The 106,617-nt window shown below is 47.0% G+C and carries 102 protein-coding genes and 2 tRNA genes; 46 read left to right on the top strand and 58 right to left on the bottom strand.

What is annotated here, in order from left to right:
* Window positions 1-160: 160 nt before the first annotated feature.
* The 6 genes from JMX98_RS05920 to JMX98_RS05895 all read left to right on the top strand — a co-directional run bounded on the left by JMX98_RS05920 (window position 161) and on the right by JMX98_RS05895 (window position 9,202).
* Window positions 161-1,711 carry a tetratricopeptide repeat protein gene (locus JMX98_RS05920; RefSeq protein ID WP_201585282.1) on the top strand — a complete coding sequence of 517 codons (1,551 nt, stop codon included), beginning with the start codon at window positions 161-163 and terminating at the stop codon, window positions 1,709-1,711.
* A gap of 383 nt (window positions 1,712-2,094) precedes the next feature.
* Complete coding sequence (locus JMX98_RS05915; protein ID WP_201585280.1) at window positions 2,095-3,684, top strand: 3-deoxy-D-manno-octulosonic acid transferase; 1,590 nt, start codon at window positions 2,095-2,097, stop codon at window positions 3,682-3,684.
* The gene (locus JMX98_RS05910) at window positions 3,681-4,400 is read left to right on the top strand and encodes a 16S rRNA (uracil(1498)-N(3))-methyltransferase (protein ID WP_201585278.1); all 720 of its coding nucleotides are present in this window, start codon (window positions 3,681-3,683) and stop codon (window positions 4,398-4,400) included. The genes JMX98_RS05915 and JMX98_RS05910 overlap by 4 nt, the downstream gene beginning before the upstream one ends.
* A gap of 326 nt (window positions 4,401-4,726) precedes the next feature.
* The gene (locus JMX98_RS05905; RefSeq protein ID WP_201585276.1) at window positions 4,727-5,848 is read left to right on the top strand and encodes an extracellular solute-binding protein; all 1,122 of its coding nucleotides are present in this window, start codon (window positions 4,727-4,729) and stop codon (window positions 5,846-5,848) included.
* Between the two features lie 89 nt (window positions 5,849-5,937).
* Complete coding sequence (locus JMX98_RS05900) at window positions 5,938-7,617, top strand: ABC transporter permease (RefSeq protein WP_201585274.1); 1,680 nt, start codon at window positions 5,938-5,940, stop codon at window positions 7,615-7,617.
* Between the two features lie 172 nt (window positions 7,618-7,789).
* Window positions 7,790-9,202 (top strand): ABC transporter ATP-binding protein, encoded by a 1,413-nt coding sequence (locus tag JMX98_RS05895; protein WP_201585272.1) that lies wholly within the window; start codon window positions 7,790-7,792, stop codon window positions 9,200-9,202.
* 17 nt (window positions 9,203-9,219) lie between these two features.
* On the opposite strand, the gene JMX98_RS05890 is transcribed toward JMX98_RS05895, so the two are convergent.
* Window positions 9,220-10,149 (bottom strand): methyltransferase domain-containing protein, encoded by a 930-nt coding sequence (locus tag JMX98_RS05890; RefSeq protein ID WP_201585270.1) that lies wholly within the window; start codon window positions 10,147-10,149, stop codon window positions 9,220-9,222.
* 263 nt (window positions 10,150-10,412) lie between these two features.
* Between JMX98_RS05890 and JMX98_RS05885 the strand changes: the two genes are divergently transcribed.
* The 8 genes from JMX98_RS05885 (at window position 10,413) to JMX98_RS05850 (ending at window position 20,748) form a co-directional block, all read left to right on the top strand.
* Window positions 10,413-12,074, top strand: coding sequence for an alpha/beta hydrolase family protein (locus tag JMX98_RS05885; protein ID WP_201585269.1), 1,662 nt, complete (start codon window positions 10,413-10,415; stop codon window positions 12,072-12,074).
* Between the two features lie 156 nt (window positions 12,075-12,230).
* The gene (locus JMX98_RS05880) at window positions 12,231-12,410 is read left to right on the top strand and encodes a hypothetical protein (RefSeq protein ID WP_201585268.1); all 180 of its coding nucleotides are present in this window, start codon (window positions 12,231-12,233) and stop codon (window positions 12,408-12,410) included.
* 302 nt (window positions 12,411-12,712) lie between these two features.
* Window positions 12,713-15,505: a DNA gyrase subunit A gene (gene gyrA, locus JMX98_RS05875; protein WP_201585267.1), complete on the top strand. Its 2,793-nt coding sequence runs from the start codon at window positions 12,713-12,715 to the stop codon at window positions 15,503-15,505.
* A 211-nt stretch (window positions 15,506-15,716) separates the two neighbouring features.
* Window positions 15,717-16,787, top strand: a complete 1,071-nt coding sequence (rarD, locus tag JMX98_RS05870) for an EamA family transporter RarD (protein WP_201585266.1) — start codon at window positions 15,717-15,719, stop codon at window positions 16,785-16,787.
* A gap of 477 nt (window positions 16,788-17,264) precedes the next feature.
* A complete protein-coding gene (gene rarD, locus JMX98_RS05865; RefSeq protein WP_201585265.1) occupies window positions 17,265-18,335 on the top strand; it encodes an EamA family transporter RarD in 1,071 nt (356 codons plus the stop codon).
* A 231-nt stretch (window positions 18,336-18,566) separates the two neighbouring features.
* Window positions 18,567-19,235, top strand: a complete 669-nt coding sequence (locus JMX98_RS05860; RefSeq protein ID WP_201585264.1) for a glutathione S-transferase — start codon at window positions 18,567-18,569, stop codon at window positions 19,233-19,235.
* A 105-nt stretch (window positions 19,236-19,340) separates the two neighbouring features.
* Entirely contained in the window at window positions 19,341-19,601 is a 261-nt protein-coding gene (locus JMX98_RS05855; RefSeq protein ID WP_201585262.1) for a hypothetical protein, read from the top strand.
* Between the two features lie 28 nt (window positions 19,602-19,629).
* Window positions 19,630-20,748 carry a ribonuclease Z gene (locus tag JMX98_RS05850; protein WP_201585261.1) on the top strand — a complete coding sequence of 373 codons (1,119 nt, stop codon included), beginning with the start codon at window positions 19,630-19,632 and terminating at the stop codon, window positions 20,746-20,748.
* A gap of 14 nt (window positions 20,749-20,762) precedes the next feature.
* Here the strand turns inward: JMX98_RS05850 and JMX98_RS05845 are convergent, their stop codons facing one another.
* Complete coding sequence (locus JMX98_RS05845; protein ID WP_201585260.1) at window positions 20,763-21,728, bottom strand: ATP-binding protein; 966 nt, start codon at window positions 21,726-21,728, stop codon at window positions 20,763-20,765.
* A gap of 218 nt (window positions 21,729-21,946) precedes the next feature.
* Here JMX98_RS05845 and JMX98_RS05840 point away from each other — a divergent pair, with 218 nt between their 5' ends.
* Window positions 21,947-22,942, top strand: a complete 996-nt coding sequence (locus JMX98_RS05840; RefSeq protein WP_201585259.1) for a serine/threonine-protein kinase — start codon at window positions 21,947-21,949, stop codon at window positions 22,940-22,942.
* Between the two features lie 736 nt (window positions 22,943-23,678).
* On the opposite strand, the gene JMX98_RS05835 is transcribed toward JMX98_RS05840, so the two are convergent.
* The 9 genes from JMX98_RS05835 to JMX98_RS05795 form a co-directional block, all read right to left on the bottom strand.
* Window positions 23,679-24,851, bottom strand: coding sequence for an Arm DNA-binding domain-containing protein (locus tag JMX98_RS05835; RefSeq protein ID WP_227680050.1), 1,173 nt, complete (start codon window positions 24,849-24,851; stop codon window positions 23,679-23,681).
* Between the two features lie 483 nt (window positions 24,852-25,334).
* Window positions 25,335-25,532: a TraR/DksA C4-type zinc finger protein gene (locus JMX98_RS05830; RefSeq protein WP_201585258.1), complete on the bottom strand. Its 198-nt coding sequence runs from the start codon at window positions 25,530-25,532 to the stop codon at window positions 25,335-25,337.
* The gene (locus JMX98_RS05825; RefSeq protein WP_201585257.1) at window positions 25,529-25,774 is read right to left on the bottom strand and encodes a hypothetical protein; all 246 of its coding nucleotides are present in this window, start codon (window positions 25,772-25,774) and stop codon (window positions 25,529-25,531) included. The genes JMX98_RS05830 and JMX98_RS05825 overlap by 4 nt, the downstream gene beginning before the upstream one ends.
* Window positions 25,775-25,818: 44 nt before the next feature.
* Window positions 25,819-26,028, bottom strand: coding sequence for a helix-turn-helix domain-containing protein (locus tag JMX98_RS05820; RefSeq protein WP_201585255.1), 210 nt, complete (start codon window positions 26,026-26,028; stop codon window positions 25,819-25,821).
* 9 nt (window positions 26,029-26,037) lie between these two features.
* The gene (locus tag JMX98_RS05815; RefSeq protein WP_201585253.1) at window positions 26,038-28,785 is read right to left on the bottom strand and encodes a toprim domain-containing protein; all 2,748 of its coding nucleotides are present in this window, start codon (window positions 28,783-28,785) and stop codon (window positions 26,038-26,040) included.
* 34 nt (window positions 28,786-28,819) lie between these two features.
* Complete coding sequence (locus JMX98_RS05810; protein ID WP_201585252.1) at window positions 28,820-29,011, bottom strand: ogr/Delta-like zinc finger family protein; 192 nt, start codon at window positions 29,009-29,011, stop codon at window positions 28,820-28,822.
* A gap of 11 nt (window positions 29,012-29,022) precedes the next feature.
* On the bottom strand, window positions 29,023-29,184 hold the full coding sequence (locus JMX98_RS05805; RefSeq protein WP_201585251.1) for a hypothetical protein: 162 nt from the start codon (window positions 29,182-29,184) through the stop codon (window positions 29,023-29,025).
* The gene (locus JMX98_RS05800; protein ID WP_201585250.1) at window positions 29,177-29,455 is read right to left on the bottom strand and encodes a hypothetical protein; all 279 of its coding nucleotides are present in this window, start codon (window positions 29,453-29,455) and stop codon (window positions 29,177-29,179) included. Before JMX98_RS05800 ends, JMX98_RS05805 begins: the two co-directional genes overlap by 8 nt.
* A 26-nt stretch (window positions 29,456-29,481) precedes the next feature.
* Window positions 29,482-29,688 carry a hypothetical protein gene (locus tag JMX98_RS05795; RefSeq protein WP_201585249.1) on the bottom strand — a complete coding sequence of 69 codons (207 nt, stop codon included), beginning with the start codon at window positions 29,686-29,688 and terminating at the stop codon, window positions 29,482-29,484.
* 118 nt (window positions 29,689-29,806) lie between these two features.
* Here JMX98_RS05795 and JMX98_RS05790 point away from each other — a divergent pair, with 118 nt between their 5' ends.
* The gene (locus tag JMX98_RS05790) at window positions 29,807-30,247 is read left to right on the top strand and encodes a helix-turn-helix domain-containing protein (protein ID WP_201585248.1); all 441 of its coding nucleotides are present in this window, start codon (window positions 29,807-29,809) and stop codon (window positions 30,245-30,247) included.
* Window positions 30,248-30,317: 70 nt separating this feature from the next.
* Here the strand turns inward: JMX98_RS05790 and JMX98_RS05785 are convergent, their stop codons facing one another.
* The 3 genes from JMX98_RS05785 to JMX98_RS05775 all read right to left on the bottom strand — a co-directional run bounded on the left by JMX98_RS05785 (window position 30,318) and on the right by JMX98_RS05775 (window position 32,284).
* Window positions 30,318-30,923, bottom strand: coding sequence for a hypothetical protein (locus JMX98_RS05785; RefSeq protein WP_201585247.1), 606 nt, complete (start codon window positions 30,921-30,923; stop codon window positions 30,318-30,320).
* 11 nt (window positions 30,924-30,934) lie between these two features.
* The gene (locus JMX98_RS05780) at window positions 30,935-31,780 is read right to left on the bottom strand and encodes a Bro-N domain-containing protein (RefSeq protein ID WP_227680049.1); all 846 of its coding nucleotides are present in this window, start codon (window positions 31,778-31,780) and stop codon (window positions 30,935-30,937) included.
* Between the two features lie 330 nt (window positions 31,781-32,110).
* The gene (locus tag JMX98_RS05775; RefSeq protein ID WP_201585246.1) at window positions 32,111-32,284 is read right to left on the bottom strand and encodes a DNA-binding protein; all 174 of its coding nucleotides are present in this window, start codon (window positions 32,282-32,284) and stop codon (window positions 32,111-32,113) included.
* 121 nt (window positions 32,285-32,405) lie between these two features.
* Between JMX98_RS05775 and JMX98_RS05770 the strand changes: the two genes are divergently transcribed.
* From JMX98_RS05770 to JMX98_RS05750, 6 genes are all read left to right on the top strand, one after another.
* A complete protein-coding gene (locus tag JMX98_RS05770) occupies window positions 32,406-32,687 on the top strand; it encodes an Arc family DNA-binding protein (RefSeq protein ID WP_201585244.1) in 282 nt (93 codons plus the stop codon).
* Entirely contained in the window at window positions 32,680-33,309 is a 630-nt protein-coding gene (locus JMX98_RS05765) for a hypothetical protein (RefSeq protein WP_201585243.1), read from the top strand. The genes JMX98_RS05770 and JMX98_RS05765 overlap by 8 nt, the downstream gene beginning before the upstream one ends.
* Before the next feature lie 8 nt (window positions 33,310-33,317).
* Entirely contained in the window at window positions 33,318-33,440 is a 123-nt protein-coding gene (locus JMX98_RS14215; protein WP_265089351.1) for a hypothetical protein, read from the top strand.
* A gap of 172 nt (window positions 33,441-33,612) precedes the next feature.
* Window positions 33,613-34,467, top strand: coding sequence for a hypothetical protein (locus JMX98_RS05760; protein ID WP_201585241.1), 855 nt, complete (start codon window positions 33,613-33,615; stop codon window positions 34,465-34,467).
* Window positions 34,445-34,894, top strand: a complete 450-nt coding sequence (locus tag JMX98_RS05755; RefSeq protein WP_201585239.1) for a hypothetical protein — start codon at window positions 34,445-34,447, stop codon at window positions 34,892-34,894. Before JMX98_RS05760 ends, JMX98_RS05755 begins: the two co-directional genes overlap by 23 nt.
* A 60-nt stretch (window positions 34,895-34,954) precedes the next feature.
* The gene (locus JMX98_RS05750) at window positions 34,955-35,230 is read left to right on the top strand and encodes a hypothetical protein (RefSeq protein WP_201585237.1); all 276 of its coding nucleotides are present in this window, start codon (window positions 34,955-34,957) and stop codon (window positions 35,228-35,230) included.
* A 19-nt stretch (window positions 35,231-35,249) separates the two neighbouring features.
* Here the strand turns inward: JMX98_RS05750 and JMX98_RS05745 are convergent, their stop codons facing one another.
* The 26 genes from JMX98_RS05745 to JMX98_RS05620 all read right to left on the bottom strand — a co-directional run bounded on the left by JMX98_RS05745 (window position 35,250) and on the right by JMX98_RS05620 (window position 52,509).
* Window positions 35,250-36,254, bottom strand: a complete 1,005-nt coding sequence (locus JMX98_RS05745) for a contractile injection system protein, VgrG/Pvc8 family (RefSeq protein ID WP_201585235.1) — start codon at window positions 36,252-36,254, stop codon at window positions 35,250-35,252.
* Window positions 36,255-36,265: 11 nt separating this feature from the next.
* Window positions 36,266-36,421: a hypothetical protein gene (locus JMX98_RS05740; RefSeq protein ID WP_201585234.1), complete on the bottom strand. Its 156-nt coding sequence runs from the start codon at window positions 36,419-36,421 to the stop codon at window positions 36,266-36,268.
* A gap of 93 nt (window positions 36,422-36,514) precedes the next feature.
* Window positions 36,515-36,943, bottom strand: coding sequence for a phage tail protein (locus JMX98_RS05735; protein ID WP_201585233.1), 429 nt, complete (start codon window positions 36,941-36,943; stop codon window positions 36,515-36,517).
* A 20-nt stretch (window positions 36,944-36,963) separates the two neighbouring features.
* Window positions 36,964-39,456: a phage tail tape measure protein gene (locus JMX98_RS05730; RefSeq protein WP_201585232.1), complete on the bottom strand. Its 2,493-nt coding sequence runs from the start codon at window positions 39,454-39,456 to the stop codon at window positions 36,964-36,966.
* A gap of 45 nt (window positions 39,457-39,501) precedes the next feature.
* Window positions 39,502-39,618: a GpE family phage tail protein gene (locus JMX98_RS05725; protein ID WP_093071355.1), complete on the bottom strand. Its 117-nt coding sequence runs from the start codon at window positions 39,616-39,618 to the stop codon at window positions 39,502-39,504.
* An 8-nt stretch (window positions 39,619-39,626) separates the two neighbouring features.
* Window positions 39,627-39,953: a phage tail assembly protein gene (locus JMX98_RS05720; protein ID WP_201585231.1), complete on the bottom strand. Its 327-nt coding sequence runs from the start codon at window positions 39,951-39,953 to the stop codon at window positions 39,627-39,629.
* A gap of 82 nt (window positions 39,954-40,035) precedes the next feature.
* A complete protein-coding gene (locus JMX98_RS05715; RefSeq protein ID WP_201585230.1) occupies window positions 40,036-40,563 on the bottom strand; it encodes a phage major tail tube protein in 528 nt (175 codons plus the stop codon).
* Window positions 40,564-40,603: 40 nt separating this feature from the next.
* A complete protein-coding gene (locus JMX98_RS05710; RefSeq protein WP_201585229.1) occupies window positions 40,604-41,203 on the bottom strand; it encodes a phage tail sheath C-terminal domain-containing protein in 600 nt (199 codons plus the stop codon).
* 37 nt (window positions 41,204-41,240) lie between these two features.
* Window positions 41,241-42,398, bottom strand: a complete 1,158-nt coding sequence (locus JMX98_RS05705) for a hypothetical protein (protein WP_201585228.1) — start codon at window positions 42,396-42,398, stop codon at window positions 41,241-41,243.
* A 15-nt stretch (window positions 42,399-42,413) separates the two neighbouring features.
* Window positions 42,414-43,283 (bottom strand): hypothetical protein, encoded by an 870-nt coding sequence (locus JMX98_RS05700; protein ID WP_201585226.1) that lies wholly within the window; start codon window positions 43,281-43,283, stop codon window positions 42,414-42,416.
* Window positions 43,284-43,304: 21 nt separating this feature from the next.
* Entirely contained in the window at window positions 43,305-44,087 is a 783-nt protein-coding gene (locus tag JMX98_RS05695) for a phage tail protein (protein ID WP_201585224.1), read from the bottom strand.
* Window positions 44,088-44,101: 14 nt separating this feature from the next.
* Window positions 44,102-44,626 (bottom strand): phage tail protein I, encoded by a 525-nt coding sequence (locus tag JMX98_RS05690; protein WP_201585223.1) that lies wholly within the window; start codon window positions 44,624-44,626, stop codon window positions 44,102-44,104.
* Window positions 44,619-45,509 carry a baseplate J/gp47 family protein gene (locus tag JMX98_RS05685; RefSeq protein ID WP_201585222.1) on the bottom strand — a complete coding sequence of 297 codons (891 nt, stop codon included), beginning with the start codon at window positions 45,507-45,509 and terminating at the stop codon, window positions 44,619-44,621. Before JMX98_RS05685 ends, JMX98_RS05690 begins: the two co-directional genes overlap by 8 nt.
* On the bottom strand, window positions 45,506-45,895 hold the full coding sequence (locus JMX98_RS05680) for a GPW/gp25 family protein (protein ID WP_227680047.1): 390 nt from the start codon (window positions 45,893-45,895) through the stop codon (window positions 45,506-45,508). Before JMX98_RS05680 ends, JMX98_RS05685 begins: the two co-directional genes overlap by 4 nt.
* A complete protein-coding gene (locus JMX98_RS05675) occupies window positions 45,888-46,496 on the bottom strand; it encodes a phage baseplate assembly protein V (RefSeq protein WP_201585221.1) in 609 nt (202 codons plus the stop codon). Before JMX98_RS05675 ends, JMX98_RS05680 begins: the two co-directional genes overlap by 8 nt.
* An 86-nt stretch (window positions 46,497-46,582) precedes the next feature.
* A complete protein-coding gene (locus JMX98_RS05670) occupies window positions 46,583-47,026 on the bottom strand; it encodes a phage virion morphogenesis protein (protein WP_201585220.1) in 444 nt (147 codons plus the stop codon).
* Window positions 47,026-47,358, bottom strand: a complete 333-nt coding sequence (locus JMX98_RS05665; RefSeq protein WP_201585219.1) for a hypothetical protein — start codon at window positions 47,356-47,358, stop codon at window positions 47,026-47,028. Before JMX98_RS05665 ends, JMX98_RS05670 begins: the two co-directional genes overlap by 1 nt.
* A 13-nt stretch (window positions 47,359-47,371) precedes the next feature.
* Complete coding sequence (locus JMX98_RS05660; RefSeq protein WP_201585218.1) at window positions 47,372-47,764, bottom strand: phage tail protein; 393 nt, start codon at window positions 47,762-47,764, stop codon at window positions 47,372-47,374.
* Window positions 47,761-48,387, bottom strand: coding sequence for an N-acetylmuramidase family protein (locus JMX98_RS05655; RefSeq protein WP_201585216.1), 627 nt, complete (start codon window positions 48,385-48,387; stop codon window positions 47,761-47,763). Before JMX98_RS05655 ends, JMX98_RS05660 begins: the two co-directional genes overlap by 4 nt.
* A complete protein-coding gene (locus JMX98_RS05650) occupies window positions 48,384-48,692 on the bottom strand; it encodes a hypothetical protein (RefSeq protein WP_201585215.1) in 309 nt (102 codons plus the stop codon). Before JMX98_RS05650 ends, JMX98_RS05655 begins: the two co-directional genes overlap by 4 nt.
* Entirely contained in the window at window positions 48,679-49,080 is a 402-nt protein-coding gene (locus JMX98_RS05645) for a hypothetical protein (protein ID WP_201585214.1), read from the bottom strand. Before JMX98_RS05645 ends, JMX98_RS05650 begins: the two co-directional genes overlap by 14 nt.
* Complete coding sequence (locus tag JMX98_RS05640; protein ID WP_201585213.1) at window positions 49,071-49,277, bottom strand: tail protein X; 207 nt, start codon at window positions 49,275-49,277, stop codon at window positions 49,071-49,073. Before JMX98_RS05640 ends, JMX98_RS05645 begins: the two co-directional genes overlap by 10 nt.
* Window positions 49,277-49,729, bottom strand: a complete 453-nt coding sequence (locus JMX98_RS05635; protein WP_201585212.1) for a head completion/stabilization protein — start codon at window positions 49,727-49,729, stop codon at window positions 49,277-49,279. Before JMX98_RS05635 ends, JMX98_RS05640 begins: the two co-directional genes overlap by 1 nt.
* Before the next feature lie 110 nt (window positions 49,730-49,839).
* On the bottom strand, window positions 49,840-50,565 hold the full coding sequence (gpM, locus tag JMX98_RS05630) for a phage terminase small subunit (RefSeq protein ID WP_201585211.1): 726 nt from the start codon (window positions 50,563-50,565) through the stop codon (window positions 49,840-49,842).
* Between the two features lie 45 nt (window positions 50,566-50,610).
* Window positions 50,611-51,630, bottom strand: coding sequence for a phage major capsid protein, P2 family (locus JMX98_RS05625; protein WP_201585210.1), 1,020 nt, complete (start codon window positions 51,628-51,630; stop codon window positions 50,611-50,613).
* A gap of 42 nt (window positions 51,631-51,672) precedes the next feature.
* Complete coding sequence (locus JMX98_RS05620) at window positions 51,673-52,509, bottom strand: GPO family capsid scaffolding protein (RefSeq protein WP_201585209.1); 837 nt, start codon at window positions 52,507-52,509, stop codon at window positions 51,673-51,675.
* 176 nt (window positions 52,510-52,685) lie between these two features.
* Between JMX98_RS05620 and JMX98_RS05615 the strand changes: the two genes are divergently transcribed.
* A complete protein-coding gene (locus tag JMX98_RS05615; RefSeq protein WP_201585207.1) occupies window positions 52,686-54,473 on the top strand; it encodes a terminase large subunit domain-containing protein in 1,788 nt (595 codons plus the stop codon).
* Window positions 54,470-55,483, top strand: a complete 1,014-nt coding sequence (locus JMX98_RS05610) for a phage portal protein (RefSeq protein ID WP_201585205.1) — start codon at window positions 54,470-54,472, stop codon at window positions 55,481-55,483. Before JMX98_RS05615 ends, JMX98_RS05610 begins: the two co-directional genes overlap by 4 nt.
* Window positions 55,484-55,889: 406 nt before the next feature.
* On the opposite strand, the gene JMX98_RS05605 is transcribed toward JMX98_RS05610, so the two are convergent.
* The 3 genes from JMX98_RS05605 to JMX98_RS05595 all read right to left on the bottom strand — a co-directional run bounded on the left by JMX98_RS05605 (window position 55,890) and on the right by JMX98_RS05595 (window position 59,445).
* Window positions 55,890-55,974, bottom strand: a tRNA-Leu gene (locus JMX98_RS05605).
* A 216-nt stretch (window positions 55,975-56,190) separates the two neighbouring features.
* Window positions 56,191-57,999 carry a sigma 54-interacting transcriptional regulator gene (locus tag JMX98_RS05600; RefSeq protein ID WP_201585203.1) on the bottom strand — a complete coding sequence of 603 codons (1,809 nt, stop codon included), beginning with the start codon at window positions 57,997-57,999 and terminating at the stop codon, window positions 56,191-56,193.
* A gap of 66 nt (window positions 58,000-58,065) precedes the next feature.
* A complete protein-coding gene (locus JMX98_RS05595) occupies window positions 58,066-59,445 on the bottom strand; it encodes a two-component system sensor histidine kinase NtrB (protein ID WP_201585201.1) in 1,380 nt (459 codons plus the stop codon).
* A 134-nt stretch (window positions 59,446-59,579) separates the two neighbouring features.
* On the opposite strand from JMX98_RS05595, the gene rimO reads away from it, so the two are divergent.
* The 12 genes from rimO to JMX98_RS05535 all read left to right on the top strand — a co-directional run bounded on the left by rimO (window position 59,580) and on the right by JMX98_RS05535 (window position 75,048).
* A complete protein-coding gene (gene rimO, locus JMX98_RS05590; RefSeq protein ID WP_201585199.1) occupies window positions 59,580-61,160 on the top strand; it encodes a 30S ribosomal protein S12 methylthiotransferase RimO in 1,581 nt (526 codons plus the stop codon).
* A gap of 431 nt (window positions 61,161-61,591) precedes the next feature.
* Window positions 61,592-62,317 (top strand): UMP kinase, encoded by a 726-nt coding sequence (pyrH, locus tag JMX98_RS05585; protein WP_075101540.1) that lies wholly within the window; start codon window positions 61,592-61,594, stop codon window positions 62,315-62,317.
* A gap of 129 nt (window positions 62,318-62,446) precedes the next feature.
* On the top strand, window positions 62,447-63,001 hold the full coding sequence (frr, locus tag JMX98_RS05580) for a ribosome recycling factor (protein WP_075101541.1): 555 nt from the start codon (window positions 62,447-62,449) through the stop codon (window positions 62,999-63,001).
* Between the two features lie 318 nt (window positions 63,002-63,319).
* Window positions 63,320-64,078 carry a polyprenyl diphosphate synthase gene (gene uppS / locus JMX98_RS05575; RefSeq protein ID WP_201585198.1) on the top strand — a complete coding sequence of 253 codons (759 nt, stop codon included), beginning with the start codon at window positions 63,320-63,322 and terminating at the stop codon, window positions 64,076-64,078.
* 241 nt (window positions 64,079-64,319) lie between these two features.
* Window positions 64,320-65,129 carry a phosphatidate cytidylyltransferase gene (locus tag JMX98_RS05570; protein WP_201585197.1) on the top strand — a complete coding sequence of 270 codons (810 nt, stop codon included), beginning with the start codon at window positions 64,320-64,322 and terminating at the stop codon, window positions 65,127-65,129.
* Window positions 65,130-65,197: 68 nt separating this feature from the next.
* Window positions 65,198-66,409 (top strand): 1-deoxy-D-xylulose-5-phosphate reductoisomerase, encoded by a 1,212-nt coding sequence (gene ispC / locus JMX98_RS05565; RefSeq protein WP_201585196.1) that lies wholly within the window; start codon window positions 65,198-65,200, stop codon window positions 66,407-66,409.
* Between the two features lie 85 nt (window positions 66,410-66,494).
* A complete protein-coding gene (gene rseP / locus JMX98_RS05560; protein WP_201585195.1) occupies window positions 66,495-67,862 on the top strand; it encodes an RIP metalloprotease RseP in 1,368 nt (455 codons plus the stop codon).
* A 264-nt stretch (window positions 67,863-68,126) separates the two neighbouring features.
* Window positions 68,127-70,586, top strand: coding sequence for an outer membrane protein assembly factor BamA (gene bamA, locus JMX98_RS05555; RefSeq protein ID WP_201585194.1), 2,460 nt, complete (start codon window positions 68,127-68,129; stop codon window positions 70,584-70,586).
* Window positions 70,587-70,756: 170 nt separating this feature from the next.
* The gene (gene lpxD / locus JMX98_RS05550; protein WP_201585193.1) at window positions 70,757-71,779 is read left to right on the top strand and encodes a UDP-3-O-(3-hydroxymyristoyl)glucosamine N-acyltransferase; all 1,023 of its coding nucleotides are present in this window, start codon (window positions 70,757-70,759) and stop codon (window positions 71,777-71,779) included.
* 123 nt (window positions 71,780-71,902) lie between these two features.
* Window positions 71,903-72,412 carry a 3-hydroxyacyl-ACP dehydratase FabZ gene (gene fabZ, locus JMX98_RS05545; protein ID WP_227680045.1) on the top strand — a complete coding sequence of 170 codons (510 nt, stop codon included), beginning with the start codon at window positions 71,903-71,905 and terminating at the stop codon, window positions 72,410-72,412.
* 183 nt (window positions 72,413-72,595) lie between these two features.
* Window positions 72,596-73,375 (top strand): acyl-ACP--UDP-N-acetylglucosamine O-acyltransferase, encoded by a 780-nt coding sequence (gene lpxA / locus JMX98_RS05540; protein WP_105245063.1) that lies wholly within the window; start codon window positions 72,596-72,598, stop codon window positions 73,373-73,375.
* Window positions 73,376-73,695: 320 nt separating this feature from the next.
* Window positions 73,696-75,048, top strand: coding sequence for a sodium-dependent transporter (locus tag JMX98_RS05535; protein WP_201585192.1), 1,353 nt, complete (start codon window positions 73,696-73,698; stop codon window positions 75,046-75,048).
* A gap of 135 nt (window positions 75,049-75,183) precedes the next feature.
* Here the strand turns inward: JMX98_RS05535 and tgt are convergent, their stop codons facing one another.
* Entirely contained in the window at window positions 75,184-76,335 is a 1,152-nt protein-coding gene (gene tgt / locus JMX98_RS05530) for a tRNA guanosine(34) transglycosylase Tgt (RefSeq protein WP_075101550.1), read from the bottom strand.
* Between the two features lie 213 nt (window positions 76,336-76,548).
* The gene (asd, locus tag JMX98_RS05525; RefSeq protein WP_198337062.1) at window positions 76,549-77,682 is read right to left on the bottom strand and encodes an aspartate-semialdehyde dehydrogenase; all 1,134 of its coding nucleotides are present in this window, start codon (window positions 77,680-77,682) and stop codon (window positions 76,549-76,551) included.
* 421 nt (window positions 77,683-78,103) lie between these two features.
* On the opposite strand from asd, the gene JMX98_RS05520 reads away from it, so the two are divergent.
* On the top strand, window positions 78,104-79,234 hold the full coding sequence (locus JMX98_RS05520; protein WP_201585190.1) for an endonuclease/exonuclease/phosphatase family protein: 1,131 nt from the start codon (window positions 78,104-78,106) through the stop codon (window positions 79,232-79,234).
* Window positions 79,235-79,789: 555 nt separating this feature from the next.
* On the opposite strand, the gene JMX98_RS05515 is transcribed toward JMX98_RS05520, so the two are convergent.
* A tRNA-Asn gene (locus JMX98_RS05515) sits at window positions 79,790-79,865 on the bottom strand.
* 270 nt (window positions 79,866-80,135) lie between these two features.
* Window positions 80,136-81,338: a pyridoxal phosphate-dependent aminotransferase gene (locus JMX98_RS05510; protein ID WP_201585188.1), complete on the bottom strand. Its 1,203-nt coding sequence runs from the start codon at window positions 81,336-81,338 to the stop codon at window positions 80,136-80,138.
* A 508-nt stretch (window positions 81,339-81,846) separates the two neighbouring features.
* Here JMX98_RS05510 and JMX98_RS05505 point away from each other — a divergent pair.
* A complete protein-coding gene (locus tag JMX98_RS05505; RefSeq protein WP_201585186.1) occupies window positions 81,847-82,416 on the top strand; it encodes an acyl-CoA thioesterase in 570 nt (189 codons plus the stop codon).
* Between the two features lie 150 nt (window positions 82,417-82,566).
* The gene (locus tag JMX98_RS05500; RefSeq protein ID WP_201585184.1) at window positions 82,567-83,634 is read left to right on the top strand and encodes a cation diffusion facilitator family transporter; all 1,068 of its coding nucleotides are present in this window, start codon (window positions 82,567-82,569) and stop codon (window positions 83,632-83,634) included.
* A 371-nt stretch (window positions 83,635-84,005) separates the two neighbouring features.
* On the opposite strand, the gene dps is transcribed toward JMX98_RS05500, so the two are convergent.
* Window positions 84,006-84,488, bottom strand: coding sequence for a DNA starvation/stationary phase protection protein Dps (gene dps / locus JMX98_RS05495; protein WP_201585182.1), 483 nt, complete (start codon window positions 84,486-84,488; stop codon window positions 84,006-84,008).
* Window positions 84,489-84,940: 452 nt separating this feature from the next.
* Here dps and uvrB point away from each other — a divergent pair, with 452 nt between their 5' ends.
* The 3 genes from uvrB (at window position 84,941) to JMX98_RS05480 (ending at window position 89,023) form a co-directional block, all read left to right on the top strand.
* Window positions 84,941-87,052 (top strand): excinuclease ABC subunit UvrB, encoded by a 2,112-nt coding sequence (gene uvrB / locus JMX98_RS05490; protein ID WP_201585180.1) that lies wholly within the window; start codon window positions 84,941-84,943, stop codon window positions 87,050-87,052.
* Between the two features lie 244 nt (window positions 87,053-87,296).
* Window positions 87,297-88,349: a pyridoxal phosphate-dependent aminotransferase gene (locus tag JMX98_RS05485; protein WP_201585178.1), complete on the top strand. Its 1,053-nt coding sequence runs from the start codon at window positions 87,297-87,299 to the stop codon at window positions 88,347-88,349.
* Between the two features lie 299 nt (window positions 88,350-88,648).
* Window positions 88,649-89,023 (top strand): hypothetical protein, encoded by a 375-nt coding sequence (locus JMX98_RS05480; RefSeq protein WP_075101559.1) that lies wholly within the window; start codon window positions 88,649-88,651, stop codon window positions 89,021-89,023.
* A gap of 290 nt (window positions 89,024-89,313) precedes the next feature.
* Here the strand turns inward: JMX98_RS05480 and JMX98_RS05475 are convergent, their stop codons facing one another.
* From JMX98_RS05475 to JMX98_RS05465, 3 genes are all read right to left on the bottom strand, one after another.
* Window positions 89,314-91,008 (bottom strand): alkaline phosphatase D family protein, encoded by a 1,695-nt coding sequence (locus tag JMX98_RS05475; RefSeq protein WP_201585176.1) that lies wholly within the window; start codon window positions 91,006-91,008, stop codon window positions 89,314-89,316.
* 301 nt (window positions 91,009-91,309) lie between these two features.
* On the bottom strand, window positions 91,310-91,717 hold the full coding sequence (locus JMX98_RS05470) for a hypothetical protein (protein WP_201585174.1): 408 nt from the start codon (window positions 91,715-91,717) through the stop codon (window positions 91,310-91,312).
* A gap of 217 nt (window positions 91,718-91,934) precedes the next feature.
* On the bottom strand, window positions 91,935-92,450 hold the full coding sequence (locus JMX98_RS05465) for a hypothetical protein (protein WP_198335485.1): 516 nt from the start codon (window positions 92,448-92,450) through the stop codon (window positions 91,935-91,937).
* Window positions 92,451-92,793: 343 nt separating this feature from the next.
* Between JMX98_RS05465 and recJ the strand changes: the two genes are divergently transcribed.
* Entirely contained in the window at window positions 92,794-94,545 is a 1,752-nt protein-coding gene (gene recJ, locus JMX98_RS05460; RefSeq protein WP_201585172.1) for a single-stranded-DNA-specific exonuclease RecJ, read from the top strand.
* A 70-nt stretch (window positions 94,546-94,615) separates the two neighbouring features.
* On the opposite strand, the gene JMX98_RS05455 is transcribed toward recJ, so the two are convergent.
* From JMX98_RS05455 to JMX98_RS05425, 7 genes are all read right to left on the bottom strand, one after another.
* Window positions 94,616-95,281: a trimeric intracellular cation channel family protein gene (locus JMX98_RS05455; RefSeq protein WP_201585170.1), complete on the bottom strand. Its 666-nt coding sequence runs from the start codon at window positions 95,279-95,281 to the stop codon at window positions 94,616-94,618.
* 241 nt (window positions 95,282-95,522) lie between these two features.
* A complete protein-coding gene (locus JMX98_RS05450; protein WP_105245076.1) occupies window positions 95,523-96,158 on the bottom strand; it encodes a trimeric intracellular cation channel family protein in 636 nt (211 codons plus the stop codon).
* Window positions 96,159-96,263: 105 nt separating this feature from the next.
* Window positions 96,264-97,421, bottom strand: coding sequence for a multidrug resistance efflux transporter family protein (locus JMX98_RS05445; protein WP_201585168.1), 1,158 nt, complete (start codon window positions 97,419-97,421; stop codon window positions 96,264-96,266).
* 142 nt (window positions 97,422-97,563) lie between these two features.
* Window positions 97,564-98,295 carry a 7-carboxy-7-deazaguanine synthase QueE gene (gene queE, locus JMX98_RS05440; protein ID WP_201585166.1) on the bottom strand — a complete coding sequence of 244 codons (732 nt, stop codon included), beginning with the start codon at window positions 98,293-98,295 and terminating at the stop codon, window positions 97,564-97,566.
* A gap of 315 nt (window positions 98,296-98,610) precedes the next feature.
* On the bottom strand, window positions 98,611-99,432 hold the full coding sequence (gene dapD, locus JMX98_RS05435; RefSeq protein ID WP_105245079.1) for a 2,3,4,5-tetrahydropyridine-2,6-dicarboxylate N-succinyltransferase: 822 nt from the start codon (window positions 99,430-99,432) through the stop codon (window positions 98,611-98,613).
* 101 nt (window positions 99,433-99,533) lie between these two features.
* The gene (locus tag JMX98_RS05430; protein ID WP_201585164.1) at window positions 99,534-100,493 is read right to left on the bottom strand and encodes an alpha/beta fold hydrolase; all 960 of its coding nucleotides are present in this window, start codon (window positions 100,491-100,493) and stop codon (window positions 99,534-99,536) included.
* A 270-nt stretch (window positions 100,494-100,763) separates the two neighbouring features.
* On the bottom strand, window positions 100,764-102,524 hold the full coding sequence (locus JMX98_RS05425; protein WP_227680044.1) for an amidohydrolase: 1,761 nt from the start codon (window positions 102,522-102,524) through the stop codon (window positions 100,764-100,766).
* Window positions 102,525-102,903: 379 nt separating this feature from the next.
* Here JMX98_RS05425 and JMX98_RS05420 point away from each other — a divergent pair, with 379 nt between their 5' ends.
* The 3 genes from JMX98_RS05420 to JMX98_RS05410 are packed head-to-tail and all read left to right on the top strand — an operon-like array spanning window position 102,904 to window position 106,478.
* Window positions 102,904-103,917 (top strand): TAXI family TRAP transporter solute-binding subunit, encoded by a 1,014-nt coding sequence (locus JMX98_RS05420; RefSeq protein ID WP_201585162.1) that lies wholly within the window; start codon window positions 102,904-102,906, stop codon window positions 103,915-103,917.
* 31 nt (window positions 103,918-103,948) lie between these two features.
* The gene (locus tag JMX98_RS05415) at window positions 103,949-104,422 is read left to right on the top strand and encodes a DUF1850 domain-containing protein (RefSeq protein WP_227680043.1); all 474 of its coding nucleotides are present in this window, start codon (window positions 103,949-103,951) and stop codon (window positions 104,420-104,422) included.
* Window positions 104,394-106,478: a TRAP transporter permease gene (locus tag JMX98_RS05410; RefSeq protein ID WP_201585158.1), complete on the top strand. Its 2,085-nt coding sequence runs from the start codon at window positions 104,394-104,396 to the stop codon at window positions 106,476-106,478. The genes JMX98_RS05415 and JMX98_RS05410 overlap by 29 nt, the downstream gene beginning before the upstream one ends.
* The last annotated feature ends 139 nt before the right edge of the window (window positions 106,479-106,617 follow it).

The raw sequence follows: 106,617 nt of genomic DNA, 5'->3' as shown, positions 1-106,617 counted from the left end.
GACTCTTTTTTGCCGCTTCATCGTTAAAAATAAGCGCTTAGAATGACTAAACTTATTATTTTTAACATCGAATCGCCTAAAAAATAGTCGCTGTCAGTGCCATGGTCGAATGTTCAACACGCCCTAAATTTTTGAATTTAAATAAAGGACACGCTGGTTTATGGCTGCATCGCCCGTAACGCCCCTTGATTATATGGCAGCTGGTTATTGGCAGGATTTTTTGGCCAATCGTCCTATCGCAGGCGGTATGGCTTATGAAAGCCAGCTGCGCGCTTGTATGCTGGATGAGTCGCTGGCAAGCTTGCAGCGCGTCGATACCTTGCTGTCTCAGATACGCCGCGATCTGATCAAAACAGAGCGCTGGTCTGAAGAGATGCTGCTGGTTGATGAGCACTATCGCAATTTGATGGTGTTTTTGGCGTTTTATGCAGGTCGCGTGCTAGCGCAGCACTGGCAGCAGACGCCGCACTGGTACGGGCAGTTTGAATTAGGCAAGCGTTATCCTGAGCTTGCGCTCATTCGTGAGGATTTTTATCAGCATATGGCGGTCGTCTATCGTGAGGATAATGAGGCGACTGAGGCGGATAAGCCGCCGTTGTTTTTTGCGTTAGAGCCTATCGGGCTGCGGCTGTTTGGCCATATCGATCGCCCCTTTGTTGCTGTGCAAGGTGATCAGGTGGCAAGCGGACTGTATCAAGCGGTGAGCGCCAGATTGCCTGCGGCACATCCGCCCAGCATTCATGGCACTGATGCACTCGATACCGCGCCATCTTTTACCACAGACAGCACCACTACAAATAAATATGCTGACAGCCGCAATAGCGCTGCTGGCATCGATAGCATAGACCGCCAAGTCAGTATCGATGATGACGCAAAAGCAGGCGCGCGCGTCAGTACCGTGCCCACGGCAGATAGCCAAATTGCCTTCAGTGACGTATCGCTCGATAAAGCACAAACGTCAATTAGTAACTTATCCCATGACGCATCACTGATAACTGAATCTGTCTCGCCGCGCACTCAGCAACCAGCACCTCAGCCTTCAAAACATCAATCACCCCAATCGTCCCAAGCACCCCCAGAACCATTGGCACCGAACGCCAAACTAGCGCCTACGCCCGAGCTGTTTACTCAGCTAATGACTGAGCTAAAGGAAATTGAGGTCATGCAGAGCGCTGGCGAGTCAGACTATCAGCAAGCCAGTCGCATTCTAGAGCAGTTCGAGCAGTATATCGCCAAGCAAAACACACCGCGCGCGCAGGTGAAATTTGCCCCAAAGCATTTGGCTGTAAAAAAACAAGCACTACTCAAATTACAAACCGCAGCAGAGGCGGGTAATACTGCTGCCATGCTACGCTTGGCAATGTATGAGCTGCTCGGCGAAGGTGTCACAGCCGAGACAGAGGCGGCGCTGGCAGCGGGCGCTGAATGGGTCAAACAAGCGGCAAGCAAAAACGACAGCCGTGGCCAGCGTTTGCTAAGTAAGATGTACTACCAAGGGCTGGGGGTGGCGCAAGATATCGATAATGGTAAATATTGGCTCGAGCAAGCGGCAAAAAACGGTCATGCAGAAGCGGCAAGTGTGCTCGAGCAGTGGCAGCAAGCGCAAGCGCTGATTACCACCCAAAAACAAGAGCAACATAGCAGCAAGCGCTATCAGTTGCTGCTCGCTGCTGTCGTTATGGTGGCGATACTGATATTTATCATTGTTTAACATATAGTCGTTTCAATTTAAAAAGAACACAGTACTGCTGGGATGAATTTTTTGAAGCCTCTGGAGTGCAAAGCGCACAGCAAGCGAGAAAAATTTATACCAGCAGAACGCAATTCTTAACGTATCCCTTTTATTTTGAACTGCTTATACTTATGGCGGGCAGTAATTAAAGGCGTGTTGTTCAGTGTCAAATTGAGGTAGAATTGGCGCGTTTTTTATTGGCATTTTGTCATCATTGATTCAATCAAAAAAATTGATAGCAGCCAAGTACAGACATATACGAGTGTATCGGTATGTGTAATACTTCAAGCGCGTTTAATACTGTCATTCTTTTATAGTGGATTGACCATATAATCTGATTCATTACCAATCTGGGCGACGCTATGTCATCTTCTCCTACGCCATCTGAGCACGTTTCGCAGAGATCTGATTCAGTATCAGGGCTTAATCATGCGGTGTATCAGCCGCCGTTTTATTATCAATGCGCCATCAATGTCCTAAAGCCCTTGTATCGACTGCAAGTATGGAGACGCTCGCACCAGCGCGACAACTATCAGCAAGAAGTGGCGCAGCGCTTTGGTAAGCATTATCCCTCGCCTCCTATAGCTGTGAGCGATAATATGACGCATCATGGCGTTATCTGGTGTCATGCGGTTTCATTGGGTGAGACCAATACGGTCGCACCGCTACTAGAGGCGTTATTGGCAGCGGGTTATCAGATATGGTTGACCAATACCACTCAGACGGGTTTTGCCCGTGGTGCCAGCCGTTTTGCTGATGAGATTGCCCAAGGCCAGATGAGCCATAGTTATGTGCCGGTCGATAGCCCTGTCGTGATTGAGACGTTTTTGGCACACGTAAAGCCTATAGCGGCATTGTTTGTTGAGACAGAGCTGTGGGCAAATATCTTATCTAAATTGGCCGAACAGCGTATTCCCAGTATTTTGGTCAATGGCCGGCTCTCAGCGTCTTCTTTTGCCAGTTATCAAAAAATTGCTGCTGTCAGTCGTAGTATGATGAAAAACCTTACCTTAATCATCGCGCAAGACAATGAATCTGCTAAGCGCTTTCGGCAGCTCGGTGCCAGCAGTGCCCAAATCCGTGTGGCAGGCTCGCTAAAATGGGTCATCAATGCGCCAAAGCAGGACAGCAGCGCCAGTGAGCCGCGCGTAGATGAGCAAAGCAATTCGCTGCACGGTAGCATCAGCGATCAGATGAGTCTGGCCGAGCGATTTGGAGTCACCGGTCGTCCGATTTGGGTGGCGGCCAGCACACACAGCGGCGAAGAAGAGATCGCTCTGTCACTACAGCAGCAATTGTTGTCACAGGCGGCACTGACCGATACGCTGCTTGTACTCGTGCCCAGACATCCTGAGCGCTTTGATGAGGTGGCCGAGCTCGTCAAAAAGTCGGCATTGACGATGGCACGGCGCAGTCGTGATGAGGCGATTGAGGCAGCCACGCAAGTGTATGTGGCAGATAGTATGGGCGAGCTGATGATATGGTATCAGCTTGCTAATGTGGCATTGGTCGGTGGCTCGCTTGTCGATATCGGCGGACACAATCCTGTGGAGCCGGCAAGTGTGGCCACGCCTGTCATCATGGGGCGCTATACGCAGTCGTGCCAAAGCGTGGTAGACAAGCTCGCTGAGGTTGGGGCGCTGTATCAGCCGTACAATGCTTTTTATCGTCCTGTGACGACCTCTCACACGCATACTTCTCCTGACACGGCGGCACCAGATAATCTCACAGACGAGGCATGGGCGTCAGCCGCCCATACTGCTGGCGACATCCGTGCGGAAACCACGCTGATTTACCAGCAGTTAGCCGCTTGGCTTTGTGATCTGGCACTGGCCAAACGGGCAGGGCTTGCAGGCGAGCGGCTGACCAGCCAACAACAATCGGTACTGACCCGTCAAGTGACTATGATAGAAGAAGTGATTGCCCAGCAGTCGCACCAAGAGCCTTTATGAACTGTATCTTATTGCCCAGCGACAACTTTTCGGCAGACACCGCTTATATCGATGACGCAGCGCAAATCACGCACGTCACTCAAGTATTAGCCGCCACCACCGGAGATAGGCTGAAAATAGGCAAGCTCGGTGGCCAGCTCGGTACGGGGCAGATAGCAAGCATGCACTCTGATAAAATCGAGCTATGCGATGTACAGCTGAGCTGCGCACCGCCCAAAAAGCTTGATTTGACGGTGGTGTTAGCACTGCCACGGCCAAAGGTCTTACGCCGCCTAATCATGGATATGACGGCGCTAGGTGTGCGACATATCGTCCTGATTAATAGCTACCGCACCCAAAAAAGCTACTGGCAAAGCCCGATGCTCGATCGTTTGGATGAGTTTGTCTTAGAAGGGCTACAACAAGGCGTCGATACCATCGTGCCGCGTATCACGTTGGCCAAGCGTTTTAAGCCGTTTGTCGAAGATGAGCTGGGGGGCTTGATCACTTGCCGTGCCATCGTGGCGCACCCGTACAGCGCGCAATCATTTGCCCAATACGTCCAGCCGTCATCATTGGCGCTACCGAGCTTGGTTTGTATCGGTAGCGAGGGCGGCTGGATAGATTACGAGATTGACTTGCTTACCAAGCAAGGCTGTACGGCGGTCACCATTGGTCCACGTATCTTACGCACTGAGGCGGCGGTCAATGTCATCTTGGGTCAGTGGTTGCTCTAACTGCTATGTTTGTGTTGGGAAGACACGGCCCAAAAATACGGCAAAAATGAGCGGAGATGGGTGCTAAATCTCGCTTAAACAAATGTATTGATAATTAATCTCATTTCTATTAGTATGTTGTTTCCATATATTTAGGGGTTATCAATCGCCAGTGACGGAACTTGCTAGTAGCTGGCATGACTATTCTGACATGCCTGACATGATTATTAACGTCTTGTGTCAGCACTCTGCACTGCAGCAAGTATTGTTATTGATAATATACCCATTTTATATCGTCGCCATTTTATCTATCTCACCTTTTTTATAGCACTATTATGGGGAAAACCATGTCATTGAACACCATCAGCGCTACGCGTTCTGCTTCTAAGCTTACTTTACCTGTTGTCGTCTGTGGCATGATGCTCGGACTAGCGGGTTGTAGTAATTCCTCAACGACAGAAGAGAGCGCCGAGACTACGGCCAGCGAGAGCACTGCGCCGCAAGCGACCACCGATGATGCCACAAGTGCAGATGGGCAAACCATTACTATTTATTCTTCTCGTAATGAGCAGCTGATCAAGCCGCTGCTTGATCGTTATACCGAAGAGACAGGCGTAAAAATTGAGCTGGTAACGGACAAGACAGGCCCGCTAATGGCGCGCTTGCAAGCAGAAGGCCAAAACACGCCAGCTGACATGCTATTGACCGTCGATGCGGGCAACTTATGGCAAGCCGCGCAGCAAGGCCTGCTCCAGCCTGTGGCTTCGACGGTACTTGAAAACAATGTCCCTGCCAAATATCGTGACCCAAAAGGCCAGTGGACAGGGCTGTCACTACGCGCTCGTACGATCTTTTATGATCCAAGCAAGGTCAGCGCCGCTCAGCTGTCAACTTATGCAGATTTGGCTGATCCAAAATGGAAAGGCAAGCTATGCTTACGTACCTCAAAGAAAGTCTATAACCAATCATTGGTTGCTAGCATGATTGAGCACTTGGGCGCAGAAAAAACCGAAGAAATCATCCGCGGCTGGGTAGCTAACTTAGCCACAGATGTGTTCAGTGATGACACCAGCATGCTAGAGGCGATCGCGGCGGGTCAGTGTGAGGTCGGTATCGCCAACAGCTACTATTATGGCCGTATATTGGACGAAAAACCAAACTTCCCAGTAAAAATATTTTGGGCCAATCAAGGCACCACTGGTACGCATGTAAACGTCTCAGGTGCCGGTGTGGTCACAGGCTCAGACAATCCAGATGGTACGCTAAAGCTGATCGAATGGTTGTCCTCTGATGAAGCCCAAGGAATCTATGCCAGCTCGGACAAGGAGTTTCCGGTCAAGGAAGGCGTGGATGAGTCTGAGATGCTAAGATCATGGGGTAGCTTCAAAAAAGACGACATCAATGTACAAAAATTTGGTGAGCTGCAAACCCAAGCCATTCAGATGATGGATAAAGCGGGTTATAAATAGATCTCGATGACTGATGCCAATCTCAAATTTCTTTGGGATTGGTATTTGTTATTTTGTGGACTCTATAAGTATGACACGGTAATAATGATATGATCACAACGCCAGATGCGTCTGTAAGTCAAAGCGATATCGTCGATGGTGATATGAGTGACGGGCATTCAGCAGTCAATCAAGACCACACTTTGCGTAAGCGCATTCTTTCAAAATCAGTCTTAGGACTGATTTCGTTGTTTATGCTGGTGCCAATTTTGATCGTGCTGTTGTCTTGGACGCAGCCTGTCGCTGATATTTGGACACACATGCGTGAGTATGTGCTGCCACAAGTGCTCAAAAACACCGCTATTTTATTGATGATGGTCACCGTTATTTCTGGGACAGTCGGTACTGCCTTGGCGTGGGTGACCAGTATGTACCGCTTTCCTGGCCAGCGGTTTTTTTCGTGGGCGTTGATGTTGCCGCTGGCGATACCTGCCTATGTTTTGGCGTTTGTGACCGTCGGTATTGTGGATTTTAGTGGGCCGTTACAGACCGCCTTACGTGATTTGGGCGTAAGTATGGCGATTCCGTCCGTGCGAAATGTCTGGGGCGCAGGGCTGGTGTTGTCGCTGGCGTTTTATCCTTATGTATATCTGCTGGCGCGTCAAGCGTTTTTGTCTCAAGGTCGGCGGGCGATTGAAGCTGGTCAAATGCTGGGGCTGAGCCGTCGACGGGTGTTTTTTCGTTTGGCCTTGCCGCAAGCTTTGCCGTGGATTATCGGCGGTTTACTGTTGGCCAGTATGGAGACCTTGGCGGACTTTGGCGCGGTGTCGGTGTTTAATGTCGATACCTTTACCACCGCGATCTACAAGGCGTGGTTTGGGTTTTTTAGCTTGACCACGGCCGCGCAGCTTGCCGCGTTATTGATCGGTGTGGTCTTTGTCGTAGTGTTGTTTGAGCAGTATTGGCAGGCCAAGCGCGGCACTGCTGTCACCCAAGGCAGCAGTCATCGTTTTGAGGCGAGCAAACCTGCTAAGTGGGGTATGGCGCTGCTGTGTACGCTAGTGTTTGCGCTGGCTTTTTTGATACCGTTTTTGCAGCTTATCTACTGGACGGCGGCCAATTTTCGTCAAGACTTCGATGCTCGTTATATCGATTTTGTCACCAATAGCCTGATGATTGCGAGTATGACCACGATGTTTATTGCTTTTTTGGCGATTGTCATCGCGTGGATCAAGCGTCAGTATCCTGACAAAACAACCAAGCTGATGACGACCTTGGCAAACCTAGGCTATGTGGTACCAGGTACGGTGCTGGCGGTGGGGATATTTATTCCCATTGCATGGCTTGACAATCAGATGATTGCCTTTGGTATCACCTCGCAGCAGATATTATCAGGCAGCGTCATTGTGATGCTGCTGGCTCTATCGACGCGCTTTATGACGGTGAGTTTTCAGCCTGTCGATCGCCAGTTGCAGCGCCTGACGGTCAATCAAGAAGCGGCGGCCAAACTGCTCAGTGACAGTGCTTATCAGCGCTGGCGACAGGTCATGCTGCCGGTATTAAGCCCCGGGGTTTTGACAGCGTTGCTCATGGGTTTTGTTGAGGTGATGAAAGAGATGCCCATTACTTTGATGACGCGGCGGCAAGGCTGGGATACGCTGGCGGTGCGGGTGTTTGAGATGACAAGCGAGGGTATGTGGGGGCGAGCTGCGCTGCCAAGCCTCTTAATCGTGCTGGTTGGGCTGCTACCAGTATGGATATTGCTACGCCAAAGTGACAAACAAGGCTAACAGCAGTTTTAGACAGTATGACTTATGCACTTTATCAGCATGCGGTCTATGACTTGTGTGGCCTGAGTCCTTTAAACCTGCTACAGTACTATTTTAGTCGTTTTTAGCACCCATCTGTATGTGGGCGCAGCATGCCTAAGGTTTTATTTTTTATCGCTAACTGGTACCTTTTATGTACACTGATTCAACCCATGATCCATCAGAATCTAAATCTATCCATACCAGCAGTCTAAAGGCCAAGTCTATACAAGCCAAGACGCGTCTTGAGCACCGAAAAAACGCCTCAGTTATCAAAGCCCATAATCTGGCGCATGCGGCTGTCGAGCGAGATGCGTCAAAACCCGATGAGGCACCGCAAAAGATCGACGCCCGCCAAGACCATAAAGTTAAAAACACAAATTCCCAAAAAAACCAAGTAGATAGCGCAGCGTCGCCGTATTTTAGTGTCCAAGATCTCATCGTAGGTTATGACGATACGATCGTCGTCGATGGTCTGTCGTTGACGTTACAGCAGGGCGAGATTGGGTGTTTTTTGGGGTATAGTGGCTGTGGCAAAACCACGGCCTTACGTGCCATTGCAGGACTAGAGCAAAGCCGCGGTGGTAGTATTTATCTGAGCAATCAACGCCTGACAGATAAGCGCGCGCGCAAGTCGTTTGCCGTTGCGCCAGCCAAGCGCGGCATGGGTATGGTGTTTCAGGACTATGCGTTGTTTGGTCACCTAAGTGTGGCAAAAAACATCGCGTTTGGCCTGAACAAATGGTCTACCGCCGACAAAAAAGCCCGCGTGGCTGAGATGCTAAATTTGGTTGACTTGACTGAGCACGCGGACAAACGCCCAAATGAGCTATCAGGCGGTCAGCAGCAGCGTGTGGCACTTGCAAGGGCGCTGGCACCAAAACCTAAGCTACTGCTGCTTGATGAGCCGTTCTCTAATCTAGATGTGGTACTGCGTGAGTCGCTGGCGATGAGTGTGCGTGATATTCTCAAACGCACCAACACCACTGCGATACTGGTCACGCATGATCAAAACGAAGCGTTTGCTATTGCTGATAAAGTTGGGGTGATGCATCAAGGTAAGCTGGTACAGTGGGCGACGCCAAGTGAGCTATATCATGAGCCAGTCAGTCCGTTTGTCGCTGAGTTTGTCGGTGAAGGCGCGATGATAGATGGCATCATCAAAGAAGGGCACGTCGAGACAGCGCTGGGTGATATCTATCGCCGTATGGAAGTCTACGACGAAGCTGGCTATCCGCAGTACTGTGAGTATGATTATCCAAATGGCACACCGATCAAGGTGCTGGTGCGCCCTGATGACATCATTCATGACGATGACAGTACGCAGACAGCATTGGTGGTTGGCCGCGTGTTTCGCGGTGCAAACTATCTATACCGTTTGCAGTTGGATGATGGTCAGACGGTATTGTCTTTGGTCGCCAGCCACCACAATCATGAGATAGGCTCACACATCGGTATTTTGCCCATACTCGAGCATGTGGTTGTCTTCGATGAAACGGACGTCAATGCCACCACATGGTCAGAGTACGATGGCGTAGAGCGGTTTGCAGATATTCGGCAAGACTGAGCAAGTGAGCAGGCAGGTTAGGCTTGCCGTGTTGCCAGTATATGCAGGTAGCGTCCCAGCCATTTGTAGGGCTCGTGCTGTGAATAGCGTAGCTCCATACGTATTACCGCCTCGGGGTCAGTGTGTCCGCCACGTTTGAGCGGGGCATAGTCATGAAACACGCGTAGACCACTGCTGCGTATGACGTGATAACGATGCGCGGCGAGCCATGTCTTGACCTCTTCTTTTGCGACTGGATGATTGGGCGTTAGGCTCTTGACGTTGTCTGCTTTATAGTCGCTATTGTCGAGTAAATTAAAATTCCCCATGATTAAATTACGATAATCAAAGCTCGCTGGGTTATAAAAACACAGTGACAGCGCGCCTTTGGGCATCAAATACTGATCAAAAAAGTCCATCACACCGGCAGGCTCTGCTAGCCATTCAAGCAGCGCATGACATAGTATTAAATCAAACTTTTCTGCATCTAACTTTTCTGTGCTTAGCTTTGCTGGTAGCTCCTGATAAGGGCAGACATGCCAAGTGATATCAAGAGGCGTGTCTGTCTGTGCTGCATGCGCCTGGGCTTTGGCAAGCATGTTGGCGGAGATGTCATTGATTACCACAGTATGCCCTTGGGCGGCCAGCTCGATGGCGATTTGTGCCAGACCTGCGCCCACATCCAGTACACGTAGTGGCCGGCCAAGGCGCTGGCGCATCTGGGCGCTGTACTCAAAAATATCACGGCGTAGTACCGCCAGCCTAATCTCACCCTTTAATCCGCCGTAGACTTTTTTTTCAAAATGATCGGCGATGGCATCAAAGCTGCGATCTGTGCGCTCGCTGCAGCTTTGAGCGGCTGTTGCTGGTTGGGCGGTGGCTTTAGTGGTGAACTTAGTGGTGGTCTTGGTTTTTACTTTGGAAGATGCGTGCTTGTCGCTGAGACGGAGGTCGTTGTTGTTTGCCATATTTGTCATATTATTATCGGTAAAAGGTGATTGTGGGCGTTGGGTATGTTTAAGCGCTTGGTATCATCGGCTGCGGGATGAGAGGCTGAGCAGGCTTGTCGATACTCAACGCGGGTATGGCTGGTGCTTGTGATGCGCTATTGTGTCTGTTTTCTGGTAGCTTTTCGGTAGTATTTGCGGTATAAAGGTATCATCACTTGCCAAGGATGCACGGCGCTTTTTTTACAATTTTTCACCGCTTTTGACTGCTAAGGATAGCCATTATGATCACTCCCCACTCACGGCGCGGCCGCGCAGCGACTCACAAACCGATAGCGATGCGCAGTGTCTTATCAGTCGCCATCGCCAGTAGTATATGGCTGGTCGGCTGCGGCGATGACAATGACTTTGACAATGATGTCGACATCGTCTCATCAGCTACTGCTGAATTTGTCAACTCCTTTAGCGCCTCTCAAGTAGACAGCAGCTTTGGGCTGAGTAATACCGCAACGCCCGCAGCCAAATGCGGCGTCACGATAGAAAAAGTCAGCTATGATACCAAGGGTGCTGCAGACGAAGATACCAATGCTACCGCAGCTTTGATGCTGCCAACGGGCGATGCTCCTGAATGCCAAGGCGCGCGACCGCTGCTATTATATGCCCATGGTACGACCACCGACAAGTCTTATGACTTTGCGCAAGTGGGTAATATTCAAAATCCTGCGGTAAGCGAAGCCAACTTAATCGCTGCTAATTTTGCCGCACAAGGCTATATCGTTGTCGCACCCAATTATGCAGGCTATGATGACTCCACGCTGGATTATCATCCTTACCTTGTGGCTCAGCAGCAGTCGACAGACATGGTCGACGCCCTAGACAGCGCACGCGATATCATGGCACGGCAAAAGCGTGCCAATGCGGTCAATTACCGTGATATTGTGGATTCCGGCAAGCTATTTATCGCTGGCTACTCGCAAGGCGGCTATGTCACGATGGCAACGGCCAGATTGCTACAATCCCAAGAAAAACCAGTGACAGCCATCGCGCCATCTTCGGGGCCCTATGCGCTCGCAGCGTTTGGTGATGAGATATTTAGAGGTAACGTCAATATCGGTGCCTCAAGGTTTGCGCCATTACTTGGCAGTGGCCTACAAGAAAAATATGGCAATATTTATAATAAAAAATCAGACATATTCCTAGATAAATATGCGGATGCACAGCTGCCAAATGCATTGTCGTTTGGTCAGCTAGTGGAGATGGGCAAGTTGCCTAATAATGCGCTGTTTCAAAAAAATCCTAGTGACCCTAGGCTGGCAGGGCTAGAGCAAGGCAAACTGTTTTCTATCTTGGGTGGTTATGATGAAAATGACTATCTGATTAAGACAGACTTTCGTGCCGCCTATGTCGCTGATACCGACAAACATCCTGATGGACTGTGGGCAGAGAACGGCGATGGTCTACCAGCAGCCGTGCCTGAAAACACTCTACGTAAGGCATTAAAAGACAATGACTTACGTGGTTATGTGCCGACCATGCCGACACTGCTTTGCGGCGGCAACCAGGATCCGACGGTTTATTTTGATACCAATACCGGCTCGATGGTCACGCTACTGCAAGCAGCGGCAAAAAAATCAGCCAAAAACCTCAATGTCACCGTGCTCGATGTCGATATCGACAATGCTGACGAGCGCCCAGATCAGCAGACCTTGAGCTTGATTGGCCAAGCTGCCATGAATACTTGGGATGCAGAGGCAGTCAGAGTCCGCGTACAGACCCGCTTTAGTCAGAGCGTAGAAAAGGTAAAAGCTGACGCTGAGGCGCAAGGCAATATACCGCTCCTAGCATTTTATACCAACTATCATGGTGGTCTGGTCAGTCCAGCCTGTACTGAGGCCACGCGTGCGTTTTTTGATCAAAACTTTAAGCCGGTAGTCAATCCAACATAACATTGGCAGCCTTTAGGTCATGTACTACGGCTGCTATTTCGCAATAGGTTGACGATACTCAAACGGATAAATCGTCTGACAATCCACCAAACTGTGTCCATAATATTGGACGCAGTTTTTTATGCCGCTTAACGAGACGTCAATAAGAGAAACCCTATGAAATCTATCTTGTTATCACTACTGACTTGCGCCATTATCACTGCGCCCATCAGCCAAGCACAAGCTCGAAACACACCTTGTTCAGGGAAAATGGGCGGGGTGTCGCACTGCTCAAAAGATGGCAAGTTTGTTTGTCATAACGGCAAGATTAGTCAGTCTAAAAAGATCTGCCGCTGACCCACAAAAAATAGAGAAAAAAAGTCAAAAAAATGACCGCTAATCTCCTGATTCGCTTGGTTTTAATCCTGTGCAAATGCCCCTAATACGGCAAATTTGTGCTAAAATAGCTTCTTTTATAAAACGTTACTTTTAACAAAAACCGTATCACTATTTTCTTGTTGTTTTGTGCGCTGAGTGAGGGTTTTTTGGAGTCTATATTTCAATGATAGCTGCATTTTTTGGCAGCTGTATTTTTGTATGACCCAAAGACATCTCAAGCAGTGTGACAGTATCAGAAAAAAGTGAGTGAAGGAGTGTATATGAGCGAATCGGTCAGTCCTATTGGCATCGTAGATGAACTAAAGCAGTCGTATTTGGATTATGCGATGAGCGTGATCGTCTCACGTGCGCTGCCTGATGTGCGTGATGGGTTCAAGCCTGTACACCGCCGTGTGATGTATGCCATGCACGTGCTATCAAACGATTATAACAAACCCTATAAAAAATCAGCACGTGTGGTCGGTGACGTCATCGGTAAATATCACCCACATGGTGATAGTGCGGTTTATGATGCCATCGTGCGTATGGCGCAGGATTTTAGTCTGCGTTATCCGATGGTCGATGGCCAAGGTAACTTTGGCTCGATCGATGATGATCCACCGGCGGCCATGCGTTATACCGAAGTCCGTATGACCAAGCTCACGCACCAGATGCTTGCTGACTTGGATAAAGACACGGTCGATTGGGAAGACAACTATGATGGCTCTGAGCGTATGCCAAGCGTGATGCCAGCGCGTATTCCCAACCTACTGGTCAATGGTGCGACAGGTATTGCCGTCGGTATGGCGACCAATATGGCACCGCATAACTTGACAGAAGTCATCAATGCTTGTCTTGCCTATGCTGCAAATCCACAAGTCTCAGCCGAAGAGTTGATGTCGCATATCTCAGGCCCCGATTTCCCAACCGGCGGTATTATTTATGGCCGCGCGGGTATTTTAGATGCCTATCGTACCGGTAAAGGCCGCTTGCATATTCGTGGGCGCTATCATATCGAGCCGATGAGTGACACAGGTGTCAACCGTGATCGCGAGCGTATTGTCTTTACCGAAGTGCCGTATCAGGCCAACAAAGCCAAGCTGATTGAGCGTATCGCTGAGCTGGTACGAGACAAAAAAATCGAGGGCATCACCGAGATTCGCGATGAGTCTGATAAAGAAGGGATGCGTATCGCTATTGACTTGCGCCGCGGAGAAACTGCTGAAGTTATCGTTAATAACTTGTTTTTGCAAACGCCGCTAGAGTCGAGCTTTAGTATCAATATGGTCGCGCTGGATAATGGTCAGCCAAAGCTGCTGACTTTGCGCCAGCTGATAGCCGCCTTTGTTCGTCACCGTCAAGAAGTGGTGACGCGTCGTACGATTTTTGAGCTAAACAAAGCGCGCGTCCGTGGTCATTTGCTCGAAGGTCTGACCGTTGCGCTCGCCAATATCGACGATATCATCGCCACTATCAAAGCCTCGGCCAACCGCGGCTTGGCACGCGAGAGCTTATTAAATAATACATGGGGCTCCGGTAGTGTCGTGGCGATGCTAACAGCGGCTGGTAGCCAGTCTGTGCGTCCTGAGTTTATCGAAGGCGAGGACCCAAAAGCGCCGTTTGGTTTGATCGAAGGTGAGGAGCGCTATCGCTTATCACTTGAGCAGGTCAATGCGATTTTAGACATGCAGCTGCACCGTTTGACGGGGCTTGAGCAAGACAAATTGACCGAAGAGTATCAAGATTTGCTGCGTGAAATCGCTCATTTGGAGTCGATTCTTGGTGATTTTGATAAGCTGATGAGTATCATCTCTAATGAGCTTATCGAGATTCGTGATAACTTTGGTGATGAGCGTCGTACCGATATTATCGACTCGCGTATGGACTTTAACCGTGAAGATCTCATCCCTGAGCAGACTGTCGTGATGACTGTCTCGCGCACCGGCTACGCCAAGACACAGCCTATCGATGATTATGTGGCGCAAAAACGCGGCGGCAAAGGCAAGTCGGCAACTGCTATGAAAGAAGATGATGTGATAGATCACTTGGTAGTGACCTCGACGCATGCGACCGTGCTGTGCTTTACGGACAGCGGCCGCGTCTTTAGCTTACGTGGGTTTGAAGTGCCGATTGCCAGCCGCGGCTCGCGCGGTCGTCCATTGGTCAACCTCATCAGTTTGGATGCTGACGAAACCGTCACCACCATTTTGCCTATTCCAAAAATCGTCGAAGAGCTATCTGGCAATGCTGTGAGTGATGGCGATGATGATAGCTCAGAGAGTAGCAATGAGGCCGAGCCGCCGTTTGTTTTCTTTGCCACTGCCAATGGTACGGTGAAGCGCGTAGAGCTTAAGCAGTTTGCCAATATCCGCTCAAATGGCTTGATTGCCATTGGTCTAGAAGACGGTGACAAACTGGTGAGCGCCCGTATCACCAACGGTAGCCAAGAGGTGATGCTATTTGCATCGAGTGGTAAAGCCATTCGTTTTGATGAAAACGATGCCCGCGCCATGGGCCGTACTGCCAAAGGTGTACGCGGTATGCGTTTGGCTGATGATGAATTTATCAAATCACTAGTCGTTATCGAAGATGATGTACGCGAAATCCTTATCGCTTGTGAAAACGGCTTTGGTAAGCGTACCTTTATCGACGAGTTTAATACGCAAAACCGCGGTGGCGGCGGTGTGATAGCCATCAAAACCAGCGCACGTAATGGCGCACTGGTGCGAGCGACCAAGGTTGACCCTACAGACGATATCATTCTAATCTCGGACAAAGGCACGCTCGTGCGTACGCCAGTTGAGCATGTGGCCAGCTCTGGTCGTAACACCCAAGGCGTTACCTTGATTCGCCTATCAAAAGAAGAAAAGCTGGTGGCGATGGCGCGGGTCGAGCACGAAGAGAGCGACGATAAGCTGGTCGATGCCATGCGTGAAGATGGCACCTTTGAGGTAGCAGGCCAAGCGCAAATCGATATCGATGCGGCGACCGACGTTCACGATGTGATCGACATTGCCGACGATCCTGTATTAGATGAAACAAATACTGAGGATGACAATACCGACGATAAATAACGGTTTCAGTAGTTCGCTTTTGCTCTAGTTTGGCATTCTTGCTCTAGAAAAAGCCTCTGACGTTATCGTTGGAGGCTTTTTTTTGGATGTCATTTATCGCTTATAGGATGTTGTCTTTGATAATCCTTTTTATCTTTTATTACCACTGTTTATGCTGATCTTTGAATGATACTTACTTATACCTAAAAAGTGCTAAATTGAGGCTGTTGTTATGCTGACGACCAATCAAACCTTTCAGGGGACTATCGCGTCGATATCGTCGAGTGTTCTATTTTCGATGATGTTTTTATTTGGGTTATTTATGCAGCCTTTGACGGGCACGCAAGTGGCGTCATGGCGTGTGTTGATGATGCTGCTTAGTTTGGTGCTGCTGGTCAGTGTGAGCAAGCAGTGGCAGCATGTTTTTGATTATCTAAAAACGCTCAAAACCGCCAAAGACTGGCTGATATTTATACTGCCAACCCCGATATTGGGTGGGCAGATTTGGCTGTTTATGTGGGCACCTGTGAACGGTTATGGCCTTGATGTCACTTTGGGGTATTTTTTATTGCCGCTGGTGATGATTGTTCTTGGTCGCTTTTTTTATCGTGAGCCGATGAGCCTGCTGCAAGGAGCGGCGGCGCTACTGGCGGCTTTTGGTATTGGTCATGATATCTTGCAATACGGCTCGGTATCGTGGGTGACGCTGTTTGTATGCTTGGGCTATCCGCCGTATTATCTGCTCAGGCGGACGATTGCTGTACCACCGATTACGGGATTGTTGTCTGATTTGACGCTGCTGACGCCAGTGGTGCTACTGATGCTCTATACCAGTGGCGGCTTTAGTATGGCGGCGCAAAATATGAAGTTTTGGTATTTATTGCCACTGCTAGGCGCTTTTAGTGCACTGGCGATGTCGCTGACGATGCTGGCCAGTAGCAAGCTGCCCGTGTCGCTATTTGGCGCGCTTAGCTATATCGAGCCTATGCTATTGTTTGTATTGTCCATCACCGTGCTCAGTCAGAGCTTAGATGAAGGAGGCTCATTGTTTATGTATGGCATGATTACGGCAGCGCTACTGGTGATGATTGTCGATAGTGCGATAGGTTATCTGAGTCGGCGCCGTAGCGATCATTTGCATGGTTACCGCGAGCCACAAGTAGGCGGCTTTCCACCGCGCCGCCGCCTGATAAATCGCCGTATTGATGGCGCACTAAAAGCGCATCGGTTTCGTAAAATACGCCGTTATCAGCGAAAAATGGATAAAATCCAGCGAAAAATAGAGCAGTTAGATGCCAAATAAAGCGCCAAACTCGTAACGATATAGTCGATCCGAAATAAAACTGGCGTGCAAGATACTATGTTTCAGGCGCTACTGGTATAAATTTTCTTTGCTCGCTGTGTGATTTCATCACGCCAGAGGTGGCATAAAATTCATTTCAGTAGTACGGCACCTGTTTTAAAGTAGATCGGCTATATAAAAATTTAAAGACTCGTTAAGTGGATGCATTGCTTATCTATTCTGACTTTGACATAATGCTGGCTATGATATAAGTATGAGTCATTTCAAGCGTTTATCTTGTGATATGTAACGACAGATGGTTGTATTAGCCTGCTTTTAAAACTGAAGGGTTTTAGTATGATTGGCGACGTACAACCTGCGTGTACAATGAGATAGACAACAGGTCTTGTAGACAAAAGCCTCCGACGTCCGCGTCTGAGGCTTTTGTTTTTTTCTAAAATTGCCAAGGACGTGCGCTTATCTCAAAAGGCTGTTTTTATGCTCACCACCACCCAAACGTCGCAGGGCACCATCGCTGCCGTGGCAGCAAACTTTTTATACTCATTGTTGTTTTTATTTGGTCTATTGATGCAGCCGCTATCTGGGACGCAAGTCGCCTCGTGGCGTGTGCTGATGATGCTGCTGAGTTTGGTGCTGCTGGTTAGTGTGTTAAAACAGTGGCAGCATATCTTTGATTATCTAAAAACCCTAAAAACACCCAAAGAGTGGTTTTTATTTATCTTGCCGACGCCGATATTGGGCGCCCAGATTTGGATATTTATGTGGGCACCAGTCAATGATCTGGGGCTTGAGGTGACACTGGGGTATTTTTTGTACCCGATGATTATGATCATGGTGGGTCGGTTTTTTTACAATGAAGCGATGACACCGCTACAGTGGGTCGCCACCATCTGCGCAGGTCTGGGCATCGCGTATGATGTTTGGCAGTACGGCGCGATTTCTTGGGCGACATTGTTTGTCTGTCTAGGTTATCCGCCTTATTATCTGCTGCGTCGCAAGCTGGCAGTACCGCCCATCACCGGTCTTATCGCTGATTTGGTGCTGCTGACGCCAGTGGTGATGATCGCCCTGTATATGAGTGGCGGGTTTGCGCTGGCGATCACTACCGATAAATTTTGGTATCTGTTGCCGCTGCTGGGTATCATCAGCACCGCGGCGATGTCGCTGACCATGGTCGCCAGTCAAAAGTTGCCCGTCTCGTTGTTTGGCACGCTATGCTATCTTGAGCCGATTTTTTTGTTTATCTTTTCGGTTACGATATTGCACCAAAGCATCAATGAGGGCGGCTCATTATTTATGTACGGCATGATTTTTGTCGCGTTACTGATTATGATTGCTGATAGTGTGCTTGGCTATAGGGCGCGTCGCCGTGATGATCGCCTGCATGGTTACAACGAGCCACAGGTGGGGAGTTTTCCGCCGCGTCGCCGCCTGACCAACCGCCGTATCGAAGGGGTGCTTGCGGCTCATCGTTTTCGTAAAATTAAACGCTATCAGCAAAAAATAGACAAAATGACGCGCAAGATAGAGCAGCTGCATTCAAAGTAAGGCGATCATATAGCGCGTGATAGGTTTGACTGGTTAGCCATGGTTTTTTAGCCATAGTTTTTGCCCGTGTGCACCGCAGTTTGTGTGTTAATGACAGATGAATTGCGCTATTATCGAGCAGTATGCACGCCAAGCACTGTCACGGACAAACGCCGCTACTGCCAAGCGCGTCAGGCGCAGGACACTTTGTCTATATGCTATTGCTCACTCACATGATAACTAGGACGGTTTATGTTACATCTTCATCATTTAGCAAACTCACGCTCGTTTCGTATTATTTGGCTGTTAGAAGAGCTAAACACCGATTATGAATTGACGTGCTACGAGCGCAACAAAGCGTATCGTGCGCCTGATAGCTTAAAAAAAGTGCATCCAATCGGTCATGCACCAATGCTAGAGGTCAACGATCGCGTGCTGATTGAGTCAGGATTTATCATCGAGTATTTAATCAAGCATTACGATACCGACAAGCAGTTCAAACCTGCTGATGACAACGAAGCGGCGTGGGAGGCTTATACCTTTTGGTTACACTTTGCCGAGGCATCATTGATGCCGCTGCTAGTGATGCGCTTGGTATTTAGCAAAGTCGTTGACCAATCACCAATGCTAATTAAGCCTGTTAGTAAAAAAATCCAAAGCCAAGTGGAAAAAAACATGATTAGCCGCAGCCTAGACAGTATGCTGGGCATGATGGAGCAGCACCTACAGGACAATCATTGGTTTGCTGGTAGTGAGTTTAGCGCCGCTGATATTCAGATGCATCTTGCTGTCGTCGGAGCCAATGCAGGCTCTGGTTTGGATAGCAGTAAGTACACCAATATTTTAAACTGGCTAAAACGCTGCGAAGAGCGTGAGGCGTTTAAACGTGCCGAAGAAAAAGGCGGGCGTTTAAAATTCTAAACAAAGCGAATGGTATCAATGATTAGGATACGCCCTAATTATTGATTTAAAATCAACATAAAAGGTTTTGTTTATTTATAGACAAAACCTTTTTTAGGATAAGAAATGACAGACTTGAATAAGCCCAACAGGACAGCGACTGACAGTGAGATTGCAGCCAAACAGCATACAGAGGCTACAGAGGTGCATCGCCAGCAAGTATCTATCAAAGCATGGTCACAAAAGCTGCTGGTGGTGATTTTGTGTGTTGCCAGCTTTTATGGCGGCTGGAAATCTTATGAGTCCAATATGGTCAATGAATGTACAGCCAATGGCGGTAAAATGATTGAAGGTCAAAGAACCATGCTATGCCAGTCGTTACAGTAGATAAGGATTTAGCTAAAAGAGGGCGTTTATGTTAAAGCTTACCTTTTTGGGCACCTCCGCTGGCGTGCCAACCAAGCAGCGTAACGTCACAGCGCTGGCGATAGAGAGCCTCAATCCTTATAGCTCGGGGGCAAGTCGACAACAAAACAAAAAGTCGCGTCCTTGGGTTTTAATTGATTGCGGTGAGGGCACACAGCATCAGCTGCTTCATACCAAGTTATCTTTGCATCAGCTACAAGCCATTTGTATCACTCATGTGCATGGCGACCATTGTTATGGTTTGCCGGGGTTGCTTGCGAGTGCGGCCATGTCAGGACGTACTGCAGCGCTGACGCTTGTTGCGCCCAAAGCCATTGCCAAAATGCTTGAGGCGATGAGGCTGACAACCGAGCTGTATTTGCCATTTGCCATTGATTTTATGGCAATAGAAGATATATTGTCTGAGCCAGATGATGAGCACAAAGGTGATGTAACTATCAATGTAGACCACCAACATCAGCTGGTTATAGACATTCACCCGTTGTCGCACCGCGTCGCTTCTTATGGTTTTGGTATTACTCAGACGATCAGCCGCCGTACCCTGAATACTGATAAATTGACAGCTGATGGTATCCCAGCAAGTGCGCTGTGGGGCAGACTGCAGCAAGGCGAAGATGTTGTGACAGAAGACGGACGCATGCTGTCGTCTGCTGAGTATGTCGATAATGACAGCCAACGTACTCGGGTAGTGATTGCAGGCGATAATGATACGCCAGAGTGCTTATATGCGGCGGTCCTTGATGCAGACTTGCTGGTGCATGAAGCCACTTATACCCATGCGGTGTTAAATAAGATACAGGCAAAAAACCCAGACTTTGATCCCATGCACAGTAGCGCGCAGCTGATCGGAAAATTTGCCCAAGAGAGCGGACTGTCAAACTTGATATTGACCCATTTTAGCGCACGTTATCAAAGCTTTGATAATCCGCAGAGTCGTACGCCAAACATGGCGCATATTCGTCTGGATGCCCAAAGTGCTTATGTAGGTAATCTATGGCTGGCCGCAGATTTCGACCAATATATAGTAAATGGCGCAGCGAATTTGGTAGATGAAGAAGCGGGTAGCCGCGTGCAGTACTTAGGTTCTGCACGCGCTCCTAAAAAATGACAGGTAGCCGATGTTTAAGACTGATTGTCCTCAGCAGCCAATTGTGTTTGTCCTATCCAGTAGCGGCTAAACTGATAGGCCACTCGCCCCGAACGCCCGCCACGCTCTGATGCCCAGCGCAAGGCAGCGGCTCTGATATTGTCAGGTAGCGCTTTATTTTCTTCTTCATTATTATTACTTTCTTTAACGTCATTCGCATTATCTAGATTGCGATTTGATGCAAGTGATAAATAATGGCGGACGATGTGTAAGTAAGTATTTTGATCCATCGGGTGAAACGACAGCCACAAGCCAAAGCGATCAGACAACGATACTGTCTCGTCGATGGTCTCATAAGGATTGACTTCATCGGTTTGCCCATTATAAATATTGACATTGTCTTTCATCAGCTGCGGTAAAAGGTGCCGACGGTTACTGGTGGCATAGACCAGTAGCTTGTCTTGCTCGGAGTCCAGCGCCCCGTCTAACACACTCTTTAACGTCCGATAACTCTCGTCTTGACCGTTAAATGCCAAATCATCACAGTACACGATATAGCGGCAATCGGTGTCTGCTGGTAGGGCGCGGATGGCGGCGCGTATCTTATCAAGCACCCGCAGGTCATCACGGGCGATTTCGATGATACGTAGCCCTTCGCTATGGTAGGTTTGTAGCAATGCTCGAATCAGCGATGATTTCCCTGCGCCGCGCGTCCCTGTCATCAAGACGTGATTGGCCGGATAGCCCTTTAAAAACTGCCGCGTGTTTTGCACTAGTTTTGCCTTTTGCGTATCGATACCATGCAAATCATCCAGACTTAAAAACAAATTGACCGCCAAAGGCTCCAAGCGTCCGCGGTGACCACCGACCCAGCGATAGGCCAGCTGCTGCGGATCGATGTCGATCTTTGGCGTGACTTGCTCTTGCAGATACTGCCCCAGTAACTCTAATAGCGGCTCGGGCAGGGCATAATTTATAACGGATGTGGAAGACTGGGACATAATACTAGGTCGCTTATAACAGAAAAAATATTAACGAAAATAGGTACCGTCCTACTGGCATTTATTTTTCTTGCGTGCTGTGCCTACGCCGGCAGATGCTGCGCAAAATGAATACCAGTAGCATATGATATCAAGTGTGCCAATTTTATGTTGGGTTGGCTATACAAAATGACGATATACAAATACAAAGTAATTCTAAATAAAGGCCTTACTTTAGCATGAAAGACAATGCCAGTAATTCATCGCTAAGACAAGCGAAGCCAGCGCCAGTATGGCAGGCTGATGCTCAGCAGATATTGCCTGTACTGACAAAAGAGTTGGTAAAGTTGAAGTATCGTCAGGTATCGCACTTGCGCATCGGCGTGTACGCAGGCGACTATCAGGGCTTGAGCCGTGCCATGCACTCACAGTTTGGCCCAGTGCTACTTAAGTGGCAATTAAGCAAGCATTATTGTCAGCAGAGCGCTCAAGCGGTATCTAGCGGTTTCTTTTATGAGTATGGCATCATCACCGCGCTGTCTGCTTTAACGCCATATCAGCGCGTGGCACCGCCACTACTGGCGCATCATGAGTTATGTCTGCATGTCGCAGCGCCGCCGTCAGCGCTCATCGTTGTGGTGATGCCTTATTATAAAAACGGCAGTCTATCAAAGTATCTAAAGCGGCCGCTGCCCGCCCGTCAAAAGCATCAGCTTATCATGCAAGCGGCACAAGTAATCACGCAGCTGCATCGCGCAGGCTGGCTGCATAATGATATTAAACCCAGTAATATCTTGCTAGATGATTTGTCGCCACCTCATGTTTTGTCAAGTCAGGCAGATGATAGCAGCCTCAAGACTGAGTTGTTATTAACTGATTTTGCTTTGGCCACTCGTGTGGAGGCGTCAACCATAGGTCATCTTGCGGGTACACCGGCGTATCTGGCACCTGAGCGCTGGCAAGGACACGGCACATCGGTGCAGAGCGATATCTATGCGTTTGGGATTATGCTGTATGAGATATTGGTGGGGGTGCGGCCGTTGCAGATTGATAAACAAAGTCGTGAGCCGCTCAAGACATGGGCAGTCCAGCACTGTCAGCAGCCGATTCCAAGGCTACCGCCAGCATACCGCCATTATCAACCCATTATTGATCAAGCATTGGCAAAGCGGGTAGAGAAAAGGTATCAAAGCATGGCGCAGATACTTTTGGCGTTAAGACGTATGTGGGATTAAAGGGAAGGTCGGTTAGGGAAGAGTATTGAGAATTGACTATAGTATAGATTGGAGCAAACGCTGAGCGCTAAATACTGAAGCTGCTATACTTCGATAATAGCTTCGATGCTTGGCGTTTATTAGGAGCTTTCTAATTAGCAAGCATAAAAACTAACAGGCACAAAAAAACCTGCATCAAGGCAGGTTTTAATATTTGGTCTAAGATGTACTATCCAAAAATGGTGGGGCTGGAGAGACTCGAATTTTCTATACGGGATTTTGCGACGTGGTTGGTTAGGTTAAGTGATTGATATAGCAGCGTTAAAGGTGTTGTATAGCAAGATAAGTGCATCCCATGCCAATCCCACGCTTAGATAGAGAGACAATCAGCTGCGTGTCGGTGACGGTCTTGTTTTGGATGTTTTAAAATTTTAGGGGGTGGTCTGCAAACTAGGTAATATAGGTAATCATATTGATTTTATTAGGTTTATTTTGTAATTTAAAGGTAATTATTAGGTAATTGATTACAGGTATAAAAGGTATTAATTAAGAAATTATAAATACTATATATATCATGCACTTACCTTAAATATGTAATTATTATTACTTTTTATTACCTGATTTAAGTAATTGTTATTTGTATATTTATCAATGGCTTATGTCTTATTTCTTTAGGGGTTACTTGGATTACATGATTTGCAGACCCCTGCCTGATTTTATTTTCATTTTTGCAGATTGGTACAAGAAAAAGCCCTCGTTATTGAGGGCTGATAGTGAATTTCAATGCGCTGTCTAGGTTGCGGATGATGTGCCGCGAATCGCTGGGTATAAATTTACCATAGTGGCGATGTATCATGTCTGTGCCTGCATGACCAAGTTGTTTGGCCAACCATTCTGCGCTGACTGCACCTGTTGATAGCACTTGGCTTGCGTAGGTGTGTCGTCCGTTATTTAGCGGTCGGTAGTCAATGTCGCATAGTTTCAGGTGGCGTTTCCATCGCTTTTCTAGTTGCGGATAGGTGTAATGCATGTCTGTGCGCGCGTTGTACCAAAGCCAAGTCAACTGTTGATTCTGATAGGTGTGGTTGTCGCGATCAAGTATGTCGACTGTTTGTGCTGCATTGGTAGCTACCAGCGCGGATTGATTGGCCAATGCATTTACAACGATGGGTAGTAACTCAATTTGCCGGTTACGGCGGCGGTTTTTGGTGACGCGGTGCTGGCCTTTGACAAAGCCGCGCTTGATGTGAGCGGTGGCTTGCTTGATGTCGATATCCTCAACTGCTAGTGGCATGAGCTCATGGCTGGATAAGCCCGACCAGAGCATAACGGTCCAAAGGTTGCGTAGGGTTTGATCGGTTTCACTATTGATGATGGTGCGGATTTCATCGCGGGTGAATGGATTGATGTCCTCTGGGTCTTTTGTAGTCAGCTTGATATATTGGCTGGGGTCGTTAGGATGCTTTTGATGCCGCGCCCAGTAGCGCCAAATGCTGCGCCATAGATTGAGCACGTCGATGATGGTTTTGGGTGATAGCTTTTTTTTGAGTACTTGATAAACCCAGTGTTCGATGTCTTCAGCATTTATTTTGCTTATCTGCTTATCGTGCCAATATGGTTCTATGTGGTTGGCTACTTTGCTTTTATATGTTTTCCATGTTGATGGGGAGACGGTGCCAGATTCAGCGGTTTGCCAAACTGGGATGTAGTGGCCAAAGAATGCGGCTTGGCGCTTGGGGGAGTCGGGGAAAACTTGGTCACGGTTGAAGATACCCATGCTGATTTGTTGCTCTACCATGTCTGCAATGCGCTGTGCGTGAGCTTTGTTTGCTGGGGTGGGCGGTGTATCAGTGAGGGTTTCGCTGTCCTTTTTGCCGTCGATGTACCAGATAATACGGATACTGGTTTTTAGGGGTTCAATACTTGCCATTATGTCGTTAATCCTTGCGCTTACATGCTGTTTAATAGGCTTAAACACCTGATATACCTAGCTTTTACAACATTTTCGCGCTATAATAAAGGTCTGGTTTGGTAACTATGGAGCCACTGAAAAGTTCTTGGTTTGGGGCTTTTGGCTCTAACTGTTTGATAAAACAGCCTTCACAATGGTGAGGGCTGTTTTTTTTATGCCGATTGTACTGCTTTCATTTGATAAACCTGTCATCAATAATTATTGAAAAAGGGTTGTCTATGTTGAGCTTCATTGTCTTGGCTTTTTTGTGCGCTAGTCTGGTCAGTTCGTCTATACCGTAGGGTTTATTGTTATGTAAGATGACGCTACCTTCTGGCATCTTTTTGATGGGTGATTTTCTGCCCATGCGATCACGGTTTAGATGCTCATTGACCATACTTTCATCAGTTGCTATGCAAACTTTGTCACGACAACGATATAAACTTAGTGGTAATGGCATGACTACCTCCGCTGCTCAATGACACTTTGGCAATCAATGCAGCGGGTGACGCCTCCCAAACGCCGACGGCGCTCGGGAATATCTTCACCGCATTCGACGCATTCAGCTAGTGATGGCGTATCAAAGCGTTGGGCCTTGGCTAGGTTTCTATTTAACTCTTCTTGCGCCTGGTCGTTGGCGCGGTCGATAATGTCGCTCATTGGTCTTTTCCTATTTTAATTTCTGTGAGTGATTCAAATTTACGCTCTTGGTAGACTTCGATCTTGCAGCGCATTTCGATCTTGTCTTTATTAATGCTGTAATGCTTGCCTTGATAGAGGTCTCGCTGCTTGTGCGTTGGGTGCATCGAGCAGTCAATCATCTGACCGCTTACGGTGTCGAAGGTCAGCCAATGTAAAGGGCTTTCACGGTTGTAAGGGAATAGGGCGCGGACTAGGTTCATTGTTTATTCTCCGCAATCGCCTTCGCTGTCTTTAAATTCGTAAGTCATTTCCTTAATCCTTTTCTCATAAATTGATAACCATTGGTTCTATTACCAAAGTCAATTAAACCTTCTTCTGCCAGTCGTAGTGCGTGACGTTGAACCGTGCGAACATTCATCTCTGTTTCTGCAGCTATTTGCTGTGGACTCATTGGCTCATCGTTATTATTGATAAGTCGCATAACTCGAAAGAGTTTTTCTACTGGACCGCTCATGACCACTCCTTAACTAAAACTTAGGTTTTTAGGCATCTCAAACACCCAGCAGCGCATTGAGCGTCCTGCTATTTTTGATGCCACGACCTTGTTTGCGGCGACAAACTTAAATTGTCGTGACTGGCGTAGCGCGTTGTGCATATCCGCTTGCGGCGGTAGGTCATAACGGTATTCGTTTGCTAGCTGATATATCTCTGGCATACTGATTGCCAACAAATTGGGGTCTTTGCTGTGATTGATATGTAAGCGGCGGATATGATGACCTGCGCCTTCGACCTCATTGGGTGCGGCGTTTAAGCGCTCAAGCACATCAAAAAACTGAATATTTAGTGGATGCTCGGTATCAAGCGTCTGATCTCGCTCGGTTGCCATATTAAATACTTCTTGCTTTACGGCCCCATCCACCCGCTGTAAATCTGGCAATATCAGTTTCATAGCATCAAACAGTGCCAATAGCTGGGCGTGACAGTGAGCGACACGGAAGGCTTTGATACCGCTGTCCTTTAGCCAGTTTTCATGCTGCATTTTGGTATCAAAAAACGTCTGCAAAAACTTGTCTTCTACTTTGAGCGTATCAATCAAAAAGTGGCTAACATCTTCAGTTTGTAATGCCTCAATTCGACGCGCCGCTGCCTCGCTATCGCGGGTCTGACGCTCGACGGTAAAAAACAGATGACAGATACGGCTTAGCACGGCTTTGGAAGCGACGACTGGTAAGTTTTGGCTAATCACAATCGTACCGCGAAACGGTGGCTCGTAGACTTCATTGCCTGCAGACTTGACGCCACGCGTGCCAATGGTGCCGCCGTCGTATAGGTTTTTTAGTTCGTCCCAGTTGAACTGGCTATTGCGGCCAGTCCCAGCGCCATCACGGTCCGACTCAATGAACACGCTTGGCATGTTTGAAGTCTGTGACAGTGAGCGTAGGCGACCGGCCTTGGTGGTTTTGTTGGGGTCGATACCCTCATAAGAGTCACGGCCTATCAATCGCCAAAAAAAACTCAATAGCGTTGATTTACCAGTCCCAGGCTCGCCCACAATCTCCATAAATGGATAGGATTTTTGACGCTCGCGGATCTGCTGAGCAAACAGGCTACCCATAAAACCCACTAGACTAATGACGCCTTGGACGCCCCAACCAGTTATGATGTCCGCTAGCCAATTTGCAGGTTCTTTGGGTTTATCGCCTATGCGGATATTTGGACTGGCCGCTAATGTCTTTAGGCTCTTATTATTGGGCAGGTCAAAATAGTCGTCTTTATTGAGCGCGTAAGTCACACCATGACGGATTGCGGTATCATTGAAAATATAGGTCTGGTGGTCTTTGTTGTAGCCTATAAAATCAATGGTCTCAACGGTCTTGATACCGTTAATCATACGACCTAGCATGATGTCGAGCTGCTTGGAATTGCCTTGGTAAATGACACCTGGGGCGACTGACAATAGCCGCTTTTTAAACTCACCAGCGGCCGACAGTTGACTGCCAGTAAAGGTGTTTTTGGTATCACCTTGAGGCGTGCGGATACGAAAGAAATACCACGATTCATCAGTGACTAAGTTTTGCTGATAATAGAGCGCTTGCGGTTGACAGTTCATGATTTGGGTGACAGTCATGCAAGACTGCATTAGATCGTCATGCCAAAGCTGTACGGCTTCTTTTAACTCTTCTTCAGTATTGAATAGATCTTCTGTCGGTTCGCTGTCTGCGTCCATTTGCTTGGCTTTATCAAAGCTTTCGCTGTCTACTTTTACCCAGTAGGTGCAACTGTTGAAAAACATATAAAAGCTAGTGGTGCCATACTGGTTGTACGTCAGTAGCGCCTTGTCCTTTGCTGTCTCAGCAATAAGCAGCTCACCATAAAAGCGGTAGCGTTCAAGGTCTGTCTTGGTGAGTTTTCCCGCTTTGTGTAGGTCGTTCCAGTCTGCACCGTCGCTGTACTCACTTGACTGTGCGGCGGTGACATCCCAGCCGTTTTGGCGTGCGGTGGCCACTAGCTTGTCAGTGGCTTTGCGTCCCGCATGGTCGCTATCGAGTGCAATGATAAGCTTGGGCAGTGGCTTACCAAGTTCAGCCATTCGCGCCTTTATTTGCGCTAAGGTGTGCGCTGGGAAGTTACCGGCGGTGATATTGCTAATGGCATGTAAGCCGTTCTCAGTCAATGCCATGGCGTCAAAGATACCCTCAGTGATCCATAGCTCTTTGACATACGACCAGACGCCATGCTGTAAGTGCAGCTTTGGCGGTAGCCAAGCATGGCCTTTGAACTTAAAGCCTGTCTGTACTCGAGCTTTTTTGATGTGGGCAGCTGGTTCTATCAGTCGCTCCCAATAGCCGATGGCTTGGCCATCGCTGGTGATATTGAAGCGCACGCTGGGGCAGGTGAAGTCAGAATAAAAATCCTTGAACACTTCTTGGGTATAGCTGCCTTGCCATTTGGCAATATCAAAGCCGCGCCCAGACTGAAGATAAGCATCGGCGGTGGCGTTTGGATTGCTAGGCGTTGGTGGGTTTTTCTTTGTCCAGTTGGCAAAGATGTCTGGATAGATGTCACGGGTAGAGGCTTGATAGCCGCATTTGTTGGCGCGGCCACATTGGATGGTCCAAGGGCTATCGGCGCCAGTGAATAGCTCCTTTTTGCCGCATGACGGGCAGCGGCCATAACGCAAAAATTGTCTATCGCTTGAGAATTTGAGGGCGTAGTCTTGAACGAGCCGATTGATCAGCTCGTTACGGGTGTCGTCTTGCATGGTTTGCATAATAGTGCTCGTTTGGTTTGGTAAGTGGTTTGGTTTATGCCTGCGCTGTACTAGTCGTCTCAATGTCCATCAAAGAAGGTACTACTGAGCGTATAAACTCTTGCTGAGTGACAAACACATGGCCGCATTCTTTGTTTTTGCAGCAGTGCACCAAGTCGCGTAGATAGTCGGTGATGACGTAGGTGCGTTGAACGCGGGTTAGGGACTTGCAAACAGGGCAGATCATAAAAACCTCTTTTAGTGTTTGATGATGAGTTGTAAATCGGTGTCGGTGTCAGCTAGTGCTTGTCTCAATGCCCACGCGACAAACTCATTAATGCTCATCCCGCGTGCAGTAGCCTGCTGCTCAAGTAGGCGCTGCTCTGCTGGGGTAGGATGAATATAGATATCGTTAGGCATGACTGGTGACCCCTGTAGTACTCTGTGGTGACTGCGTCCATGCCCAGAAGTGATTCAAAGGCATCTCGACTGTGTTTGATGACGGCAGTATCATGGCAATAGGTTGTTCGCGGAACATCAAGTCATGGATCTTGCTCATAGCTAACTGGCGGACGAGGGTAGCGAGCTCCACACCTGAGCGTTCGGCATGGGCCTGTAAGATTTGATAGTCATAATGATCGACACTGACTTTGATGGCGTTATCGCGTAGTTTTTTGGTGTTTGGGTTCATGGTTTGGTTTCCTTCTTGGTTTGGTTTTAGTGCTGCTTTGACTGCTCTAGCTGTAGGCCAGCTTGGTAGCGGCGGTAGGCAACGTAACTCATAGAACGAACTTCAACTTCGGCCGCTTGTACCAGCTCTGCATGTTCGCTAGGCGTTAGTCGCAGTTGAACGGGTTTGCGCTTACCCTTCTTCAGGTGCGGCAACTCTCCCTTCGGTGTTGCCTGTAATGTTGTTTTGGTCATTTGATGGTATCCTATAGCTAATTGAAAGCGTGTTAACGTGTTACGGTTTAATAATACAGTCAAATGAAATCATTTGCAATCGTATTATACATTCAAATGAAAATATAAGGGGTAGGTTGTGGAGTTAATTGAAGTGGGCCAGCGATTAGAAGAAGAGCGTCAACGTTTGGGATTGATGGCTGTCGAAGTCTATGAAGATCCGACTGTTAAGATTGCCCAGACAACATATAAAAACTATGAGACAGGCAAGCGTGATATGCCATCATCTCTACTCAAGAAATTATGGGACATGGGTTTTGATGTGATGTATGTCTTGACCGGTCAACGTTTGGAGGATATTGCTCTGGATATAAAAGCACATAGTAATGCACCAAGCTACCACCAGCGCCTGGTACATCTACCTGAAATTATGGACTTAGATAATCCATCGGATAGGCTGCTGACGGCGATGTATCATGCAGAAGAAGCGTTGGTACAAGCTGGGGCAATTGCCAATGAAGACTATGACTATAAAACATTGGCAACATTAGGACTGGGGCTGATCGATACAGTCAAATGAGGCAGTTGATTAAATGGTAGGCACAAAATAACCAGTCCGCTAAGACTGGTTTTTTACTGCTATTAAATTATTAGAATGCATTGTCCGACATGTCGTTTTGACTGTTTATCAAACCCAGCAAATCGCTACTGGTCATACTGATACAAGCATTGGGATCTGCGACATGTAGTGTCTCCGCCATATCAACGATGACGGAACGTAGCGATTGGATGGTGTCTTGCTGCTCCATCCACCGTCGACCGGCATCGCATTTGTCAATTTCATCTGCCAGCGCTTCTCCAAGGTCAATCTGAGCCAGCTCTTCGGCCAGCTCGTCAGTCTTTGCTGGTTTGCTATAGTCTAAACGTATGGCATCTATGCGCTTGCCATCTATTTCTGATACTACGATAATTGTAGAAGGCATCAATAATCTTGGCTCTATTAAATCATACAGCGCGTCGATGATCGCCATATGCGTAATCAGTCTGTCGCTATGAGAGTGTATGAGCTGCTGTATCTGATAGATATCGAGCGTCATAATGTTGTGGTGACTGGGCGTATGGTCAGTTTTGATACTGTATTGACGTTCGCTGACAAATAGCGCGTTAAACATCTCTCTAATGATGCGCTCATGCTCTGCACTGATGTCGGCTTTCATTGTGTAGTCACGCAGACTTTTATTTGATTGAGCAGTCATGATAGTACCCCTTATACTTTTGCAATGGCTGTTTGGCTAAACGATTTGATAAATACCCAGACGCGACGAGATCGACCTATTAAAGCACTTGCGATTACTGTATTGGCACGATGAAAGCGCGGCGTGTCGCTCAGGCGTAGCGCCTTATATAACAGGCTGGTATCTGGTAGCTGCCAAGGCTCTGCTAGCTCATATACCTCAGGGATGCTAATCGCTAGCTCATGTGACTTATGACTGTGATTGAGTGCTTTGATGTCTTGAGTGGCGATAAAGCCCCAAAACTGGTCAAGGGCGTGCTGTAGCTCTGGGGTGAGTACTGGTGCTGGGTTGGTGGCCGTTACTGGGCTGCCCATTGCCTTATATAAGGCGTTAATGACTTGCTGTTCGGTGTGTCCTGTAAACTGTGCCATCTCGGGAATGGTCATCGAGCGGGAGTAGCGCACCCAATCGGCATCGGTGATAGCGGGTGGCTGCTCGATAGCTGGTGTGCTGACCTCACGGTCTAGGATATCAAGTACCCACTTGCGGAAGTCTTTGGCAACCTTGGTACGGGCAAACATGGCGATTAGGTGGCAGCCGCGTAGGGAGAAAATTCTTACGGCTTTTACACTATTACCATTTCCGAAACCCTTGACCCCCATATTGACGTTCAAGGTCATCCCGCTTGTAAACTCTTCTTTATTACGATTAAAGATTTTCGATATATTGTCTACCCGTGAATAACCTAAAGCTTTTGCTAGGTCAGCGGATGTCATCCAAATCTGGCCGTCCTTGATGATAGACTGTAGGGTGTGGCCATTAAATGACATTGCCATGACTTCGTTGTTCGCCTTATTGGTTGTGTTATACTGTGACATACTAATTAGCTCCTTGAGCTGATTGGTTAAAAGAGTTAACTTTAATCAAGTTAATTGTTTTTGTGGTGAAGGCAGACCGAGTACTTTGGCGAGTGCGGTCTGCCTTTTTTATGCGCTGGCATAATTGCAGGTGGCGATATAGCAACTGCTGACTGCGGATATAAGTGTTGATCTGCTGGGTGGTGTTTGGTCTATTTAGCATCTTTTGCCATCTCCTGTATTTTTTCTTTTAGACATTTACTAACCGCCATGACTATAAGCTGTCTTTCTTGCTCTGCTGATAGGTTGAGCGTTATGTACGATGGTTTTTTAATCGCTTGACGTTTGACGTTATTTGGCATTGTTATCTTCCTGTTGTTGTTTGAGCATGGCTTGCTCAAGGTGCATATTGATCTCAGTGGCTAAGGTGCGATAATTTTTTGCAGCGTTGACTTTAAGCCATTGATGCAATTCTTCCGACATTCTTAACTTGTAAGATGCTGGACGACTACGATTTACATCCATCTTTATCTCCTTTTTTATTAGATACATATCCAGTGGGTATGTAAGAGTTACTTTATACCCACTGGATATTATTGTCAATCCCCAGTGGGTATGAAATACTATTTTTATTTTAGGTTCGTTTATGAGTGACAAGCATACAACCGTGCAATATCAGCTACGATTGCCTGAAGAATTAAGAGATACAATTAGGCATTCAGCAAAAGAGCATAATCGCTCAATGAATGCTGATATTGTTGCGCGATTGGAAGCAAGCTTTGCCGCTGAAGAGACGCCGCCACCGCCTATCAGCGTGGGATTTGATGATAGCTTTCTTAAAGATGCGGGGCTGACCCGTGAGCAATTTGGCGCGTTTGTGCGAAAAAGCTTTTCAGATAGTTTGAAAGACGATAAAGGGAGTGAGTGATTTGAAAAAAGGATTTTTGATTGGACTGAGTGTGTTGGCGTTGATTGGATGTAGTGAGCCTGAACCACAAGTGATTGATGTCGATGAAGCAGCTGCTAATGCTGGACTTGCATCAGATGAGTATGAGACGCATGAGAATGGGGCAATTGAGGTTAAAGCGCCTGAAGATAATTCAACGGCAGAGAACAAAGTTCTATGGTATCAAGATGATTTAAGCGAGCCTGTTGAAACTGTGGGCATGCTCGATGGGAAAGCTATTTTGGCTAGTGCAGGATTAGAACCGGCTGAAGTGGAAGACTCTGTTGATACTGAAGGTGAGCCTAAAAAACTCTACATCATGGATGATGAAACACCTATATCCGCTTGGTTTTCTCATAGCCCAAACAATATCTCATTAAACTGGTATATGTATTCAGACGAACCTAAAACTACTGAATATAGCCAACAAAGTTTAAAAGACGCTTATAAATTGGCTAGAGCTATGGCAGGTCGTGAGGGTGCGGATGCTGTTATGTACTTGTCAAATGGTGGTAAATACCGTAGTAAGCCAGTAGGTGGGCATCCAGCTACCGGCCAATGCAATAATGGGATTTGCTTCATTCATATAGACTTAAAAAGTTAGAAAATATTATGAATTTACAAAATAGTATATGGATGACGCTTTGGCTTGAGCACTTTTTGCAAAATGCTGAATTGGTTGAAGAATTGCCATTTGGCTGGTGTGTCTACCGTGAAGCGGTGGATTGGGACTGACAAAAGTTAAATATTCATTGCTGAAAGTGTGTCACAGTGGTACGCTTTATTTGTTATCAATATATTAAGAGCCAGTTGATACTGGCTCATTTTTTTAGTGCTGTAAGCGACAGGGAGTGACGAGTCTTAGCACCTGTCCTATTGATGCTCAACCCCATACACAGGATAATAAATGTCTACCACAGTCGAATTTTACCAAGTAAATTTTTTTGAACAGCCTGAACCAGATGAACAAGGAAATACTGTAACTGTCAGTGGTTGCTTTGAAACATTGTTGACTGGTAACTATAGTTTTAAAGATAGCTATGAACGCGACTTATATAAGTTTCAAAAAATTGATAACCAATATGTATGTGGTGTTTTTCGCAAAGTAAGGACAGGTGAGCCTATTAAGGTTGGTAAAGCGTGTACTGATGGCTGGGATGTTGCTATGGCTGATGATGAAGGAAAGTTTGAAACCAATCATCTAATTTATATTCCTAATAAACGAATACTTGCTTATATCAGAAACCAACATGGTAATCATTACAAAAGACTTGAGGACTGTCTGACTCAAGCGTTTGGTATTAGAGTAGAGTTGTCACCTCTATTAACGAAAGGCACATTGGAAACTTTATTGAGTAATAAGTCTGTTACTAAACTACAGGCTAATATTCCTGTAAAACATGACTTAATACCTGAGTATGCTGATGACTGGAGTAATGAAACCATTCAAGCTGCGAGCAAGTCTGGAGCTGAAACGGTAAGAATAGAAACAAATATTAGTTTGAAAACTCAGACACCAGGCTCTATCAATCATCCCTTAAAAGCTATAAAAAACTTTTTGGGTTTTGGAGCAACTACTGCTAGAGTGCAAGTACTAAATATAGACGGTAAAAAAGACTGGATCGACCTAATTGAAGATAAGATTAAATATACTTTTAAAGACTATAAATATTTGAAAGAGACTTTACCTGATAAGAGTATATACGAGAAAATAATTTCTGCTTACTTGGATAAACTTGATGAAATTAATGAAGCATATTAAACCTTATAGCTGGCTACTGTATGGCGCAGTATTTGGTAGTGTTGTATGTTATTTTTTCAAAGAGTTTTTACTATCCCAAGATTCTATTTTTATTAATGATATATTTAAAGTATTGATTCCGCTTTATGGAATACTGCTAGGTTTTTTGTTGACTCTTATAGCTATAGTGGTAAGTTTGGCAGGAACAAGGTTGGTCTCAAATTTAATTAGAACCAACCATTACAGTAACTTATTAACAAACAGCAAATTACTTGCACTGCTTTACTTTATTACTCTGATTATCTCTGTTATTGGTTTATTTGTTCGAGATAATCAATCTCTTGTTTTTATCATAGTTATTTTTCTATCTATTGTATTGGTTTTTTACTCTTTGCGAACCGCATATAAGTTTTTTCAGATATTTCATAATATAAAGCCTGAAGTATGAATGAAAAATTAATTATTTTGAAGTATGTATGTTGGTTTTTATTAAGGATTTAAATTAGAAATGAAAGAATTTATTTTAGGTGTATGGTATTCCATTATACATTGCTCAATGTATTCAGTTCGAGGAATGACTCGCGCTTCGATTATATTATTAGCAACTATTTTTATTGTTAGTATGATGCCTAAAGATATAGCTATTTTCACTCAGCACATTTCGTTAGAGTCATATCATTTTGCAGTATATGCAATTGGTATGGTTTTAGCTTTAGAGGTTTTAGTTACAACATGGATCAGAGACTATAAACGTGACTATATTCCTCGATGGCTATTGAGTTAAGCTGACCTTGCTACTATTTTTACCCAGCCTCACACTTAACCCTAGTTTGATACCCACTACCTGATAAATCATGGCTGATTTCAATGGCTGTCCAAGCGTGAGCATCAATATACGGTCTGAAGCCACTGACCGTCACTGGACTGTCAGCAATGATATCAGGACGCGCAGTTGCTAACGTCAGTTCAAAGCTCGCCACTTGGCGGGCTTTTTTGTTGGCGCTCGCTTTTGCCTTGGATACCGCCTCATTTTTTGATTTGGCAGGTTTGGTCAGTACATGAGCTTTAGCGCTGGGTAGGGTGTCCAGTGGTTTAGATTTGCCATCTTTAATAGTGATATGCTTGGTCTTACCAGATTTATCATCATGATAGCTCGCGGTCGTTTCGTCATAGTCGCTGGTACGATCGGTACGACTATAGCGATGACTGTCGCCAGATGCACGCGTGATAGTGATTGTTCCCAGTGCTGTGCCAGATGGTGACTTGCCACTACCCACAGGCTTGATGATCAACCGCCCCGCTTTAATCGTACACATCAGGTCATGATCATCGCATAGACGTGTCAATAGATTGATGTCGCTCTCACGGTGCTGGTCGATATGCTCAATCATCATTGCTGCTACCGTAGCATCAATGGCCAGTACCAAGTCGTGACGTTTTGCCACTGTTTGTGCTATTTCGCCAAGTTTATGCTGATGATAACTGTTTGAGCGCTTGACTTTCAGTGATGATTTAAAATCCGCTGACTTGGCGCGGATCTGTAGCTGGTCTGGTGTGCCGCTATGCTCGGCATCATCAATGACAAATGTGCCTTTATCAATCATATCGCCTGTATCTGGCATGGCAAGCCATAGCCTTATCTTATTACCCTTAGTGGGCAAGGGTAGGGCGGCATCGTGATCAGATAGTGTCAGTGATAGCTCATCCGCTTCAGTACCGCGCTTGTCTATCATTGAGAGACTAATCAGACGCTGCTCGACTTGCGCTGTACGATCGATGCCTTCAATCGTGAGTTTGAATAGATTCATACTATGCTTTCTTATTTAAGTTTACGCCATTGCTTTAGGATGTCAGGCAGCTTCCAAATAATTATTCCTACTAATATGGCAATAATTATCAATGCCAAATTACCCATTGGAATTTCTTCTATACCATTAAAGCTGATGCCATCCAAGCCGATACTGAATGTGCTCATGTAAAATTTTCCTATATCACATTGATTTAATCTGTCAATGAAATATATCTTTACTGAGCTGCTAATGCGAACCTTACAGGGGTGTCGGTAATTTTAAGATGTCTCTGCTCGATCCTGATCTAAGATGGCCACTTGCTCACGCTCGCTATCATCAGCAAGCTTCAGTGATAGGCTAAAGTCAATCTTACGGGCTGTACCGTCGTCCAGTAAGTGAGATTGGGTTTCACTGATGTCAGTGATGTAGCACATGCCATAGTAGTAACCATTGCCATTCATGAGCGCGTAGGTCTTACCAGTGGCGGCCATATCACGTAATTCATCTAATGACACAATACCGTTGGTGATTTCTGGATATAGTGTGCCTGATAACGATATATCGTCATTATCTTGACCAATATACTGCATATGCGGCCTGGTACCGACAGCGTTGCCAGTACCAAAACGATAACCGGACTTGCGCGATATCTCATCAAATGCCGCGCTGGTGGTCTCAAATACAAACAATCCTAAACTGGCTAACATAAAATAATCCTTATATGCCCTTAATCAATATCAGATAAGCGGCTACGCTGACGTGCCATTTGATTGCGTTGTTCTGCTGCCAATGCGCGCTGGACTTCACGCGCCACGGCTTGCGGATCGGTTGCGCCATTGATGTTGATGGTAATATTGCCACTACTCATACCGCCCATCATTGCCATACTAGACTGGCCACGAGGCGGTAAGATAGACTTGCGGCTGTCGATGCTGATGGGCGCATAGTCATTGATTTGGCCAGCGATGGATTTGGTAGCGCTAACGGGAATACCAGCATTGGATAATATGCCACGTCCCAAGCCTTGCATCATATAACCGCCATAGCTGTCAAAGACTCGGCTGGGGCTATGGATATCCATACCTTTTGAGCCAGTAAATGCGCCCTTGATACGACCGACGACGTTGCTGATTGAGCTAACCACTGCTTGAGCTTTGCCTAAAATGCCGTTTTTTAGCCCCTCAAGCATGTTCATGCCGTACTGTTTAAACTTCGCGCCAAGACTAGATAAGTAAGGCCAGACAGCAGCGAATGCGCGGATAAATAGACCAACTGGCGTAAAGTTCATGATGAAGGACTTGAGTGCCTGAATCCCCATATTAAATATGGCTTTGATGCGCTCCCATAGCGCGGCAAACATAGGGCCTAGCGTATCCCAGTTTTTATATATGGTAAAAGCAAGTACAGCAATGGCTAATACCAACGCTAAAATAGGGTTGGCCATTAACGTCATTGTCAGAGCTCTGACAGCGCCGCCAACCATGCCAAAGGCTTTACCCAGCATGGCTAAAGGGGTTAAAGTCGTTGGTAAACCTAGTGTGACTAATGATGCGCGTAGCAGTGCCATAGGCCCTAATATGGTCAGCATCACAGCACCCAATCCACCAATGATGACGGCACCAATGGCTAAGGTCGCAAATAATTTGCCTAAAACTGACATTAATTCAGGATTGGCATTAGCAAAAGCGGTCATGCGTTGAGTCATGGAAGTTATCGTTTGAATAAACTCACGAAGCGCGCCACCATTGGCATCAAAGATGGAGGTTCTAAGGGCGTCAATCGCCGATGTCATTGACTTGAAGTCACCAACGGTATTGTCGCTCATGGTGTTTGCCAAATTACCAGCTTCGCCCTGAGCATTTTGTAACTCGCCAATAAGCTCTTGAAGTGCGCCGCTACCAGCTTGATCCACAAGAATGGCCAAAGCGCCACCAGCTTCTTCTCCTGCAATATCTTTGAACAATTCTGACTGTTCTGCATTGCCTAGTTTCTTGGTCTTGTCATGAATCTCTTTTAATATATCTGGCATTTGGCGCAGATTGCCATTTGCATCGGATGTTTTGACACCTAACCTATCAAGTGCCTCTATCGTAGCTTTTGGGCCTGATGCCATACGCGACATAATCGCGCGCATCGCTGTACCTGCCATACTCGCTTGGATACCTGCGTCGCCCAACTTACCAGCCATGGCTGCTGATTGCTCAAGTGATACACCTAATAATGCAGCACCAGGCGCAGCATACTTCATAGTTTCGCCAAGCATTTCAATATTTGTGTTTGAACGGGTAAAAGTACCTGCCAATACATCACTAAGATTGCTCATCTTAGAGGGGTCGATCTTCATGCCCGACAAGATGTTTGAGGCGATATCCGCTGTACGGTCTAACTCCATGCCACCTGCTAAAGCAAGATCAAGCATCCCCGGCATAGCGGCTTTTACAGATTCAGGAGTAAAACCAGCCATCGCTAAGAACGTCTGTCCAGCCGCGGCATCGGCTGAAGTGAACTGAGTCGACGCGCCCAGCTCCTTGGCTTGTTCTACCAGCGCTTGGTATTGAGGGCTGTTTTTGTCTAAACGTGTTACCGCTTGAACTTTACTTAAGTTGGTTTCAAGGTCTAATCCAGGCTGAATAAATCGCGCCCCAGCATAGGTTGCTGCTGCACCACCAGCTGCAAGGCCAATCGCAGTACCACGCATACTGCTCATATTCTGTGATTGCCGTTCCAGCCGCCGAACCTCGTTCATACGCCGCCGCTGCTCTGCTAACTGCTGATTGGTGCGCTCAATATTCCGTGCAAGCTCACGCTCATGACTGGATAAGTTACTGGTGCTGATGCCTGCGTCTGATAAACGGCCCCGTAACTGCTGCAAGTGCTGCCGTTGACTATCTAGGCGAGTATTTAGTCGCTGTGACTCACGCCCTGCAGCCTCAAATTGACGAATCAATGTGGCGCTAGGATTCGCCGTATCACGCATCTGGCGCTCTAATTGCTCCAGACGCATTCGACTATGTTGCGCTTGCTCTGAGGTTTCGGCTAACGCTTGTTTTTGTTGCTTAAAGCTGTCAATCAAGCGCTGTTGACCTTGTAGCTTTTTAGCAGCTTGTGCAGTCTCTCCAAACTGACGACCCAATCTATCTGCTTGGCTAGCGATTGACCGCATGGGGGCCGTCATACGATCAAGTAGCTCTATCTGTGCTCTAAAATTTAGATCTGCCATGTCATCGGTCCGTTTTATGGTTCCCTCATAGACGAGAGAACCAAATTAATCATCGGGGTTGTTGCGAATACGCGCGCGTTCGCGCCAATCTGCCAGCTCTTCAATGCTCATGTGATACATAGACTCTGGTGTCCAACCGAACACCAGAGCAATATCTGCCATACAGTCTTCTACACGGTTGGGGTATGAGCGGTTTCTGCTTGCGACTGAAACTTCGTTTTGGTAAAAAAACTGGCAATAGTTAACCCTACGTCCATTAAGTCAGATGCATCCATGCTGCGCACTTCATGCTCGTGAATGACTGGATTACTAATACGAGGCAACACCACAGCAATGGCATCGACTTTGGCCATGCTGATATCAATAAGTGACTGGCCACGTAAGTCGCCGCCCATTGGACGACGCAGGGTAAACTCTTTAATCTCTTTGGCCTTATCGCCAGTACCGCGAACGATAGGGTAGTCTAGCTCGATAGTTGGCATATCATTGTTGCTCATGGTGTATCCTTAATCAGTAAGTTTTAATAGATGTTTTAATCAGATAGGTGTCTGGTTTGGCCACTTGATTTGTATGATTAATTTAGAACGTAGTAAATAGTCCCATTGCTTCACGGATTTCTTTTAGTCGATCCTCGCCATTGACGATACATTTCATGGCCATGGCATCAATTTCAATGATGTCTTCACCGTCCACGACCAGCTTGTAATACGCCAATGCATACTTAAACGACTCTTCTGTGTCGTCGCCTAACTTGGCGCTACCAGGGTCAATTTCCTCTAAGCGACCACGGCAATAGATATCGACAGCTGCCACACTACAATCATCATCGCGTTGATAGGCACCTGAATACGACAAGACGACCTTATCAATACCAGCACGCGCAAAGTCGCGGTACAAATCTGCTTCGTGACCACCGCATTTGATGGTCATCTCCATGGCTTCTTGGCCCAAGTCAACTTTGACCGGCATATCCATACCACCAGCACGATACTCTTCGAGTACGCGCGTGAGCTTTGGCAGCTCAATCTCTGGGATCTGACCTTGATAGCGCTTCTGACTGCCAAGGCCTTTGTAAGCCATGAAGTTCTTTAATTTACGAGGTAACATAAAATGTCCTTTTAATAATCGGGGTGTGAGCAGCGAGCGATTAAGCCGCGGCTGCCACTAAGTCTGCAAAGTTGACCAGGTATGTATCGGTGATCGTTTGATTTAGGTTGAGGTTCTCTAAGTTAGGCACTGGGGTAAAGTCATAATCAAGATACAGCTTGCCTTGCATGAGCAGCGTTTCACTATTCAATTCGGTGTTGTACCAGCACTTAACGCCAATTAAATAGCCAAAGTTCACCATTTCTTGTAGCTTGGCATTGATGGCACGAATGATGTCGCGCACAGTCGTCGGTGATAGCGGTTGATCAATAAACTGAAAGCAGCCATTGATGATGGTATCGAGCAAAAACTGCGAGGTACGCACGACCGGCTCAAACATATACTCAGGCTGGTCAGAGCAGGTATGACTGCCCCAAAATCTAAAGCCGTTGTGTTGGATAAGACTGGTCACGTCATTGGCGTTTAGGTAGCCGACTTCAGTATCAGGATCTTCTAGATCCCATGTACGCGGGTATTTGATACCGCTGACAGTATCAATGGCAACGTTGGACAGCGACTTCACAAAGCTGTACTGATGCGTCTTGTCTAAGTGAGCGCGTAATGCTGCGGCCACTGCGATGATGGGGGTTGGTTGGGTCATGGTTTTTCCTTTTGATATAAATAGATGCTGTTAATTATCAAAAATCACTCGGTGGCTGAAGAGGCGGTTGTTCAGGCGGCGGTAACGTCAGTTGAGACTTTATCGTGTACGAGCCGTCAGGGTTTTTTACTGCTGGTGTTATGCCCCACTCAGCAAAATGCGCTAACTCTGATGTCGTATAGATACTGGGGTCGATTATTAAATCAAAAATATCATAGTCAATATTTGCAGAAGGTAGCTTGCTCGCTGGATAAACAGTTATTTCAACCTCGCCTTGCACCACTCTATCTGGTATAGAAAAACCCCGAAAGGCAAAGTATTCTTGCAAAGCAATGTTGTTAAGACCAAACCAATAGAAATTATTAACGTCAAGACCATTTGGCATATAAGCATCATTCCATCTACCTCCACCACCATCGCGTCCAAGAGGTAGGACTACATCGCCTGTCGGTATTTCAGGGAAAAACGCATACATTGTTGAGAAACCCGCTTCGCTGATCGTACTTTTTATAGCAGCCATCTCACCACCATTGATGCTATATACCAAGCCGCCGACATTACCATCGGCACTATCTATTTGCTGATCGTTTTGAAATTTCAAAAAGCCGACTGTATTTTGACTACTACCACCATCAGACGGCTGAGACTTTCCCGGCACACCCCACTCGTTTTCAATCAGCATCAATTCACGAGCTGCGAACGTATCGCGGTAAGCGACAATATCTTCCTTGGCCGTAATCAAAGAGCCATCTTCCATACGTGGTGACGCATAGACAAAGCCACGGCGCTTCTTGGCAATCTCTACCAGCTTACGTGTCATCGTTGGCGTATCAATCTCAGGCGCAATGAAGATTTTAGGTGTAATTCCGAGGCGAGATTGACAACTGAGCAGCGTATCAACAGTAGTGACATCGACAGGCTCTGACAGTCGTAATACGACTACGCTTGTGTTTTGGATAGACTTAATTGTCTGCAAGCATTGACTGAGCAAAGCATCTTTAGCGCCAGCTTTTGTGACATCATCTGTCGTAATGCCGGTTAGTAGTACAGGCGTATCTAACGGATACTTTGTGTCATCAGCGTCGACACTGGTACTGACCAAAGCAATGGTGCTTATACTGACCGATTTGATAATCGGTGTAATGTTGCTGGTCTCGGTGGCAGTGATGCCGTGGTGGTACGTTGTTAATGCCATGGTTTTGATCCTTGGTTAATTAATCGGAAATTCTTTGCTGTTATTTGAGCCATCAAGCAATCGTACTCTAATGACATGCTCGGTTGCACTTGATAGTGTAGTCGCAGGTAGGGTTGCGGACTGCATAATTAAAACGCCTGAGCTGTTGACAGTGCCAGTACCTCGATTAACCTCTGTAATCTGGTCGCCCTCTGTTCCTGATTTTTGTACATCTTCGATGATCCATGGTACTTGACGCCCTTTCATATTGCTGTGTGTCGCAGTAAATGTAGGTGTCTGACCGATTTCAAATGGTGTGGGGCTGGTTGTATTGATAGACCATGGCGTTAGTTCGGATATGCCGCTAAGCGTCTTTACGATTGGCTCACTCATGCTAGGATGAGTAATTTCAATTAGTATTTGGTCATAATGTGCGACCGAGTATTCAGGCACCCACCATGTTTCAACAGGTAGTGTAAACGTCCTTTCGTATTTCGAATAGCCTGATAGTTGACCAGTGCTACTTACTCGCTGACGTGCTCTTACTGTGACATCGGGTATTGATTCTCCTGAGCTGTGTTTAATTTCAAAGTGCCGCGCAGCGCCTTGCCAATCTGGCTCTGATGATGTTTTGGTTACTATCCAGTCGCCAGCTGGTAGCGCATTTGGATCCGTGGGGTTGGGATCTGTAGGCTGACCGCCAGTATCACCACCGCCAGTATCGGGCGGTGTGGAACCGCTACCTTCTTCTATCGCTGCTATACGCTTCTCTAAGTGCAAAAGATTATCCGCCAGCTGTTGATGCGGGATATTGTCAAGTCCTGTGCTACCGCCCTCAACAATCTCATTGATATCAAACTGCCGGATGGTAGGATGCCATTTGTCTTTCGGTGTGTAACTGCTCATAGTCTGCCTCGTGTGGATTAATTATTTAAACTTATGGGTGTTGTTGCGGGTTGATATGCCGTTGTGTCGGATGGGCGCGTCAGGATCGTAACGCTCCCAGCAATAACTTGTGTAGTGAGTGTATTGTTTAGGCTTATCGTTTGGCGTAGCTACTAGCGGAATATTTCCAGCAACCATGCCATAATCGTTAATCACAGGATTATTAGGGTCAACGCTGACTAACTGCACGCCTGTGAGTTGACGCCAATATGTTTGTTTGCCAAATGCCTCAGTAAATAATGGCTCTGGATTAAGAGCGGAAGCAGTCCAATACTTGCAGCCGATTGGAAATATAAGATCTAGTAAATGATTTTGAATCCATTTTTTGTGTGCATAAAGAGTACTACCGTCCATCTCAATCACAACAGTTGCTAGATTGTTAGCAGTAATGGTAAAGACCAGCTCCATATCGCCGCCAGCGCCCTCCGTCAAAGTTGGACGATAACCACCATGAAAGTTACCTATATAAACAAGTTTACCTCGCTTATCTGTAATACCCACTTCGTGCAAGTTCCAGCCACCCACATTAGATGGCACAACTGCAGTTACCTCTGCTGTTGTCTCATTTACCACTTTGATTGAGGCAATAGGCAATTTTGAGACTTGATTGAGCAGTGTGGTTTTATTCAATCGGGATTCTGGCAAATAAGGCTGGTTATTTGCATCACCCAGTACTACATGGGTTAATTCAAGCTGTGTGTTTGCTTGAGCATTTGCAATAAAAGATTTGCCATAATCAGTGAGCAAGACATAATAATTAGCCATTAATAAACCTTAATTTATGGTGTGGATAAGTAAATAACACTGCCCGTACGACATGCACCCGCTATTGTAAAATCAACTGTGTTGACCACGCTTGCATCAATAGAGAATTGGTCACGCGCTGATTTGACACTATCTAACGCGGTATAGATTTCTTGTTGCTGCTGCACACTGATACGACCACTAGTGATTTTCACAGTAAAAGTGTATGGCTTGCCTTTCGGTGATAACTCATGCCATGCAAGTAAGCTATGACCTAACCCAATATTTTCCATGGCTTGCGTCAACGTGCTTTTGGTACCTCGCTGCGCGTTAAAGTCACGAGCCCCTTTTATGACTCCACGCTTTAAAATCACAGGCCAATCAGCGTCCCAATACTCGACGCGGCGTGACCACGCGAGCCAGGATAAAAACGATACGGGGCAGCTATCAGGATTAATCAAGCGGTCAAATGTCACAGGCAAAGCGTCAATCCGCCGTGTTTGTTTGTCCAATGCTTTTTCAAGCTTGGTGCTGTTTTTTGGTAGTAGCGCATTAGACATCACGATACTCCACAGCACTGATAGTCACACCTGCACAACTGGCATACTTGCCATCTGGCAAACTGATATCAGCCGTCGGCTGTAGCAGGCTAACGCGCTGAACACCCGCTTGATGTAATGCGTGATATAGACCAGACAAAGTAACGTCATAGCCCAAGTAGCGGACTTGCTCGATATATTTATCCAGCTGTGCACGGGCTGCAGCAATCACCACATCTTTGTCTGGACCAGGATAAAGCGTTAATTCGGCTTGTAGCGTCCAGTCTTGCGGCTGACCCGCTGCAATGCGCACACTATCGGTAAAAGGGCGCCGCTCATCAGTATCAACAGCTTGTCTGACACTCTCACGTAGCGCATCACTAGCAACAGCATCAATATGGCTTTGGACATAGACAGTGACACGACCAGGGGAAGCTGTGACGACGCTTGCATCACGAACATCACCATCAGCAGACAACGCCCAAAATAGATAAGCTCCTTTACTACCAGCAGACGCTCGCTCAGGCTCTAGTTGCACACGGCGGCGTAGGGCAGTGTCAGACTCCATAATATCTGGAACCGGTGGTACAGAATTGGGGTTGCCAGGCTTAACCAATAGACGAGTGACACCAACACCAGCTGCCAGATGATCAAGGGTTGTGCCATTGGCGTAAGCCAGTAGCATGGATTTTGCGGTATGGTTAATCTGATTGGTTTTTGCCATCAAACGATAAGCAAATAGCTCAAGTAATTTAGTTAAAGGCTCGCTTTCAAGATCTAAAGCGTCGGCCAGCTGTGGATCCTTGGCTATCAATTCAGCTTTTAGCTCTGCAAGCTCTACCTCAAAATCTAAAGGCGTTAAGATATTAGGGGCAGGTAGGCCAGATAAATCAATACGACTCATAGTGCACCGCCTAATGACAGATAGGTACGTTCAACTTTTTTGCTAATAACATAGCGATACTCAATCATTAAACTGGCAATGCCTTGCGTGGCTTGATTGTCAGTAATCAGCTCAATACGGACTGGGGTGACGCGCTTTTCCCAACGCATCAGCGCATGAATGACTGATGCACGCAGCTGCATAATAAAATAAGAGTTGATAGGAGAGTCAATCAAAAAGGGAAGTAGTGAACCATAGTCACGGCGCATGACACGGCTACCAATCGGTGTTGTCAAAATATCACGCACGCTTTGCAAAATATGGCTTGTTTGGTCTATGTGCAGACCAGTCTGGCGGGACATACCTTTGATATTGGTGATGGTTACGCCATTATCTTGATTAAGCATTGACGCCTCCAGTGTTGCTACGGCCCGACTTAACCCCAGCATGGCTATGCTCTAAATAAGGTTGACCATTAATCGTCAAAGTGCCATTTTGATTACTGGTTTGACTATCTAAGGAATAAGACTTGCAACCAAGAGAATAGGAGCTGCAATTAACATCAAAGTTATTACAATCAAAAGAAACATCGCGAGCAGATATTTGCACGCGGCTGGAAACGAGCGTAGTAGTGGAATCATCAGGTAAAATAACCCCTAGGTTATGAGTCGCATGGTTATAGACAAAGGCCGCGCCATCGTCGCAATGTATTTCAAAAGTATCGGCATTGGCAGACGGCATTGGCTGATCATCATAATCAAATGAAGTGGTCACAAGGCCTGTCGATAGCTCACCAGTCTCGCTAATGACTAATACTTGCTCACCAATAGAAGGCGGGTTCCAAATTTTGACTTTGCCAATGCGTGCGCTAGTGAATTTCAACCAGTCAGTCTCTAACCCATCAATCTGTACACGGCAACGAGCAGCGGCATGGTCAACTTGAGTGACAATGCCGCGATTGATGATGCTTTGGAGCCTGCGCTCATGTTCAATAGGGTATGTATTCATGACGTTATCGTCACCCATAAGCACTATCGGAGGCAAAAGCAAAGGCGGTGCATATGTGTTAATCCACCACAAAAAAATAGCAGTAATTAGTCAGCGGTTAATGACTCGCGTAGCACTCGGATAATGACATGTCTGTCAGCACGAGCAATGCCAATCAGCTCGCGTTTAGGGTAAGGGAATTTTTTAGAACTATCAGGGCGGACAGTACTGCGCTGACCTTCGTGGTGAATACGCGCAATCTTAGCCGCGCTACCTTTAAAACCAATCTGGGCGTAACGACTTGTCGCATTAAACTTAAGGTGACGTGCTTTGGTTAGCTCTCGAAACATAGGATTGTTAGAGGCTTTTAGAGGATCGACAAAACGACTGCCGTCTGGATCTGTCTGGGCGCGAATGCGGTCGCGATTGACCGCTCTCATTTCCATAGCCAATGTGCGATTGACTTTTTTTAACTGTTTTTTATCCAGCTGTGATGAGATAGCAGTGGCCCACTCAGGTAAGGCAGATGCTAATTCTGTGAGATCGCTCATCAGTTACAGCCGATGAAGCATTTTTTATACTTGATGCCGATGCTAACACCGTCGTAATTGTATTCATTCCCATGCAAATCAACATTAGACCTATGTATGTATGACAAACTATAAGAAAAACGCTTGCGGTCATATTCAACGCCGACTTTGCCCAGATAGGGAAAGCGACCAGTCGGAAAACGTACGTCATCAGACTGATTGACGCCATGCCGTAGCATATAAACGGCTTGATGCTCTGTAAATAAGCTCAAACTATTTGCGTTTGCTTGGCTAGGTGTCAGCAGAATCGTAAAAACACCTACTGCAGTGAGTAAGCCAAGTAATTTATTCATAAAAACCTCTGTTTCAAATAGAAGGACAAGCATTAAACACGTAGTTACCAGTGGCATCAGCAGATACCTGGACAATTTCTTCGACTTTGATAGTAAAGACTACGGTGGTCGTATAGTTGCTCAATATATAAGATTCAAATTCAATCGGTGGTGGTGACGTTGGTGGAACGGGGTCTTGGTTCTTCTGATACCAGTCAAGGATAGGAACGATAATGCTGTTCGCGTCCAGACGCTCAGGCCATTCGTCTACCTCGACAAGTAATTGGTATTGCTGTCGATGACTCAAACTGGTTCCAGTCCATTTTAGCGAGCCTTTTTCTACGCTAATAATCAGCCGGTCGGGGTTCTCTTGAAAGAACTCGACTTTATCGGTTAAGAATTTGCGTAGGCTGTCGTCAAATATCATTTCGCCAACTCTTTATCCCAGTATTTGGCACGGTCACGCATTTTAGTGTCATATTTATTCTTCTTATAATCGCGGCCGTTATATATCTCTGCAAACATGGCCCAGTCACGGCTACGAATGGCATTGAGCAAGCGTTTATCTGTCTCGATAAAGCGACAAAATGCCTCTAATTGCTCAGGTTCGCCCTTGGAGAGAGTCAGTACGTAATCCACAGCTGATTTATAGCCAAGACGCTCCCAGTGAAAGCCCATAATCTGAAACATGCCCCAGCTGGCAGACTCTAAACCTAAGTCTTTATCAATACGACGGGCTTTAGCAAGGCGATCATGTTCGGCATTGCCGCCGCTGTAGCCACCACTGCGAGTATTAACCACATCGGGATTGGCATAGACGGCAGACAGCGCTTTGTCACGTCCGTTTTCGATTTTGAGCAGTCGATACATGATATGACGCTCAAATAAAATCTTAATGCGCCACTCTTTTGAATCGTCATCATATAAAAACCCATCGCCGAGCGACTCAACATCACTGACCGCGCGGATAGCAGCTTCATCACAGCGCAGTCGGCGCGCGGCTACTTTAAAATCACAGTCAATTAGGGTCATTGGTTTAGTTTTACTCATGCTGTTTTATCTCCAGTCTGATTGATTGCGCTGATAAAAACGCCGTAGCGGGCCCAAAATGCGCGTAATTTAAAATAGGCGGTAGCAGTGGCAGCCGCGGCCAGCATACGAAATGTTGGCAGCGCCCACACGCCATCGCGTCCGGTGGTCTCATCAAAGGCAAGTCCCACACAAGACAGCGCAAAAAATAAAATGGCTAAGGTGACAAGTAAACCTAATTGTCTGTGATATTTGATAATTGTCATCGCGCAAACGAGAGCAATGACAACGATAGATAGAGTGCTGATGACGCTAAGTATTGTCATGATTGTCCTCGTTGTCTTTTGTGAATAAAAAAGGGAAGTAGTGGCGCATCGCGGACAGTAGCACCGGTGCGGCCCTGTCATGAATAAATTCGTACATCGTGACAAAAAGCTCACGGCCGACCATTCCGTAGACGACTGCATAACCACTGCCATAGTTGCCGTTGGTGAATAGCATCGCTGTGGTCTCTGCCAACGTAATAGCCAACAAAACCCCAGCAGCCGCGTTTTGTGTGCGCATCCAAAATGGTTCGGCGCGTACCAATAGCAAGCGTATCCCAGCACCAGCGATGGCGGCATAAATAATCGGCAATGTGGTAAGCAGCCAAGTCATGTGTTCACGTATAACATCATCAAAACTGACAACATGCTGAATTTGATTTACGTCCATAATTGGATAATCTCTTTTTGTTGTCGTTTTGGCGCGTCTGGCAACGCGATATTGATAAGAGCTGGTAATACCAAATCATGATTGGTCAATTGCGGATTGAGTGACATGACTTGCTCAGTGACGCCGCCAGTAAAGCCAAAGTAGCGCAGACATATCAGATCAACCGTATCGCCTTGCATCGTTTGCACGGTACGCATTAGATTAGCTCAACTGTCGAATGCGGCTCATCGGTAATGTCAGCGATGGCGTTACGTGCATTGCGGTAGCAGCTGTCAATTGTGGGTGTCAGCTCTTTACTGCGTGCGCTGGCATCGCGGCCAGTGTCATAATCGCGGTAATGCTCAGTGAGTTGCGCTTTTGCAGTGTTGTAGACAGCTTTTTTGAAACTAAAGCTTTTATCAGTGCGGTAAGCCACATCATATTCAGCAAGGGTTAAAAACCCATCACTATCTATGACAAAGCTGACCCAGCTTTTTAACTCACGGCATACGCTCAGCGCGGCATCTTTTAGCGCATACGCCATACGCGCAGGGGTGACAGTACCGTCAAGCTTCATTGCTTCACCAAATTCCTTGACAGACAAGTCAGGCATAAATGGCGGGGTGGTCACAACATCGTCACGTACCGGATTGACAGCGCTAAAACCCATAACGGCTCCAAAATCATTTATAAAATAAAAATAAAATAGGGTGAGGCGGTGGTCATAATTGTCATGTGCAGTATCAACTGAATGCAGTTATGAGCCGCCTCGGCTCGCGGCTACGAGTTGTTTTCGCCTGATTGCTCAGACAAATCTGGTTCTGGTACCGAGTTTTTTTCTTCTGGCACCTCTTTTTCTTTAAGCTGTTTTTCTAAGCGTTTGATCGAGCCTTTGACGCCGCTGTTTTCGTCAAACTTTAGCGCTGTTTGAAATTGCTCAAGGGCAAATTCTGGCGTAACAGCTTCAGTCAATTCACCTACTTGACGTGCGAGTTTTGCACGTACCTGATCAGGCATGTCTTCTTCAGCTGTTATGGTTGATGCTCGCAATACTTGCGCGATTTGCTCATCATTGATTTCACCACTGGCAGCCAGTTTTTTGGCAGTGTCAGCAATCTCTTCAGCGACTACCGTTGCAAGCGTGCGCTGGTGTGCGTCGGGCATTTTGAGCTTATGAGTCATCGCATAGTCAGCGATATCAAGCGCACGCTCAAAGCTACCGATATCGATATGCCAAAGCATAAGCGTGGTCAATAGATTGTCTTGATCGCCTTTGCCAGATGCCAAGCTTGCGTTGATCCATTCGTCGTAGTGTCCGACCAATTCGCGTTTTAGCTCAATCTTGGCTTGGATTGACTGCTTAGATTTGAGCAGCTGCTTGTCTTCGCGTAGTTTTAATTGCAATAAGCGGTAGGCGCTATTAGGGCCCGCCGTGATATTGGTTACTTCTTTTTGTGCCAGCGCGGCCTGGCGATGTCGCTGCGCTGGGGTCATGTTGTCGCTCATAATTCCCGTCCTTCGTTAATTTTCATCCGCCCCATCCTTCAGTCATTAGACAAGCTCAACATTTTCAATCAAGCAGCCAGCTTTGTAGTTTTCAACCACATACGCTTCATTGTCTGATTCGTAAAAGGCGACGCGGTCATACTCTGGCTCATCTTTATGATTGCGGCGGCGGCTGCCTTCTTGATAGTAAATTGATAGATTATCTAAAGGTGTGATCAAAATGCCGTCAGCAGGGAAATTTGGCGGAGTTGGTTCAATCGTAATACCACCCACTTTATCGAGCATTAATAAGCTATTGACCGCGATAACCTCGCTTGGCGTGTTGTTGTCATTGACCATGTTGAAATCACGGCTTTGCTTGAGATCACGACCCAAAATCACGCGCAAATCACTATCATCACGGACGATAGGATCAATCAGCTGATCAACACAGTCTTTAACCAGAGCATCAAGGTTTTTATAGCTAGTGGCAGACGCGCCAACAGAGACTTTGCTGGTGCCCACTTCTGATTCAGTCATTACTGACTCAGGTGCGTTATCACGGTATTTCTGCAACCAGCCGATATTGACATCTTGCAACAACGGATTGACATCAATGTCAGTATCAGCGGCGACATGAGTGCCGTTAAAACCGACAGTGATACGATCGAGCGCTTGCTGTTTTAGTACCGCGTCACGAATTTTTTCTTGGAACTTTGGATCACGCGCCCAGCTGTCTAGCTTGTTGTAAGGGATAGCAGTATCAAAGTCTGTCTTTTCACATACATAAGTGTAAATAGGGCCCACTTCACCAACGTTTTTCGGTTCACGGCGCTTACCGTTTTTGGTGTTGGTACGGCTTGCGATACCGCCACTAATACCAAGCCCAAGCGCTTCACCTTTTTGATCGGTAACAGGGATGACGTTAATCTTTTTCAAAAACTCGCTTGATTCTTGAACTCGGGTTTCAACTTTTTGCTGTACTGATGGCTCGACCGTGTATTGCTCGGTAGCGCTTGGCACGCCATTTAGCTCTGCTTGATTTGCAAGATAGCCATTAAACTGCTGACGGGTAGTGTTTTTCATATTGCGTTTGTCCTAGATAATTGATTTTAGTTGCCGTTTAGCCTAACAGTCAGACTTGACATAATCAGATGAACCGGTGGCAGCCGGACGCTCGGTATAGTTGTCATCAGGTGTATTGTCGAGATTGGCCTGCACGGTTTTTAGTGACGTTTCGACCTCGTTTTGTTTGTTTGCAAACTCGGTGACAGTGTTGGTCAAGTTGCCAATACTCGCATTAGTGGTGTCTAGCGCTGTGGCCATTGCTTCCATTACCTGTTTAACACTATCAATTGTGCTTGGTAGGTCAGCGAAAGCTTCAGCGGTAGCGACTTCTTTACTTTTTTCGGCTTTGGTAGCAGTGGGCGCGGCGAATAGCTCTTTGACTGATGCCAATACAGATTTTGGTTCGTCTTTATATTCCCAAACGCTTTCGGCTGTGCTGATAAATGTATCAGGGTTTTGTTTGCGTGCAGATAATGGGCTGTCATCTGGATTTTGCTGACAAAACTGCATGTAGCTGGTGCCAAGCGAAGCAGGGGAGTCAGTGCAAGCAAGGCCGACCATGTAGGCTTCTTTCGTATCTGCAAATTCTGGATAAAATTCGATGGAGAAATATACTTTTTGCTTCGACTTGGCCAAAGCGATCAGCTCTTTGGTCGGTTCAACCTCAGCCAATAGATAGAGGTGATCGCCAACTTCTTCAGTCGATAGTGACACCACGTCGCCATAGCAGCGAAAGTCAGAGTTGGGCATAAAGCCGCGATAGTGTTCTAAGTTAACGCGCGCGCCATAAACTTCAGGGTCATAGCTTGAGGCCATTTGGGTGATCTGTTCGCGAGTGATTTCACGGCCGTCCGTAGTCTGTCCGGCGCGTGCAACTCGAAATGTTTTGGTAGTCATAGACGGTCCATGAGTAAAGATAATAGGGAGGTTCATTTACAAAGCTTTACTTTGACCGCTACGCAAATTAAAAACAAAAGCAAATACGGTGCATAGGTGTTAATCCACCACAAACGGCGATGATTAAAAAGACTCACTAAAGGAAAGTAGCTGCATATCATTTATGAGCTGAATTGATGTCATCGCTGATTACCTTACCGACTGGAGAGAACCCCAAAACCGTTGCCCGTGGTCTTTATTGGCAGGGGTGGAGCATTAGCGCCATCGCGGAAATGGTCAATACACCGCGCACCACCGTGGACGGTTGGAAAAAGTCAGACGGCTGGGATGGTGCAAAGCCCATAGACCGCGTAGAGTCAACGCTTGAAGCGCGATTGGTTCAGCTGATCAATAAAGATGACAAAACAGGAAAAGACTTCAAAGAAATAGATTTGCTAGGCCGCCAAGTCGAGCGTATAGCCAAAATTCATAAATACAATGAATCTGGCAAACAATCGGATCTAAATCCAAAGTTATCGCATCGGGGTCGTAAGCAAGGCCAGAAAAACCCATCAAACGTCATACAGATAGATGATATCGATAAATTCAAAGACTCATTCCGTGATTGCCTGTTTGATTATCAAAAAACGTGGTACCAGGCAGGACTCACCAACCGTATCCGAAACCTATTAAAGTCGCGCCAAATCGGGGCGACTTGGTACTTTGCGCGCGAAGCTTTTTTGGATGCTATCGAGACTGGCCGCAATCAGATATTTTTATCCGCATCGAAGGCGCAAGCGCGTGTATTCCGTGAATATATCTGTGCGTGGGCGATGGAAACGGCAGGGATCGAGCTGACCGGCGACCCAATTACACTCAACATCGAAGGCCCAGAAAAGGACTACAGCGCAAGCCTGTATTTTTTGGGTACAAACAGCCGTACCGCGCAGAGTTATCACGGCAATGTCTATATGGATGAATATTTTTGGATTCATAAGTTTATTGAGTTCAGGAAGGTCGCATCAGGCATGGCGATGCATAAGAAGTGGCGACAGACTTATATCTCAACGCCATCATCCAAACAACATCAAGCCTACAAGTTTTGGACGGGTCAGCTCTACAACCGTGGGCGTAAGGGCGATGACCGGATTGAGATTGATGTCACCCCGCATAATCTAAAAAATGGCAAGTTGTGCGGTGATAAACAATGGCGGCAAGTCGTCAATGTCTATGACGCTATGAACGGTGGTTGTGACCTGTTCGACATTGATGACTTGCGGATGGAATACAGCGAGGACGAGTTCAACAACTTGCTTATGTGTGAGTTTATTGATGACACGCTGTCAGCATTTAGCGTCGCAGAGTTGCAATCATGCATGGTCGATACGTTAGAGATATGGGAAGACTATAAACCCTACACGCCAAGACCGTTGGGGAACCAGCCCGTATGGTTGGGCTATGACCCATCATTGAGCCGTGACAGTGCAGGTTTAGTAATTTTGGCAGCGCCTAGCACACCAAACGGCATGATTCGTGGCATTGAGCGTTTGCAGTTTAAAAACCCAGATTTCGAAGCACAAGCAAACGTCATCAGAGAAATGACAGAAAAGTATAACGTGGAGTATATAGCTATTGACGTGACTGGTCTTGGCATTGGTGTCTATCAGTCGGTCATTAAGTTTTATCCGCAAGCTGTCAAGCTGCATTACAGCCCAGAGTTGAAGCAGCAATTTGTCCTAAAGACAAAGGACGTTATCAAAAAAGGGCGCTTAACTTTTGACCATGAATGGACGGATGTAGTAGGCGCGTTTACTTCGATACACAAAACAATCACTAGCAGCGAAAAGGCGGTCACGTATAAAGCCGACCGCAATGAAGACACGGGCCATGCGGATCTAGCATGGGCATTAATGCACGCACTACATAGAGAACCTTTAGCGATCGCTCAAGGTGAAGACGAATCCGCACTGGAGATATTTGAATGAATGAAACAGAAAATCATGCAGTGGTAGAAATGCCGGGCATGGAGGCTTTTACCTTCGGCGATCCCATCCCAGTGATGGAACAATGGCAAACCTTATACTGGGGCGAATGTCATAATCATCAACTGTGGTATGCACCGCCGTATGATCCAGACGCTTTGGCCAAAACTATGCGCGCATCGCCGCATCATAGCAGCGCGATATTTGTTAAACGTAATATTTTGGCCAGCACCTTTATTCCACATCCGTTATTATCCCATCGTGATTTTAGCCGCTTAGTCTTGGACTATATGACGTTTGGCAATGCCTACATTGAACGCGTTACCTCACGCTCTAAAAAAACCATGAAGCTAAATGTTCCACTCGCTAAGTACATGCGCGTCGGTGTTGACGCTCAAAGCTACTACTTTGCAACGCATAGCTGGGCCGAACCGCATAAGTATAAAGCCGACAACATCTGTCATCTGATTGAACCAGATATCAATCAAGAAGTCTATGGTGCGCCTGAATATCTATCAGCGCTTAATGCGGCGTGGCTTGATGAGTCAGCGACACTATTCCGCCGCAAGTATTATCTGAATGGCAGCCATGCTGGTTATATTTTATATATCAATGACCCAGCGACAAATAAAGAAGACATCGACGCGATCCGCAAAGCACTCAAAGACAGCAAAGGCCCTGGTAACTTCCGCAATCTTTTTATGTATTCGCCAAACGGAAAAAAAGACGGCATTCAGATCTTACCAATCAGTGAAGTGTCCGCCAATGATGACTTCTTCAAGATTAAAGAAGCCAGTCGAATTGACATAGCCGCTGCGCATCGAGTACCGCCCCAACTCATGGGCGCCACACCAACTAACACCGCCGGCTTTGGCGACCTAATCAAAGCGGCCAGAGTTTTCGCAGTCAATGAGCTTATGCCTTTACAACAGACCATGCTACAGATTAATGATTGGCTAGGCGAAGAAGTCATCCGCTTCAAAGAGTATGAGCTGCTCAAAGATAATAGTTAATCAGTAACACACAGACGAACTATCCGCTCCCAGTCGAGCGGATTTTTTTCGTCCAGCAAAAATCGCAATCGAAGCCCCGCCTCGCCCACGATAAAAAAATGTGGTTTTTGACGATAGTGACGATGTTGATTGCGGCTTGGCGGTGCCTAGGGCGAGGGCGGATAATTAGATAATAAAAGTGACGGGATATGACGGATATTTATGCTCAATCCCACGGAAAATCGGCTGGGATTGGTAAACGGCGGCGCTGTACGCGCATAGAATAAAGGTTTGCGGGGGATGGGGCAGTTCTGCGCAATCCCACGGTCTATCCCATCGTGGGATTAGACTCAAATTGCAGACATAAAAAAACCTGCTCGAAAGCAGGTCTAGTATAGGTTTGAGAACTTTTATCACTATCCGAAAATGGTGGGGCTGGAGAGACTCGAACTCTCACACCTTGCGGCGCCAGAACCTAAATCTGGTGCGTCTACCAATTCCGCCACAGCCCCATTTTCGTTACTCTATCATCAAAAGCATATGAACTCAAATACTATCGAAATAGTTAACTGATTCGGTAGTGCGTCTCAGTGGTTGGCTATTATATAGAGTTTAAATTGTTTGGCAACCCCTATTTGCAATTATTTTCGATATTTTAGCAATTATTTTTCATGTTTTTCATAAGTTAATGATATAAAAGGACTTTTGTTTTAAGCTTGTTTAACGTTTTAGTGATATTTATTTTGATCTTGTGCTGGCGTGAGGTTTAGTTGCTGCAATTTGCGTGTCAATGTATTGCGTCCCCAGCCTAGCAGATGGGCCGCCGCTATTTTTTTGCCACCACTATGGTTGAGGGCGGCGGTGAGTAGTACGCGTTCAAATTCAGGCGTAGCTGTTTGTAGGATGTCGGTTTCGCCGGTCTGTAGCGCCTGCTTGGCCCATGCGGCTAGAGGCTGTTGCCAGTCGGTCTGCGTCGTCATAGGTGGATTGGGGCTAATAGCGCCAGAGTCGATCGAACCTTGGGTATTCATGTCTATCTGCGGCGGGATTTGGGATGAGCGTGCTGCATGAGGTGGCTGTGGCTGCTGTGTTATATCCGCTGGCACACTATCGAGCAGCTCTGGTGGTAAGTCCTCTACCATGACCGTGTCACCGGTGGCCATCACGGTCAGCCACAGGCAGACATTTTCGAGCTGACGCACATTACCGCGCCACTCAAACGCCTGCATGACTTGCAGTGCTGCTGGATGCAGATGTTTTTTGGCAGTATTCATCTGCTTGGCGGCGCGCTGCATAAAGTAGTTGGCGAGGGCAGGGATGTCTTCGCGGCGTGTGCGCAGGGGCGGCAGAGGCAAGCGTATGACGTTAAGGCGATAAAACAAATCTTCTCGGAACTTACCTTGTTTGACCAGTGCTTCTAAGTGTTGATGAGTGGCGGCGATGATACGCACATCGACTTTGACAGGCTGCTGCCCACCAACGCGATAAAACTCGCCATTGGCCAATACTCGCAGCAAACGTGTCTGCGTACTAAAGGGCATGTCACCGATCTCATCCAAAAACAGTGTCCCGCCATTGGCCTGCTCAAACCGTCCTTGCCGTGTGGTCGTCGCCCCCGTAAACGCACCTTTTTCGTGACCAAATAGCTCAGATTCGATTAAATCATGCGGAATCGCTGCCATGTTTAAGGCAATAAAAGGCTGCTGTCGCCGCGGTGAATGCTGATGCAGGGCGCTGGCGACCAGCTCTTTACCGGTGCCTGACTCGCCTGTGATCAACACTGTGATGGGAGAGTGGGCCAAACGGCCAATCGCGCGAAACACCGTTTGCATCGCTTGTGACTGCCCGATGATGCCACTGGGGTTGTCGGTCGCGGCGGGTGGTGTCGGGGATGTCTCTTTGGCAGCTGGTTTGATCGGCGCGGTGGTTGGTGAGGTTTTGGATGCTTGGTTTGTATGGCCAGTCGGCTCAGTAGGTTTATTGGGCTCGTTGGGCGTCGCATCTGATTTGACAGCGGGTTTTCTGGTGTTTTTTGTCTTAACATCGGTATGGGGCTGATAGTGAATGGCTTTATAAATCGTTGTCACCGCGTCATCTAAATCAAAGGGTTTGGGCAGATATTCAAACGCGCCAGTCTGATAGCTACTGATGGCAGAGCTTAGATCAGAGTGTGCCGTCATAATGACGATGGGCAGCTGAGGGAAATGCTGATGTACCCAGTCGCTAAAGGACAGACCATCCATCATAGGCATACGAATATCAGTCAATATCACATCAGGGAGCTGGTCTGCAGGTGTTTGCTGCTGCAAGATATCATTTAGGCGTGTCCATGCCGCTTGCGCTTGCGTGAAGCTAATCACAGTGAGCCCTGCATCTTCAAAGGTATCGGCCAATATCAGGCGTAGGGCGGCATCATCATCGATAAGCCATAACGTAGCAGCGGCAGGGCTGCTGTGCTTGTCCGTTGGAGCAGGTATTGGCTGATCGCTTGAGGGTTGATGGTCATGTAAAGCGCGGTTGTCATTATACTCAGTCATATCTTGGGCCTAGTGGGCGATAACATCAGAGGGTGTATTGGTTGTCATGAGATTATTATAGGATTGTTATGAGGTGTTTATAGTAAGGCCTGGCTGGCTAAAGGGCAAATACAGGGCAAACTGAGTCTGGCGTGTGTGATGGGTGTCCGATTGGGCAGAGCTGACATCGATCATACCATGATGGCGGCTGATGATATCCTGGACAATAGACAGCCCTAGACCCGTGCCTGCTGCGCGGCTGGTGACCATCGGAAAAAATATCTGGCCGATGAGATCGGCATCTATGCCTGAGCCATTATCGGTGATGGTCACTTGCAAAACTTGTTTGTGCTGCTGGCTGCCGATGGTGTGCTGAAAGACCACTCGTGTTTGTAGATGCAGTATGGGCTGATAAGTAGAATTGCTATCCATTTGCATGGTAGCTTGTGGTGTTTCTTGAGACTCTGAGATTTTATGCTGTTGTAGCGTTTGCTCAAGCTCAGTCATCGACTCACAGGCATTATTAATCAGGTTCAAAAATACTTGAATCAACTGATCCTTGTCAGCGCAGAGCTCAGGCAGTGATAAATCATAATCACGCTGTAGCGTCACCTGTGGATATTGGTTGACGATTAGAGACAAGACATGCTCTAGCGGTTCATGAATATTAAGCATTTGCCAGTTTGGTAACTGATTGGAGCCAAGAAACTGACCGATAAGTTGAGTCAGACGGTCGGTCTCTGCGATGATGATATCGGTGTAGCTGCGCAGTTTTGCCGCGTTTTTTTGTTTGTCAGGAGGGGGGCTGGCAGCACTTTGCTGAGGGAGAGCTGCATCAGCCAAAAAACCGCCTTCACTAAACTTGATAAATTGCCGCTGCAACAACTGCGCCGCCCCGCGAATACCGGCCAATGGGTTTTTTATTTCGTGAGCGACCGAGCGTAGCATCTGACGCGCGACGTTATATTGCTGCTGCTGGCGCTGCTCCTCTGAGATACGGCTTTGGCGATCTTTGCCCCACATCTCAATGATAAAACCATGCTGCTGCTCATCAATGACCGGCGTCACGCTATAGTCGATCAGCAGCGCTGTATGATTGTTCAATTGTGTGCTCACAAGATGATCGTGATCAATAAATGGCTGTTGATACACTTTGGCTTGCCGAAAGCGCTCGGTCAAGGAGCAAGCGACATCCTTTGTTTTTTTAGAATTGTGAGTATCGCTATGGGTTTTGAGATGATCTTTGAGGTGGTCTTTGAAAGTCGATGTTGAAGTTTTTGGGGTGAGCAGCGCCAAGATAGATTGCCCCAGTAGGCGGCCACTACTGGTCGCCAGCAGTTGCTCTGCTTGAGCATTTAGCCAAGTAATGGTCAGATTTTCATCGACCCACAAGATAGCCGTAAACAAATGCTGAGCCATAAAGTCAAAATTGGGGGCAGGTTTTGTCACTACTACATCAGCTGTCATGAAGTACGCCTAACATAAAAAAGAAATCTACCAATATTTAATCATAAATCAACACTATAGAGCGGCAAAACTGGTGATTATCATAAAAAAAACGTACAATGCGCACAGCCAATTTATCTCAAGCAAGGTCAGCCATGCCCAACACCTCTACCGAGTCGGTAAATACGACGATATCTTCACAGCCAGCTTCTACTGCTCCAAAAAACACAGCCACTATCTTTAATCCTGCTAAGTCTGCGCAAAAGCAGTCAACGAGTCAGGCAGACGGTACTCAGCCCTATCACCACAAAGCCAATCACAATCAAAACCGCAGTATCGCGCAAAGTGGCGATGCCACAGTAGCCCGTACAGCTGCGAGCGATGCGCCAGTTCAAGCCGCGCCAAAGATCGGTTTTGTGTCGCTTGGTTGCCCAAAGGCACTGGTCGATAGCGAGCGGATCATCACAGAGCTTAGCCGCGATGGTTATCAGGTCGCAAGTGACTACGATGGCGCAGATTTGGTGGTGGTTAATACCTGCGGTTTTATTGAGTCAGCGGTACAAGAGTCGCTCGACGCCATCGGAGAAGCCATCAGCAAAAACGGTAAGGTCATCGTTACTGGCTGCTTAGGAAAAGAAGCGGATAAAATCCGTGAGATGCATCCAGCGGTACTATCGGTTACAGGCGCACATGCTTATGATGAGGTCATCACTGCCGTCTCGCAGCATGTGCCCAAACCCAAGCGCGACGTAGATAGGCATTACGATCCAAAAATAGATCTGATCAATGAAGCGGGTATTAAGCTGACCCCAAGCCATTATGCTTATCTAAAGATATCAGAAGGCTGTAATCACCGTTGTACCTTTTGCATCATTCCAAGCTTGCGCGGTGACTTAGTCTCGCGTCCGATTGATAATGTCATGAACGAAGCACTGGCGCTCAAAAACGCTGGCGTGAAAGAATTGCTAATTATCTCGCAAGACACGTCAGCCTATGGGCTCGATCTGAAGTACAAAACCAGCTTTTGGAATGGCATGCCGCTCAAATCTAAGTTTTATGATTTATGCCAAGCATTAAATGACTTGGGTATCTGGGTGCGCCTGCATTATGTCTATCCGTATCCGCACGTAGATAAAGTCGTCGAGCTGATGGGCGAAAAAAAGCTACTGCCGTATCTGGATATTCCGTTTCAGCATGCCAGTCACCGCATCTTAAAGGCCATGAAGCGTCCAGCGCATAGCGAAAACACCTTGGCACGTATCAAAGCGTGGCGTGAGATTTGTCCTGATATCGTCATTCGCTCAACCTTCGTCGTCGGCTTCCCTGGGGAGACCGAAGAAGACTTTCAATGTCTGCTCGATTGGCTCGTCGAGGCACGCCTTGACCGCGTCGGTGCCTTTACCTATTCAGAGGTCGAAGGCGCGGTAGCCAATGACTTGCCAGGTCATGTGCCTGAAGAAGTGAAGCAATCTCGCTATGAGCGCTTGATGACGCTACAACAAGACATCTCAGCACAAAAGCTGCAAGAGAAAGTCGGTAAAACCTTGACGGTATTGGTCGATGAGATCGATAGTGCTGAGGGCATTGCGATTTGTCGGAGTTACGCCGATGCCCCAGAGATCGATGGTCATGTTTATGTCGATGACATCAGCGCGCAAGTCAAGGTTGGTCAGTTTTTGACCGTCACCATTGACGAGGCCAGCGAGTACGACTTATTTGCCAGCTATCAAGGCTAGGGCGTGTCCTGATTTTAAAAATGGCGATAAAAATGAGATAAATCACCGTCAAACAAGAAAAATAGCGCAGATAATATCGAGATATTAGCCAGCTATTTGACACCGTTTGGCCAGATTTGGTTATTTTTAGCCCATTTAGATGGCTATCGATTGAATTGAGGACACGCCCTAAGCCATCACAATGATAGATGAGTGAAAATTGCCCAATCACAGGCAGTTTTTGCTACAATTAGCGCAATTTGGCCTTTTTATCTACTCAGCACGGTTTTGTCTGCTCAGCACTGCATCACGAGTAGGGCGCTGCACGTAACCTAGCGATACGCAAACACTGGCTTGCGTATCAACGCTGGCTGTACGTAAATCAGAAGGCAATCTTCATTTGTATTTTATCGATGACTTTAATTATAATTTAATGCTAACAAGGTGACCTCATGTCTGACAAAAACCCGCGTTACTCTCGTATCTTGCTAAAACTCTCAGGCGAAGCCTTGGCTGGTGGCAAGGACATGGGTATCGATACCGAAGTGCTCGATAAGATGAGCCTATCTATCGCCCACTTGCGTGGCCTTGGTGTGCAAGTTGGTATCGTCGTTGGTGGTGGTAACTTATATCGCGGTGCCCAGCTGCAACAAGAGGGCCTAGTCGGCCGTGTGACCGGCGATCAAATGGGTATGCTTGCGACTGTGATGAACGGTCTGGCCATGCGTGATGCGCTTGAGCGCCGCAATATCAAAACGCGCTTGATGTCAGCCTTGCCGATTGGTGAAGTCACTGAAAGCTATAGCAGCCGCAATGCCATTCGCTACCTAAAAAACGGTGAGGTTTGTATCTTTGTCGCCGGTACTGGTAATCCTTTCTTTACCACTGACACAGCAGCATGTCTGCGCGGTATCGAGGTTGAAGCAGGCTTGATATTAAAAGCCACCAAAGTGGATGGCGTCTATGACAAAGACCCAAGCTTGCATGCCGATGCCAAAAAATACGATGGTTTGACTTTTGATGAAGTCTTAGAGCAAAAGCTTGGCGTTATGGACTTAACCGCTATCGCCTTGTGCCGTGAGCACAATGTACCGCTACAAGTGTTTGATATGACCAAGCCCAACGCCTTATTAAATGTGGTCATGGGCGAAAACGAAGGCACGCGCGTTTATCATTAGTATTAATTGGCATAATATTGCCCAATATGCGCGGTCAAGCGCCATGCTACGAGTGATTGAGTTGCCGCAAAACAACCATATATTAACAACCATGAATGATTTATCGACAGCGATAAATAAGGATGCACAATGATTAAAGAGATTAAGCAAGACGGCGAAGCCCGTATGCAAAAAACCTTAGAAGCGCTTGAAAACACCTTTAGTAAGGTACGTACAGGCCGCGCCCATCCAGGCATGCTATCTGGCGTGATGGTCAGCTACTACGGCGCCGACACACCGCTCAACCAAGTAGCCAGTGTCAATGTCGAAGACTCGCGCACATTGCTTGTACAGCCTTTTGACCGCACGATGGTACAGGCCGTGGACAAGGCCATTCGCGAAGCGGATTTGGGATTGAACCCGATGACCGCTGATGTGATTCGTGTGCCGATGCCAGCACTGACAGAAGAGACCCGCCGCGATATGCAAAAGCTGGCGCGCGGTGAAGCAGAAAACAGCCGCGTCTCGATTCGTAATATCCGCCGCGATATGATGAATGACATAAAAGATCTGGCAAAAGAAAAAGAGATCTCAGAAGATGACGAGCGCCGCGCTAGTGATGATATTCAAAAAATCACTGACAAATACATCGAGACCATCGACAGCCGTTTGAGCAAAAAAGAAAGCGAGCTGATGGAAGTATAACGATTGATGGCAGAGCGCGACTGGGGTGCTGTCTTTAAATACAGGCTGCGCCGTATCGAACGATAGCAGCACGCAAGTAACGTTTATACCAGTCGCGCAGCCCTATCTATAAAAGTTTTATTTCCAATGGACTATATGTCGTTTAGCAGCCACTGCGCAGTGCGATTGGCTGCTTATTATTGTGTCGTCAATCATAAAGCCGTAGCAGACCGCTTTATGATAAGTTTGTGAATAATCACCACATCTTATCTTTTTGGCTGTTTTGCCGCCATGACACGCGTTATTATTAAACCATCTCAACAATAAGCAAGCTAGCCTATGTCTACTTCAGCCGCCTTGGCTCCTGCTATTTTACCCCGTCATATCGCCATCATTATGGATGGCAACAACCGCTATGGCAAAGCCAATCATCTACCCAAAGGCCATGGACATGTGGCAGGCAAAGATGCGCTAGACCCTATTGTCGAATACTGTGTCGATACTGGTATTGAGGTTTTGACGGTATTTGCTTTTTCTAGCGAAAACTGGCAACGTCCGCCGAGTGAAGTGACGTTGCTTATGCAGCTTTTAACCTCGACCATTCATGAGCAAATGCCGCGGATGGACAAATACCGTATTCGCTTACGGTTTATCGGAGATCGCAGTCCGCTCAGTGCAGAGTTACAAGCATTGATGGCCGATGCAGAAGAAAAAACCGCGCATTTTGATGCCATGACATTGGTCATTGCCATCAGCTATGGTGGACAGTGGGATATTGCCCATGCTGCCAAACAGTTGGCCAAACAGGTGCAGGCAGGGGAGCTGTGTGCTGATGATATCGATAAAGACTTGCTTGGCCGCCATGTCCAGTTAGCAGACGCCCCAGCGGTCGATATGCTGATACGGACAGGCGGTGAGTACCGATTATCGAACTTTTTATTATGGCAGTCCGCTTATGCTGAGTTGTTTTTTACCAAAACCCTATGGCCTGAGTTTCGCGCAGCAGAGCTGGCATCGATGGTTGCAGAGTTTGCCCAGCGCCAACGCCGCTTTGGTAAAACCAGCGAGCAAGTCGCTTGCGCGCAGCAATTACCCTAAACGACCCTAACGTCTTATCTTATACTTGCTTGTCTGATACTTGCTCGCTGCTTGTCTTTTTTGTGCCTTAAAAGCCTGCTACGCTTTTAGTCGTGATTATTCACAGTGGTTAAGGTCGCGTGCTTATGAAATAATAAACCGCTTTTGTTGCAGTCAGTAGCAATGAGTGGGCTATTGTGGATTAGCTGCTATAATGCATTTTTTGACCATACGTTTTTCATTATTATAAGGCTCAATGAGTATGTGGCAACGGATTAAGACGGCAATTGTTCTCGTTATTATCGTTGGTATTGCAATGTTTGCGAGCCAAACACCGATTTTGTTTGCGCCGCTGTTGGCGATAGGGGTAATCATCGCCGCTCACGAATGGACCAAGCTGATGCCCAAATGGCGTCAGCCAGCGTTGTTTGTGCTTTTGGTTTTGGCGCTGACCGTGGTGTCACTGCTGTTTAAAGTGACGTGGCTGTTTTGGTGGGCCGCATCGCTCGCCATATGGCTGATGGCGCTGTCTTGGGTTCGGGTCTTTCCGACAACGACCAATTGGTATGGCAAAAAGCTGGGCTTGATGGGCGCGGTGATATTAACCGCCGCCATCACGGCTATGTTTTATCTGTGGCAGCTATCAGCTTGGTGGCTGCTGTATGTGTTTTTATTGGTGTGGTGCGCGGATAGTGGGGCATATTTTGTCGGGCGCAAGCTTGGTCGCCGCAAAATGGCACCAAACGTTTCACCCAATAAAAGTATGGAAGGATTGGCCGGCGGCATTGTCACAGGGTTGCTCGTCGTCGTGGCCATCAGCGTCTTTAAGCTACAGCTGACAGGGGTGCCACTGATCGCCTTTGCCGCGCTATCGGTACTGACGATATTGGCTTCGGTACTCGGCGATTTGTTTGAGTCAATGCTCAAACGTCGTGCTGGTGTCAAAGACTCAGGGAAAATCTTGCCAGGGCATGGTGGTATCCTTGATCGTATTGACTCCTTATTGTCTGCCACGCCGATATTTGCGCTTGGCTTTTGGGCACTGCAATACTTTGGTTTGATGGTGGTATAAAAGTGTCTTGCTTGGATTTATCCAGTTAGGCTTTATTTTTTTTGTATTATTGATAGGCAACGATGGTTATGATGCAACGTATCGCAGTATTAGGCGCAACTGGCTCGATTGGCGATAGTACGTTGGCGATTTTGGCGGCCCATCCGCAGCAGTACCAAGTCTATGCCTTGTCGGGTTACCATCGTTTGGACAAACTGTTTGCGCTTTGTCAGCAGTTTTTGCCAAAGCGCGTCAACGTACCGGCAGCCGCAGTCGATGATTTTGCTCAGCGTCTAAGCGCAGCGAAGCTTGATACCGAGGTCGTTGGCGGCGCAGCAGGGCTTGTAGATATCGCCACCGATAGCCAAACCGATACGGTCGTTGCTGCCATTGTCGGTGCAGCAGGGTTGCCTTCTACATTGGCCGCCGCGCGCGCAGGCAAGCGTATCTTGCTTGCTAATAAAGAAGCGCTGGTGATGGCAGGACAGGTGATGATCGATGCGGTCAAAACCCACCACGCCACTTTGTTGCCGCTTGACTCTGAACATAACGCGATTTTTCAGTGTTTGCCGGTAGATATCCAACAAGACAGCCGCCAGATTCACCAGCCAAAGCACGGGGTGCGTAAATTGTGGTTGACAGCCTCTGGTGGGCCATTTTTGCAGCAGTCATTTGCGCAGATGCAGCAAGCTGGCGTCGCTGAAGCCGTCAAACATCCCAATTGGTCGATGGGACAAAAGATATCGGTCGACTCGGCAACGATGATGAACAAAGGACTTGAGTTGATAGAAGCCTGTCATTTGTTTGATTTGAGTGAGGATAAAATAAATGTGGTGATTCATCCACAAAGTATCATTCACTCAATGGTAGAATATAGCGACGGCAGCTTTTTGGCGCAGCTGGGTAGTCCAGATATGAAGACACCCATTGCTCATGCACTCAGCTATCCTGCGCGTATCGATAGCGGCTCGCAGCCTTTGGACTTGTATGCGCTAAACGGCCTAGAATTTATCGAGCCTGATTTACAAAAATTTGCCTGTTTGCGTTTGGCGAGACAAGCCATGCAAGCGGGTACGCAGGCGACCATCGTACTCAATGCCGCCAATGAGATTACCGTGGCCGCGTTTTTGGCAGGACAAATTCGCTTGACAGATATTGCTGATATCAATGAGCAGGCACTCAGTGAGATACAAGTACCGCTGTTAGCGGCGTCGGCGGATATAGAAGATATATTGTCAATTGACCAGCTAGCGCGTCGGCATACTGAGGCATTGGTGGCCAAGGTGGCAAAATCCATATAAGCGGCGCAGACGCTATAAGAATAGAAGTCCTGCAAATCAGCCTTGTACGAGAGAACTTGCTAAAAAACCATATTGAGAAGATATCATGACGTTTTTATTGACGCTCCTTGCGGCCATTTTTGTCTTAGGTCCGCTCATTGCCCTGCATGAATGGGGGCACTATATCGTGGCGCGCCTGTGCGGTGTTAAGGTGCTGACATACTCTATTGGTTTTGGCCCCAAAGTCGCAGGCTGGACCAGCAAAAAAAGCGGTATTGATTATCGTATTTCGGCGCTGCCACTGGGCGGCTATGTCAAAATGCTCGATGAGCGAGAAGGCGAGGTGGCAGCCGATGAGCAGCACTTGGCATTTAACCGCCAGCATCCGCTAAAGAAAATCGCTATCGTTGCAGCAGGCCCTATCATGAACTTTGTCATTGCGATTGGTTTGTTTTGGGTGTTGTTTATGACCCCGTCTGAGCAGTTGGCGACAAAGATTGGGCAGGTGTTGCCTGATACGCCAGCGGCCACCGCTCAGCTGCCCGTTGGCGATAAGATTGTCGCCATCGATGGTCACGAGGTACAGACGTGGGAAGGGATTAATTACCGTCTCGCTGGACGTATGGGCGAGACAGACAATATAAGTGTCACGCTACAAGCTGGGGACAACGCCGCCAAGACTTACTACGCGCCTGTGGATGAGTTTATGCAAGGCGATAACCATGGAAAAGATGCGCTGAGCAGCTTTGGTATGCTGCCATGGCAACCGACGATTGCCCCTATCGTCGGTGAGTTGACACCTGATGGTGCCGCCAATCGTCAAGGCCTCAAGGTCGGTGACCGTATCACGGCGATTAATGATGTCGCCATCGCAGACTGGATCAGTGCCACGCGCATCATTCGCGATAATCCTGAGACTTTACTCAATTTTACCGTCTTAAGAGAGGGTAAGCCTGTACAATTGGCCATTATGCCGCAGGGCAAAAAAGACAATTTAGGTAACGACTTCGGGCAAATTGGTGCTATGGTGGCACAGTCTGAGATTGTCATTCCTGAAGATTATAAAACCACAGTGGTCTATGGTCCAGGCGAGTCACTGGTCAAGTCGTTTGAAAAAACCGAACAGTTGGCGGTGATGACGGTCAGCTCGATGGGCAAAATGCTCTCAGGTATGATTGGTCTCGATAATTTATCAGGCCCGATCACCATTGCCAAAGTCGCCAAACAAAGCTTCGATATTAGCTGGCAGATGGTGTTGTCTACCGCCGCGCTGATCAGTCTGAGTCTGGCAGTGCTCAACCTTTTGCCCATTCCTGTATTGGATGGAGGGCATATCGTCTATCATCTCATAGAGCTGATTCGCGGTAAGCCGCTCTCAGAAGGCGTGCAAATGGCTGGACTTAATATCGGCTTACTCTTGCTGGCAGGTTTCATGGTGTTAGCAATTGGTAATGATATCAGCCGACTGTTTTGATGGTTTGCCCAAGCGTTTGGGTGATAAGGCAAGATACACTAATGGTTTTACGCGTATCGGGCAGCGATTGCGGGTGTGAAGGCAGAGCAGCTTTGTGCCGCCGTCTCTGTACTAATCGTAATTTTTAGTTTATTTTATGATGCGTTTTATATAAAGTGTTCTGAGTCTTGTCCGCCGAAGTGTGCGACTTTATGGTAAATGGACAAGACAACATGTGCTTTTTAACTTAACTTAAGTAATTTTTTTTATTGACGGATAGTGTTTATGCGTACGCCTTTATTTATGAGCGCGGCAGGGTTGCCGTTAGTGGTAGCGATGATGAGTATGCCGGTACAGGCTGCAGAATTTGTAGTGACTGACATCGGTTTTAATGGCTTACAACGTCTAACCCCCGATAGCCTCTATCCGGTTCTACCTATCACGGTAGGAGATACGGTAAATGACAGCAGCTTGGCGGCCAGTATTAAGGCGCTATATGCGACCGAAAACTTCGCGGACATTCAAAGCCGTGTCGAAGGCGGTCAATTACGCTTTGATGTTGTTGAGCGTCCTACCATCGCCGAAGTCAACTTTGAGGGCAATAAGCTCATCCCAAAAGAAGGACTAGAGCAAGGACTGAGCAACGCAGGTTTGTCTGTCGGTGATGTGCTCAAGCAAGCGACCTTACAAGGCGTCGCCAACGAGCTGCAGCAGCAGTATATCAGCCAAGGCTACTACAACAGTAATATCGAAGTCGACCAAACGCTACTCGATGGCAATCGTGTCAAGCTCGATGTACGCTTTATCGAAGGCAAGCCTGCCAAAGTCGTCGATATCAATATCATCGGTAACAAGCACTTCAGCGATGATGAGATCAAAGATGTCTTTGCCGTAAAAGAATCTTCTTGGACACGCCTGTTATCTAAATCTGATCGCTATGCCAAAGAAAAGCTGGCGGCCAGTTTGGAAAACTTAAAAGCCTTGTACCAAAATGACGGCTACGTGCGTTTTGCCGTTGACAATGCGGTACTTAATATCAGCGAAGATAAGCGCAGTGTGTTTATCGAAGTCAGCCTAAGCGAAGGCGAGCAGTACCAGTTTGGTGAGGTCAATTTTTTAGGTAAGCCGACGTTTGAGACGACTGAGCTACAAGAGCTGGTCACCTTTGCCCCAAACGAAAAATACTCGCAAGCCAAACTTGATGAAACCACCGCCGAGCTCAAGCGCCGTTATGGCAACGAAGGCTATTATCTGGCCCAAGTCAGACCAGTACCACGTATCAATGACGATACCAAAATGGTCGATGTGGATTACTTTATCGATCCTGCCCGTCCTATCTACGTGCGCCGTATCAACTTTACGGGCAATATCAAAACCCAAGACGAAGTACTGCGCCGTGAGATGCGCCAACTAGAAGGCGCGCTTGCCTCTAGCGAAAAAATCCAATTGTCACGCACGCGTCTGATGCGCACCGGTTTCTTTAAAACGGTTAATGTCGATGTAAAACCAGTGCCCAACCAGCCAGACCAAGTAGACGTACATTACACGGTAGAAGAGCAGCCTTCAGGTAGCTCGACCATTGCCGCTGGTTACTCACAAAGTGGTGGTGTGACCTTTCAGTTGGATTTGACCCAAAACAACTTTATGGGTACAGGTAACCGAGTCAAAGCTGCGCTGTCTCGCTCAGAGACCCGCGACTCATATAGTTTGGGCTATACCGATCCGTACTTTACCGAAAACGGTGTCTCTCAAGGTTTGAGCGCGTATTATCGTGAGACCAAGTATGATGACAGAAACGTCAGTAACTATGTGACCGACTCCTATGGTGCCACGCTCAACTACAGCTATCCTGTGGATGAGACCAAACGCGTCAGCGCCGGTCTCAACGTGGATAATACCTCAGTACGGGGTGGTCGTTTCTTAGGGGTTTCAAACGTCCAGCAGTTAATCGATGATGGTGGATCTTTTGAGCAGTTCACCTTTATTGATGAAGAGGGTAAAGAGCAGCTTTCAGGCCGTACTGGTTTTAAAAACGACTATCAGACCTATAATCTACTATTCGGCTGGGACTATAGCACCCTAGATCGTCCTGTATTCCCAACCAAAGGTATGAGCCATACCGTTGATGCGACCATCGGCCTTGGTGATGCCAGCTATCAAAAACTTGTGTACCGCGGCAATATTTATTATCCGATTTATAAGGATTGGATAGCACGTGGTTATACCAAGCTTGGCTATGGTAATGATTTACCGTTTTATGAAAACTTCTACGCTGGTGGTTATGGCTCTGTTCGTGGTTATGAAGCCTCAACACTTGGACCAAAGTCACAGACGTATTATGATGCCATCAATGATGATGTGCGTTATAAAGACGAAGAAATCGGTGGTAACGCGCTGGCCAGCTTTGGGGCTGAGCTGGTATTGCCCATGCCATTTAAAGGTGACTGGGCTGACCAAGTACGTCCTGTGCTATTTGCAGAGGGTGGGCAAGTATTTGATACCACCGATAAAGAAGATCGTATGTTTATCGACCCTGCTACGGGCAAACGTCCTGTGGATGAGGAAAATAATCCTATCGACATTCCATTGCTAACACAAGACAATGACTTGCGCTTTAGTGCGGGTGCTGGTATCACTTGGTATACGCCAATTGGCCCTATCTCCTTGAGTTATGCGATGCCTATCGGTGATAAAGAAGGTGATGAGACCGAAAAAGTACAGTTCCAGATTGGTAATACGTTCTAACGTAGCGGCCATCTGAAGCGCTTTGGCTTTGATCTTATTTGTACGGCACAATAACTTGTGTGGTATAAATAGATGGTACTAGATAAATTGGTCATCAAGCTGATATAGCAGCTTGATGACTGTCTTATTTATAATACGACTTTTATTCTTACTTCATACTAATAATAACTATGATAGCGATTGAGCAACTTATCACCCAAATTGAGCAGCGCCAGCCTGTTATAAATAAAGCAGAGCTGAGCGCTGAGCAGTTATGCCAACAGCTTGGCGGTATCGGTAGTCTGACGACAGCCAATGACACGCAGCTGAGTTTTTTGGCCGATCCTCGTTACCTCTCTAGTTTGGCAGACAGTCAAGCAGGAACTGTGTTAGTCACAGCAAACCATCGCCAGCAAGTACCCGCATCAACCTTGGCATTGGTGGTCGCAAATCCATACTTGGCTTACGCCAGCGCCAGTCAGTTATTTGCTTATCAGTCAGCTTCGAGTCGTATTCATCCGAGTGCGGTGATTGCCGATAGTGCCATCATCGGCGAGCAGGTGAGCATAGGGGCGTTTTGTGTGATAGGCGAGCAGGTGCAGCTGGGAGCGCGAACAGCGCTGGCTGCCCACGTGACGATTGAGGCAGGTACGAGGGTCGGCAGCGATTGTGTCATCAAATCACAAGTGGTCATTGGTCATGATTGTACCATTGGCGATCATGTCAGAGTGCATGCTGGTACAAGTATTGGCTCAGAAGGTTTTGGCTTTGCCCCGACCAACGACCCAAGCACCACCGGGTGGGAGCGTATTGCGCAGTTAGGCCGAGTCATCATCGGTGATCATGTCCGTATTGGCAGTCAGACTTGTATCGACCGCGGTGCTATCGATGATACCGTCATCGGCAATCATGTGATTATCGACAATCTGGTGCAAGTGGCGCACAATGTGCATATCGGTGATGGGACGGCCATCGCCGCACACACCGGTATCGCTGGGAGTACGCATATCGGTAAACGCTGTATTATTGGTGGCGCGGTCGGTATCACTGGCCACATCGAGATTGCTGATGATGTTACGTTGTCGGGTATGACGATGGTGACCAAGTCCATCAAACAAGCAGGCTCTTACTCTTCAGGTACCGCGGCCATGCCAACTGCCAACTGGCGACGTGCTGCTGTTAGGTTTCGCCAGCTCGGTCGCGATGAGCGCTGATTTGACTGGCCACAAGATATCACTCTATTTCATAACCCTTAGTAGTTAACTATATAATATTCCATACTTGAATCCTTAACCTTTTAATCCTTTTATACTTAGCAATGAGCAAGGACGCGGCATATGAGCAGCAACGACATAGATGTTTTAAATGATACCGACATGAAAAGCTTGGCTGAGCAAGGCCTGACTTTGCCTCTGACTTATCATACGCTAAAGCACTACTTACCGCATCGCTATCCTTTTATGCTGGTCGATAAAGTGATCGACTGTATCCCTGGTGAATGCATCACTGGGGTCAAAAACGTCACCATTAATGAAGAGTTTTTTAATGGGCATTTCCCCAATGAGCCTATCATGCCAGGCGTGCTGATGGTCGAGTGTATGGCTCAAGTGTCAGGGGTGCTTGGGTTTATCAGCGCAGGATTGACTGGCGAAGATGGTTATCTGTATTTGTTTGCTGGGGTGGATAAGGTTCGTTTTAAGCGCCGCGTTATCCCTGGTGATCAGCTGATTATTCGGGCAAAAACTGTGATGCAAAAGCGCGGTATTTATAAGTTTGACTGTACCGTCCATGTCGAAGATGAGCTGGCGGCGAGCGCACAGGTGATGATTGCTCGTCAAGAGCAATAAAATTAATTGGCTGATAACTTTTAGGCTCATCGGTATCTAAAGAGTTATGTCAAAACAGGCAAGAAGAATTATAATGAGCATCGATATTTTGTCGCAAGACTGACTTTGGTTTGTTTGATAAGTTATGACTGACGGTCAGTGTTTTACCATTTATTCGCACCAGAAGATACAAAGGCCCACATTATGAGTCAGATCCATCCAACAGCACTCATCTCACCCTCTGCTCAGATAGATGAGACTGCCATCATTGGCCCGTACTGTATCGTCGGGGATGAGGTCAGCATCGGCGCGCATACGGTGTTGCATCGTCATGTGGTCGTGACCAAGCTGACTCGTATCGGCGCGCACAATCAATTCTATCAGTTTGCCAGTATTGGTGAAGATCCGCAGGATTTGAAGTATGCAGGCGAGCGCACTTGGCTTGAGATTGGCGATTATAATACCATTCGTGAGGCTTGCAGCTTGCACCGCGGCACCGCTCAAGACAGCGAGTTGACCAAGATTGGTAGTCATAATTTGTTGATGGTCAACACCCACGTGGCTCACGACTGCGTGATAGGCGATCACAATGTGTTGGCTAATAATGTGGGGGTAGCGGGTCATGTCACTATCGGCAACCATACCATCATCGGTGGCAACTCTGGTATTCATCAGTTTTGTACGGTAGATGACTATAGTCTGATCGGTGGGGCAAGTCTGATCTTAAAAGATGTGGCCGCCTTTACCATGGTATCTGGCAATCCTGCCAAAACCCATGGTCTCAATGTCGAAGGTATGCGCCGCAAAAATTGGTCAAAAGAGACGATTGATGTTTTGCGTCAAGCGTATCGTACGATTTTTAGATCGGGTCTGACTACTGTACAAGCGCTTGAGGTGCTGCATACCGAGCTACTACCGAGAGAGCCAAAGATTCAGCTGCTTATTGACTCCTTACAAAACAGCCGCCGCGGTGTCGTGCGCTAAGTGGTTAGTAGACAATTGATTAGGCTTAGCCACAATTTATGATAAAAAGGATTGTTGATAGTCCAAACTCTTGTTAGTTAGAGGTAAAATGATAAAAAGCCATAACCAATTGTTATGGCTTTTTATATTTATGGGCACTTGACTTTTTTGGTTGCTTAGCAGAAACTGAGCGTTTACGGTATTGTAAACAATTTTTTCTTAATGTTACTGGACGCTTCATATCGGGGCGTTTAATAATTCGTTTAAACATTATGATGGGCGGATTATGATAATCAAGGAAGGTTATCAGTGGTATTAATTGAAGCAAGAGGACGGAAAAGATGGCTATGAATAAACAAGAACATGCACAATGGAGCTCAAGCTTTGGCTTCGTGCTAGCAGCGGTAGGGTCGGCAGTTGGGTTGGGAAATATATGGAAATTTCCATATATGGTCGGTGAAAGTGGGGGTTCCGCTTTTGTTATCGCTTATTTATTCTGTATCGCGTTAGTAGGTTTTCCGATTCTAGTCGCTGAGTGGTTGATCGGTCGCCGCGGACAAAAAAACCCAGTCAATACCTTTGCTGATGTGGCCGCCAGCCAAGGCAAGTCACGCAGCTGGGGTATCGTGGGTGCGTCAGGTATTTTGGGCGGTTTCTTAATTTTATCGTTTTATAGTGTCATCGGTGGCTGGGCGCTAAACTATATCACCAAAATCGCCTCAGGTGAGTTTGTTGGCCAAGATGGCGACGCAGTTGGTGCGACATTTGATGCTATGCTGGCCTCAGCCGGCACATTGACCATTTGGCACACTGTGTTTATGGTGCTGACAGCTATCATCGTCGGTATGGGGGTGACAAGTGGTATCGAAAAAACCGCCAAGGTGTTAATGCCATTATTGGGTCTTATCTTGTTTGTCATCGTCGGTTATAACGTCATGAATGGAGGATTTGGTGAAGCGGTTGCTTACCTATTTGCTCCAGACCTTAGCAAGCTGACTGCAGACGTGATGCTTGCTGCGCTTGGTCATGCGTTCTTTACTCTATCTATCGGTATGGGCATTATGATTGCGTATGGCTCTTATTTGGGCCGTGAAGTTAACTTACTCAAGACCGCCCGTACAGTGGTTATCTTGGATACCGTGATTGCCTTGGCCGCTGGTCTGGCGATCTTCCCGATTATCTTTAGCAATGGCTTAGATCCTGCCTCAGGCCCTGGTCTTATCTTTGTCAGCTTGCCCATTGCCTTTGGTAGCATGGGCGCAGGTACGATCATCGGTACTTTGTTTTTCTTATTGATTACCTTTGCCGCTATCACTTCATCGATTTCGCTACTTGAGCCGACGGTGGAGTTTTTAGAAGAGCGTACCTCGATGAGCCGTACAGTATCGACCATCGTGGCGAGTATTGTGATTTGGCTACTTGGTATCGCAGCCTTGTTGTCGTTTAACCTATGGGCTGATTTTACGATCATGGGCAACGGTGTCTTTGATGCTTTAGATAAGCTCACCAGTAAGTTTATCCTACCACTTACGGGTCTGGCGGCGATTATCTTCCTTGGCTGGCAGATGGATCAGCGTAGTGTTCAGCAAGAGCTTGGTCTGTCTAATGGTACGTGGACGCTATGGCAGATTATCTCCAAGTTTGTAGCGCCAATCGCAGTGGTTATCGTATTTGTGACCACATTGATGGGTTAAAACGTTTGGCCATTAGCCTTTTTGAATGGCGCATACATCAGTCAAGCAGCAAAAAGGGCTTAAGAATTTTCTTAAGCCCTTTTTTGGTCTGAATGAGAGATAAGGATGCAGAGAGATAGATAGGCGTTTAAAGAGTTAGCGTAGGTTTAGCTCAGGCACCGTTTGACCACGCTTAGCATAAAACTCACTGACAAAGGCATCAAAGGTGTCTTGCTCGATGGCGTCTCTAATGCCTTGCATCAAGCGCTGATAATAACGCAGGTTATGAATGGTAGCCAGCTGCGCGCCTAGCATCTCTTTACATTTATTGAGATGGTATAAATAGGCACGGCTAAAGTTCTGGCAAGTATAGCAGTCACACTCAGGGTCTAGTGGGCCTTCATCGTTACGATACTGGCTATTGCGGATACGTACCACGCCTGCATTGTCTGTATCACCTGTGACAAAGTAATGGCCATTACGGGCGTTACGAGTGGGCATGACACAGTCAAACATATCGACCCCGCGGCGTACCGCCTCAACGATGTCCTCAGGCTTGCCAACGCCCATCAGATAGCGCGGCTTGTCTGCTGGCATCGCATCTGGGATATAGTCTAGTACATCCATCATCTCATCTTTTGGCTCGCCGACCGATAGGCCGCCGATGGCATAACCATCAAAACCAATCTCAAGCAGGCCCTCGAGCGATTGCTGGCGTAGATCTGGGTACATACTGCCTTGAATAATACCAAACAGCGCATTGGTGCTGCCTAGTCTGTTATGCTCATCGACGCAGCGCTGGCCCCAACGTAGTGACAGCTCTAAAGACTTTTTGGCCTCATCGTGAGTGGCAGGATAGGGGGTACACTCATCAAACTGCATGACGATATCTGAGTTTAAGCTGTACTGAATCTGCATCGACTTTTCTGGTGACAAAAACACCTTGGCACCGTCGATGGGCGACTTAAAATTGACGCCTTCTTCGGTGATTTTGCGCATTGCACCGAGACTAAAGACCTGAAAGCCGCCTGAGTCGGTCAAGATAGGCTTATCCCAGTGCATAAACTTGTGTAGGCCGCCGAACTTGTCGATGACCTCAGTACCAGGACGTAGCCATAAGTGAAACGTATTACCAAGGATGATATCAGCGCCAATGGCTTCGATATCACGCGGCAGCATGCCTTTGACCGTACCATAAGTACCGACAGGCATAAAGGCAGGCGTTTGTACGTCGCCATGATTGAGATGGACAGTGCCACGGCGCGCACGCGTCTCGCCGCTGGCCGTTTTGTGTAAGACAAATTGCATATGATAACCGCTATGTAAGCTATGGAAATGGCGCTAATTATAGCATTGTTAAGGGTTTATTGGGACAGGGATGCCAGTCTCAATTTTTCTGCTATTTATATTATGCGCGATTATGTACGGCTCATAGCGCGTTATGAAGAGTGAACCTAAAATCGCCATAAAAAAAGACAGCCATCTGCTGTCTTTTTTGGACTTCATAGTTGAGTTGTAAAATTAGGCGTTTTGCTCGCGGATGATGTTTAGCATACGGCGTAAGGGTTCGGCTGCACCCCACAGTAGCTGATCACCCACAGTAAATGCACCGAGATATTCAGGCCCCATGTTTAGCTTACGCAGGCGTCCTAGCGCCACAGTCAAGGTACCTGTTACGGCAACAGGTGTTAAGCGGTTCATCGTGGCTTCTTTGTCGTCTTCGACCAAGTCCAACCACTCATTACCGCTGTTTTTTAGCGCCGCTTCGATTTCCTCTAGCGGGATGTCTTTTTTGAGCTTGATGGTCAGGCCTTGAGCGTGGCAGCGCATGGCACCGATACGCACACACATACCATCGATAGGGATGGTGTTGGCTGCTGAGTTGCCAAGGATTTTGTTGGTTTCGACGCCGCCTTTCCATTCTTCGCGCGATTGCTTGTTTTCTAATTGCGCATCGATATAAGGGATCAAGCTGCCTGCGAGCGGTACACCAAAATACTGCTTAGGGAAGTCATCTGCGCGCTGGGTCTGCGCGATTTTTTTGTCGATATCCAAGATAGCACTTGCAGGATCAGCCAGCTCGTCTTTGACCGCATCACGTAGTACGCCCATGCCTTCGATGAGCTCGCGCATGTTGTTTGCGCCAGAGCCACTCGCCGCCTGATAAGTCATGGCGCTGACCCATTCTACCCAGCCTTTATTAAACAGTTCACCGATTGCCATCAGCATCAAAGATACCGTACAGTTGCCACCGATAAAGTCTTTTTTGCCACTGGCGAGCGCGCTATCGATGACATTGCGATTGACTGGATCAAGGATAATGATGCTGTCATCTGCCATACGCAAGGTGCTGGCCGCATCGATCCAGTAGCCATTCCAGCCGCTATCGCGTAGGGGCTGATGCACCTTTGAAGTGTAGTCGCCGCCCTGACAGGTAATAATCACATCACAAGCTGCGAGTGCATCGATATCATGAGCGTCCTTTAATTGGCTGGTCTGTACGCCATCGAAGCTTGGCGCATCGCCACCTGCGTTACTGGTCGAAAAAAACACGGGCGTAATACCATCAAAGTCTTTTTCTTGCTGCATGCGCTGTATTAACACTGAGCCAACCATACCGCGCCAGCCCACCAAGCCTACTGTTAAATTACTCATGAAATTTAATCCTATTTACAGTTATTTGTTGCATCGCCAACCAATAACAATGCCGTGAATGCTCCCAAAAAGCAAGGCGTTTTGGCGATTTTTAGCGGTTTTTTATACACTATTTGCTATGTTTACTATAACGTGATGTTATTAGTATGCAGATGCTGGTCATTGCGGTTTTATGGTACAAAAGCCTTATCAACAAAAGCTTGTCAACGAATCACCAAAACCACACTGCCAGATACTTGACATTGTAATGTTTTATAGTTGTTGTCATATAATTCGACTGTAGCAGTAGGCGTCACTGGATTGAAGTGCTAAAGTAAGCGCTAGCATCAGTATCGTGAGCCGTACGCCTAAAGATGCCTGAACACACAACATATCTTATGCAGCGACAAACCAGAATTTCAACCAACGGTTAATACATACTATGGATCTTTCACTACTATATTATTCTGTCCAGTGGCTAGCAGGGCTCGTCGCGTTTGTGACGATTTGGGGCTGGCTGCCGCTAGATAATTGGTGGGTGCGCGGTGTCGAGTTTCCTCGTATTCAGATCATGGTGCTGGGGGTAATCGCTTGGGTTGGTATGTTGATGTTTTGGCCAGACTGGCAACTAGGGCAGTGGTTGTTGTTTGTGGTTTTGAGCCTCACATTGGCGTTTCAGCTAAGAATGGTGTTGCCCTATACCAAACTATGGAAAAAAGAAGTACAACAAGCAAAACCCAAACCTGCAGGGCAAGCGCATCAACTAAAGCTCATGGTGTCAAATGTCCTAACGCCCAATGATCATACCCAAAAGCTGGTCGATCTGGTCAAGCAAAAGCAGCCCGATATTTTAATCACCTTAGAGAGTGATAAAAAGTGGGAAAAAGCACTGGAGCAGATTGAGCCAGACTATCCTTATACCGTCAAGGTGCCATTAGACAATTTATATGGCATGCACCTGTACTCGAAACTTGAACTGATCGACCCTGAGGTCAAGTATTTGATGATAGATGACATACCGTCGATTCACTCACAGCTGCGCCTGCAAAATGGTCAAGTGATTTGGCTATACTGCCTACACCCCATGCCGCCCAGTCCTACTGAGGCCGACAAATCGACCACTCGCGATGCCGAGTTGCTAATGGTCGGCAAACACATCAAAGAGCACGATCAAACCGCCATACTGGCAGGCGATCTTAATGACGTGGCCTGGTCGAAGACGACGCGCCGCTTTCAGCGCATCTCAGGCTTGCTGGACCCGCGTATCGGCCGCCATTTTATCAATACTTTTCATGTCAATTATCCATTTTTGCGTTGGGCGCTTGATCATATTTTTCATAGTGCTTGCTTCACAGTCGTTGATATTCAGCGTTTGCCGTCTATAGGCTCTGATCACTTTCCAGTCATGACGACGCTACAGTATGAGCCAGAGGAAGCCGAGCAACAACAAAAAAACGCCCCAACGGCTGAAGCAGACGATATCAAAGAGACAGATAACAAAATAGAAGAGGGTAAAGAAGAAGGTAAAAAAGTCTCTAAAGAGCATGCTAAGAAGCAGCAGTTATTGGGATAGAATAGGGTAGATTGGTTCTAGATAATTCACGAGCCGCCAAACAAGGCGAGTGGGGCAGTAAGCGGGTGTACAAATGTAAGCATATGCTTACGCAAAATAAGGTCTTTAGCCTCTAGGCGCATCAAAGTGATTGCCCTACAATACAACCATCAACACAAGGAGAGGCAAGGATGCAGTGTTGAGGCAGTATCGATAAAAGCACAGGTCAGCCCGCTGTCTTATAGATGACTGTTTATGACTTAGGATAAGTCGACATGGAAGAAATAATAATAACAACATGAAGCGCCGTAAGCCCTGAACCAATCGCCCTAGGTTCGGGGCTTTTCTTTGTCTGCCATCTGGTATTTGTTTGCTGATCTTAGCCGCCATACCACCGAGGCGTTACACTCCTTAAATTCCATGCTACAAGCGCCGAGCTAAAAGAAACCAAACTGCTGACGAAGGCAAACTGCATAAAAAACAGACGACCATAAAAAAACCCTCATCAAAGTGATGAGGGTTTTGGCAAATGCCATAATTGAATTAAAAATAATTCAAATTTTTACAACTAAAATGTGGCTCTCCAACCTGGGCTCGAACCAGGGACACACGGATTAACAGTCCGTTGCTCTACCAACTGAGCTATTGGAGAATAGGCTGTACGTACATGATACGTGACAGCAAGACTTAGAAAGTCTCTAACGAGTTCTTGCTAAGTGGGGCGTATTCTAGCAAAGATAAAAAATACGTCAAGCCTTTTTTTGCATAAATTGCAAAGATTGTCATTTCAATGAGAAAAGAGAGCTGTTTTATCAAAAGCCGTCATAAAAAAACGCCCACATAGTAAATATGGGGCGTTTTTTTTTATAATTTTTAACAATCAAGCTATTTAGCTTAAAAGCCTTTTTGCTTAGTGAGTTGCTTATTCAGCAACGTCCAAGTCAGCCACGGCTTTTTCGATACGTGATAGCGCATCTTTTAGCGTCGCTTCGTCAGTGGCGTAAGAGATGCGCATATAGCCGCCAAGACCAAAGGCATCACCAGGGACGACCGCTACGCCAACTTTATCCAGTAGCCATTCTGAAAACTCTGTACATGAAGACAGGCCAGCAGCTTTGATTAATGGCTTGATTTGAGGATAGACGTAAAATGCACCGTCAGGGCGCAGGCAAGTAATACCCTTAATCGCATTTAGACCATCAACGACCAAATCACAACGCTTCTCAAAGGCTTCTACCATCGGTGCCAGTACGCTTTGGTCACCACTGATGGCGGCTTCGGCAGCCACTTGGCTGATAGAGGTTGGGCAAGAGGTCGACTGCGACTGTACTTTTTTCATCGCGCCGATGAGTTTGGCAGGGCCACCAGCGTAGCCGATGCGCCAGCCTGTCATGGCGTAGGCTTTTGATACACCGTTTAGGATGATGGCGCGCTCTTTTAGCTCAGGTGCGGCGTTTAAGATATTGTAGAACTTATCTCCCGTCCAGCGAATGTGCTCATACATATCATCTGAGGCCACATAGACGTGCGGGTGTTTTTTCAATACTTCCGCAATGGCTTTTAGCTCATCCAACGTATAGATCATACCTGTTGGGTTCGATGGGCTGTTTAGCACCAGCAGTTTGGTTTTGTCTGTGATGGCGGCTTCTAATTGCTCGGCGGTGATCTTGAAATCTTGCTCAGCAGGGCATTCTACGATGACCGGCTTACCGCCTGCGATGATGACCATATCAGGATAGCTGACCCAGTAAGGCGCTGGGATGATGACTTCGTCGTCTGGATTGATAAAGGCTTGGGCAAGGTTAAAGAAAGACTGCTTACCACCGACCGATACTAGGATCTCATTTGGCTCATAACTGATGTCGTTATCACGTTTGAACTTGTCGATGATGGCTTTTTTGAGCTCTGGTGTACCATCGACAGCGGTGTACTTGGTAAAACCGTTATTGATTGCATCAATGGCTGCCTTTTTGATGTGCTCTGGTGTATCAAAGTCAGGTTCGCCAGCACCTAGGCCGATGATGTCTTTACCAGCCGCTTTTAGCTCTTTGGCTTTATTGGTAATCGCTAGAGTCGGTGATGGTTTGATGCTATTGACGCGTTCAGACAGTTGCAACTCGCTCATGAGGGATCCTTTTTATAGTGAAGGGTGGTTGGGGTAGCTGATGTTAATTATATAACGTTTTTATCGTCATCAGGGCATGATGTCGGTATATAGTCAATCCTAAATAAAACGGGCAATTACTATATAGGCGGGTGCTACAGATAGGTAGTTTGCACAGCCTTTGTCGGTGTAGTGCCTATTGTAAAGTAGCTCAACTGTAAAGAGGCTCAACTATAGACTGAATATTGTAGCACGCTGATATTTCGCTGTCGCATGGGGCTGGTAACAAAAATTATGGTGATGCTGCATAAAATTCATCCCAGTAGCGCTTTGGAACTTATGACAGTTTTGTTTTGAACTGACTATATATTAAATTATCTATATTTACCGATGGGCTATTATTTATATTTTATTTACACAATGTAGACCATCTGATGACACAGGGGCGTTTGTGATATATAGCAAGCTGCGGTATAAATGATAAGCAAGCTAAAAACATAAATACGTGTACAACCTTTTAAGGAACATTATGCCGCAGTTCAACACCAGCTCCACCGCCAAAAAAGCCCCTTTAAACCACGAACTTTATATGTCGATACTAATGACCCCAGACATGGCCAACTTCATCGGTAATGTCCACGGTGGTGACTTGCTCAAAATGCTCGATCAGGTCGCTTATGCCTGTGCCAGTCGCTACAGTGGTAGCTACGTTGTCACGCTATCGGTCGATCAGGTGATGTTCCGTGAGCCTATCTATGTCGGCGAGCTCGTCACGTTTGCCGCTAGTGTTAATTACGTCGGTACCACCTCAATGGAGGTCGGTATCAGAGTCGAAGCTGAAGATGTACGCGCGCGGACGATCCGCCATACCAATAGCTGCTACTTTACCATGGTCGCGATCGACGATAATGGCAAGCCTACGCCTGTACCGCCGCTAGAAATCAAAAACGAGAGCCAACAATGCCGCGCTGATGCAGCATTAGAGCGAAAAGAGATGCGTATGCAAAGTGCACATCGTCCTAGTTGCGATATCAATAAAGAAGTCGGAGAGTTGACCCGCACAGCTGAAAATACGCAGATCAACCCAGAATCTAAGTAACCCAGAATCTAAGTAACATCGTCAAAAGTTACCATCAGTTAACGGATGGGCTACTGTAAAAGAATAACGGTTAATTTATTTTAGTCTCTATAATATAGATAATAATTTTGTTCAGCATTTAAGCTTTTAACCCATATTATAGAGTTTTTTATGAGTCTAAAACCCTCCGTTGCCAACCCGCAATTACACTTAGGTGGTCCAGAGCTGACGCGTCATAAACCAAACGCGCAAAAGCCTGAACCAGATCCTGATAATAAAGATAAAAAGTCCAGCTCGGTGATTACGGTTTTGATTGCTATTGGCGCTAACTTTTTGATCGCTATCGCTAAGTCCGTTGCCGCTTTTATCACCGGCTCGGCGTCTATGGTAGCGGAGGCGGCGCACTCATGGGCGGATACGGGCAATGGTGTTTTTTTATTAGTCGCTGAGAAAAAAGCCGTCAAACCTGCGGATAAAAGTCATCCGTTAGGCTATGGTAAAGAAGCTTATGTGTGGTCGATGATAGCGGCTTTTGGCGTGTTTATGGCAGGCTCCATTGTCTCTATTTATACAGGTATTACCGAATGGAATGCACCAGAAGCTGAGACCAATTATACGATCGCTTTTATTATTTTGGCAGTGGCTTTTGTACTTGAAGGCTTCTCGTTAGTGCAAGCTTATTTGCAAAGTAAAAAGCAGGGTCAGGCTATCGAGGTTAGCGCTATTGGTTATGTGGTTGAGACTTCTAACCCCACTTTGCGCGGGGTGTTTTTTGAGGACTTAGCGGCGGTTACTGGTCTGGTTATCGCGGCAGCGGCAATGGGCATGCACGTCTATACCGGGCAGGCTTTTTGGGATGCGTTAGGTTCCATTATTGTCGGTATATTATTAGGGGCAGTGGCGATATTTTTGATCAGTCGTAATCGCGACTTTTTGGTGGGGTATAAAGTTTCAGATAGTATGCATGATTATGTATTAAGCGAGCTTTTGAGACATGAAGGAGTCGATAGCGTCTCTTACTTACATTTAGAATGGGTGGGACCAAAAAAGATATTTATGGTAGCGGCTGTAGATGTCAGAGGCAATCAAAGAGAAGAGAGTATAGCGCAGATCTTTGAGAGCATCGAGAGCCAGTTTCGTGCCAATAAGATATTTCAAGAGGCCATCCTGACGCTATCTGCGCCTAATGCCAAAACCATCGCGCCGCCTAAAAGCTCTCCAAATCCAGTGCGAAGCTAAATAATCCTAGGGCGTGTTGAACATTCAACCATGGCACCGACAGAGACTATTTTTTAGACGATTCGAAGGTAAAAATAGTAAGCTTAGTCGCTCTAAGCGTCTATTTTTATCAATGAAGCGGCAAAAAAGAGTCCTGTCCCTGCGGGCTGATGCTAAAATTGCTCCATACTGCGTTGCAAGTCTAGCTAAGGCATCTGCATTATCGTCGCTTTGCGCCTTGTCTGGAACAATTTTAGCGATCAGCAGTGCCTATTTGTGAATGTTCAACACGCCCTAGTAACAAACCAAAAAAAGTATCAAACCAAAAAAAATCGCCATCTAGGCGATTTTTTTTGTATTTTATGACTCAACAAATAAGAGTGATAAAAATATTACTTCTTAGGCGCATTAGCACCGATGAACCAAGCATCTTTATCGATAATACGGCTGATTTCGGTTAATAAGTCTGCAGTATCTTCATCGCCTGCCTCACCAGCCGTATCGATACCTTCACGTAGTGAAGCTGCAATAATCTTATAACGATTGGTCAGCTCACGAACATGTTGCTCAACTTCAGTAATGTCAGTTGGGTAAGTTTCTAAAATAGAATCTTCAACGACACGCTTAGAGATGCCATTTGCTTTGCCGCCTAAAATGACAATACGTTCAGCGACAGTATCAAAAGCTTCTGTCAGACGATCATAAGTTTCATCTAATAACTGATGCACACCGATAAATCCAGTACCTTGTAGGTTCCAATGGCACTGCTTGCTATCCATACTCAAATCAATCAAGTTGGCTAGATTAGAGTTCAACAGCTCAATCATTTTCTTAGCAGTATCATCATTGATACCACTTGCATAACGTTCTCTCATAGATTACTCCATTTTTGATTATATTTAATTGTTATCTAATGACCGACTAAATTTTTAGACGCTTAGTTTAAAGCTCTTAGTCAGCGTTTTCTTATCAACTTTCGATACCAATAATAACAGCTTATTAGAGGTATGGAACCCATAAGCGTTAGGCTTTATTAGGTGGTCATGTAATGGCTTTGTTAAGCATGAAAATCTTTGTAAATATAATAGCTAAAACAAGCTTAATTATAATCTTTGATTACCTAAGCGGGGCAGCAGCCTGTGATTCAACAAAGTATCTTAACGAGCTTCTTACCAATACTCACTGATAGCTGAATATCAGCTTTGATAGTCAGAGATTATGGTCTGTAATTAACAACAAATTACTAGCATCAAGGCCAGCAAGTAACCTTTAAAAACAGGCATAAAGCCCCCACATAATTGTAAACTTAAAAAAGAAGAAAGCTAATATGCGTATGCCCGAACCGCGCTCGTCGCGCCAGTTAAATCAATTAGCCGCTCAGTTGCAAGGCGAAGCTGAGATCAGTGGTGTCAATGCGTCAGGGACGCAAATATCGAGCCGCGCCTTTGAAATGGTCACCGACTTTGAGCCTGCAGGCGATCAACCGCAGGCGATTGAAAAGCTCGTTAAGGGTATCAATGCTGATATGGATGAGCAGCTGCTGCTTGGTGTGACGGGTTCGGGTAAAACCTATACGATGGCTAAGGTGATTAGCGAGTGCCAGCGCCCAACGATTATCATGGCGCATAATAAAACTTTGGCGGCGCAGTTATATGGCGAGTTTAAAGCCTTTTTTCCGAATAACGCTGTTGAGTATTTTGTCAGCTATTATGACTATTATCAGCCCGAGGCGTATGTGGCGGCCAGTGATACCTTTATCGAAAAAGACAGCGCTATTAATGATCATATTGATCAGATGCGTCTGTCGGCAACGCGGGCATTGCTTGAGCGCCGCGATGCTATTATCGTCGCATCCGTCTCTTGTATTTACGGTCTGGGCGATCCGGAGAGTTATCTGAAAATGCTCTTGCACGTTGTGGTCGGTGACAAGATCGATCGTACCGCGACCATCAAACGTTTGGTCGAAATGCAATATACCCGCAACGAGTTGGATTTTGGCCGTGGTACGTATCGCTTGCGCGGGGAGCTACTTGACATCTATCCTGCGGAGTCTGAGCAGTTGGCGATTCGTATTCATCTGTTTGATGATGAGGTAGAAAAAATCACATGGTTTGATCCTTTGACAGGCAAAACCGTGCGCAGCGTGCCGCGTATTACTATTTATCCAAAGTCGCATTATGTGACACCGCGTAATCGCCTTGAGGCCGCCATCGAGACTATTCGTGCTGAGCTTGAGCCGCGTCTTGAGTACTTTCGTGATAATAATAAACTGATTGAAGCGCAGCGCCTCAAAGAGCGCACGCAGTATGATCTAGAGATGATTCAGCAGCTCGGCTACTGTAATGGTATCGAAAACTACTCGCAGCATCTATCTGGTCGTCCTTGGGGTGAGGCGCCGCCGACGTTGTTTGATTATGTACCAGAGGATGCGCTGCTGTTTATCGATGAGTCGCATGTGACGGTCTCGCAGATTGGAGCGATGTATAAAGGCGATAGATCACGCAAAGAAAATTTGGTGAATTACGGCTTTCGCCTGCCAAGCGCGATGAATAACCGGCCGATGAAGTTTGAAGAGTGGGAGCGCATCAAGCCCAAGACCATTTATGTTAGTGCAACTCCTGCGCAATACGAGCTTGAGCACAGCGAGCAAGTCGTCGAGCAAGTGGTGCGACCAACAGGCTTGATTGATCCTGAGATTGAGATACGCCCTGTATTGACCCAGGTCGATGATGTGCTCTCAGAGATTACCAAACGCCGCGAGCTGGATGAGCGCGTATTGATTACCACCTTGACCAAACGCATGGCGGAAGATCTCACCAGCTATCTCAAAGAATACGATATCAAGGTGGCCTATTTGCACTCCGACATCGATACCGTTGAGCGTATGCAAATCATTCATGAGCTGCGTACGGGTGTGCACGATGTACTCGTCGGCATTAACCTGCTGCGTGAAGGGCTCGATATGCCAGAAGTGTCATTGGTGGCGATATTTGATGCTGATAAAGAAGGCTTTTTGCGCTCTGAGCGCTCCCTTATTCAGACCATTGGCCGCGCTGCTCGCCACCTAAACGGTAAAGCGATTCTTTACGCCGATAGTATTACGCCAAGTATGGAGAAGGCGATAGAGGAGACCGAGCGCCGCCGCGAAAAGCAAATCGCCTTTAATGTGGAGCATAACATCACGCCAAGAGGCGCGCGCCGTAGTGTCACTGATAAAATTGATACGGGTGAAGAGCTCGATGCCAATGACAATCAAGCGATTCCAGTTAAGAGCAATCTGCCGGATGTCGATATCAGTATCTTGCGGAGCCCTGATTTGCTCGCCAAAGAAATCAAACGTTTAGAGAAGCAGATGCAGCAGCTGTCTCGCGATCTCAAGTTTGAGGAAGCCGCAAAAACACGTGACAAAGTCTTAGAGCTAAAAGCACATCTGATCTAATAAATTACTTGTATTGTCATTAACCTCTCTTTGTATTTAACTGTTAAAAGGTGAGCTGCATATTTGTAGCTCACCTTTTTTATAATCTGCTAAATGTTTGAAAAAATAGGGATTTTGCCGAATATAATTAATAACTTATATTTTGTTTTTGGAAAACTTGTAATCATACTAAATGCCACTTAATATGAGATCAATGATTAAATGTGATCTTATTTTCCACTGACAGTTAGGCGTATCGTTCATCATGAAAAATAATAAAATGATAGAGTTAAATGCGAACGAAAACTCGCTAGGCATGTCGGATTCTGCCAAAAAAGCCGTTACAGAGTCTTTAAGTGAAGGCTTTCGTTATCCAGATAATGTACGTGCTGCACTCATCAGCAAAGTTGCCAGTATTCACGGCGTGGCAGAAAACCAAATCTCATTGGGCAATGGCTCGACTGAAAATATGCGAGCTACCATTCAGATGCTGCAACATAAAGCATTTATGGAGGGCCGAGAGTTTCAGATGGTAATCCCTGTACCAACGTTTGATTGTACAGAGATGTATGCAAACTCCATTGGGGCATCCGTAGTTAAGATACCATTAACTGCCGAAAACTATGATTTAGATCTTCAAAGACTACAAAAAGCGGCCGACGAGTTTAACGGTATTAGCTTGTTATATGTTTGTAATCCTAATAATCCAACCGGAACCATTACATCAACGAACCAGCTTAAAACATGGATAGGTAACGCACCAGACAACCACTACTTTTTAGTAGATCAAGCCTACTTAGAATACGTGAATGATCCAAGCTTTGAGAGTGGGGTTGAGTGGGTAAAACAAGGGTTATCAGACAACCTTATTGTGATTCATACTTTCTCAAAGTTATGTGCCTTGGCTGGTATGCGAGTGGGCTATGCGATTTCTAACCCGCAAGCTATTGAAGCTGTCGAAGCATTTATGTCTATGGATAACACCAACTTATCAGGTGCGGTCGCCGCCATTGCGACATTAAATGATGCAGAATTTTTAGAGTTAAGTTTGCGCACGACCAATCAGTCGCGCCAGATGATTGAAACAGTATTGGACGAGCTTGAACTTCGCTACTTACCATCCCAGACCAATTTTATTTTTCATGAAATCAAAGGTGATTTAAAAACCTATATCGCTAGAATGCGAGACAGTGGCATCAAGGTCGGTCGCGATTTTCCACCTATCACGGGGTTCAGCCGCGTAACGTTGGGCACGCCTGATGAGATGGCAGTATTTATCAAAGTGCTAAAGTCGTTTCGCAAAAAAGGCTGGGTGTGATAAGGAACCAAGTAAGCCATCCACTTTTACCAACATCAAACGCAGTTTTACATATCCCGCCTTAAAAAACAGCCGTGTCTCTTATAGGATAAAGAAATCAAGCACGCTCTAGCCACCCGATAAATCAAACCCAGTATTGAGCGCTCGTTATAAAGATAAGTATAACGGCAGGGGCAGGCGTGCGATTGTATGGTTGAATCCCTATAAAGTTGATGCCAATAGAATAGTATTGGCAATATCAGCATTTTTAAAATAAGGACACGCACCAGTAAAAGCTATTAAAAATAAAGGATGGATGTATGTTTGATATTAAGTCGTTTTTTAAGCGAGAAGTAGAAAAAAAGCTTATTGATGTGGATGATTATATTTTTATGCCCGAGCGCGTCGAGATGATGCTCGAAGGCGGTCAGTTAAATTGCGTGCTAAACAGTGATGGCCGCGTCGATATTTTTTATAGCAAGCAGGGCGTGACAGAGGTCAGCTCTGCGGCGCGCAAGCATCCTTTTACCGCATTTGAGACCGAGTTACATCACGGTGTTTATGATGATGTGATTCATGATTTGATCAAAGAAGTCGATAAAATCATCGATAGCTCATCCAAGTATTTTCGCCGCAGTAAAATATTGCCAACGACGGCGGCTTTGCCTAGCAGCTCTGCGGCGACTGATAAGTAGTCATCAGTGAACAGCGAATGCAGCAGATAAAGCGAATGCAGCAGATGAGTTGAAAGTCGCTATAAGTATAGAATTGCTAGATATGCTGAAAAACCACAAACAGCAAAAGGGTGCGCCAGCTAACGCACCCTTTTGCTGTTTATATCAAGGCGGCACTGGTATAAATTTTTTTGGCGTGCTGTGTCTACACCGCTCGATGTTGCATAAAACTCATCCCAGTCTCGCTGTTTCGTTTTTATACTGAAATACTGAACTCACTGTCGTTCAATAGTTCAGTGGTCGCTAAAGATTTATGCCTCGCTCATCGCTGCAGGGTTTGTTGTCGTCTTTTTGACGGATACGGCCTTGTCCGCCGCGGCTAGGGCAGCCACATTGCTGATAGGGCGAGATTGGGCTGCATCAACTAAATGATGGGCGTGTGATTGTGTGACCAATCCTTTGGCAAACTGGGTGCTACTATCACGAACGGTAAGCGTATCGGTATAGTACCATTCACATTGAAACGCCTGCTCGGTGATGTCTAGTAGCATATAGCCGTGGTCGGTTTGGTTGTTAAACTTTTGGTGCGGGTTGACGTCGGGGCCTGTATTTGGCTCAGTAAAGGCAAGTGAGGTGAGGGCGGGGCAAACAAACTCAACCGCCAGCGCACCTGCACCAGTTGATGGATTATAGCTGTCGCTATCAAAAGGGTTTTTGGCGACATCAAAGGCAAAAGAGGCGTGATAGTCCCCTGTCAACACGACGGTGTTTTTGATGTCGTTATTGTCAATATAGTCTAATAGGCGATCGCGCGCACTGGCATAGCCGTTCCAGATGTCGCCTGAACTGCTGGCAAAAGCGCCTTTAAAAGGAGACAAGATCACTTGCTGACCCAATATCTGCCATGTGGCGCCGCGGCGTTTGCTCTCAGACATATTCAGATAGAGCCAGTTTTCTTGCTCAAGCCCCAATAGCTGGCGTTCTGGCTCCTGACTGGCGGCCGCATCAAGCTTTTCACGGCCAAAGATGCGCGTGTCGAGCATGTTTAAATCAAACAATTTACCAAACTCAAAACGCCGATAAATACGTAGCTGGCTGTCAAGCGCATTGCTCTTATCGTCCCGAATGGGCATCCACTCATGATACGCACGGACAGCCGCCATTTTGCGCTCTAAATAGCTGCCTTTGCTGTCGTTATGAAACCGTGCGCCTCCTTTCCATGAGTTATCAGCGATTTCATGATCGTCCCAAACCGCGATAAAAGGATGCTGACGATGACACTCTTGTAGGTCAATGTCAGTACGATAACAAGCGTAACGCAGGCGATAATCTTTTAAGCTGATAATTTCATTCTCAGGGAAAATTGGTCGCTCGTCTTTCAAATCGTTGTCGCGATAAAAACCTTCTGGATACTCGTAAATGTAATCGCCCAAATGCAGGACTGCCGAGATATCCGCTTGCTTAGCGATATCGGCATAACCGTTAAAATAACCATAGCCATAATTAGAGCAAGACACCACTGCCAAGCGCACACGCTCTATCTCGTTCGCTGCCATATCAGACGGCGGAATGGTACGGGTACGGCCAGTAGGCGAAAGATAGCCCAAGGCTTCAAAAGCATAATAATATGTGGTATCAGGCTGAAGGGAGGTGGGATCGACTTTGATAGTAAAGTCAGAGGCGGCGGTAGCAATAGCGCGGCCTTGGGCGACGATATTGGTCAGATCAGGGTCTGTGGCGACCTTATAGCCGACAGGGATGCTGGTGGCCTCAATACTGCCATCATTGGTGATACGGGTCCACAGTATCACTCTATCTTGTAGTGGGTCGCCACTTGCGACGCCATGTACAAAGGGCTGGGCACCTTGGTAACCCAAGTCATCGACGTCGTCTAGTGCCACCACGGGGCGCTCGTCATCGTCTGATGAGCAGGCGCTCAGCTGCGTCAATAGAGTCCCCGCCACGGTCGCTTGACCGCCTATTTTTATAAAATCACGTCTTTTCATCATTCATCCTTGATCTGATACAAAAGTAAAGTCCATTGACTGATAATCTATCGTAATAGACAGCGTGACGCAATCGTTAACCTGCCTATTGGCGTTATATCTATAGTCGATACATTCTAAAAATGTCATAGCGCTACTGGGATGAATTTTGCGCAGCCTCTGGGAACGCAGCACGCAAGTAAAATTTATACCAGTAGCGCGTTTAAATCCATAACAGTTTTACATTCAGCTAACTATACTGATAAAGGATTTTGACTAATGGGAGGTATGCTTGAGTAAATCGCATTCCATGACAGTCTGATTATTTCATAAAACTTGCATAGCAGCTCTGCAGTGATTTTGCGACGACTCGGGTAACCAGCTGCGTGCGGTAGCTGGGATCGATGGCCGCGTTGCCCAGCTCAACGAGGCTGACTTGCTGCGGGGCTTGCTCACTGACGCAGCCACAGACATTGCTTTTTATGGCTTCTTGCTGCGTCTCGGTCATGGCAACGCTAGCGATACGCCACGCATTTTGTTTTTCGATTTGGCTGCGACATTGGTTGTCAATGGCTGCGCGAAACACATTCATACCGATCTCATTGGCGGTACCAATGGCAGTGCCAGCGTCATTATTGACGCTGCCTGTGGTGGTGCAGCCGCCCAAGGCAAGCGCAGTCAGTAAGGCAGTAGATGCCAGTATTTTTTTTGTAGACCCGTGTTTTTTCACACAATACTCCTTGGTATGGTTATAGAGATAAACATGGTGCCACGATAGCCCTAAAAAAGCACATAAAAAAACCAGCGAAGGCCATTTATTTTGGTATTCGCTGGCGTGTTAAGATCGCGCAGAGTATCAAAGCAAGACTGAAATAAGTCGATCCCAGTCTAACGAACTGATGCAGCGCATCTTTTTTATTTAGTTCTTTTATTTAGTAACGCCGATATTAGACGTTTTTACCGTGCTGCTTTTGCTGAATGTCTTTGGCCAACTTATAGCATTCGTTGATATGATCGGTGGCGATTTTCTTAAAAATGGTATAGCCCATCGTTGCAGCCACCAACTGCCCACCCAACGGGATAAATTTGGTCACTTGCTTGGCGGCGATACGACCACCAAAACCTTGAATGGTTTTTTTGACGAGACCGCGCGTCGCCATCAAACCTGCAAAGTCAACCGTACGGTCTCTAATCGCGCTCCAGTGCACTTCGCGTGACTCCAAGTCAATCGCTGACTCACGGTCTTCGATCAAGCCAAAGCGCTCACTGATCTCAGGGATGAGCTGGGTCAACATGCCTGCATCAACTGCCACATCAAAAAACGGCACAGGTACGATGGCGACACCAGCTGAGACTCTGGCACGTTTTTTGACCAAACCCAGACACTCTTGTTTGACTTTATCGAGATCAAGATTGGGATCGATGGTGTTAGGGAGTTTTTCAGCGACTGGTGTGGTTTTCATAAAAGGTCCTTGTACGTTTTTTTAGATAATGGAAAATAGGGTTTTTATATCACTCATGGTGAAAATATATTGATCGACATCTATTTTATGGATTTATCGGTAGCATACAATCATCGCTTTGTAGCAAAATGCAGAAAATTACAGTCACTGTACACCGTTTTTGTAAATTTAGCCTAAGCCAGAGGTGTGCGCAGACATGGAGCGCAAGCACTGTATGATCTGCTAAAGGCTGACAAAGTGTTTTAAACAAGTGTTTTAAGAAGTCAAAAGCAATCGTAAAGAATAAACCTGACCGCTATAAATTGGCATTGTGACCCTGCATGAAAGCCAGTAGAATACCGTCATGCTAAATTTAACCCCTCGTTATACCAGCACTCGCATCGACGAGTTGCCCGCCGCCTTGCAGCCTCTTGCCGCCCAGTCACCGACGCTTGCCCGACTATACGCTGGTCGCGGCATCACCAATCCTGAGCAGCTGGAGATCAGTCTCTCTGGGCTACTGCCCGCTGAGCAGCTGCATGGTGTCACCAAAGCTGTGGATCTGTTAGATGCTGCTATTGATAAAGGTCAGCGGATTTTGATCGTCGGCGACTTTGATTGTGATGGCGCGACCAGCACGGCGCTGATGATGCGTGTGCTCACTAAGATGGGCGCGGTGGTGGATTTTTTGGTGCCAGATCGCTTTAAATATGGCTATGGGCTGACGCCTGAGATTGTAGAGCTGGGGATTGAGACTTATCAGCCTGATTTGATTGTTACCGTTGATAATGGTATCTCCAGTCATGAGGGCGTTGCACGCGCGCAAGCCGACGGCATTACGGTGATTATCACCGACCATCACTTGACCACCAAAGCGACCCCGCCAGCTGAAGCGGTGGTCAATCCCAATCAGATCGACTGTCACTTTGCCAGCAAAGCATTGGTGGGGGTTGGCGTGGCGTTTTATGTGCTGGGCCGCTTGGCAAAACAACGCCGTACAGCTGGTAAGTCCACTGTACAAGTCAGCCAGTATTTAGATTTGGTGGCGCTTGGCACGATTGCTGATGTTGGCGTACTGGACAAAAACAACCGTATCTTGGTGCATCATGGGCTAACTGCCATTCGTCAAGGGCGCTGCTGTATGGGTATCTTGGCGCTCCTCGAGCAAGTAGGCCGCGATCCAAAGCAGCTGCACGCGCAGGACTTTGGCTTTGTCTTAGGTCCACGTATCAACGCTGCTGGGCGTATAAACAACATGCGTATCGGCATTGAGTGCTTGTTGACCGAAGACTGGCACACCGCGCAGCGTTTGGCGCAAGAGCTAGAACAGCTAAACCGTACGCGCCGTCAGGTAGAAGGCGAGATGCGGGCGCAGGCGGACAATATCGTACAGACGCTAGCAGGCACCGCCAGTAGCACCGATAAGCGCAGTATTATTTTGTATCAAGACGATTGGCACCAAGGCGTCATCGGTATCGTCGCTGGACGATTAAAAGAAACGCATTATCTGCCCAGCATTGTCTTTGCGCCAGCAGATAAAGCGTGTACCGGAGACGATGATGCGATCAAAGGCTCTGCGCGGTCGATTGCAGGCGTGCATATTCGTGATGCCATTGAGCTGGTCGCTGAGCGCTATCCTGACTTGATCAGCCACTTTGGTGGCCATGCGATGGCGGCTGGCTTGACGATCAAGCGTCGTCACTTTGACGGGTTTGTGGCGGCGTTCAATGAGGTCATGGCAGAGATAGATGACGAGGTGTTTGCTGAGCAAAAAATCACCGATGGGCCACTGCAGGCCAGCGACTTTAGCCTATGGTTTGCCGAACATTTGGCAGATGCCAGTATCTGGGGGCATGGCTTTGTACCGCCGATATTTGATGGGGTGTTTGAGGTATTAAGCTTTAAGGTTTTAAAAGACAAGCACTTGAAGCTATCACTGCGCTATCCCGACGTGCAGTATCCGATTGATGCCATTTATTTTAACTTTGATAGCGCGGCGTGGGATTATCGCGCCCAGCAAGTGCATGTATTGTTTGAGCTCGATATCAACGAGTGGAACGGCAAACAAAGCTTACAACTCATGATCAAAGACTTGGCAGTGGTAGCAGCGGCGTAGCGCGTAAAGCGCTTTTACCGCCAGTGCTTTGACTGCTTAGCATTGAGACCCGCGTGTCAGCGCCGTGTGATTAATATCGCCATTCTATGGTCGGAAACTGCCAATCATAACGTATCGCCAGCATGCGCAAAGTAAAAATCGTACTCATCGCTGAGACGTCAGCCACCCAAGGCGTCACGCCGAGATTCTGCAGCGCAAAGTAGAGAATACCGCCTGCCAAAGCTGCGGTGATATAAATCTCTTGCTGCAAAACCAGTGGTATCTCATTGCAGATCATATCGCGGATAATACCGCCGACCACGATGGTAATCACCCCTAGGAGTAACGCCACTGGCACGTTGGCGCCCATACTGTCTGCGACTTTGATGCCGATGAGAGTAAAGGCTGATAAGCCGATGGTGTCTGAGAGTTTGAGAAACGTATCGACGCGTCTGGAGTTTGGATGAAAAAATATCTGCATCACCAGTGAAGACAAGGTAATGACGGTCAAGTAGCTCATATCGACCATCCAAAACAGCGGATGACGGTCTAAAATGACATCACGTACCGTACCGCCACCGATGGCAGTGACAATAGACACCAGCAGACAACCAAAGACATCGAAGTTTTTGTGCTTGGCCAGTATCGTACCTGAGACGCTACAAGCGACGATACCGATCATATCAAACAGATATATCAGCGAGCGCGGATCAAACGTGGTGATCAGAGCAGCAGGGTCTAATGCGATGGTCAACATGCGCAAGTCTCATTAGGTGATGATGGGGCAGCGGGTCGAATCGGTAGAAGAGGATAAAGGCTATCTACAATCAATCTGACAATCTGATATTAATGATAGTGAGTTCAGTATAAAAACGATACAGTGGGACTGGGATGAATTTTACGCAGCATCTGTCGGCGTAGGCACAGCACGCCAGAAAAATTTATACCAGTTCCCCGTTATATTTTATTTAGAATCGACTACAGCCGTTAATCTACCGTCAATCAACTAGGCGAATAGATGGCAGATGCCAGTCAAACCTCAGTGCCAACATCCGAACAGCAAAAATCACAAACAGCATAATAAACTCATTGATGCCAGCATCGACCCCCAAATACTGCAGCAGCAGATAGGTCGTAGAGCCTATGATGCTGGCCGTGATATAAATCTCACGCTGTAGCACAAGCGGTATCTCATTACAGATAATATCACGTAATAGCCCACCGATAATCGCGGTCCAAACCCCCATCATAATCGCAATGATCGGTGACATATCTTGCGTGAGCGCCACCTTAAAACCAATGACACTAAATGCGGCCAAGCCAATAGCATCAAAGAGCTTTAGCGCATTATCAATCTTATGATAAAGGTGAAAAAATATCTGTAAAATAAGCGAGGTCAGCGTGATAACAATCACATAATTGAGATCGGTCATCCAAAACAGCGGATGACGATCAAGCGCCATATCACGTAGTGTACCACCGCCGATGGCATTGACCAGCGATACCAAAATACAGCCTGCAATATCAAAGCCTTTGTGCTGCGCCAGCAAGGTTCCCGCGATTGCGCAGGCTATCACCCCTACCATATCCAGTAAGTACAACAAGATATCAGGGAAAATCAAATCATTAACCATCGTTATAGTACCAAGTCGTGACCGTCAAAATGAGATGACTGAGCGCAATAAAGGCTATTGCATTCGTCGTGTAGCAAAAACATCAACGAGACAGCTGTATACGACTTAGCCATCCTTGGCAAAAAATATCAGCCCGATAATGATCAAACCAATACCGAGCAAACCCATCGCTGAAGGTACCGAGTTACCCAGTAATAATATCCCACCGATAAGGGCAAAAATCACCTCACTGGCTTGGGTGGCATCGACGCCAGCCACTTCGCTTGAGGTCACCGCCTGACCGCGCGCGTACAAAAATATAGTAGTAGCCGCCACCCCGGCCAACAAAGCCACCAGCAATGTATTGAACACTTGTGTGCTATCGGGCAGCTCGGGTCGCACTATCATGCCCAAAAGCAGCCAAAATGGCAAACTCCCCACAGTCATTAGCCAAACTTTGTTAAAGGCATTTTGTAGTAAGGTAGTCTCAATCGAGGGGATACGATGGATCAGAGTTTGCAGTAGTGACGGCGCAGGTGCGGCGGCAGGCAGAGTATTTAGAGCGGTGCTAGTACCAGTGTCATATAAAGTAGGCGGCAGATCATAAGCTTCAGAGATGAGTGGCTCGTCATGGGTGTCGGCAATGCCAGATATGGCGTGCGACTGATCTGCCAAGTCAGCGGGTAACGCTGGCGTGCGGGAGTTATGAGTGACTTGCCAGACCAACTGATTGCCAATCGGGTAGCTAAAGGCGGCAATAAGGGCGGGCAGTGCCCCATAGAGCAGCATCTGTGCCATAGGGACGGCATGGGCAATATCAGTGTCGGCAAGTGCAGCGGCGTGCAAGCCCTCACTGACATTGACCATCACCACGCCAACAAACACTAAAAGGGCATAAAGGATGAATTTTTTATCAAAACGCTGGCCAAAGACCATCAGCACCAATAAGCTGGTCACGACGGTAAACATAAAGGTCGCCGCGACCACCCAGCCTGCCACATGATCGGCGGCATAGCAGATACCTGCATAAAACAGCCCAAAGCCAATACTGCCTGTGAGGCACCAAAAAACCCAGTGCTGAAAAAAGACCGCTGTCAAAGCTTTGAGGCGCCCCATCCCTTGCTGAAACAAGATGATGCCGGTGATTATCAGCCACATAAAGACATAGCGCAGACTCGCCGACCAAAACCAGTGGCCGCCTGCCGCGCTCATCATCTCATTTAAAATAAATGTCGAGCTAAAAAACGCCCCTGCCAACAAGCCCAGTAGTATTAGCTTGATCATCTTTGTGCCCTTATTCTTATTTCCGTGTCGTGTGAGCGATTTATACCGTTTTTCTTGTGCCCTTGATACAGCTATTTAGCTGTTTATGATAACGCCGAGGCGATGCCTATCGTTATTTGCCTTTTTACTGTTTGCCTTTTCACTATTTACCTTTGGCATCTGCCCAAATGATTTTGTGCAATTGCAGCTGAAAGCGCACGGGCAGGGCGTCGGTCAGTATCCATTCGGCAAGCTCGCGGGCAAGCACAGGCACCTCTGGACTGACCGCGTCATCGATATCATCTGCAACAGTAAACATCGGCGAAAACCAAACCGTGCCGACGCGTTTATCCAGCTGATGCTCAATGAGTGTGGTTTTTGCCCAGTCATAGTCAGTGCGGTTCATAATGACAAACTTAATCTGATCATGCTGGGTTAAGTGGTCAAGATTTGACCAAAGGTTTTTATCAGCTTCGCCTGAGCTTGGGGTTTTGAGATCCATGACTTTGCTGACCGCCGCTGGTACGTCTTTGACACTCAGCGCCCCTGCCGTCTCAAGGGAAATCTCATAGCCATCGCTGAGCAGGCGTTGCATCAGCTCGATGGCATTGGGCTGAGCCAATGGCTCACCGCCCGTCAGACAAATCCGCTTGCACGGATAGGTTTTGATCGTCGCTATGATGGCATCTAATGACTGACGCTCGCCGCCTGTAAAAGCATATTCGGTATCGCAATATACGCAGCGCAGCGGACAACCCGTTAGGCGTACAAATATCGTCGGCAGGCCTGACGTCAGCGCCTCACCTTGTAGCGAGTAAAAAATCTCTGTCAAACGCAGACCTGCGCTCGGGTCGGTGACAGGGATGGCGGCGGTGCGTAACGGCGACTGGTTCATAATGATTTCAAATACAATATAGTTTCAACGACAAGTGAGCGTTGATAAGGCGATAGGTTGATAAAGCGCTCGGCGATAAGCTTGTGCAAAAAGTCAGGTCGTAGGTGTGGCCGCTTTATGCGAGGATAGCGCAAAAAATCACGGTGAATTATAACGTAACCAATGGTATTACGCTGCGGCTAATACATAAAAAATTAAAATATAAAAAAAGATGCTGAAGCCATGCTCCAGCATCTGTATATAAAGCTATTTTACTAGGGCGTGTCCTCATTTTAAAAACGGTTTGGTATAAAAACCAACGTATACGCGAGCAGATTAGTCTAAGCGTAGCAGCTCATTGACCGCTGTTTTTGCGCGCGTCTGTGCATCGACTTTTTTGACGATGATGGCGGCATAGAGGCTATGGCTGCCGTCTTTTGATGGCAAGCTACCTGGTACGACGACAGAGCCTGCGGGTACGCGGCCGCGATGAATTTCGCCTGTCTCGCGATCATAAATGCGCGTTGATTGACCGATATACACGCCCATGGAGATGACCGCGCCTTCTTCGACGATGACACCTTCAACGATCTCAGAGCGTGCACCGATAAAGCAGTTGTCTTCAATGATGGTCGGGTTGGCTTGTAGCGGCTCAAGCACGCCGCCGATACCCACGCCGCCTGAGAGATGCACGTTTTTGCCGATTTGGGCACATGAGCCGACCGTCGCCCATGTATCAACCATCGCGCCTTGATCGACATAAGCGCCGATATTGACGTATGAGGGCATCAGCACCGCGCCTGCCGCGACATATGAGCCTTTACGAGCGATAGCAGGTGGCACGACACGTACGCCAGCTTCTTTAAACTGCGCTTCGGTCCAGTCAGCAAATTTGGTCGGTACTTTGTCATAAAACTGCACATGGTCGCCAGCGGCTTGTACGTAGTTGTCGTTTAGACGAAATGACAGTAGTACTGCTTTTTTGGCCCACTGATTGACGACCCATTCGCCATCCTTTTTTTCTGCTACGCGCAGGCTGCCGTTATCTAGTTGCTCAAGCACTTGCTCGATGGCATCGCGCACATCTTGCGGCATGGTGCTTGGGCTATATTCGTTACGGTTTTCAAAGGCTTGTTCGATGGTTTGCTGTAATGACATAAAGGTTCCTAAAGTTAATAAAAGAGAAATCTTATAACAAAATAAGGGCGTAAATGTGGTGAAAAAATACGTTCGCTGTATTGTCGCTAATTTGACCGCTTTTAGCAAACGTCCGCAGTATTATCTTCTATCCATTCTAGGATATCTTGATAAACGGTTTGATGGTCTTTTTCATGGAGCGGCTCATGACGCATATTTGGATAAAGCTGGATATCGACGTTGTTAAAGTTTTGCTGGTTTAAGCGGGTGACGATGCGACGAATGCCGCGACCCATATTGCCGATAGGGTCGTCCTCGCCGCTGATAAAGAGCATCGGAAAGTCCTTGGGAATGGTGGCGGCCCAGTGTTTATTCAGCCCCGTTTCCATCAAACAAAACAGCGTCATAAAGCCGTTATTGGTAAAATCAAAGCCTGTCAATGGATCAGACTCATAGTCTGCGATGGCTTCAGGGTTTTGACTTAACCAAGCAAACTCAGAGTCTGATTGGCGGTTCTTTAGCTTGCTATTGAGGACTTTATTCATGACCGTGGAAAATACAGGATTTGGGGTTTTTGGGGCGACTTTTGCCAAGAGTTTATTGGCAGGTACCAGCACTTTGGTCAAGGGGTTGGCATCTGCACTGCCCATCAAGATAGCACCTGCAAAGCGATGAGCATGATGTTTGAGGACATTGCGGACGATAAAGGAGCCCATTGAGTGCCCCATGACAAAGTGTGGCACCTCCGGATGACGCGCTTGTAGCTGATCAGCCATCACGATGACGTCTTTTAGCAATGACTGCATAGGATGCTCGTCAGCGAAAAAACCTAAGTCCGCTTGGGTTTTGACGGTTTTACCATGGCCTAAATGGTCATAAGTGGCGACGGCGATACCGTGATCGGCCAAAAACTGTGCAAAATCTGCATAGCGACCACTATGCTCGGCCATACCGTGTACAACGAGTAGAGTGGCCTTGATATCGGTTTGCGTATCGCTTGGCACAAAAAACGTATGATGTAGATGGTGGATATTGTCTGAGGACAAAATATGCTCGTGACTGCTATCGGTGCTACTACTCATAAAAAACTCCTATGATTCGGTAAAATACGGGGCGCATGATTGTCATAAACCATGATTGTCATAAACATAGAGGGCAAATCGCACGATATAAGCTGCCTGATATCGTGCATGATGGGCCATATCATTTGGCTGCTATTGTATAGTCGATACACTCTAAAAATGTCATAGCGCTACTGGGATGAATTTTGCGCAGCCTCTGGGAACGCAGCACGCAAGTAAAATTTATACCAGTAGCGCGTTTAAATCCATAACAGTTTTACATTCAGCTAACTATACTGGACGCTGATAAATAGTGTTGCCTTCTTTGATGGTTTTTACTACTTTAATATTGCGGATATCGGCTGGTTTTATGGTCAGTGGGTTGTTATCTAAAATCACCAAATCCGCGAGTTTACCAGGAGTCAGTGTGCCTTTGGTGTCTTCTTCAAAATACTGATACGCCGCGTTGCTGGTGATGGCCTTGAGAGCTTGGTACGGCGTGATGCGTTCATCAGCACCGATGACTTGACCTGTACGTGAGGTGCGATTGACCGCTGTCCAAACAGAAAACAGCGGATCGACTGGCGTGACAGTGTCGTCGGAGTGATTGGTATAAGGAATGCCCATTTTATCAACTGTGGCAAGAGGGCTTAAGGAGTTGGCGCGTTTTTCGCCCAAGTTTTTGATATGGACATCGCCCCAAAAGTAAGCGTGGTTGGTAAAAAATGACGGCACCATATTGTACTTTTTAAACGCCGCTAGCTGGTCTGGCCGCGCAAACTGCGTATGAATCGGCACGATACGGCGGTCTTTATCAGCGGCTTGCCCCGTTTGTTTGACCGCATATTCGTGCGCTTTGAGGATCATATCAGTGGCCGCGTCACCATTATTATGAATAAATAACTGATTGTCATTTTTATAGGCTTTGACAAACATCTCATTCATCTTCTCTTGGCTGATACTCGGCAAGCCGCGGCAGTCGCTCTCGCAGTCTGGTACAGGCGTCAGATAAGGCTGAGTAAAGTAAGCGGTCTTGCCTTGCGGGGAGCCGTCGGCGATGATTTTGGTGCCTTGTACCTTAAAACCGTTTTGATAGGTTTGCCATTTAAAGTCTTTATCGGCCAAGTTTTCGTCCAAATCACTAACCCCTGCCAAGGAGACCAAGTCGATTTTTAGCTTACCATCATCGGCTTGTTTTTGAAAAAACTGAATAGCATCACGGGTAGTAGAGCCGTCTTGCGCTGTGGTCACGCCGTACTTGGCGTAGTAGTCTTGGGTTTGATCAAAAAACTGTGCTTGCTTGGGCTCAAGCGTCTTAAGCAATTGATACATAAGCGGATACATCGCCGTCTCTTGTAGCAGACCATTTGGCTCGTTTGAGCCTTTGACTCGGGCGATATTACCGCCTTCAGGTGACTGGCTATCAGCAGTGATGTCCATAGCAGCCAGCGCACTGGAGTTGGCAACCCCCATATGACCGCTGGTGTGCTGCAAATACACTGGGTTATTTGGCAAAACGCTATCAATCTCTTCTTTGGTCGGATGGCGATCCTCAGTGAGCTGAGTCTCATCATAACCCCAGCCAAATATCCACTCGCCATCAGCGATATTATTGTCTTTTTTATAAGCCTTTAACGCTCGCAGCATTTTATCGATATTGTCTATCTTACCAATCGGCGGCGCGCTCAGATCCACCTGTCCCATAGTGTTGGACACCAAGCCAAAATGACTGTGCGGATCGATAAATCCTGGCAGCAGCGTCTGATGTTGCAAATCGACGGTCGCGGCATTTTTATAGTTGTTTTGCGCGTGTTTTAAGCTGCCAACATAAGCAATCTTACCGTTTTGGGTGACCAATGCTTGCGCCAGTTGCGGCTGGTCGCCCTCCATGGTAATGATATTGCCGTTGTAATAGATGGTTGCTTGACTGGTCGCTGTTTGTACCGCCAGCGCATTGTCTTGATTGTCTGCTGTCAGATTTGCTGCACAGCCGATCATGCTCAATAGGCCAATGCCTAATAAGACCGGTCTTATAAATAAATGTGTGCTCAATTTCTTCCCTAGTCTTGTCTTTTCTCATGAATGATAAACGTGCTGTGCGCTTTGCCAAAATATACTGATAGAACCAATCTAACTATAATGCCAAATGCGGTCAATATCCTTGGGCGATTTGTTGCTTTTCTATCCTGTGGGAGCCAGTACGCCTAGAGCATGCATTAATGCTGATATGGAATAAGCAGCTAAATTATAGTTGATCCACTATAAAAGAAATGCAGTAAGATAGGAAAGCATTTTGCGCAGTATCTGTTTGCGTCGGTGCAGGCAGTTTATTTATCATAAGAATTGCTATAGTATTACAGGTCTGTAAAGTATCTATTTTTAAAGACTATGCGTTTAGACAAGCGTATAAAAAATTTCAAGGATGAATGCCATGCTCAACTCTTCAAAATCTCCTTTGCTTTTATCAGCGATGTTAAGTGCTGTTTTAGGCCTAACCGCGTGCTCTTCTCCAAGCTCAGAAAACACAGACAATGCAGCGGCAGAAAGTAGTGCCACTGCAGACGATAAGCTGGACACAAAGTTTGTCACCATCGCCACAGGCGGCGCATCTGGCCCTTATAATATTATTGGTACAGCGTTGTCTGAGGTTTATGCCAAAACCTTTGGGGTCAACTCAAAGACGCAGACCACAGGCGCATCAGTTGAAAACGTCAATTTATTAACCCAAGGCAAGGTAGATATGGTGTTGGCGCTGAGCGATGTCGTCACCGATGCCGTCGATGGCAAAAATAACTTTGAGCAGCCAATTGACAATATTCAGCAGATCGCTGTGTTATACCCCAATGTCGTGCAAATCGTGACGTCGCAACAGTCTGGTATCAAAAATATCGAAGATCTGCGTGGTAAGCGTATCGCGGTTGGCGATCAAGGTTCAGGCACAGAGGTGAATGCGCGCACCCTATTAGAAGGCTTTGGTATTACTTATGATGATATCACCGTCGACTATTTAGGCTTTGCTGAAGCGGCTGATGGCATGAAGGCTGGCAAAATCGAAGCGGCATTCTTTAGTAGTGGTCTACCAAACTCGTCATTGATGGAGCTAGAGCAGGGCTTAGATTTGCAGCTGGTCACTATCGATCAAGCTAAACTGAATGAGATCATCGCCACCAAACCGTACTTTAAAACCTTTGAGATACCAGCGGGTACTTACGGCAACGATGCCGCGATACCGACGGCCGCGATTATGAATGCGTTGTTGGTGCGTTCGGATTTATCTGAAGACGATGGTTATAAGCTGACTAAGGCTTTGTTTGATAATTTGGACGGCCTAAAAACCGCGCATCAAGCAGCCAATGATATCAGCTTAGAGTCTGCCAACACTGGTATGGTAGCCCCAATCCATCCTGGCGCTAAAAAGTACTATGACGAGCAAGCAGCCAAGTAAACGTCTATGGTTATTAACTAGCGCGGCACTGATGGCTGCGCTAGTTTTTTTTGTGCTATGGGCCAGCGTATCCCAGCAGCCCGTTGTCGAAGTGCAAGTCGATGGCACCACCTGTTATTTTACTGAGCCAAACTTTGAACTGCGCTGGATCCATTCTGTAGAAAAGCAGTGGTGGGAGGAGCAGTATCAGCGTACAGACGACGGTCTGCTATTGACCACCACTTATTTTGAAGCGTTTGGTGCAGGTACGCCGTCGACTGAAGCGCTAGCCCCCATACAAAAACCTGGCTATTTGGGTTATCAAATCAACGAAACGCTGCCTAGTCTTAATTGGGTAGTGTCTAGATTGACCAAGGGTGAGCTAAATTATGCCGACCATCGGCTTTTGATTCATGAGTGGGCGCCAGATTATTCTGAAGTAACGGTTACGCCCAAGACGTACCATTTAATTGACAGATTACAAAAGGACTTTTGTCATGAACTCGCAAGTGACGGATCACGATAATGTGACCACGATGTCAGCCAATCATGCTGATCTGCCCATCCATGCCAGCACCCATGCTGCTACCAATGTAGATGCCGAGCTTGACGCGCAAGCTCATAATCAGGCCATATTAGAAAAGTATGATCGAGAGTCGATCACCCGTCACATCACTCAAGGCCCAGTTAAGTATTTTATCGCTGGAATTTGTATTTTATATTCTATCTTTCACTTGTATATCACCTTCAACCCAATGCCAGCACTATTGCAGCGCTCTGTACACGTCGGTGTTGGTTTTGCTCTGATATTTCTGATATTTCCAGCCAGTAAAAAAAGTAGCCGCAAGCACGTCGCTTGGTATGACTGGATTTGGTTCTTGCTATCATTGTCTGGCATGGCTTATCTGATATACGAGTATCAAGATATCGTGACCTCGCGCGGCGGCATGGCCAATCCGGTCGATGTGATATTTTCTATTATTACCGTTATCTGTGTGTTAGAGGGCAGTCGCCGTATCACCGGTTGGATACTACCGATATTGGCATCGATATTTTTGGCTTATCCATTTGTCAGCCATCTAGATTTTATGCCTGATCGATTGCTCACGCGTCCTTATGATATGGGCGATATCTTTGGTCAGTTGTTTTTAAAAACGGAAGGTCTGTATTCTGTGGCGATTGGCGCGTCGGTGACGTTTATCTTTTTGTTCATCTTATTTGGCGCGTTTTTGGCGCGCTCTGGTATGGGTCAGCTGTTTAATGATTTGGCATTGGCTATTGCTGGGGATAAAAAAGGCGGCCCTGCCAAGGTTGCAGTCATCTCAAGCGGCTTTATGGGTAGTATCAACGGCTCAGCATTATCGAACGTTGTCAGCACCGGCGCTTTTACTATTCCGTTGATGAAAAAAGTCGGCTATCACAAAGACTTTTCGGGAGCAGTAGAAGCCAGCGCGTCAGTTGGTGGGCAGATATTGCCACCGATTATGGGAGCCAGTGCCTTTATCATGGCGGAGACCACAGGGCTACCTTATAGCACCATTGCTTTAGCGGCTTTATTGCCGGCAGTGCTCTACTATCTGGGCGTTATTGCTCAAGTGCATTTTCGTGCGGGTCGCCGCGACCTAAAAGGCATCGCCAAAGAAAACCTGCCCGCCGTCAAAGAAGTATTAAAAGCGCGCGGTCATATGCTACTACCGATTGTATTTTTGATTTATTTATTGATTGAAAATGTACCCGTCGGCTATGCCGCGGCCTATACCATTGGCTTCACGGTTGCCATTAGTATGCTACGCAAAGAGACCAGAATGGGGTTTTCGGACATTTTGGGTGCACTAGAAGATGGTGCTCGCCAGTCGCTGGCGGTTATGGCGGCCTGTGCGGTGGTCGGAGTGATCATTGGCGTTGTCAGCTTAACCAGCTTTGGGACGGTGATGACCTCATCCATCGTGACATTAGGAGCTGGGTCGTTATTCTTAACCCTAATATTGACCATGCTTGCCTCTATGGTACTCGGCATGGGGCTACCGTCTATTCCTGCGTATATCATTACCGCAACGATGGCAGCGCCTGCACTAGCAGGTTTTGATATTCCTATTTTATCAGCGCATATGTTTGTGTTTTATTTTGGCATTTTTGCCAATATTACGCCGCCTGTCTGTCTGGCAGCCTTTGCTGGTGCGGGTATATCGGGTGGTGATCCAATGAAGACAGGGTTTTTGTCGTTGAAGCTGGCATTGGCCGGATTTATCGTGCCATTTATGTTCATCTATAGTCCGACGATGCTGATGATAGATCCCACGGGTCTGGCAGTCACGGCAAAAGACTTTCCGCTGCCGCCTATCCTTGATATCGTGACAGTGGTATTGACATCGGTAACAGGCGTTATTGCTTTAGGGGCGGCGCTAGAGGGCTATTTTAGGGGCGCTATGAGTCCACTCACGCGTGGCATATTGGCCATCGGCGCGTTACTACTGATTTATCCTGAACTGACCACGGGGGTTATAGGTGGGATTATCGTGCTGATTATCGCTGTTTGGAACATAAAAACCGCTGAAAAGCCCACACCGACCTTAACGGTTTAAAGCATTAGGTATCTATAGTCGATACACTCTAAAAATGTCATAGCGCTACTGGGATGCTATTTTTAAACGTAGGTTGCGCAGCCTCTGGGAACGCAGCACGCAAGTAAAATTTATACCAGTAGCGCGTTTAAATCCATAA

Source organism: Psychrobacter sp. HII-4 (assembly GCF_904846595.1).
Classification (GTDB): Bacteria; Pseudomonadota; Gammaproteobacteria; order Pseudomonadales; family Moraxellaceae; genus Psychrobacter; species Psychrobacter celer.
The sequence above is the reverse complement of the archived record's forward strand: the minus strand, read 5'-3'. Positions and strand labels throughout refer to the sequence as shown.

Bases quoted from the DNA above. Each gene is read 5' to 3' on its own strand.
- JMX98_RS05920 (WP_201585282.1), top strand. From the start codon at position 161: ATGGCTGCATCGCCCGTAACGCCCCTTGATTATATGGCAGCTGGTTAT.
- JMX98_RS05915 (WP_201585280.1), top strand. From the start codon at position 2,095: ATGTCATCTTCTCCTACGCCATCTGAGCACGTTTCGCAGAGATCTGAT.
- JMX98_RS05910 (WP_201585278.1), top strand. From the start codon at position 3,681: ATGAACTGTATCTTATTGCCCAGCGACAACTTTTCGGCAGACACCGCT.
- JMX98_RS05905 (WP_201585276.1), top strand. From the start codon at position 4,727: ATGTCATTGAACACCATCAGCGCTACGCGTTCTGCTTCTAAGCTTACT.
- JMX98_RS05900 (WP_201585274.1), top strand. From the start codon at position 5,938: ATGATCACAACGCCAGATGCGTCTGTAAGTCAAAGCGATATCGTCGAT.
- JMX98_RS05895 (WP_201585272.1), top strand. From the start codon at position 7,790: ATGTACACTGATTCAACCCATGATCCATCAGAATCTAAATCTATCCAT.
- JMX98_RS05890 (WP_201585270.1), bottom strand. From the start codon at position 10,149: ATGGCAAACAACAACGACCTCCGTCTCAGCGACAAGCACGCATCTTCC.
- JMX98_RS05885 (WP_201585269.1), top strand. From the start codon at position 10,413: ATGATCACTCCCCACTCACGGCGCGGCCGCGCAGCGACTCACAAACCG.
- JMX98_RS05880 (WP_201585268.1), top strand. From the start codon at position 12,231: ATGAAATCTATCTTGTTATCACTACTGACTTGCGCCATTATCACTGCG.
- gyrA (WP_201585267.1), top strand. From the start codon at position 12,713: ATGAGCGAATCGGTCAGTCCTATTGGCATCGTAGATGAACTAAAGCAG.
- rarD (WP_201585266.1), top strand. From the start codon at position 15,717: ATGCTGACGACCAATCAAACCTTTCAGGGGACTATCGCGTCGATATCG.
- rarD (WP_201585265.1), top strand. From the start codon at position 17,265: ATGCTCACCACCACCCAAACGTCGCAGGGCACCATCGCTGCCGTGGCA.
- JMX98_RS05860 (WP_201585264.1), top strand. From the start codon at position 18,567: ATGTTACATCTTCATCATTTAGCAAACTCACGCTCGTTTCGTATTATT.
- JMX98_RS05855 (WP_201585262.1), top strand. From the start codon at position 19,341: ATGACAGACTTGAATAAGCCCAACAGGACAGCGACTGACAGTGAGATT.
- JMX98_RS05850 (WP_201585261.1), top strand. From the start codon at position 19,630: ATGTTAAAGCTTACCTTTTTGGGCACCTCCGCTGGCGTGCCAACCAAG.
- JMX98_RS05845 (WP_201585260.1), bottom strand. From the start codon at position 21,728: ATGTCCCAGTCTTCCACATCCGTTATAAATTATGCCCTGCCCGAGCCG.
- JMX98_RS05840 (WP_201585259.1), top strand. From the start codon at position 21,947: ATGAAAGACAATGCCAGTAATTCATCGCTAAGACAAGCGAAGCCAGCG.
- JMX98_RS05835 (WP_227680050.1), bottom strand. From the start codon at position 24,851: ATGGCAAGTATTGAACCCCTAAAAACCAGTATCCGTATTATCTGGTAC.
- JMX98_RS05830 (WP_201585258.1), bottom strand. From the start codon at position 25,532: ATGAGCGACATTATCGACCGCGCCAACGACCAGGCGCAAGAAGAGTTA.
- JMX98_RS05825 (WP_201585257.1), bottom strand. From the start codon at position 25,774: ATGAACCTAGTCCGCGCCCTATTCCCTTACAACCGTGAAAGCCCTTTA.
- JMX98_RS05820 (WP_201585255.1), bottom strand. From the start codon at position 26,028: ATGAGCGGTCCAGTAGAAAAACTCTTTCGAGTTATGCGACTTATCAAT.
- JMX98_RS05815 (WP_201585253.1), bottom strand. From the start codon at position 28,785: ATGCAAACCATGCAAGACGACACCCGTAACGAGCTGATCAATCGGCTC.
- JMX98_RS05810 (WP_201585252.1), bottom strand. From the start codon at position 29,011: ATGATCTGCCCTGTTTGCAAGTCCCTAACCCGCGTTCAACGCACCTAC.
- JMX98_RS05805 (WP_201585251.1), bottom strand. From the start codon at position 29,184: ATGCCTAACGATATCTATATTCATCCTACCCCAGCAGAGCAGCGCCTA.
- JMX98_RS05800 (WP_201585250.1), bottom strand. From the start codon at position 29,455: ATGAACCCAAACACCAAAAAACTACGCGATAACGCCATCAAAGTCAGT.
- JMX98_RS05795 (WP_201585249.1), bottom strand. From the start codon at position 29,688: ATGACCAAAACAACATTACAGGCAACACCGAAGGGAGAGTTGCCGCAC.
- JMX98_RS05785 (WP_201585247.1), bottom strand. From the start codon at position 30,923: ATGACTGCTCAATCAAATAAAAGTCTGCGTGACTACACAATGAAAGCC.
- JMX98_RS05780 (WP_227680049.1), bottom strand. From the start codon at position 31,780: ATGTCACAGTATAACACAACCAATAAGGCGAACAACGAAGTCATGGCA.
- JMX98_RS05775 (WP_201585246.1), bottom strand. From the start codon at position 32,284: ATGGATGTAAATCGTAGTCGTCCAGCATCTTACAAGTTAAGAATGTCG.
- JMX98_RS05770 (WP_201585244.1), top strand. From the start codon at position 32,406: ATGAGTGACAAGCATACAACCGTGCAATATCAGCTACGATTGCCTGAA.
- JMX98_RS14215 (WP_265089351.1), top strand. From the start codon at position 33,318: ATGAATTTACAAAATAGTATATGGATGACGCTTTGGCTTGAGCACTTT.
- JMX98_RS05760 (WP_201585241.1), top strand. From the start codon at position 33,613: ATGTCTACCACAGTCGAATTTTACCAAGTAAATTTTTTTGAACAGCCT.
- JMX98_RS05755 (WP_201585239.1), top strand. From the start codon at position 34,445: ATGAAATTAATGAAGCATATTAAACCTTATAGCTGGCTACTGTATGGC.
- JMX98_RS05750 (WP_201585237.1), top strand. From the start codon at position 34,955: ATGAAAGAATTTATTTTAGGTGTATGGTATTCCATTATACATTGCTCA.
- JMX98_RS05745 (WP_201585235.1), bottom strand. From the start codon at position 36,254: ATGAATCTATTCAAACTCACGATTGAAGGCATCGATCGTACAGCGCAA.
- JMX98_RS05740 (WP_201585234.1), bottom strand. From the start codon at position 36,421: ATGAGCACATTCAGTATCGGCTTGGATGGCATCAGCTTTAATGGTATA.
- JMX98_RS05735 (WP_201585233.1), bottom strand. From the start codon at position 36,943: ATGTTAGCCAGTTTAGGATTGTTTGTATTTGAGACCACCAGCGCGGCA.
- JMX98_RS05730 (WP_201585232.1), bottom strand. From the start codon at position 39,456: ATGGCAGATCTAAATTTTAGAGCACAGATAGAGCTACTTGATCGTATG.
- JMX98_RS05725 (WP_093071355.1), bottom strand. From the start codon at position 39,618: ATGGCAGATATTGCTCTGGTGTTCGGTTGGACACCAGAGTCTATGTAT.
- JMX98_RS05720 (WP_201585231.1), bottom strand. From the start codon at position 39,953: ATGAGCAACAATGATATGCCAACTATCGAGCTAGACTACCCTATCGTT.
- JMX98_RS05715 (WP_201585230.1), bottom strand. From the start codon at position 40,563: ATGTTACCTCGTAAATTAAAGAACTTCATGGCTTACAAAGGCCTTGGC.
- JMX98_RS05710 (WP_201585229.1), bottom strand. From the start codon at position 41,203: ATGACCCAACCAACCCCCATCATCGCAGTGGCCGCAGCATTACGCGCT.
- JMX98_RS05705 (WP_201585228.1), bottom strand. From the start codon at position 42,398: ATGGCATTAACAACGTACCACCACGGCATCACTGCCACCGAGACCAGC.
- JMX98_RS05700 (WP_201585226.1), bottom strand. From the start codon at position 43,283: ATGAGCAGTTACACACCGAAAGACAAATGGCATCCTACCATCCGGCAG.
- JMX98_RS05695 (WP_201585224.1), bottom strand. From the start codon at position 44,087: ATGGCTAATTATTATGTCTTGCTCACTGATTATGGCAAATCTTTTATT.
- JMX98_RS05690 (WP_201585223.1), bottom strand. From the start codon at position 44,626: ATGTCTAATGCGCTACTACCAAAAAACAGCACCAAGCTTGAAAAAGCA.
- JMX98_RS05685 (WP_201585222.1), bottom strand. From the start codon at position 45,509: ATGAGTCGTATTGATTTATCTGGCCTACCTGCCCCTAATATCTTAACG.
- JMX98_RS05680 (WP_227680047.1), bottom strand. From the start codon at position 45,895: ATGCTTAATCAAGATAATGGCGTAACCATCACCAATATCAAAGGTATG.
- JMX98_RS05675 (WP_201585221.1), bottom strand. From the start codon at position 46,496: ATGAATACATACCCTATTGAACATGAGCGCAGGCTCCAAAGCATCATC.
- JMX98_RS05670 (WP_201585220.1), bottom strand. From the start codon at position 47,026: ATGAGCGATCTCACAGAATTAGCATCTGCCTTACCTGAGTGGGCCACT.
- JMX98_RS05665 (WP_201585219.1), bottom strand. From the start codon at position 47,358: ATGAATAAATTACTTGGCTTACTCACTGCAGTAGGTGTTTTTACGATT.
- JMX98_RS05660 (WP_201585218.1), bottom strand. From the start codon at position 47,764: ATGATATTTGACGACAGCCTACGCAAATTCTTAACCGATAAAGTCGAG.
- JMX98_RS05655 (WP_201585216.1), bottom strand. From the start codon at position 48,387: ATGAGTAAAACTAAACCAATGACCCTAATTGACTGTGATTTTAAAGTA.
- JMX98_RS05650 (WP_201585215.1), bottom strand. From the start codon at position 48,692: ATGACAATACTTAGCGTCATCAGCACTCTATCTATCGTTGTCATTGCT.
- JMX98_RS05645 (WP_201585214.1), bottom strand. From the start codon at position 49,080: ATGGACGTAAATCAAATTCAGCATGTTGTCAGTTTTGATGATGTTATA.
- JMX98_RS05640 (WP_201585213.1), bottom strand. From the start codon at position 49,277: ATGCGTACCGTGCAAACGATGCAAGGCGATACGGTTGATCTGATATGT.
- JMX98_RS05635 (WP_201585212.1), bottom strand. From the start codon at position 49,729: ATGGGTTTTAGCGCTGTCAATCCGGTACGTGACGATGTTGTGACCACC.
- gpM (WP_201585211.1), bottom strand. From the start codon at position 50,565: ATGAGCGACAACATGACCCCAGCGCAGCGACATCGCCAGGCCGCGCTG.
- JMX98_RS05625 (WP_201585210.1), bottom strand. From the start codon at position 51,630: ATGAAAAACACTACCCGTCAGCAGTTTAATGGCTATCTTGCAAATCAA.
- JMX98_RS05620 (WP_201585209.1), bottom strand. From the start codon at position 52,509: ATGACTACCAAAACATTTCGAGTTGCACGCGCCGGACAGACTACGGAC.
- JMX98_RS05615 (WP_201585207.1), top strand. From the start codon at position 52,686: ATGTCATCGCTGATTACCTTACCGACTGGAGAGAACCCCAAAACCGTT.
- JMX98_RS05610 (WP_201585205.1), top strand. From the start codon at position 54,470: ATGAATGAAACAGAAAATCATGCAGTGGTAGAAATGCCGGGCATGGAG.
- JMX98_RS05600 (WP_201585203.1), bottom strand. From the start codon at position 57,999: ATGACTGAGTATAATGACAACCGCGCTTTACATGACCATCAACCCTCA.
- JMX98_RS05595 (WP_201585201.1), bottom strand. From the start codon at position 59,445: ATGACAGCTGATGTAGTAGTGACAAAACCTGCCCCCAATTTTGACTTT.
- rimO (WP_201585199.1), top strand. From the start codon at position 59,580: ATGCCCAACACCTCTACCGAGTCGGTAAATACGACGATATCTTCACAG.
- pyrH (WP_075101540.1), top strand. From the start codon at position 61,592: ATGTCTGACAAAAACCCGCGTTACTCTCGTATCTTGCTAAAACTCTCA.
- frr (WP_075101541.1), top strand. From the start codon at position 62,447: ATGATTAAAGAGATTAAGCAAGACGGCGAAGCCCGTATGCAAAAAACC.
- uppS (WP_201585198.1), top strand. From the start codon at position 63,320: ATGTCTACTTCAGCCGCCTTGGCTCCTGCTATTTTACCCCGTCATATC.
- JMX98_RS05570 (WP_201585197.1), top strand. From the start codon at position 64,320: ATGTGGCAACGGATTAAGACGGCAATTGTTCTCGTTATTATCGTTGGT.
- ispC (WP_201585196.1), top strand. From the start codon at position 65,198: ATGATGCAACGTATCGCAGTATTAGGCGCAACTGGCTCGATTGGCGAT.
- rseP (WP_201585195.1), top strand. From the start codon at position 66,495: ATGACGTTTTTATTGACGCTCCTTGCGGCCATTTTTGTCTTAGGTCCG.
- bamA (WP_201585194.1), top strand. From the start codon at position 68,127: ATGCGTACGCCTTTATTTATGAGCGCGGCAGGGTTGCCGTTAGTGGTA.
- lpxD (WP_201585193.1), top strand. From the start codon at position 70,757: ATGATAGCGATTGAGCAACTTATCACCCAAATTGAGCAGCGCCAGCCT.
- fabZ (WP_227680045.1), top strand. From the start codon at position 71,903: ATGAGCAGCAACGACATAGATGTTTTAAATGATACCGACATGAAAAGC.
- lpxA (WP_105245063.1), top strand. From the start codon at position 72,596: ATGAGTCAGATCCATCCAACAGCACTCATCTCACCCTCTGCTCAGATA.
- JMX98_RS05535 (WP_201585192.1), top strand. From the start codon at position 73,696: ATGGCTATGAATAAACAAGAACATGCACAATGGAGCTCAAGCTTTGGC.
- tgt (WP_075101550.1), bottom strand. From the start codon at position 76,335: ATGCAATTTGTCTTACACAAAACGGCCAGCGGCGAGACGCGTGCGCGC.
- asd (WP_198337062.1), bottom strand. From the start codon at position 77,682: ATGAGTAATTTAACAGTAGGCTTGGTGGGCTGGCGCGGTATGGTTGGC.
- JMX98_RS05520 (WP_201585190.1), top strand. From the start codon at position 78,104: ATGGATCTTTCACTACTATATTATTCTGTCCAGTGGCTAGCAGGGCTC.
- JMX98_RS05510 (WP_201585188.1), bottom strand. From the start codon at position 81,338: ATGAGCGAGTTGCAACTGTCTGAACGCGTCAATAGCATCAAACCATCA.
- JMX98_RS05505 (WP_201585186.1), top strand. From the start codon at position 81,847: ATGCCGCAGTTCAACACCAGCTCCACCGCCAAAAAAGCCCCTTTAAAC.
- JMX98_RS05500 (WP_201585184.1), top strand. From the start codon at position 82,567: ATGAGTCTAAAACCCTCCGTTGCCAACCCGCAATTACACTTAGGTGGT.
- dps (WP_201585182.1), bottom strand. From the start codon at position 84,488: ATGAGAGAACGTTATGCAAGTGGTATCAATGATGATACTGCTAAGAAA.
- uvrB (WP_201585180.1), top strand. From the start codon at position 84,941: ATGCGTATGCCCGAACCGCGCTCGTCGCGCCAGTTAAATCAATTAGCC.
- JMX98_RS05485 (WP_201585178.1), top strand. From the start codon at position 87,297: ATGAAAAATAATAAAATGATAGAGTTAAATGCGAACGAAAACTCGCTA.
- JMX98_RS05480 (WP_075101559.1), top strand. From the start codon at position 88,649: ATGTTTGATATTAAGTCGTTTTTTAAGCGAGAAGTAGAAAAAAAGCTT.
- JMX98_RS05475 (WP_201585176.1), bottom strand. From the start codon at position 91,008: ATGAAAAGACGTGATTTTATAAAAATAGGCGGTCAAGCGACCGTGGCG.
- JMX98_RS05465 (WP_198335485.1), bottom strand. From the start codon at position 92,450: ATGAAAACCACACCAGTCGCTGAAAAACTCCCTAACACCATCGATCCC.
- recJ (WP_201585172.1), top strand. From the start codon at position 92,794: ATGCTAAATTTAACCCCTCGTTATACCAGCACTCGCATCGACGAGTTG.
- JMX98_RS05455 (WP_201585170.1), bottom strand. From the start codon at position 95,281: ATGTTGACCATCGCATTAGACCCTGCTGCTCTGATCACCACGTTTGAT.
- JMX98_RS05450 (WP_105245076.1), bottom strand. From the start codon at position 96,158: ATGGTTAATGATTTGATTTTCCCTGATATCTTGTTGTACTTACTGGAT.
- JMX98_RS05445 (WP_201585168.1), bottom strand. From the start codon at position 97,421: ATGATCAAGCTAATACTACTGGGCTTGTTGGCAGGGGCGTTTTTTAGC.
- queE (WP_201585166.1), bottom strand. From the start codon at position 98,295: ATGAACCAGTCGCCGTTACGCACCGCCGCCATCCCTGTCACCGACCCG.
- dapD (WP_105245079.1), bottom strand. From the start codon at position 99,432: ATGTCATTACAGCAAACCATCGAACAAGCCTTTGAAAACCGTAACGAA.
- JMX98_RS05430 (WP_201585164.1), bottom strand. From the start codon at position 100,493: ATGAGTAGTAGCACCGATAGCAGTCACGAGCATATTTTGTCCTCAGAC.
- JMX98_RS05420 (WP_201585162.1), top strand. From the start codon at position 102,904: ATGCTCAACTCTTCAAAATCTCCTTTGCTTTTATCAGCGATGTTAAGT.
- JMX98_RS05415 (WP_227680043.1), top strand. From the start codon at position 103,949: ATGGCTGCGCTAGTTTTTTTTGTGCTATGGGCCAGCGTATCCCAGCAG.
- JMX98_RS05410 (WP_201585158.1), top strand. From the start codon at position 104,394: ATGAACTCGCAAGTGACGGATCACGATAATGTGACCACGATGTCAGCC.